This window comes from Blautia sp. AF34-10 (assembly GCF_003477865.1).
Taxonomy (GTDB): domain Bacteria; phylum Bacillota; class Clostridia; order Lachnospirales; family Lachnospiraceae; genus Fusicatenibacter; species Fusicatenibacter saccharivorans.
On the sequence record NZ_QUED01000002.1, the window covers coordinates 1 to 115,343 of the forward strand.

97 protein-coding genes, 6 tRNA genes, 1 rRNA gene and 13 pseudogenes are annotated in these 115,343 nt (G+C 48.4%); 106 read left to right on the forward strand and 11 right to left on the reverse strand.

Annotated elements, in window-relative coordinates; all coding sequences use genetic code 11:
* The 6 genes from DWZ60_RS01290 to DWZ60_RS01315 all read left to right on the forward strand — a co-directional run.
* Window positions 1-107: ribosomal RNA gene (locus DWZ60_RS01290) — 23S ribosomal RNA — on the forward strand; the annotation flags it as partial.
* An 84-nt stretch (window positions 108-191) separates the two neighbouring features.
* Window positions 192-263: transfer RNA gene (locus DWZ60_RS01295), tRNA-Asn, on the forward strand.
* Window positions 264-317: 54 nt separating this feature from the next.
* Window positions 318-389: transfer RNA gene (locus DWZ60_RS01300), tRNA-Glu, on the forward strand.
* A 26-nt stretch (window positions 390-415) separates the two neighbouring features.
* A tRNA-Thr gene (locus DWZ60_RS01305) sits at window positions 416-488 on the forward strand.
* Window positions 489-492: 4 nt separating this feature from the next.
* Window positions 493-566 (forward strand) — tRNA-Ile (locus DWZ60_RS01310).
* A gap of 34 nt (window positions 567-600) precedes the next feature.
* Window positions 601-674: transfer RNA gene (locus DWZ60_RS01315), tRNA-Asp, on the forward strand.
* Between the two features lie 120 nt (window positions 675-794).
* On the opposite strand, the gene DWZ60_RS01320 is transcribed toward DWZ60_RS01315, so the two are convergent.
* A complete protein-coding gene (locus DWZ60_RS01320) occupies window positions 795-1,412 on the reverse strand; it encodes a flavodoxin family protein (protein WP_022461984.1) in 618 nt (205 codons plus the stop codon).
* 159 nt (window positions 1,413-1,571) lie between these two features.
* Here DWZ60_RS01320 and DWZ60_RS01325 point away from each other — a divergent pair, with 159 nt between their 5' ends.
* On the forward strand, window positions 1,572-4,904 hold the full coding sequence (locus DWZ60_RS01325) for an alpha-L-rhamnosidase (protein WP_158576260.1): 3,333 nt from the start codon (window positions 1,572-1,574) through the stop codon (window positions 4,902-4,904).
* A gap of 104 nt (window positions 4,905-5,008) precedes the next feature.
* Here the strand turns inward: DWZ60_RS01325 and DWZ60_RS01330 are convergent, their stop codons facing one another.
* The gene (locus tag DWZ60_RS01330; RefSeq protein ID WP_055221737.1) at window positions 5,009-5,383 is read right to left on the reverse strand and encodes a metal-dependent transcriptional regulator; all 375 of its coding nucleotides are present in this window, start codon (window positions 5,381-5,383) and stop codon (window positions 5,009-5,011) included.
* A gap of 219 nt (window positions 5,384-5,602) precedes the next feature.
* Here DWZ60_RS01330 and DWZ60_RS01335 point away from each other — a divergent pair, with 219 nt between their 5' ends.
* From DWZ60_RS01335 to DWZ60_RS01510, 40 genes and pseudogenes are all read left to right on the forward strand, one after another.
* Window positions 5,603-6,811, forward strand: coding sequence for a serine hydrolase domain-containing protein (locus tag DWZ60_RS01335; protein WP_242856668.1), 1,209 nt, complete (start codon window positions 5,603-5,605; stop codon window positions 6,809-6,811).
* 332 nt (window positions 6,812-7,143) lie between these two features.
* Window positions 7,144-7,371 carry an HPr family phosphocarrier protein gene (locus tag DWZ60_RS01340; RefSeq protein ID WP_147326098.1) on the forward strand — a complete coding sequence of 76 codons (228 nt, stop codon included), beginning with the start codon at window positions 7,144-7,146 and terminating at the stop codon, window positions 7,369-7,371.
* A 186-nt stretch (window positions 7,372-7,557) separates the two neighbouring features.
* Entirely contained in the window at window positions 7,558-7,788 is a 231-nt protein-coding gene (locus DWZ60_RS18935) for a hypothetical protein (protein WP_330421147.1), read from the forward strand.
* A 17-nt stretch (window positions 7,789-7,805) separates the two neighbouring features.
* Window positions 7,806-8,513: a hypothetical protein gene (locus DWZ60_RS18940; protein WP_330421146.1), complete on the forward strand. Its 708-nt coding sequence runs from the start codon at window positions 7,806-7,808 to the stop codon at window positions 8,511-8,513.
* A 77-nt stretch (window positions 8,514-8,590) separates the two neighbouring features.
* Window positions 8,591-10,891, forward strand: coding sequence for a 3'-5' exonuclease (locus tag DWZ60_RS01345; protein WP_330422030.1), 2,301 nt, complete (start codon window positions 8,591-8,593; stop codon window positions 10,889-10,891).
* A 16-nt stretch (window positions 10,892-10,907) separates the two neighbouring features.
* A complete protein-coding gene (locus DWZ60_RS01350; RefSeq protein ID WP_119221148.1) occupies window positions 10,908-13,097 on the forward strand; it encodes a DNA topoisomerase III in 2,190 nt (729 codons plus the stop codon).
* Between the two features lie 176 nt (window positions 13,098-13,273).
* Window positions 13,274-15,484 carry a beta-glucosidase BglX gene (gene bglX, locus DWZ60_RS01355; protein ID WP_119221149.1) on the forward strand — a complete coding sequence of 737 codons (2,211 nt, stop codon included), beginning with the start codon at window positions 13,274-13,276 and terminating at the stop codon, window positions 15,482-15,484.
* A 24-nt stretch (window positions 15,485-15,508) separates the two neighbouring features.
* On the forward strand, window positions 15,509-17,758 hold the full coding sequence (locus tag DWZ60_RS01360) for a glycoside hydrolase family 3 protein (protein WP_119221150.1): 2,250 nt from the start codon (window positions 15,509-15,511) through the stop codon (window positions 17,756-17,758).
* 93 nt (window positions 17,759-17,851) lie between these two features.
* Window positions 17,852-20,904, forward strand: a pseudogene (locus DWZ60_RS01365) (glycoside hydrolase family 2 TIM barrel-domain containing protein).
* Between the two features lie 201 nt (window positions 20,905-21,105).
* A pseudogene (locus tag DWZ60_RS20540) lies at window positions 21,106-21,712 on the forward strand (hydrolase).
* A gap of 223 nt (window positions 21,713-21,935) precedes the next feature.
* Window positions 21,936-22,268 carry a helix-turn-helix domain-containing protein gene (locus DWZ60_RS17170; protein ID WP_070103703.1) on the forward strand — a complete coding sequence of 111 codons (333 nt, stop codon included), beginning with the start codon at window positions 21,936-21,938 and terminating at the stop codon, window positions 22,266-22,268.
* A gap of 141 nt (window positions 22,269-22,409) precedes the next feature.
* On the forward strand, window positions 22,410-22,544 hold the full coding sequence (locus tag DWZ60_RS18575) for a hypothetical protein (protein ID WP_256359690.1): 135 nt from the start codon (window positions 22,410-22,412) through the stop codon (window positions 22,542-22,544).
* Window positions 22,545-22,619: 75 nt separating this feature from the next.
* Window positions 22,620-23,069, forward strand: coding sequence for a hypothetical protein (locus tag DWZ60_RS01380; protein WP_172680781.1), 450 nt, complete (start codon window positions 22,620-22,622; stop codon window positions 23,067-23,069).
* Between the two features lie 393 nt (window positions 23,070-23,462).
* Window positions 23,463-25,399, forward strand: a pseudogene (gene thrS, locus DWZ60_RS20545) (threonine--tRNA ligase).
* An 85-nt stretch (window positions 25,400-25,484) separates the two neighbouring features.
* Window positions 25,485-25,808, forward strand: coding sequence for a DUF1540 domain-containing protein (locus DWZ60_RS01390; RefSeq protein WP_118666616.1), 324 nt, complete (start codon window positions 25,485-25,487; stop codon window positions 25,806-25,808).
* A 308-nt stretch (window positions 25,809-26,116) separates the two neighbouring features.
* Window positions 26,117-26,611 carry a translation initiation factor IF-3 gene (gene infC, locus DWZ60_RS01395; protein WP_022461743.1) on the forward strand — a complete coding sequence of 165 codons (495 nt, stop codon included), beginning with the start codon at window positions 26,117-26,119 and terminating at the stop codon, window positions 26,609-26,611.
* A gap of 35 nt (window positions 26,612-26,646) precedes the next feature.
* Window positions 26,647-26,844, forward strand: coding sequence for a 50S ribosomal protein L35 (rpmI, locus tag DWZ60_RS01400; RefSeq protein ID WP_022461742.1), 198 nt, complete (start codon window positions 26,647-26,649; stop codon window positions 26,842-26,844).
* A gap of 49 nt (window positions 26,845-26,893) precedes the next feature.
* Window positions 26,894-27,250: a 50S ribosomal protein L20 gene (gene rplT, locus DWZ60_RS01405; RefSeq protein WP_022461741.1), complete on the forward strand. Its 357-nt coding sequence runs from the start codon at window positions 26,894-26,896 to the stop codon at window positions 27,248-27,250.
* Between the two features lie 95 nt (window positions 27,251-27,345).
* A complete protein-coding gene (locus tag DWZ60_RS18580; RefSeq protein ID WP_256372445.1) occupies window positions 27,346-27,648 on the forward strand; it encodes a DUF362 domain-containing protein in 303 nt (100 codons plus the stop codon).
* A 5-nt stretch (window positions 27,649-27,653) separates the two neighbouring features.
* A complete protein-coding gene (locus DWZ60_RS18585; RefSeq protein WP_279220298.1) occupies window positions 27,654-28,496 on the forward strand; it encodes a DUF362 domain-containing protein in 843 nt (280 codons plus the stop codon).
* A gap of 89 nt (window positions 28,497-28,585) precedes the next feature.
* The gene (locus tag DWZ60_RS01415; RefSeq protein ID WP_022461739.1) at window positions 28,586-29,023 is read left to right on the forward strand and encodes a GatB/YqeY domain-containing protein; all 438 of its coding nucleotides are present in this window, start codon (window positions 28,586-28,588) and stop codon (window positions 29,021-29,023) included.
* Complete coding sequence (locus DWZ60_RS01420; RefSeq protein WP_119221152.1) at window positions 29,020-30,834, forward strand: ABC-F family ATP-binding cassette domain-containing protein; 1,815 nt, start codon at window positions 29,020-29,022, stop codon at window positions 30,832-30,834. The genes DWZ60_RS01415 and DWZ60_RS01420 overlap by 4 nt, the downstream gene beginning before the upstream one ends.
* 305 nt (window positions 30,835-31,139) lie before the next feature.
* Window positions 31,140-34,691, forward strand: a complete 3,552-nt coding sequence (gene nifJ, locus DWZ60_RS01430) for a pyruvate:ferredoxin (flavodoxin) oxidoreductase (RefSeq protein ID WP_117760614.1) — start codon at window positions 31,140-31,142, stop codon at window positions 34,689-34,691.
* A 237-nt stretch (window positions 34,692-34,928) separates the two neighbouring features.
* Window positions 34,929-35,369 carry a DUF4869 domain-containing protein gene (locus DWZ60_RS01435; protein ID WP_055227895.1) on the forward strand — a complete coding sequence of 147 codons (441 nt, stop codon included), beginning with the start codon at window positions 34,929-34,931 and terminating at the stop codon, window positions 35,367-35,369.
* Between the two features lie 8 nt (window positions 35,370-35,377).
* Window positions 35,378-36,355 (forward strand): hypothetical protein, encoded by a 978-nt coding sequence (locus DWZ60_RS01440; RefSeq protein ID WP_055227896.1) that lies wholly within the window; start codon window positions 35,378-35,380, stop codon window positions 36,353-36,355.
* A gap of 30 nt (window positions 36,356-36,385) precedes the next feature.
* The gene (locus DWZ60_RS01445) at window positions 36,386-37,525 is read left to right on the forward strand and encodes a putative ABC transporter permease (RefSeq protein ID WP_330422036.1); all 1,140 of its coding nucleotides are present in this window, start codon (window positions 36,386-36,388) and stop codon (window positions 37,523-37,525) included.
* A gap of 393 nt (window positions 37,526-37,918) precedes the next feature.
* On the forward strand, window positions 37,919-38,884 hold the full coding sequence (locus tag DWZ60_RS01450) for an SseB family protein (protein WP_158554973.1): 966 nt from the start codon (window positions 37,919-37,921) through the stop codon (window positions 38,882-38,884).
* 108 nt (window positions 38,885-38,992) lie between these two features.
* Window positions 38,993-41,907, forward strand: a pseudogene (locus DWZ60_RS20550) (insulinase family protein).
* Between the two features lie 19 nt (window positions 41,908-41,926).
* The gene (gene era / locus DWZ60_RS01460; protein ID WP_055227900.1) at window positions 41,927-42,844 is read left to right on the forward strand and encodes a GTPase Era; all 918 of its coding nucleotides are present in this window, start codon (window positions 41,927-41,929) and stop codon (window positions 42,842-42,844) included.
* Between the two features lie 25 nt (window positions 42,845-42,869).
* Entirely contained in the window at window positions 42,870-43,613 is a 744-nt protein-coding gene (recO, locus tag DWZ60_RS01465) for a DNA repair protein RecO (protein ID WP_119221153.1), read from the forward strand.
* Between the two features lie 264 nt (window positions 43,614-43,877).
* The gene (locus DWZ60_RS01470; RefSeq protein ID WP_055227902.1) at window positions 43,878-45,320 is read left to right on the forward strand and encodes a sugar transferase; all 1,443 of its coding nucleotides are present in this window, start codon (window positions 43,878-43,880) and stop codon (window positions 45,318-45,320) included.
* 408 nt (window positions 45,321-45,728) lie between these two features.
* On the forward strand, window positions 45,729-46,928 hold the full coding sequence (locus tag DWZ60_RS01475) for an NTP transferase domain-containing protein (protein WP_330422039.1): 1,200 nt from the start codon (window positions 45,729-45,731) through the stop codon (window positions 46,926-46,928).
* Window positions 46,925-47,506 (forward strand): phosphotransferase family protein, encoded by a 582-nt coding sequence (locus tag DWZ60_RS18975; RefSeq protein WP_330422040.1) that lies wholly within the window; start codon window positions 46,925-46,927, stop codon window positions 47,504-47,506. The genes DWZ60_RS01475 and DWZ60_RS18975 overlap by 4 nt, the downstream gene beginning before the upstream one ends.
* Window positions 47,494-48,225, forward strand: coding sequence for an NTP transferase domain-containing protein (locus DWZ60_RS01480; protein WP_118640329.1), 732 nt, complete (start codon window positions 47,494-47,496; stop codon window positions 48,223-48,225). Before DWZ60_RS18975 ends, DWZ60_RS01480 begins: the two co-directional genes overlap by 13 nt.
* On the forward strand, window positions 48,215-49,783 hold the full coding sequence (locus DWZ60_RS01485; RefSeq protein WP_173829448.1) for a BCCT family transporter: 1,569 nt from the start codon (window positions 48,215-48,217) through the stop codon (window positions 49,781-49,783). Before DWZ60_RS01480 ends, DWZ60_RS01485 begins: the two co-directional genes overlap by 11 nt.
* Window positions 49,755-50,102 carry a hypothetical protein gene (locus tag DWZ60_RS01490; protein WP_055227906.1) on the forward strand — a complete coding sequence of 116 codons (348 nt, stop codon included), beginning with the start codon at window positions 49,755-49,757 and terminating at the stop codon, window positions 50,100-50,102. The genes DWZ60_RS01485 and DWZ60_RS01490 overlap by 29 nt, the downstream gene beginning before the upstream one ends.
* 179 nt (window positions 50,103-50,281) lie before the next feature.
* A complete protein-coding gene (locus DWZ60_RS01495; RefSeq protein WP_119221154.1) occupies window positions 50,282-51,664 on the forward strand; it encodes a lipopolysaccharide biosynthesis protein in 1,383 nt (460 codons plus the stop codon).
* Between the two features lie 137 nt (window positions 51,665-51,801).
* Window positions 51,802-52,983 (forward strand): ATP-binding protein, encoded by a 1,182-nt coding sequence (locus DWZ60_RS01500; protein ID WP_119221155.1) that lies wholly within the window; start codon window positions 51,802-51,804, stop codon window positions 52,981-52,983.
* A gap of 14 nt (window positions 52,984-52,997) precedes the next feature.
* The gene (locus DWZ60_RS01505) at window positions 52,998-53,252 is read left to right on the forward strand and encodes a helix-turn-helix domain-containing protein (RefSeq protein WP_022462342.1); all 255 of its coding nucleotides are present in this window, start codon (window positions 52,998-53,000) and stop codon (window positions 53,250-53,252) included.
* A 5-nt stretch (window positions 53,253-53,257) separates the two neighbouring features.
* Complete coding sequence (locus tag DWZ60_RS01510; RefSeq protein ID WP_118600910.1) at window positions 53,258-53,830, forward strand: VanZ family protein; 573 nt, start codon at window positions 53,258-53,260, stop codon at window positions 53,828-53,830.
* A 75-nt stretch (window positions 53,831-53,905) separates the two neighbouring features.
* On the opposite strand, the pseudogene DWZ60_RS01515 reads toward DWZ60_RS01510, so the two are convergent.
* Window positions 53,906-54,792, reverse strand: a pseudogene (locus tag DWZ60_RS01515) (DegV family protein).
* Window positions 54,793-54,998: 206 nt separating this feature from the next.
* Here DWZ60_RS01515 and udp point away from each other — a divergent pair.
* Together udp and DWZ60_RS01525 are read left to right on the forward strand one after the other, a co-directional pair.
* On the forward strand, window positions 54,999-55,775 hold the full coding sequence (gene udp / locus DWZ60_RS01520) for a uridine phosphorylase (protein WP_055220432.1): 777 nt from the start codon (window positions 54,999-55,001) through the stop codon (window positions 55,773-55,775).
* A gap of 41 nt (window positions 55,776-55,816) precedes the next feature.
* Window positions 55,817-56,248, forward strand: a complete 432-nt coding sequence (locus DWZ60_RS01525; RefSeq protein WP_117814561.1) for a cytidine deaminase — start codon at window positions 55,817-55,819, stop codon at window positions 56,246-56,248.
* 86 nt (window positions 56,249-56,334) lie between these two features.
* On the opposite strand, the pseudogene DWZ60_RS20555 reads toward DWZ60_RS01525, so the two are convergent.
* Window positions 56,335-57,794, reverse strand: a pseudogene (locus DWZ60_RS20555) (DUF1846 domain-containing protein).
* Window positions 57,795-58,369: 575 nt separating this feature from the next.
* Between DWZ60_RS20555 and DWZ60_RS01535 the strand changes: the two are divergent.
* The 5 genes and pseudogenes from DWZ60_RS01535 to DWZ60_RS01555 all read left to right on the forward strand — a co-directional run bounded on the left by DWZ60_RS01535 (window position 58,370) and on the right by DWZ60_RS01555 (window position 61,558).
* Window positions 58,370-58,981: a DedA family protein gene (locus tag DWZ60_RS01535; RefSeq protein ID WP_119221195.1), complete on the forward strand. Its 612-nt coding sequence runs from the start codon at window positions 58,370-58,372 to the stop codon at window positions 58,979-58,981.
* 319 nt (window positions 58,982-59,300) lie between these two features.
* Entirely contained in the window at window positions 59,301-59,720 is a 420-nt protein-coding gene (locus DWZ60_RS01540; protein ID WP_055227913.1) for a hypothetical protein, read from the forward strand.
* Between the two features lie 207 nt (window positions 59,721-59,927).
* On the forward strand, window positions 59,928-60,623 hold the full coding sequence (tsaA, locus tag DWZ60_RS01545; protein WP_055227914.1) for a tRNA (N6-threonylcarbamoyladenosine(37)-N6)-methyltransferase TrmO: 696 nt from the start codon (window positions 59,928-59,930) through the stop codon (window positions 60,621-60,623).
* 114 nt (window positions 60,624-60,737) lie between these two features.
* Window positions 60,738-60,878: pseudogene (locus DWZ60_RS01550) on the forward strand (glycoside hydrolase family 2 TIM barrel-domain containing protein); the annotation flags it as partial.
* Between the two features lie 20 nt (window positions 60,879-60,898).
* Complete coding sequence (locus DWZ60_RS01555; RefSeq protein ID WP_119221156.1) at window positions 60,899-61,558, forward strand: YkgJ family cysteine cluster protein; 660 nt, start codon at window positions 60,899-60,901, stop codon at window positions 61,556-61,558.
* Window positions 61,559-61,668: 110 nt separating this feature from the next.
* On the opposite strand, the gene DWZ60_RS17175 is transcribed toward DWZ60_RS01555, so the two are convergent.
* Window positions 61,669-61,947, reverse strand: a complete 279-nt coding sequence (locus tag DWZ60_RS17175) for a LytTR family transcriptional regulator DNA-binding domain-containing protein (protein WP_158576261.1) — start codon at window positions 61,945-61,947, stop codon at window positions 61,669-61,671.
* The gene (locus DWZ60_RS17180; protein WP_158576262.1) at window positions 61,923-62,066 is read right to left on the reverse strand and encodes a hypothetical protein; all 144 of its coding nucleotides are present in this window, start codon (window positions 62,064-62,066) and stop codon (window positions 61,923-61,925) included. Before DWZ60_RS17180 ends, DWZ60_RS17175 begins: the two co-directional genes overlap by 25 nt.
* A gap of 421 nt (window positions 62,067-62,487) precedes the next feature.
* On the opposite strand from DWZ60_RS17180, the gene DWZ60_RS01565 reads away from it, so the two are divergent.
* From DWZ60_RS01565 to DWZ60_RS01680, 24 genes and pseudogenes are all read left to right on the forward strand, one after another.
* The gene (locus DWZ60_RS01565) at window positions 62,488-62,937 is read left to right on the forward strand and encodes a hypothetical protein (protein WP_147397708.1); all 450 of its coding nucleotides are present in this window, start codon (window positions 62,488-62,490) and stop codon (window positions 62,935-62,937) included.
* 63 nt (window positions 62,938-63,000) lie between these two features.
* Window positions 63,001-64,112: pseudogene (locus DWZ60_RS01570) on the forward strand (UDP-N-acetylglucosamine 4,6-dehydratase family protein); the annotation flags it as partial.
* Window positions 64,075-64,863, forward strand: a complete 789-nt coding sequence (locus tag DWZ60_RS01575; protein WP_119221158.1) for a tyrosine-protein phosphatase — start codon at window positions 64,075-64,077, stop codon at window positions 64,861-64,863. The pseudogene DWZ60_RS01570 and the gene DWZ60_RS01575, both read left to right, overlap by 38 nt.
* A gap of 26 nt (window positions 64,864-64,889) precedes the next feature.
* The gene (locus DWZ60_RS01580) at window positions 64,890-65,765 is read left to right on the forward strand and encodes a DUF5011 domain-containing protein (protein ID WP_118640340.1); all 876 of its coding nucleotides are present in this window, start codon (window positions 64,890-64,892) and stop codon (window positions 65,763-65,765) included.
* A gap of 11 nt (window positions 65,766-65,776) precedes the next feature.
* Window positions 65,777-67,180 (forward strand): polysaccharide biosynthesis tyrosine autokinase, encoded by a 1,404-nt coding sequence (locus DWZ60_RS01585; RefSeq protein WP_158576263.1) that lies wholly within the window; start codon window positions 65,777-65,779, stop codon window positions 67,178-67,180.
* Window positions 67,181-67,196: 16 nt separating this feature from the next.
* Window positions 67,197-68,699, forward strand: coding sequence for a polysaccharide biosynthesis tyrosine autokinase (locus DWZ60_RS01590; RefSeq protein ID WP_158576264.1), 1,503 nt, complete (start codon window positions 67,197-67,199; stop codon window positions 68,697-68,699).
* A complete protein-coding gene (locus DWZ60_RS01595) occupies window positions 68,696-69,319 on the forward strand; it encodes a sugar transferase (protein WP_117804751.1) in 624 nt (207 codons plus the stop codon). The genes DWZ60_RS01590 and DWZ60_RS01595 overlap by 4 nt, the downstream gene beginning before the upstream one ends.
* A gap of 162 nt (window positions 69,320-69,481) precedes the next feature.
* Window positions 69,482-70,600: a glycosyltransferase family 4 protein gene (locus tag DWZ60_RS01600; RefSeq protein ID WP_243038173.1), complete on the forward strand. Its 1,119-nt coding sequence runs from the start codon at window positions 69,482-69,484 to the stop codon at window positions 70,598-70,600.
* A 118-nt stretch (window positions 70,601-70,718) separates the two neighbouring features.
* A complete protein-coding gene (locus DWZ60_RS01605; protein ID WP_158576265.1) occupies window positions 70,719-71,735 on the forward strand; it encodes an EpsG family protein in 1,017 nt (338 codons plus the stop codon).
* The gene (locus tag DWZ60_RS01610; protein ID WP_119221161.1) at window positions 71,732-72,562 is read left to right on the forward strand and encodes a glycosyltransferase; all 831 of its coding nucleotides are present in this window, start codon (window positions 71,732-71,734) and stop codon (window positions 72,560-72,562) included. The genes DWZ60_RS01605 and DWZ60_RS01610 overlap by 4 nt, the downstream gene beginning before the upstream one ends.
* A 26-nt stretch (window positions 72,563-72,588) precedes the next feature.
* Entirely contained in the window at window positions 72,589-73,287 is a 699-nt protein-coding gene (locus DWZ60_RS01615) for a glycosyltransferase family 32 protein (RefSeq protein WP_173827143.1), read from the forward strand.
* Between the two features lie 668 nt (window positions 73,288-73,955).
* Window positions 73,956-74,482 (forward strand): annotated as a pseudogene (locus DWZ60_RS20560) (glycosyltransferase).
* Between the two features lie 67 nt (window positions 74,483-74,549).
* Window positions 74,550-75,590 (forward strand): polysaccharide pyruvyl transferase family protein, encoded by a 1,041-nt coding sequence (locus tag DWZ60_RS01625; RefSeq protein WP_279220302.1) that lies wholly within the window; start codon window positions 74,550-74,552, stop codon window positions 75,588-75,590.
* Window positions 75,583-76,599, forward strand: coding sequence for a glycosyltransferase family 2 protein (locus DWZ60_RS01630; RefSeq protein WP_055220466.1), 1,017 nt, complete (start codon window positions 75,583-75,585; stop codon window positions 76,597-76,599). The genes DWZ60_RS01625 and DWZ60_RS01630 overlap by 8 nt, the downstream gene beginning before the upstream one ends.
* A gap of 13 nt (window positions 76,600-76,612) precedes the next feature.
* Complete coding sequence (locus DWZ60_RS01635; protein WP_117804744.1) at window positions 76,613-77,683, forward strand: glycosyltransferase family 2 protein; 1,071 nt, start codon at window positions 76,613-76,615, stop codon at window positions 77,681-77,683.
* Window positions 77,680-78,432: a glycosyltransferase family 32 protein gene (locus DWZ60_RS01640; RefSeq protein ID WP_119221163.1), complete on the forward strand. Its 753-nt coding sequence runs from the start codon at window positions 77,680-77,682 to the stop codon at window positions 78,430-78,432. The genes DWZ60_RS01635 and DWZ60_RS01640 overlap by 4 nt, the downstream gene beginning before the upstream one ends.
* Before the next feature lie 29 nt (window positions 78,433-78,461).
* A complete protein-coding gene (locus DWZ60_RS01645) occupies window positions 78,462-79,454 on the forward strand; it encodes a glycosyltransferase family 2 protein (RefSeq protein ID WP_118719291.1) in 993 nt (330 codons plus the stop codon).
* A complete protein-coding gene (locus tag DWZ60_RS01650; RefSeq protein ID WP_117804741.1) occupies window positions 79,441-80,592 on the forward strand; it encodes a glycosyltransferase WbsX family protein in 1,152 nt (383 codons plus the stop codon). The genes DWZ60_RS01645 and DWZ60_RS01650 overlap by 14 nt, the downstream gene beginning before the upstream one ends.
* Before the next feature lie 12 nt (window positions 80,593-80,604).
* Window positions 80,605-81,816 carry a Coenzyme F420 hydrogenase/dehydrogenase, beta subunit C-terminal domain gene (locus tag DWZ60_RS01655; protein WP_119221164.1) on the forward strand — a complete coding sequence of 404 codons (1,212 nt, stop codon included), beginning with the start codon at window positions 80,605-80,607 and terminating at the stop codon, window positions 81,814-81,816.
* 16 nt (window positions 81,817-81,832) lie between these two features.
* Window positions 81,833-82,702, forward strand: coding sequence for an ABC transporter permease (locus tag DWZ60_RS01660; protein WP_117804739.1), 870 nt, complete (start codon window positions 81,833-81,835; stop codon window positions 82,700-82,702).
* A 10-nt stretch (window positions 82,703-82,712) separates the two neighbouring features.
* The gene (locus tag DWZ60_RS01665) at window positions 82,713-84,008 is read left to right on the forward strand and encodes an ABC transporter ATP-binding protein (protein WP_117804738.1); all 1,296 of its coding nucleotides are present in this window, start codon (window positions 82,713-82,715) and stop codon (window positions 84,006-84,008) included.
* Window positions 83,998-84,786 (forward strand): glycosyltransferase family 32 protein, encoded by a 789-nt coding sequence (locus tag DWZ60_RS01670; protein WP_119221165.1) that lies wholly within the window; start codon window positions 83,998-84,000, stop codon window positions 84,784-84,786. Before DWZ60_RS01665 ends, DWZ60_RS01670 begins: the two co-directional genes overlap by 11 nt.
* Window positions 84,773-85,783, forward strand: a complete 1,011-nt coding sequence (locus DWZ60_RS01675; RefSeq protein WP_119221166.1) for a glycosyltransferase family 2 protein — start codon at window positions 84,773-84,775, stop codon at window positions 85,781-85,783. The genes DWZ60_RS01670 and DWZ60_RS01675 overlap by 14 nt, the downstream gene beginning before the upstream one ends.
* Window positions 85,784-85,859: 76 nt before the next feature.
* Complete coding sequence (locus tag DWZ60_RS01680) at window positions 85,860-86,702, forward strand: metallophosphoesterase (protein WP_243038182.1); 843 nt, start codon at window positions 85,860-85,862, stop codon at window positions 86,700-86,702.
* 64 nt (window positions 86,703-86,766) lie between these two features.
* Here DWZ60_RS01680 and DWZ60_RS01685 read toward each other — a convergent pair whose 3' ends face one another.
* The gene (locus DWZ60_RS01685; RefSeq protein WP_022461561.1) at window positions 86,767-86,958 is read right to left on the reverse strand and encodes a hypothetical protein; all 192 of its coding nucleotides are present in this window, start codon (window positions 86,956-86,958) and stop codon (window positions 86,767-86,769) included.
* Window positions 86,958-88,088, reverse strand: coding sequence for a glycoside hydrolase family 27 protein (locus DWZ60_RS01690; RefSeq protein WP_022461562.1), 1,131 nt, complete (start codon window positions 88,086-88,088; stop codon window positions 86,958-86,960). Before DWZ60_RS01690 ends, DWZ60_RS01685 begins: the two co-directional genes overlap by 1 nt.
* 130 nt (window positions 88,089-88,218) lie before the next feature.
* On the opposite strand from DWZ60_RS01690, the gene DWZ60_RS01695 reads away from it, so the two are divergent.
* Window positions 88,219-89,022 (forward strand): AraC family transcriptional regulator, encoded by an 804-nt coding sequence (locus DWZ60_RS01695; RefSeq protein WP_119221168.1) that lies wholly within the window; start codon window positions 88,219-88,221, stop codon window positions 89,020-89,022.
* Window positions 89,023-89,032: 10 nt separating this feature from the next.
* Here the strand turns inward: DWZ60_RS01695 and sigG are convergent.
* Window positions 89,033-89,817: pseudogene (gene sigG / locus DWZ60_RS01700) on the reverse strand (RNA polymerase sporulation sigma factor SigG).
* Window positions 89,818-90,037: 220 nt separating this feature from the next.
* On the opposite strand from sigG, the gene DWZ60_RS01705 reads away from it, so the two are divergent.
* From DWZ60_RS01705 to DWZ60_RS01720, 4 genes and pseudogenes are all read left to right on the forward strand, one after another.
* On the forward strand, window positions 90,038-90,553 hold the full coding sequence (locus DWZ60_RS01705; protein ID WP_055220692.1) for a transcription repressor NadR: 516 nt from the start codon (window positions 90,038-90,040) through the stop codon (window positions 90,551-90,553).
* A gap of 153 nt (window positions 90,554-90,706) precedes the next feature.
* Window positions 90,707-90,780 (forward strand) — tRNA-Arg (locus DWZ60_RS01710).
* A gap of 200 nt (window positions 90,781-90,980) precedes the next feature.
* Window positions 90,981-92,482 (forward strand): annotated as a pseudogene (locus tag DWZ60_RS20565) (alpha-N-arabinofuranosidase).
* 61 nt (window positions 92,483-92,543) lie between these two features.
* Window positions 92,544-92,798, forward strand: a complete 255-nt coding sequence (locus DWZ60_RS01720; RefSeq protein WP_119221196.1) for a DUF6171 family protein — start codon at window positions 92,544-92,546, stop codon at window positions 92,796-92,798.
* 165 nt (window positions 92,799-92,963) lie between these two features.
* On the opposite strand, the gene DWZ60_RS01725 is transcribed toward DWZ60_RS01720, so the two are convergent.
* Complete coding sequence (locus DWZ60_RS01725) at window positions 92,964-94,232, reverse strand: MATE family efflux transporter (protein ID WP_330422049.1); 1,269 nt, start codon at window positions 94,230-94,232, stop codon at window positions 92,964-92,966.
* 184 nt (window positions 94,233-94,416) lie between these two features.
* Between DWZ60_RS01725 and DWZ60_RS01730 the strand changes: the two genes are divergently transcribed.
* The 23 genes and pseudogenes from DWZ60_RS01730 (at window position 94,417) to DWZ60_RS01845 (ending at window position 113,783) form a co-directional block, all read left to right on the forward strand.
* Window positions 94,417-95,256 carry a MerR family transcriptional regulator gene (locus DWZ60_RS01730; RefSeq protein WP_117804732.1) on the forward strand — a complete coding sequence of 280 codons (840 nt, stop codon included), beginning with the start codon at window positions 94,417-94,419 and terminating at the stop codon, window positions 95,254-95,256.
* 148 nt (window positions 95,257-95,404) lie between these two features.
* Window positions 95,405-96,427 (forward strand): dTDP-glucose 4,6-dehydratase, encoded by a 1,023-nt coding sequence (gene rfbB, locus DWZ60_RS01735; RefSeq protein ID WP_022461570.1) that lies wholly within the window; start codon window positions 95,405-95,407, stop codon window positions 96,425-96,427.
* A 59-nt stretch (window positions 96,428-96,486) separates the two neighbouring features.
* Window positions 96,487-97,668: a MerR family transcriptional regulator gene (locus DWZ60_RS01740; protein WP_119221169.1), complete on the forward strand. Its 1,182-nt coding sequence runs from the start codon at window positions 96,487-96,489 to the stop codon at window positions 97,666-97,668.
* Between the two features lie 189 nt (window positions 97,669-97,857).
* Window positions 97,858-98,586: a CpsB/CapC family capsule biosynthesis tyrosine phosphatase gene (locus DWZ60_RS01745; protein ID WP_055227942.1), complete on the forward strand. Its 729-nt coding sequence runs from the start codon at window positions 97,858-97,860 to the stop codon at window positions 98,584-98,586.
* 19 nt (window positions 98,587-98,605) lie between these two features.
* Window positions 98,606-99,349: a YveK family protein gene (locus tag DWZ60_RS01750; RefSeq protein ID WP_119221197.1), complete on the forward strand. Its 744-nt coding sequence runs from the start codon at window positions 98,606-98,608 to the stop codon at window positions 99,347-99,349.
* A gap of 15 nt (window positions 99,350-99,364) precedes the next feature.
* A complete protein-coding gene (locus tag DWZ60_RS01755) occupies window positions 99,365-100,066 on the forward strand; it encodes a polysaccharide biosynthesis tyrosine autokinase (protein ID WP_055227943.1) in 702 nt (233 codons plus the stop codon).
* Window positions 100,067-100,071: 5 nt separating this feature from the next.
* Complete coding sequence (locus DWZ60_RS01760) at window positions 100,072-100,806, forward strand: immunoglobulin-like domain-containing protein (RefSeq protein WP_117760639.1); 735 nt, start codon at window positions 100,072-100,074, stop codon at window positions 100,804-100,806.
* A 138-nt stretch (window positions 100,807-100,944) separates the two neighbouring features.
* A complete protein-coding gene (gene yqeC, locus DWZ60_RS01765) occupies window positions 100,945-101,781 on the forward strand; it encodes a selenium cofactor biosynthesis protein YqeC (RefSeq protein ID WP_119221170.1) in 837 nt (278 codons plus the stop codon).
* A 25-nt stretch (window positions 101,782-101,806) separates the two neighbouring features.
* Entirely contained in the window at window positions 101,807-102,295 is a 489-nt protein-coding gene (gene moaC / locus DWZ60_RS01770) for a cyclic pyranopterin monophosphate synthase MoaC (RefSeq protein WP_022462471.1), read from the forward strand.
* Window positions 102,296-102,298: 3 nt separating this feature from the next.
* Window positions 102,299-102,814, forward strand: coding sequence for a MogA/MoaB family molybdenum cofactor biosynthesis protein (locus DWZ60_RS01775; RefSeq protein WP_022462470.1), 516 nt, complete (start codon window positions 102,299-102,301; stop codon window positions 102,812-102,814).
* A 21-nt stretch (window positions 102,815-102,835) separates the two neighbouring features.
* A pseudogene (gene selD / locus DWZ60_RS01780) lies at window positions 102,836-103,878 on the forward strand (selenide, water dikinase SelD).
* A 26-nt stretch (window positions 103,879-103,904) separates the two neighbouring features.
* A pseudogene (gene yedF / locus DWZ60_RS20570) lies at window positions 103,905-104,517 on the forward strand (sulfurtransferase-like selenium metabolism protein YedF).
* Entirely contained in the window at window positions 104,514-105,662 is a 1,149-nt protein-coding gene (locus tag DWZ60_RS01795; protein ID WP_119221171.1) for an aminotransferase class V-fold PLP-dependent enzyme, read from the forward strand. Before yedF ends, DWZ60_RS01795 begins: the two are co-directional and overlap by 4 nt.
* Before the next feature lie 57 nt (window positions 105,663-105,719).
* Window positions 105,720-105,956: a DUF3343 domain-containing protein gene (locus DWZ60_RS01800; protein WP_022462466.1), complete on the forward strand. Its 237-nt coding sequence runs from the start codon at window positions 105,720-105,722 to the stop codon at window positions 105,954-105,956.
* A gap of 15 nt (window positions 105,957-105,971) precedes the next feature.
* Window positions 105,972-106,343: a winged helix-turn-helix domain-containing protein gene (locus tag DWZ60_RS01805; RefSeq protein ID WP_055227948.1), complete on the forward strand. Its 372-nt coding sequence runs from the start codon at window positions 105,972-105,974 to the stop codon at window positions 106,341-106,343.
* Between the two features lie 151 nt (window positions 106,344-106,494).
* Complete coding sequence (gene yqeB, locus DWZ60_RS01810) at window positions 106,495-107,340, forward strand: selenium-dependent molybdenum cofactor biosynthesis protein YqeB (RefSeq protein WP_117802061.1); 846 nt, start codon at window positions 106,495-106,497, stop codon at window positions 107,338-107,340.
* A gap of 29 nt (window positions 107,341-107,369) precedes the next feature.
* Complete coding sequence (locus DWZ60_RS01815) at window positions 107,370-108,395, forward strand: molybdopterin-binding protein (RefSeq protein WP_055227949.1); 1,026 nt, start codon at window positions 107,370-107,372, stop codon at window positions 108,393-108,395.
* Window positions 108,396-108,398: 3 nt separating this feature from the next.
* Entirely contained in the window at window positions 108,399-109,370 is a 972-nt protein-coding gene (gene moaA, locus DWZ60_RS01820; RefSeq protein WP_119221172.1) for a GTP 3',8-cyclase MoaA, read from the forward strand.
* Window positions 109,371-109,407: 37 nt separating this feature from the next.
* Window positions 109,408-109,845: an MOSC domain-containing protein gene (locus DWZ60_RS01825; protein ID WP_022462461.1), complete on the forward strand. Its 438-nt coding sequence runs from the start codon at window positions 109,408-109,410 to the stop codon at window positions 109,843-109,845.
* 29 nt (window positions 109,846-109,874) lie between these two features.
* Window positions 109,875-110,897, forward strand: coding sequence for an XdhC family protein (locus DWZ60_RS01830; RefSeq protein ID WP_055266414.1), 1,023 nt, complete (start codon window positions 109,875-109,877; stop codon window positions 110,895-110,897).
* Between the two features lie 26 nt (window positions 110,898-110,923).
* Complete coding sequence (gene modA / locus DWZ60_RS01835; protein WP_119221173.1) at window positions 110,924-111,871, forward strand: molybdate ABC transporter substrate-binding protein; 948 nt, start codon at window positions 110,924-110,926, stop codon at window positions 111,869-111,871.
* 153 nt (window positions 111,872-112,024) lie between these two features.
* Entirely contained in the window at window positions 112,025-112,729 is a 705-nt protein-coding gene (gene modB, locus DWZ60_RS01840; RefSeq protein ID WP_022462458.1) for a molybdate ABC transporter permease subunit, read from the forward strand.
* A 10-nt stretch (window positions 112,730-112,739) separates the two neighbouring features.
* Window positions 112,740-113,783, forward strand: coding sequence for a sulfate/molybdate ABC transporter ATP-binding protein (locus DWZ60_RS01845; RefSeq protein WP_119221174.1), 1,044 nt, complete (start codon window positions 112,740-112,742; stop codon window positions 113,781-113,783).
* Between the two features lie 91 nt (window positions 113,784-113,874).
* Here the strand turns inward: DWZ60_RS01845 and DWZ60_RS01850 are convergent, their stop codons facing one another.
* Entirely contained in the window at window positions 113,875-115,248 is a 1,374-nt protein-coding gene (locus tag DWZ60_RS01850) for a sodium-dependent transporter (RefSeq protein WP_117760655.1), read from the reverse strand.
* Between the last annotated feature and the right edge of the window lie 95 nt (window positions 115,249-115,343).

A 115,343-nucleotide genomic window follows, 5' to 3' on the forward strand; every position in this document is an offset into this window, starting at 1 on the left:
TTCGAAAGAAGTAAGACCCCTTGAAGACGACGAGGTAGATAGGGCAGAGGTGGAAGTGCCGTAAGGCATGGAGCTGACTGTTACTAATCGGTCGAGGGCTTGACCTGAATGGTTGTGTTCACAAAAAATGGAATGATAGATGTGTAGTGTATGCGGTTTTGAAGGTATATCAAATATCTTCAATTAAATAATCCTCGATAGCTCAATGGTAGAGCATTCGGCTGTTAACCGAAGGGTTGTTGGTTCGAGCCCAACTCGGGGAGTGAATGCGGCCTGTAAGAGTTTCTTACAGGTCAGTTCTTTCAAAAAGTAAATATGGCTCCGTGGTCAAGCGGTTAAGACATCGCCCTTTCACGGCGGTAACACGGGTTCGATTCCCGTCGGAGTCACTGAATATAAAATATTTGTTATGTATGCCGATGTGGCTCAATTGGCAGAGCAGCTGATTTGTAATCAGCAGGTTATCGGTTCGAGTCCGATCATCGGCTCTTTGGACCTTTAGCTCAGTTGGTTAGAGCAACCGGCTCATAACCGGTCGGTCCCGGGTTCGAGTCCCTGAAGGTCCACTTTAGTTCTATGTTTTATATTCTGTATATGTCTGGCCCGGTGGCTCAGCTGGTTAGAGCGCCGCCCTGTCACGGCGGAGGTCGTCGGTTCGATCCCGATCCGGGTCGCTTTAAAAAGTCTGCGGAAGCAGGCTTTTTTCGTGTATAAAATTTTTTCCAGCTATAAAAGATGCCGTATTCCAGACATAGAAAAAAGTCTGAAAGACGGCATCTTGCTTAACAGATAAATTAACGGATAAAGTTTGTGCCGACGCGCGGTTCCTTTTCCGGAAGACCAAAGGATTCTTTTCCGAGCTGGATGCTCTTCATCAGAAAACTCATATTCCGTGCAAGGGTACGCATGATCTGCAGGCCTTCGAGATCTTGCTGTGCTTCGTCCGCATTATTTCCATGGATACTGTTCCAATACTGGCCGGAAGCAACCGGCATGCCGGAGATGGTGAAGTATTTGTTCAGCTCATCAAAGGTAGCGGAAAGACCGCCGCGGCGTGCAGAGACAACCGAAGCGCCGACTTTCATGGTCTTGTCAAAGTGTGTGCTGTAGAACAGACGGTCAAGAAAAGCAATAAGTGTTGCATTTGCAGATGCATAATAAACCGGACTTCCGACAACAAGGCCGTCAGCCTCTTCAAATTTCGGAGCAACCTCATTTACCATATCGGAAAAAGCACATTTTCCGAGCTTGGAACAGGCACCGCAGGCAACACAGCCGCGGATATCTTTATTTCCGATATGTACGATTTCCGCCTCAATACCATTTTCTGTAAAGACTTTTTCCATTTCGTGCAGGGCAGTATAAGTGCTGCCTTTTGCGTGAGGACTTCCGTTGATTAATAATACTTTCATTTGATGGTACCTCTCTTTCGTAATTTCCTTTATTATAACACCGGAAAAGATGCAAATAAAGACGCTTTTTTGGGCAAAAACTGATCTTAACAGAAATAGCTGCTGGACGGTATAATACAATCAGCAAAGAAGGCAAAACTTGCAATGGGAGGTTACCAAATGAAGATAGAGAGAATTCTGATTGAAGATCAGATGGCACCGATCGGGCTGGATGAGAAAAAACCGGCATTTTCCTGGCTGCTGACGGCAGAAGAAGGAGAACAGAATCTGATGCAGAGCGCATGCCGGATCGTTGTGCGCACCGGAGAAGATACTGTGTGGGACAGCGGAAAAATGGAAACCGGCGTATCAACAGGGATTGGTTATGAAGGAGAAGCACTGCAGCCCTGTACCAAATATGAGGTAAAAGCAGAGGTGTGGGATAACCACGGCGGAAAAGCAGAAGCAGAAAGTTCCTTCGAGACAGGCCTTATGGATTCTTTGTATGCAGCATGGGAGGGAGCTGAGTGGATCGGCGCACCGCATGCGACGGTATGCGCGGAAAACCGCGGTGTTTTTACGATCGAGAGTGAATTTCGGATGGAAGGAGGGAAGGGAGAAGCGGGTATCGTCTTTGGAGCCAATGACTTCCGTCTGAACGATCATACGAAAAATGAGCTTGGCATGGAAGGGGAGAACTATATCCGTTATGCTGTGTGCCTTGAGGATGGAGATGCACGCCTCGAAATTTACCGCGTGGGCCATGCGCCGGAGGATACAGCGGAAAAACCGTTTGCCGTTACAAAACTGGTCAACTGGAAAGAGAAAACACAGGAAATCCTGACACCAGAGAATGCCGATGCCTTTCATAAGCTGACCGTAGAGGTTGACGGCAATGTGGCATACGCCTATGTCGACGGCATTCTCGTGGATGCCATTGAAGAGCATGGATTTTTTGGAACGAAAGTATCAGGCCGCCAGCTGAATCCGAGAGGAAATAACGATGTGCTGCCGTATCCGAGACTGAATGAGATCGGATTTTATGCAGGAAAAGGGACGACAGGATATTTTAAGAATCTGACCGTAAGAAACGTAAGAAAACCATCCGCGGAAATTGTTCGTGAGACGCCGGAAGGACGGCTGGATGGGGGAAAAAGTATCTTTGCGGATCAGATTCCGGTGGAAAACGGATACTTTAAAGTAGAAGACAGCCAGATTACGGCAGATCCGTCCCATCATTCAATTCCAATGCTGCGGTCGTGTATTTCCTGCCAGAAAGAGAAAAAACTGGTATCGGCACGCCTTTATATTACTGCGCGCGGTATCTACGACTGCCGGATCAACGGACAGGAGATCACGGAAGATCTGCTGCGTCCGGGTCTGACACAGTATGACCACAGAATGAACTATCAGACATACGATATCACAGGGCTGATGAAACCGGGCCGAAACGGAATCGGCGTGACGCTGGCATCGGGCTGGTGGAGCGAGGCACAGACCTTTGTGGTGAAGAACTTCAATTACTTTGGAGACAAGGAGAGTCTGCTTGCCAAGGTTGTCATGAAGTACGAGGACGGCAGCCGCGAGGTCTTTGGAACAAATACCGAGGATTGGAAGTATTTCGGAGAAGGTCCTTACCTGTTTTCCAGCTACTTTGCCGGAGAGCAGTACGATGCGCGCCGGGCAGAGGTTTACGAAACTTATTCTCTGCCGGAGTTTGATGACAGCACCTGGGAAAAGCCAGTTGTTGTGGATACCGTCATGATCGAAGAGTTCTGCACGATGCCGGGCTTTGGACGGTCCTGGCCGGCGGTTCATGAGCAGAAGCCGGAATATATCGGTGAGTACGATGCGCCGGTGCGGATTGTGGACCGGAGAACGGCAAAGACGAGAAAAGAGCTGTTCCCGGGTGTGTATCTCTACGATCTGGAACAGGAGATGGCTGGTGTACCGCGGATTACACTGCATGAGAAGGCGGGCACAAAGATCATCATCCGCTATGCGGAGGTGCTTTATCCGGAACTGCCGGAGTATGCCGGAAAAGAAGGCACGATGATGCTGGAAAATTACCGGGATGCGACGAGTACGGATGTTTATATCTGCCGCGGCGGGGAAGAGGTGTTCCAGCCGAAGTTTACCTTCCACGGCTACCGCTATATTGAGATCAGCGGTGTGGAGCATGCGCCGGAGCTGGAAGAAGTAGAGAGTCTTCAGTATTCTTCTGTGACGGAATTCCATGGAAGCCTTACGAGTAGCCATAAACTGCTGAACCGGTTTGCCGAGAATGTTTCCTGGTCACAGAAATGCAACTTTATCAACATTCCGACCGACTGCCCGCAGAGAAATGAGCGCATGGGCTGGGCGGGCGATACGCATATTTTCTGCCATACGGCGCTCAACAACAGCAGCCTGAAGAAATTCTATGAGCGGAACCTGCAGGCGATGTGTGATCTGCAGACACCGGAAGGCCAGTACCCGGAGATTGCACCGGTGGGCGGCGGATTCGGCGGCATTACGTATGAGTGTGCGAGTATTTTTATGGCGTGGGAACTGTATGAGCAGTATGGGGATATCCGCACACTGGAGAAATTTTATCCTGGCATGCAGAAATATATGGACTATATGAAGGATAAGGGTCTGCCGGGAACGAAGGTAAATCCGGCGATCGGACCGCTTGGCGACTGGCTGGCACCGGAAGAGACGGATCTGCTGCTTTTATGGAATGCATTCTATTATAAAGAAGCCGATCTGATGAGCCGGATTGCCGGTGCGCTCGGAAGAACAGAGGAGCAGCATCAGTATGAGGCGCTTGCTGCGAAGGTGAAGAAATTCTGGAATGAGACATTTGTACTTCCGGATTCCGGAAAGACCTGCAATGCGGACGGAACGCTGTGTGATACGCAGTGCTCGTATGCAATTGCACTGTCTTATGGTGTGGCAGAAGACAGAAAGAGAATAGGAGAGCATCTGATCCGAAAGACGAGAGCGATCGGCCATACGGTCGGAACGGGATTCTTTGGAACGGGTATTCTGAACCAGATGCTGACCGAGCAGGGCGCTGCGGAGGATGCCTGGAAGATGATGCTGCAGACGGCATTCCCGTCGTGGCTGTATCCGGTGACCCAGGGAGCGACGACGATCTGGGAGCACTGGGATTCCTACACGAAGGAAAAAGGCTTCGGCGGACAGAATGCGATGAACTCGTTCAATCATTATTCTCTCGGAAGCGTTCTTTCCTGGCTGTATCACACGGGACTTGGTATCCAGAGAGACGAGACAAAACCGGGTTATCAGCACATTCTGCTGAAACCGCAGCCGGGCCCGCTCGAGTTTATGAAAGGTTCCGTAGACAGCCCGTACGGCGTGATTTCTGCCGGATGGGAGCGGAAAGGTGACAAAATAGAGTATCAGGTTACGATTCCGGTCAATACAACGGCAACCCTGTTTAAAAACACGCAGGATCCGGCGGATACCGTGGAACTGGGAAGCGGAACGTATACTTTTATGCTGTAAAAAGAAAACCCGAAAGGCTCCGGCAAAGAAATGGGAGACTTTCGGGCGGAAAGAGAAACGCTGTCGGAGAGAAGAGAACTCCGGCAGCGTTTTCTTTGTCATGTTTATTTTTCGGCAGTCATGTGCAGATGACGTTTGATCGCTTCAAAGCTTTCCTGGCTGATGACATGCTCGATGCGGCAGGCATCTTCCGTGGCGGTCTGCTCATCAACACCAAGGCTCATCAGGCCGCGGGAGAGGAGCTGGTGGCGCTCATAGATCATCTCTGCGATCGCGCGTCCGCTGTCGGTCAGGTAGATGTAGCCTTCCGGTGTTACGCGGATCTGCTCTTTTTCTCTTAAGTTTTTCATGGCAACGCTGACACTTGATTTTTTAAAGCCAAGTTCTTCTGCAATATCAACACCGCGTACAACGGGTTTTTTCTGACTTAAGACTAAAATGGTTTCCAAATAATTTTCTGCGGATTCGTTCGTTTTCAGCAAGATGTTCACCTCGTTTTTCTAAATAGCTGAAGATTCATAAATATATATACATATAGAATAGCATATTTTTCAGAATAGGGCAATGATGGTTTTTGATGGTTTTTCTTAATTTCAGAAAAGTTGTAAGATTTCAGAAAAAAGACAATGAGGATAGAAGAAGAAAAGCAAGATAAAAGATGACAGGGGGCAAAAAGAGAGGTAAAATAGGAAAAAACAATGAAATTTAGATGGAGGTTAGAGCATACCATGGAACAGGTGATAAAGAAAAGACTGCAGCAGGTGATGGATGCGTCCGTTGCAAAAGGAGAGACACCGGGCTGTCTTCTGATGGTGATCAAAGACGGAGAGGAGCAGGTTTATCTGGAGAGCGGATATGCGGATATCGAAGCAAAAAAGCCGGTTTCCCGCGATAATATTTTCCGTCTCTACTCCATGAGCAAGCCGATTACCGCGACGGCCATGATGATTCTGGTAGAGCGCGGAATCGTCGATCTGGCGGATCCGGTCAGCAAGTATCTGCCGGGCTTCCGGAACCCGGTTGTATGTACAGCGGATGGGAAGATAGAAAAAGCGGAGCGGGAGATCCTTCTGGAGGATATTATGAATATGACATCCGGGCTGACGTACGGCGGAACGGATGAGACGGGACGGCAGACCGATGCACTTTTTCAGGAGGTGATCCACGGACTTAAGGAAGAAAACGGCGGAACGATCAGTACAGTAGAATTTGCAAACCGTCTTGGAAAAGTCCCGCTTCTGTATCAGCCGGGCCAGTCCTGGAGTTATGGAACGTCGGCGGATGTCGTAGGTGCGGTGATTGAGGTGGCAAGCGGCATGCGCTTTGGGGATTTTCTGAAAAAAGAAATTTTCGAGCCGCTCGGCATGAACGATACCGATTTCTGGGTTCCGGCAGAAAAGCAGGATCGTCTGGCGAAGGTGTATGACTGCAGGGAGGGACAGCCGTCCGTCCGTTATCTGGACAATAACCTTGGCATTCAGAACGATATGGCGTACCGCCCGGCATATGAGGCAGGCGGAGCAGGCCTTGCATCTACCATCGACGATTATGCGAAATTTACGCAGATGCTGCTGAACGGCGGCACCTACAACGGTGTACAGATTCTCCGTCCGGCGACGGTAAAATTTCTGGGAGGCCACACATTAAGCGCGGTACAGCAGGCAGGCTTTGATAACTGGATCGGTCTGGAAGGATTTTCCTACGGAAATCTGATGCGTGTTCTGGTAGATCCGACGCGTGCGGTAACGCTGGGAAGCAAGGGTGAGTTCGGCTGGGACGGCTGGCTTGGATGCTACATGGAAGTCGTGCCGGAGCAGAATATGACATTTCTGATGATGACCCAGAAAAAAGATGCCGGAACGTACACCCTGTCCCGGAAGATCCGAAATATTATTTTCAGCGAATAACTTTTCATGAGAGTGATTCTCAAGTAAGGCCTTCCGGCCCGTCAGATCAGACGAAAAAAGTGCCGGAAAAGAAACAACTTAACGAATCAGACGGAATATATGAGCAAATTGCTGTAAAACTACGTCGAATTTTGTCTAAAACAGATATTTGCAGTGAGACAGATGTATGCTATTTTAGTGTCAGTCGAAAATGAAGGCGATTTCATTACTACTTTCAGAAAAAACAGCAAAAAAGGGATATCGTGTAAGCTTTTGACCGATTTTGAAGGAAATAAAAGAAAGAATTCAAAATCATGAAAAAAAGACCCAAAAGCAGAAAGGATGCAGAAAATATGATTTCGTTACCGTTAAAGTTTGATGAAGTAGAGAGTGTAGAAGAATTTGTAAATATGGTGAAACGTCTGGATTACGACGTTGACGTAAAAATAGGACGATGCGTCTTTGATGCGAAATCCCTGATGAGTGTCCTGATGATCGCCGGAAACCCGGATGCGGTTGTGGAAGCCCATACGAACGATATCGAAGCATTTAAAAAGAAATTTAAGGATTACCTTCAGTAAGAAAAAAAGTCGGAAAGGCACTGTGTGTAAGATGCATGGTGTCTTTTTTGATGCACGAAAAAGCGGGTGAAGTATCTTGCCGGGGAGACGTGTGCATGGTAAAATAAAGTCTATTGGGATGGAAATAAGAGAATCAAAAGAACGGGCTGATGTAGAAGAAGTTTTTCGTAAAAAAGGAGGTACAAAGTGGAAGAAGAGAAACTGGAAAGAAGCATCAGAAAATCAGAGATTCCCGGACTTACGAGGGAAGAGGAGGAAGCACAGCTTGCGAAGGTGATCGGGATTGCCGAGCAGAATCTGGAACAGGCGAAGGCGGATATCCGGCTGGCGAATGAGGATCTGGCGGATCTGATGGAGACGTACGACGCAAAAGAGGCGGAAGCCTGGCGCTCTGGAACAACGCGACGGCGAAGCTGAATGCGTACCAGCACGGCATGGCGCGGCTGGAAAAAGCGAGAAAGAAGCCGTATTTCGGGCGGATTGATTTTCAGGATCCGCGGCTTTCGTTTTTAGAGTCCTATTACATCGGGCGCGTCGGCATTTCCGATGAGAAGGCGGAACCGGTTGTGCTGGACTGGCGGGCGCCGATTTCCTCCGTCTATTATGAGAACAGCACCGGGCCGTGCAGCTATACGGTGAGTTCAGAGGGTACTTTTTCGATTGATCTGAAAAGAAAGCGGACGTATGAGATTGAAAATGACCATCTGAAAGACTTTTTTGATTCTGATGTGGTAGCGAACGATGAGCTGCTGACAAAGTATCTGGCGAAGAACAAAAAAGCGGTGCTCGGTGAGATCATTGCGACGATCCAGCAGGAGCAGAACCTCATTATCCGCAGATCCCCGAAGACGAATCTGATCGTACAGGGCGTGGCTGGCTCCGGAAAGACGACGGTGGCGATGCACCGGATTTCGTACATCCTCTATAATTACGAGGAGGACTTCCGGCCGGAGGATTTCTATATCATTGGAAGCAACCGTATTCTGCTGAACTACATTACCAGCGTTCTGCCGGAACTCGATGTATACGGCATCCGTCAGATGACGATGGAGCAGCTTTTCATCCGGCTTCTGTATGAGGACTGGGACGAAGAAAAGTACATGGTACACACCATCGACGCGCGGATGAGAAAAACAGCATAAAGGGCGGAAGCGGCTGGTTTTTCGATCTGGAAAATTTCTGCCGTACGTACGAGGCAGAGCAGATTCCGCGGGAGCCGTTGCGGCTGGAAAAAACGGGAACATTGCTTCTGAACGCCGAGTATATTGATAACTATTGCAGGGAGCAGTCCACACTTTCCATGGAAGGAAAGATGTGCATGCTGAACGAGATCCTGCTGGCAAAATTTGAGAACGAGGTTTCGGGAAAAGAAGTGACGTTTCCGGCGCGCGAAAAAAAGGCGCTGAAGCGGAAATACGAGAAATATTTTGGAGATGGAAAATGGCGGGGATCCATTTTTGATCTCTATTTACAGTTTCTGGAGCAGCAGGCGGAGAAAGGAAAAGCGGTGGAAGTGCCGGAAAACTCCTTTGATGTCTATGATCTGGCGGCGCTGGCATACCTCTATAAGCGGATCAAGGAAAACGATCCCGTGCGCGAGGCGAGCCATGTGGTCATCGACGAGGCGCAGGATTTCGGGATGATGGCTTACCAGGTGCTTCATTACTGTCTGCGTGACTGTACGTATACCATTATGGGAGATACGTCGCAGAATATCCATTTTTCCTACGGCCTGAACGACTGGGAGGAGTTGAAAAAGCTGATTCTGACCGGCACGTACGATGCGTTCGGCGTTCTGCGGAAGAGTTACCGGAATACGGTGGAGATCTCCGATTTTGCAAACGAGATTCTGCGGCATGGGGACTTTGCGATCTATCCGGTGGAGCCGGTGCTGCGGCACGGAACGGCGGTGCGGAAAGAAGCATTTGACGATGAAGCGGCGCTGCTCGCCGCGGGTGTTCAGACAATCAAGACATGGCAGGCGCAGGGATATGAGACGATTGCCGTTGTATGCCGGGATGAGGCAGAAGCGGCGGATACGGCGCGGAAGCTGAAACAATACGTGCCGGTTGTGGAGGAGGATCTCGAGACGGCAGAGTTCGGCGAGGGCGTGATGGTGCTCCCGGTGGCATATACGAAAGGTCTTGAGTTCGATGCGGTGCTGCTTCTTGATCCGACGGAAGAAAAATATCCTGAAAATGACGGGCAGGTGAAGCTGCTTTACGTGGCGGCGACGCGGGCACTGCATGAGCTGGCGGTGCTGTATACAGGAGAACTGACGGGAATCCTTGCCAAAGAAGCGCCGAAGGGCCGTCACAATCAGGAATTTGCCATGGAGACGCTGACGAAGGCGAAGGAGTATGAGAAGGTTTCGCTGACGCAAAAAGAGACGCGTGAGGAGAACCGCGCGATCGGCATCCAGGAGATGGACGAGCGGAACAGCCATGGACCGAAACGGATTGTGATCAAGCCGGAGCAGAGGCCGGGAATGGCGCTTGGAAATACAAGCACGACCGGAACAGCGGTGATGGCAAAAGGCAGTACGGCAACGCGGAGGGCTGCGGTAGAAACGGGAGAAGAAATTGCCGCAAAGACAATGCAGCAGCGTGCACCGGAAGGGGTGTCATCTATTTTTGCTGGTGCGGCTTATCATGGAAAGGCAGGCGGCAAAGCGCCGGGAAGCAGACGGAGTGCAGGAACACAGGCAGGAATGCAATATGGAGCGGGCACGGCCGGAGTGCAGAGTGCAAAAAGACCGGGCGGAGCAGGTATGGTACCAGGAGAAGCCGAGAAGACGGAGCGCCTGAATACCTCACCTTACGCTTTCGGTGCAATCCCGGAAAACGAGCTGCTGCGCATCAAGGGCCATTCGAAGATCAAGTGTGCGGTGAAATGGGCAAAGAAAGGAAAATCGGCGGTTGAGATTGCCAGCATGTACGGCATCTTACGCATCACCCCGATCACGCCGGAGGTGATCCGTATCAGTTTCGTAAAGGGTGTGACCGCAAAAGTGCAGGATACGTACTGGAAGCCGAAGGCAGATACCGCGTTTCCGTGGAGTGCGAAAGAATCGAAGACAGCGGTTCTGGTGGAGACGGAAAAGCTGCGCGTCATGGTAGAAAAAAAGGACGGCGCGGTGCAGTTCCTGACGCCGGACAACAAACCAATCCTTTCCGAGAAGCGTGACGAGCCGCGCATGATCGACGGCGGCATGACATGGACGTTCTTCGGCTGGAGCGGTTCCGAAAAGCTGAAAGCAAAAGGCATTCTTTCGACCGAGTGGCTGGATCTGACCGCGAAGGCGCGCTACGTCTCTTTTGGCGGAAAGCAGGCGCGGATGCCGCTGCTTGTTTCGAACCGCGGCTACGGCATTGCGGCCGCCGCGTCCCGGACGGCACTGCTGTGCAATGTACGGACGTTTGGAACGTATCTTCACACCGCAGGGGACGGACAGATTGATTATTACTTCATTCTCGGAAAAGACCGGGAGGAAATTGTAAAACAGTATAAAGAGCTATAAAAGGAGCAGACATTTTATGAAAACTCTGGTAATTGCAGAAAAACCATCCGTGGCACGCGATATTGCACGCGTGCTCGGATGTGCGAAAAAAGAAAACGGAGCACTGGAAGGAAACCAGTACATTGTGACCTGGGCGCTCGGCCACCTCGTGACCTTAAAAGATCCGGAAGACTATGACAAAAAGTATAAGGAATGGAATATGGCAGTTCTGCCGATGATGCCGGAAAAACTGCAGACCAAGGTCATTCCGCAGACGGGAAAACAGTACCATGCGGTGACGACACAGCTTGCGCGGAAGGACGTGAATGAGATTGTCATTGCAACCGATGCCGGACGCGAGGGTGAGCTGGTGGCGCGGTGGATTCTCGACAAAGCACATAACCAGAAGCCGTGTAAGCGTCTCTGGATTTCCTCTGTGACGGACAAGGCGATCCGTGAGGGTTTTGCCAATCTGAAGGATGCGAAAGAGTACGACAATCTCTACCGCGCTGCCGTTTCCCGTGCCGAGGCGGACTGGCTCGTCGGCATCAATGCGACGCGGGCGCTGACCTGTAAATACAATGCACAGCTTTCCTGCGGCCGTGTGCAGACGCCGACACTTGCCATGATCGCACAGCGCGAGCAGGAAATCCGTGAATTTGTCCCGAAACCGTATTACACGGTGACGGCCGCGGCGGGCGGTGTGGTCTACACCTGGAAAGATGAAAAATCGGGCGGTACAAGAATCTCTGATCCGGAAAAGGCAAAGCAGCTCGCAGAGAAGGCAAAACGGTATCCGCTTGTCTTACAGAACGTAGAAAAGAAGAAAAAGCAGAAAGAAGCGCCATTGCTCTACGATCTGACGGAGCTGCAGCGCGATGCGAGCGCACGGTTCGGCTATTCGGCAAAACAGACGCTGAATCTGATGCAGAGCCTCTATGAGACCCATAAAGTCCTTACGTATCCGCGGACAGATTCACGGTATCTGACGAAAGATATTGTGCCGACGTTAAAAGAGCGGCTGGATGCGGTCAGCATCGGCCCGTACAAAGCACTGGCCCAGCAGGCGAAGCGCAGTCCGCTGAACGGAAAGCTCTCCTTTGTCAATGATGCGAAGGTTTCCGATCACCATGCCATTATCCCGACGGAGCAGTACGTGCAGTTATCCGCACTCTCGAACGAGGAGCGCCGCATTTATGATCTTGTTGTGCGCCGTTTTCTTGCAGTACTGCTGCCGCCGTGTGTATATGAAGAGACGGTGATCCAGGCTTCCATCGAAAAGGAATGCTTTACGGCGCGCGGAAAGCGCATGGTCGAGAAAGGCTGGCAGGAGGCGTACGAGGATAACCGGTACGACGAAGAGGATGAGGCGAAAGAAGAGGTGCGGGAGCAGAATCTGCCGCTTCTGGAGGCAGGCATGAAGATCGGGCAGCCGAAGATCAGTCTCCGCGAAGGAAAGACAAAACCTCCGGCACGCTTCACGGAAGGCACGCTGCTCTCCGCGATGGAAAATCCGGTCCGCTACATGGAAAACCGCGACAGCAGCCTGGTAAAAACGATCGGTGAGGCGGGCGGCCTTGGAACGGTTGCGACCCGTGCGGATATCATCGAGAAGCTGTTCCGCAGCTTTCTGATGGAGAAAAAAGGCAATGAGATCTATCTGACCTCGAAAGCACGCCAGCTTCTGAAGCTGGTTCCGGCGGATTTGAAAAAGCCGGAGCTGACGGCAAGCTGGGAGATGCAGTTAAACGACATTGCAAAGGGAAAGAAGCGGCGCGATGTGTTTATGAAGGAGATCCGCAGCTACACGGTGGAACTGATCGATGAGATCAAGACGGAAGAGGGAACGTTCCGCCACGACAACCTGACGAACAAGAAGTGCCCGAACTGCGGAAAACGGCTGCTTGCGGTGAATGGAAAGAACGCAAAACTGCTCGTCTGCCAGGACAGAGAGTGCGGCTACCGCGAGACGGTTTCCCGCACGACGAATGCGAGATGCCCGGTCTGCCATAAGCGCATGGAGATGATCGGAAAGGGCGAGGATGCGACGTTTGTCTGCGCCTGCGGCCACAAAGAGCGCATGACAAAATTCCAAGAGCGCCGCAAAAAAGAGGGCGGCGGCGTGACGAAGCGCGATGTGGCAGCTTATATGAAGAAACAGAAAAAAGAGGCAGAAGAGCCGGTGAACAATGCGTTTGCCGCGGCATTAAAAGGAATTAAATTATAAAAAAGGGAGCGAGTTCTGCCGAAAATCAAAAAACGGCGGAACCCGCTTTTTTTGTTAAAATCGTTGAGGAAAAGGTCAAAAAAAGTGATTGTTTTATGCAGAGTTATGCCGTAAAATAGAAACAAATGATATAAGAAACAGGAAAATTCTGAAAATAACAACAGGGAGGTTTTTCAATGAAACAGACAGATTTGGAAAAGCTGCTGGCGGATATGTCGCTGAAAGAGAAAGTAGATCAGATGCTTCAGTTAAGCGGAGCATTTTACCTCGGGGATGAAAACAGCGTCCTGACCGGCCCGGCAAATGACATGGGAATCGGAAAAGAGGACCTGGAGATGGCCGGTTCCATTCTCGGTGCAGCCGGTGCCGATACGATGAAAAAACTGCAGGATGACTACATGGCAAAACAGCCGCATCACATCCCGATGCTGTTCATGATGGATGTCATTCACGGCATGAAGACCATTTTCCCGGCGCCGCTGGCGCAGGGAGCCACTTTTGATCCGGAGCTCTCCGGCGAGTGCGCGTCTGCAGCCGCAAAAGAAGCATCCGCGGCCGGACTTCACGTTACCTTTTCTCCGATGGTTGACCTTGTGCGCGATGCGAGATGGGGCCGCGTTGTGGAATCCACAGGCGAAGATCCGTACCTGAACAGCCGCTTTTCCGAGGCGATCGTAAAAGGCTTCCAGGGCGATGATTTAAAAACACCGGGAAAAGTTGCCTCCTGCATCAAACACTTTGCAGGCTACGGCGGAGCAGTCGCAGGAAGAGATTACAACACCGTAGAGCTCTCAGAGCATACCTTCCGTGAATTCTATCTTCCGGCATACAAAGCAGGCATTGATGCGGGCGCAGCGATGGTGATGACATCATTCAACACGATCAACGGCGTTCCGGCGAGCACCAACAAATGGCTGATGCGCGATATCCTGCGCGGCGAGATGGGATTTGACGGCGTGCTGATTTCTGACTTTGCAGCCATTCTGGAAACCGTTGCCCACAGAAGCTCGAAAGATGCCGCCGATGCAGCGAAAAAAGCGCTGGAGGCAGGCGTGGATATTGATATGATGACATCCGTTTACGCCGCAAACCTCTGCCGTCTCGTAGAAGAAGGTGAAGTGGACGAGCATCTGATTGACGAGTGCTGCCTGCGGATTCTGGAGCTGAAAAACAAACTGGGACTGTTTGAAAATCCATATAAAGATGCGGATGCCGAGAAAGAGAAAGCATACAACCTCTGCCCGGAGCACCGTGCACTGGCGAAAAAAGCAGCGGAGGAATCCTTCGTCCTGCTGAAAAACGACGGCGTACTGCCGCTCGACACTTCGAAAAAGATTGCATTTGTCGGCCCGTATACCAACAATCATGAAATCAAGAGCAGCTGGTCCTTCACCGGCGACAGCAAGGACTGCGTGACGATTCAGGAAGCAGCCGAGAAAGTCTTCGACGCATCACGCACCACGTATGCGGAAGGATGCCCGGTTATCGGAAACGATGTGGAGCTGATCGGATTTACCGAGACGACACCGAAAAAATACAGTGAGGAAGAGCTTGCTGCCATGGAGCAGAGCGCACTACAGGCAGCAAAAGAGGCCGATCTCGTGGTAATGCCGATGGGTGAGCATTATCTGCAGAGCGGCGAGGCGACCAGCCGTGCCATGATCGATGTGCCGGAAATCCAGATGGAGCTGTTCCACAAAGTGCTGGCCGTCAACCCGAATGTGGTTGTCGTTCTGTTCAACGGCCGCCCGCTGGATCTGCGGGAAATCAGCGTTAAAGCAAAAGCCATTCTCGAGGTATGGTTCCCGGGAACCGAGGGCGGAAGCGCTGTTGTGGATGTCCTGACCGGAAAGAAAAATCCGTCCGGCCATCTGCCGATGAGCTTCCCGTACTGCGTGGGCCAGGCACCGGTCAGCTACAACGAGTATTCCACCGGAAGACCGAATCTGCCGGGCATGAAAGAGCGGTTCCGCTCCAAATATCTTGACATTCCGAATGCACCGCTGTATCCGTTCGGCTATGGTCTTTCCTACACGACATTTGCCATTTCGGATGTCGTGCTTGACCAGAACGAGATGGATAAGAATGGCAGAATTGCAGCAAAAGTAACCGTGAAGAATACCGGTGATGCTGCAGGCTGCGAGGTTGTTCAGCTGTACATCCGCGATGATTATTCCGATGTGGTTCGTCCGGTGAAAGAGCTGAAAGGTTTCCGGAAAGTAGAGCTTGCCCCGGGTGAGGAGCAGGAGGTTACGTTCTATATTACCGAAGAGGATCTGTGCTACTACCGGCTCGACGGAACCTTCGGCAGCGAGCCGGGTACCTTTACGGTGATGATCGGCAACAGCAGCACGACGGAAAATAGTGTGGTATTTACTTTAAAATAAATTGGGAAAAGAAAGGTGAAACTTATGGAGAAAACAACGAAAAACGGAATCCACCGGATCCGCCAGGAGGGCGGAAAAACGATCGCCTGGGCAGAGGAGTCCGGAGTTAAGGTACTGGAAAAAGATGGGTATTACTTTAAAGACCTGGCAAAAACCGGCGAACTGCTGCCGTATGAGAACTGGCGCCTCTCCGATGAGGAGAGAGCCGCAGACCTTGCGGGCCGTCTTTCCATCGAGGAGATCGCTGGCCTTATGCTGTACTCACCGCACCAGGCCGTACCGCCGATGCCGGGCGGTCCGTTCCAGGGAACGTTTGACGGAAAAACGTATCTGGAATCCGGCAAAGAACCGTATGCGATTTCAGATCAGCAGAAAGAATTTCTGGAGGACGAGCACATCCGCCATATCCTGCTGACGAACGTGGAAAGCCCGGAGATTTCCGCAAAATGGAGCAATGAGCTGCAGAAACGGGCAGAGACACTGCCGTATGGTATTCCGATCAACCTCTCCTCTGATCCGCGGAATGGAGCAAAGGATTCCGGCGCAGAGTTCAAGAGCGGCGGAAGCGAGATCAGCAAATGGCCAGAGGGTGTCGGCTTTGCAGCATGCTTTGACCCGGAAGTAGCCGGACAGTTTGCAAAGGATGCCTCCCGTGAATACCGGGCACTCGGCATCACAACGGCACTCGGACCGCAGATCGACCTCTGCACCGAGCCGAGATGGATGCGCTTTGTCGATACGTTAGGCGAAGAAGTGGAGATGTCCAAAAAGCTTACCAAAGCGTACTGTGACGGTATGCAGACAACGGAAGGGGAAGCAGACGGCTGGGGAAAAGACAGCGTCAACACGATGGTCAAACACTGGCCGGGCGGCGGCACCGGAGAGGCCGGACGCGATGCACACTATGCATTCGGACAGTTTGCCATTTATCCGACCGGAAATTTTGAGGAGCATTTAAAACCGTTTACCGAGGCAGCCTTCCACCTGGACGGACCGACCGACTGCGCATCCGCGGTTATGCCGTACTACACCGTATCCTACGGCGTGGACAAGAAAAACGGCAAGAACGTCGGAAACTCCTACAGCGAGTACCTGATCAAGGATCTGCTGCGCGGAAAATATGAATTTAAAGGCATTGTCTGCACCGACTGGGGCATTACCCAGGATCCGGAGAAGACGATTGAGGGATTTGGAAGCCGCTGCTACGGCGTGCAGGATATGACCGAGGCAGAACGGTGTCTGCTGGCGATCACAAACGGCGTTGACCAGTTCGGCGGAAACAGCGAGTCCGGTCCGATTGTCGAGGCATATAAGATCGGCTGTGAGAAATACGGCGAGAAAGCGATGCGTGAGCGCATGGAGCTGTCCGCCAAACGTCTTCTGATCAACATTTTCCACTGCGGCTTGTTTGAGGACCCGTATCTTGATCCGGAAGAATCCGCAAAGATTGTAGGATGCGAAGAGTTCTGCCGCCATGGCTATGAGGCACAGCAGAAATCCATCGTCCTGCTGAAAAACAGTGCGAAACGTGCACCGGAAGGACAGAAGGGTGTGCTACCGCTGAAGAAAGGTTTGAAGGTTTATATTCCGGAGAGAAAGATCGGACCGTCCAAAGCGTTCTTCCGCATCGATCTGCCGGCAAAAACCGAAGATCCGCTGCCGGATGGACTGCCGTCCAAGTACGGTACACGCGTGGCATCACCGGAGGAGGCCGATGTGGCGCTGGTATTTATCGAAAGCCCGGCATGCAACCCGTATTCCACCGAAGATCTTGCGAACGGCGGCAACGGCTATCTGCCGATTACACTGCAGTACCGCCCGTATACGGCGAAAAAAGCGCGTGAGGTGAGCATTGCCGGCGGTGATTTCCGCGAGAATTTCACGAATCGCAGCTATCTTGGAAAGACAAACACTGCCTACAACGAGGCTGATCTCGACAATATTCTCGAATGCCGCCGCGCGATGGGCGACAAGCCGGTGATCGTCTGCGCAACCGTCAACAACCCGATGGTGATGCATGAATTTGAAGCCGAAGCCGATGCGATCGTCGCAGAGTTCGGTGTTTCGAGAGCCGCTGTGCTCGACGTTGTCTTCGGCGGTTACAACCCGACCGGCCGTCTGCCGATCCAGATGCCGAAGGATATGGATGCGGTTGAGGAGCAGAGCGAGGACCGTGCGTTGGATATGGAAACCTATATTGACAGCGAAGGACATAACTATGACTACGGTTATGGCATGAATTACGAAGGCGTTCTTCCTGCATGGAAAAAGTAAAAGAATAACAGAAAACCTGATCGGCACCGGGACCGCGTGTGTTTCGGTGCGATATTGGAAACAAAAGACAGAATAAGGAGGACTTAAAAAGAGATGATTGTTCCAAAATATTTCGAAGATTTCGATCACCTGCATGTGAATACCATGCCGAACCGTGCCTACTACATTCCGGCATCCCGCCGCATGGAGGATCTGGTGGAGAACCGGGAGGCGTCGGACCGCTTTTTCCTGCTTTCCGGCGACTGGAAATTCCGCTATTTTACCAGTGTTTACGATGTAAAAGAGGAGTTTTTCGCAGAAGGATACGACACTTCTGCATTCGAGACGATTCCGGTGCCGTCCGTCTGGCAGAATTATGGCCATGACCACCATCAGTATACGAACGTCCGCTACCCGTTCCCGGTGGATCCGCCGTATGTGCCGTATGAGAACCCGTGCGGTGCGTACGTGAGAACGTTCGAGTGGAAAAAACAGGAGGAAGCACCGAGGGCATTCCTGAATTTTGAGGGCGTGGATTCCTGTTTCTACGTGTGGATGAACGGCAGCTTCGTCGGCTACAGCCAGGTGTCTCATTCTACGAGTGAATTTGATGTAACAGACTTCTTAAAAGATGGCACCAACATCATCGCCGTACTGGTGCTGAAATGGTGCGATGGAAGCTATCTCGAGGATCAGGACAAATTCCGCATGAGCGGCATTTTCCGCGATGTCTATCTGCTTGCAAGACCAGAAAAAGGCATCCGCGATTACTTTGTAAAGGCAGCGCCGGACGCATCGTACCAGAATGGAGAAGTTTCGATTGCGATTACCTGGAATGACGGGGAACCGCAGGAAGGAACGGCAAAGCTGTTTGATGCAGAAAATCATCTTGTGGCAGAGGCAGCGTTTGGCGGCGATACGGTTCAGATGCATGTAAAAGATGCACATCTGTGGAATGCCGAGGAGCCGTATCTGTATACGCTGGTGCTGGAGACGGCGGGTGAGGTGATCACGGATCATGTCGGCATCCGTGAGATCCACGCGAAGGACGGTGTGCTGTACCTGAACGGCGTGAAGATCAAATTCCACGGAACAAACCGCCACGACAGCGATCCGGTGACGGGATTTGCAATCAGCCTTGCACAGATCAAAAAAGATCTGAAGGTAATGAAAGAGCACAACATCAATGCGATCCGGACCAGCCATTACCCGAATGCGCCGTACTGTTATCAGCTTTATGACCGTCTCGGTTTTTATGTCATCGATGAGGCGGACAATGAGAGCCACGGCACAGAGGCAATTTATGCGGATTACACGAGCTGGGAAGAGTATGCGAAGAACTGGAATAAACTAATTGCGAACAATCCGGTATTTACCGAGGCAACCGTAGACCGCACACAGCGTTGCGTAGAGCGCGATAAAAACCGCCCGAGCGTTGTCATCTGGTCGATGGGAAATGAGTGCGCATACGGCTGTACCTTCGAGGCGGCCTTAAAGTGGACGAAGGAATTTGATCCGACGCGTCTGACGCACTATGAGTCGGCACGGTATGTGGATGATCCGAAGAAATACGATTACAGCAACCTCGACCTCTACAGCCGCATGTATCCATCACTCGAGGAGATCAAAAAAGAGCTGGTGGAGTACGGGGATAAGCCGTATATCATGTGCGAATACTGCCATGCGATGGGCAACGGCCCGGGAGATCTTGAAGACTACTTTGAACTGATCCACAGCGAGGAGAAGATGTGCGGCGGCTTTATCTGGGAGTGGTGCGACCACGCGATTGATATGGGAAAAACGATCGAGGGAAAGAAGATGTACGCGTACGGCGGCGACCACAACGAGTATCCGCACGACGGCAACTTCTGCATGGACGGACTTGTTTATCCGGACCGCACACCGCATACGGGACTGATGGAATTTAAAAACGTGTATCGTCCTGTGCGCGTGACGGGATATGATGCCGAAAAGGGTACACTGACCATCAAAAACTATATGAATTTTGTGAATCTGAAAGATTACGCTGTGCTCGGCTATGCGGTGCTTGTGGACGGCGAAGTGACGGAGAGCGGCAAGATTACAGATGAAGCACTGCTGGAGCTTGCGGCAGGCTGTGAGAAGACGATTCCGCTTGCCATTTCCGTGCCGGAGCAGGGAAAATGTGCGCTGAAGATTACCTGGTATCAGAAACAGGCCACTGAGGTGCTGCCGGAGCAGTTCGAACTGGGATTTGAAGAAGTTCCGGTGAAAACGAAAGACAATCAGAACCAGAAGGCAAAAGAGATGATGAAGCGCCCGGAGGGAACGGCTTCGTTTGGATGGAAAGAGGACGATCATTATCTGACGGTATCGACGGAACAGTTCAGCTATACCTATAATAAGTTCACCGGCCTGTTCGAGAAAATGTGCTATGCCAACCAGAATCTGCTCGACCGTCCGATGGAGCTGAACATCTGGCGTGCGCCGACAGACAATGACCGCAATATCAAGAATACCTGGATGCGTGCGCAGTATGACCGCACCGTGACGCGGGCGTATGAGACAACGGCAAAAGAAGAAAACGGCTGCGTGGAGATCGAGACAAGCTATTCGATTTCGTCTCCGGCTCTGCAGCGGATCCTTGCAGGTGTGATCAAATGGACAATTTACAGCGACGGAACGACCGATGTCCATGTAGAAGCAAAGAAAGACCCGGTATTCCCGGTTCTGCCGCGTTTTGGCCTGCGCCTGTTCCTGCCGAAATCGTTTGCAAAACTGACCTACTGCGGTCTCGGTCCGGTGGAGAGCTACGTGGATAAGCACCAGGCAAGCTATCACAGCGTTTTCCACAGCACACCGGCAGAACAGCAGGAAGACTATATCCGCCCGCAGGAGAACGGCAGCCACTACGACTGCGATTATGCAAGTCTTGCCAGTGATCGTGCGGTATTGACGGCAGTGGGCGAGAAAACCTTCTCATTCCAGGCATCTATTTACACGCAGGAGGAGCTGACCGCGAAAGCCCACAACTATGAGCTTCGGCCGTGCGGAAGCACTGTTTCTGCATCGACTACCGCCAGGCCGGGATCGGATCGGCAAGCTGCGGACCGATGCTGCTGGAAAAATATCAGCTGAAAGAAACCGAAATCAGCTTCGATGTGCGGCTGAAACCGGAACTTCTGTAAAGTGTAGAATTTGAAAAATAAGAAAAGCGCTGTGCCCTCTCTCTGAAAGGTGAGGGAACGGCGCCTTTTTATATGATGTACAAAAAAAGTCTTGATAAACCTATTGAATTGCTATGAATATAGGATTATAATGAACGAAATTATAATTCAAATCCAATCCAGGTGATTCTGGAAAGAGAAAAGGGAAGGAGAAAATTAAGCATGAGTGAAATTACAAGAGATGAGGCATTTACTTTATTAAAAAAATACAACAAAGATCCCTTCCATATTCAGCATGCGCTTACCGTAGAGGCCGTGATGAAATGGTATGCAAGAGAGCTTGGATATGGGGCAGAAGAGGAGCACTGGGGTATTGTCGGACTGCTGCATGACATTGATTTTGAGCTGTATCCGGCAGAGCACTGCCTGAAAGCACCGGAGCTTCTGCGGGAAGGCGGCGTGTCGGAAGATATCATTCATGGTGTCGTTTCCCATGGCTGCGGCATTACCATTGAGTGCGGCGTCACACTGGATGTGGAGCCGGTGCATGAGATGGAAAAAGTTCTGTTTGCAGCAGATGAGCTGGCGGGACTGATCTGGCAGCTGCGCTGATGCGGCCTCGAAGAGCACAAAAGACATGGAACTGAAATCCTTAAAGAAGAAATATAAGAGCAAAGGCTTTGCAGCAGGATGTTCGAGAGAGGTCATTGAGAGGGGCGCCGATCAGCTTGGCTGGCCGCTGGAAAAATTACTGACTATGACCCTGCAGGCAATGGCCGACAGCGAGGATGAGATCAATCAGGAAGTGGAAGCAGAACAGAACGCATAAAAACAGTCTGAGTTTCGGTGTAAAAACGGGAACTCAGGCTGTTTTTTTGCATGGCGCATCTTTTCCCAGGCATTACCATTTCTTTTTTTTGTTAGATCGCAAGAAGAAAATACGGAATCCGCACAGGGCAGGAAGAGGCGTTTTTTCAGCATTGGAGGAAGTGACGGACAGGGAATTTTGTGATATAGTAAAACAAAATCTGAGTGAAAAGGTGAAATACAAAATGATCAGTGAAAAAATTTTTGAATTAATTCTTCGAAACGGGGTGACCCAGAAAGAATTCTCTGAAGAAACCGGAATTTCACAGAGCACCATCAGCGACTGGAAAAGAAAGGGGACGAATCCGTCGGCGGATAAGATACTGAAAATCTGCGAAGTGCTGAAGGTTACGCCGTATGAGCTTTTAGGAGAAAATGAGATCGAACGGAAAGCAGTGGATCTCGAAATGTGCGCGGCAAACACAGAGGAGAAAATGATTCTGGAAGGCTTTCGTAATTTGCCCGACAGAAAAAAGGAACGAATTCTGGGATATCTGGCGGCATTGCAGGAGGAATAAAAGGATGCAGAAACCATCTGTGCATATCCTGGCCTCTCAGATGAGGAAAATATTTCAAAAATCTGAGATTTTCTATCGCGAATCTCTCTTAGGAGTGATAAAATAAACCATAATACGTTCGGCAGAAAGAGGGAATCGAGTATGAAATATGCCTACAAAAACGGAAAAATTTTAAACGGAACGAAAGAGATGCAGGTCCAGACCGGTCTTACGATCCTGACGGAGGGAGAAAACATCACGGCGATTGTCCCGGAAGAATCGACCATCCGCAGGTAAAACGTAATCCGGTCGTGACGGCGGAGCTGGATAAATTTCTGGTGGATTAAAAACAGGATGGAGAAGACAAACAAGATGGAAGAAACGAAAGAAACACAGGAAAGCTTACAGCGAAAAAGAGAACAGGCCCTGCAGCGGCTCCGCAAGGAGCGGACAGAAGAAGCCCTGTGGGACTGTGTTACTGCGTATCAGGATTTTGAGTTCCATACGTATTCCGGCCTGCCGTATTCCTACCATATGAAATACGGCAGAAGCGGCACCTATACAAAAGAGCTCTGGATCAACCGCAGAGAAAAAAGCAAAAGTCTTGTCTGGAGCTCCGTCCGGAGTGCATATCAGAAAGTGCTGGAATTACAGCAGGAGAGCGAAAGACCGGTTGTCGAGCGCCCGAAAGCGCTGGGCGATATCCGTGGAATCACGTATATTTACGGCATCTTTTACGAGTTTGCCCTGCTGGAAATGCCGGAAAAAGCAAAAGAAAAAATTGCTCTGCAGACAGCAGGACAAAAATCGCCGGAAAAATAAATTTTCTGCCCATGCAGGTCTTGACAACCACGCATTGGGTGATATAATCTAAAACTATCGGGAGCCAAAAAGCACCGAACACAAAAAACAAAGCGTAGAAGAGACGAGTAAATCACAGCGAATGTGACAGAGAGAAACCCCGTTTTGTGGTGCAAGGGTTTTAACAGGAACGTGATCGAAGACCAGCTCTGAGCGGCCCCAATCCGGCCCGGTGATTCCGTTATTGTCAAATGAAGTGGTTTGAAAAAACAAAATGGGTGGAACCGCGGTGAATGAAAATACATCGTCCCTTTTGACAGCATAAGCGTGTCAGAAGGGACTTTTGTTGCTGTAAAAAGTATAAAAATTCTGAAACACGCTTACGAAAAATATACAAAGAAAGAGGTAAAGCAAATGATCATCACACTGAAAGATGGAAGTACCAAAGAGTACTCCGAACCGAAATCCATCATTGAGATCGCAGCAGACATCAGCGAAGGCCTTGCAAGAATGGCCTGTGCAGGTGAAGTAAACGGAGAAGTAGAAGACCTTCGTACCGTGATCGACAAAGATTGCAATCTTTCCATTCTGACCTTCAACGATGAAGGTGGAAAAGCAGCATTCCGTCACACAACATCCCATATCATGGCACAGGCCATCAAGAGACTGTACCCGGATACCAAACTGGCCATCGGACCGTCCATCGCAGACGGATTCTACTATGATGTAGACAGAGAGACTCCGCTCACCAGCGAAGACCTTGAAAAAATCGAAGCAGAGATGAAGAAAATCGTAAAAGAGGATCTGAAACTGGAGCGCTTCGAACTGCCGAGAGCAGAAGCCATCGCCTTCATGAAAGAAAAAGAAGAGCCATATAAAGTAGAACTGATCGAAGATCTGCCGGAAGACGCAGTCATCAGCTTCTATCGCCAGGGCGAATTCACGGACCTGTGCGCAGGTCCTCATCTGATGAGCACAAAGCCGGTCAAAGCCTTCAAACTGACCAGCCTTGCAGGCGCATACTGGAGAGGCAGCGAGAAAAACAAGATGCTGCAGAGAATCTACGGAACTGCATTCACAAAGAAAGCAGAGCTTGAAGAGTACCTCCACATGATCGAGGAAGCAAAGAAGCGTGACCACAGAAAACTCGGAAAAGAGCTCGGCCTGTTTATGATGAGTGAGGACGGCCCGGGATTCCCGTTCTTCCTTCCAAAAGGAATGGATCTGAAAAATGCGCTGATGGATTACTGGCGTGAAATCCACAGAAAAGCAGGATACGTAGAAATCTCCACTCCGATCATCCTGAACCGTCGCCTGTGGGAGCCTCCGGTCATTGGGATCACTACAAAGAAAACATGTATACCACTGTCATCGACGAGGAAGATTATGCAATCAAACCTATGAACTGCCCAGGCGGCGTTCTCGTTTACAAGTCCGAGCCTCGTTCCTACCGCGATCTGCCGTTGCGTCTGGCAGAGGTTGGTCTGGTACATCGTCATGAGAAATCCGGCCAGCTGCACGGCCTGATGCGTGTACGCTGCTTCAACCAGGACGATGCCCATATCTTCATGACACCGGAGCAGATCAAAGATGAAATCAAAGGCGTTGCAAACCTGATTGACCAGGTTTACAAACTGTTCGGATTCAAATATCACGTAGAGCTGTCCACCCGTCCGGAAAACAGCATGGGAAGCGATGAGGACTGGGAGGTAGCAACCGAAGGTCTCCGTGGCGCACTCGATGATCTTGGCCTTGACTATGTAGTCAACGAAGGCGACGGCGCATTCTATGGCCCGAAGATCGACTTCCATCTGGAAGACTCCATCGGAAGAACGTGGCAGTGCGGTACCATCCAGCTTGACTTCCAGCTGCCGCAGAGATTCGAACTGGAATACACAGGAGCAGACGGCGAGAAACATCGTCCGATTATGATCCACCGTGTTGTTTACGGTTCTGTTGAGCGTTTCATCGGTATCCTGATCGAGCACTTTGCAGGTGCATTCCCAACCTGGCTTGCACCGGTACAGGTAAAGGTTCTGCCAATCTCCGACAAATACGCAGATTACGGCAAGAAGGTTCTGGACGCCCTTCACGAGGCAGGCATCCGCGCAGAGATGGATACCCGTTCCGAAAAGATTGGATATAAGATCCGTGAGGCACAGGGACAGAAGATTCCATACATGCTGATCGCCGGAGCAAAAGAGGAAGAGGCAGGTCTTGTATCTGTCAGAAGCCGTTTTGCAGGTGATGAAGGCCAGAGAAGCCTGGAGCAGTTTATCGCAGATATCAAAGAAGAAATCGCAAGCCGCGTTAACCGCCCGGTTACTGTTGAAACAAAAGAAAATAAATAATAAAGCATAAAAAATTACCTCTTGGAAATAATGGTTTCTATGCGGGCGAAACCGCAGAAAACTAAATTTCAGGAGGTAATTTATTATGCCAGCATTAAGTTGTTCCGCTATGACCTGTGTTTACAACCAGAACGAGCTCTGTTCCAAAGGAGATATCCGCGTAGGCGGAAGCGGAGCCAAAAGCTCCATGGAAACGTGCTGCGAGAGCTTCAAGGAGCGCGGTGAGGGCACGATGTCCAACTCCACCGGCTGTGGCTGTACGAAAATCGGTGTCGACTGCAAGGCGCAGAACTGTACCTTTAACGACAACTGTAAATGCGAAGCCGGAGATATCCATATCGCCGGAGACAGCGCATGCAGCTACCAGGAAACCGAGTGCAGCTCCTTCCGCTGTGGCTGCGGGAAATAAATACGAAAAAATGCGAAAATCAGTATTGACAACAGGATGGGAGAGTGCTATACTATAACAGTCTGAGAAAAAGAAAGTAGAGTATCCACTCTCACCCTAGCGCAAACACGCGACTACGGTTCAATATTGATCTTAAGTTCTCTTTGTGTAGAGATTTATGTACAATGTTAAGTGGATAGTCTGTCTATCCACTTTTCTTGCGTTATCAGTCAAATCCGGTCCGGTGAGCCGAGTTTGATTTCGTTACACCGCAAAAGCGGGAACACAGTCTTTTATAATGATGGAGGTGCACTACAATTAGCGAATTAATGATTAATGAGCAGATCAGAGACAGAGAAATTCGTCTGATCGGTCAGAACGGAGAACAGCTTGGAATTATGTCTGCCAGAGATGCGTACCTGAAAGCACAGGAAGCAGGTCTGGATCTTGTGAAAATTGCTCCGACAGCGAAACCGCCGGTTTGCAAAATTATCGACTACGGAAAGTACAGATATGAACTGGCCCGCAAGGAAAAAGAAGCAAAGAAAAAACAGAAAACAATTGAAATCAAGGAAGTTCGCCTTTCTCCAAACATTGACACCAATGATCTTAATACCAAAGTAGGTGCAGCCCGCAAGTTCATTACAAAGGGAGACAAAGTAAAAGTAACACTTCGTTTCCGCGGCCGTGAGATGGCACATATGAACAGCAGCAAATACATCCTCGATGAATTTGCAGAGAGTCTGTCCGATATTGCAACGGTTGACAAAGCGCCAAAGGTGGAAGGCAGAAGCATGACCATGTTTTTGACGGCTAAACGTTAAAATACATTTGAATCAATATCAAGGAGGAAATTAAAATGCCAAAGGTAAAAACAAGCAGAGCAGCTGCAAAGCGTTTTAAAACAACAGGAACAGGAAAATTAGTAAGAAATAAAGCTTACAAGAGCCATATCTTAACCAAGAAATCTCAGAAGAGAAAAAGAAACCTGAGAAAACAGACTACTGTTGATGCAACAAACGTAAAGAACATGAAGAAAATCTTACCTTACATGTAATTTTTGCAAGGTAGAGTTACGCCCAACAGATCAAGGAGGAAAATAAGAAATGGCAAGAATTAAAGGCGGCATGAACGCTAAGAAAAAACATAACAGAGTATTAAAACTGGCTAAAGGTTACAGAGGAGCCAGAAGCAAACAGTATAGAGTAGCAAAACAGTCCGTAATGCGCGCACTGACCAGCTCCTACGCAGGAAGAAAACAGAAAAAACGTCAGTTCCGTCAGCTGTGGATCGCTCGTATCAACGCAGCAGCAAGAATGAACGGTCTGTCCTACAGCAAATTTATGTATGGTCTGAAACTGGCAGGCGTTGAGCTGAACCGTAAAGTTCTGGCTGACATGGCAGTTAACGATGCAGAAGGATTTGCAACACTGGCTGAGCTTGCAAAAAGCAAAGTAGCATAAGTAAAAACATATTCTGTGTGAATATACGAAGAAGCTGTGAGAACCGGTAAGGGGATCGCAGCTTCTTTTGAAATATAGAAAAACATGAGGTGAATATGAAAAAAAGCAAAGTGGCAGTGGTTGCCTGTCCCGACTATGAGCCGGCGCACGTAAAGGAAAGCCTGCAAAAGGGATTGGAAGCAATTGGCGGCCTGGAATCTCTGATCGGAAAAGAAGAGAATATCTTATTAAAACCAAACCTCGTCCGCTCCGCAAAACGAGAACGCGCCGTCGTGACCGACCCGGAAGTTATGGATGCCCTGATCACGATTTTGCAGGAAAATGGCTATGAGAATATTTCCTGCGGCGATTCCTGCGGCCTTGGCACCCCGGAGGCATTGCAAAGGAAGCCGGGCTGAAAGAGGTGCTGGAAAAACACAACGTTCCGCTGAAAGATTTCCTTACGAGCGAGCGCGTAGAAACCGCCGATGGTAAATTTCTGATGATTGCGAAAGATGCACTCGACTGCGACGCCCTCATCAGTGTCAGCAAAATGAAAACCCACGCGCTGGAACGCATCACCGGAGCTGTCAAGAACCAGTACGGCTGCATCAGCGGCGTCTACAAAAAACTCGGCCACACGCAGTATCCGAACGCTGAGAGCTTCGCGCACATGCTGATCGAGCTGAACCAGAAAGTCGCCCCGCGCCTCTATATCTGCGACGGCATCGTAGCAATGGAAGGCAATGGTCCGACTTCCGGCGACCCGGTTTCGATGGGAGTTCTTCTTATGTCCACCGATCCGATTGCACTGGATACCGTGTTCTGCCATCTGGTGAACCTCGATCCGTCGTATGTGCCGACAAATCTCTACGGGGAAACGCTCGGCCTTGGAACGTGGCACGACGACCGCATCGAAATCGTGACAGCGGATGGCACCATATCCGAGAAAGAACTGAAAAGAAAGTACGGAAATCCAAACTTCAACGTCGACCGCCGCAAAGCCCGCAAAAAAGGAGCCCTCGACCTGCTCGAGATCCTCGGGGTCTTCCAGAGCCGCCCCTATATCATAGAAGAAAAATGTAAAAAATGCGGCGTCTGCGTCGAGAGCTGCCCGGTGGAAGGGAAAGCCGTCCGCTTTGATAACGGCCGCAGAAATCCGCCGGTCTACGATTATAAAAAGTGCATCCGCTGTTTCTGCTGTCAGGAAATGTGCCCGCATCAGGCAATCCAGGTAAAGAAACACCGTCTGCCGTGGGAAAAATAAGGGAGCTATCCTACAAAGTGACTGGAAAAGCAAAAAGAGAAGTGTTATACTTGAAACCGGACAAAATTTAGTACAGGAGGAACAACACCATGGAATTAGAAACTTTAAGAAGTGATATGATAGCAGCAATGAAAGCCAAAGACAAAGCGAGAAAAGAGGCCATCTCTTCCCTGATCTCCGCAGCAAAGAAAGTAGCCATCGACGAGGGCTGCCGCGATGACATCAAACCGGAGCTGGTAGACCGCGTCATCTTAAAAGAGCTGAAGACCGTAAAAGAGCAGATCGATACCTGCCCGGCATCCCGTGAGGACTTAAAAGCAGAGTATCAGTTCCGCTATGACGTCATCAGCGAGTATGCACCGAAACAGATGAGTGCAGACGAAGTCAAAGCCTACATCAAGGAGAAATTCGCAGACGTTCTGGCAACCAAGAGCAAAGGTGCCATCATGAAGGCCGTTATGGCAGATATGAAAGGTAAAGCAGACGGAAAAGTCATCAACCAGACCGTTGCAGAACTGTGCAAATGAATATCATCAACATCGAACACATCAGCAAACTGTTCGGCGATAAACTGATTTTTGACGATGCTTCCTTCGGCCTGCAGGAGGGCGACAAGGTCGGCATCGTCGGAATCAACGGAACCGGAAAATCCACGCTGCTGCGCATAGTAGCAGGAGATGAGACCCCGGATTCCGGCCAGATTATCCGCCAGAACAACCTCAAAATGGCCTATCTTCCGCAGACACCGGAATTTCCAAAGGATGCCACCGTGCTGTCCTACGCCCTTTCCGGCGATGAGGAGGACTGGCAGGTGCAGAGCAACCTTGTACAGCTCGGTATCACCGAATACGACGCAAAAATCGACACCCTCTCGGGCGGCCAGCGCCGCAAGGTTGCCCTGGCAAAAGTGCTTGCGTCCGATTTTGACGTCCTGATCCTCGACGAGCCGACAAACCATCTCGACAATGCGATGCTCTCCTGGCTCGAGGATTACCTGAAAAATTACCGCGGAACCGTCTTTATGGTCACCCATGACCGTTATTTCCTGGATAAAGTGTCGAACCGCATCCTCGAAATCAGCCACGGAAAAATGTACAGCTACGATTCCAACTATTCCCGTTTCCTGGAACTGAAAGCTGAGCGCGAGGAGATGGAACTCGCCTCTGAACGGAAACGCCAGAGCATCCTGCGCATGGAACTCGAATGGGCGAAACGCGGCTGCCGCGCAAGAAGCACAAAACAGCGCGCCAGACTTGACCGTCTCGAAGTACTCAAAAATGGCACGGCACCGACCGCAGACGCTGTCGTGGAGATGGATGCTGTCGAGACCCGCATGGGAAAGAAAACGATTGAATTCCATAACGTCAGCAAAGCCTTCGGCGATAAAATGCTGATGAAAGATTTCGAATACATCTTCCTGCGGAACCAGAGTGTCGGCATCATTGGCCCGAACGGCTGCGGAAAATCCACAATGCTGCGGATGATCACCGGAGAAGTCCTGCCGGATGCGGGAACCATCGAAATCGGCGACACGATCCGCATCGGCTATCTGGCACAGGAAGAGCCGGACATGGATACGAATCAGCGCGTGATCGACTACGTGAAAGATATCGCTGAGTATGTCCAGACTCGTGACGGCCGCATCAGCGCATCGCAGATGCTCGAACGCTTCCTGTTCACACCGGATATGCAGTACACCCCGATTTCCAAACTCTCCGGAGGCGAAAAACGGAGACTGTATCTCTTATCTGTTCTGGTGAGCGGCGCCAATGTTCTGATCCTCGACGAGCCGTCCAACAACGTTGATATCCCGACCCTGACTGTGCTTGAGGATTTCCTGAACACGTTCGTCGGCATCGTCATCACCGTTTCCCACGACCGCTATTTCTTGGATAACGTCGTGGACCGCATCTTCGAATTTGACGGAAACGGAAATCTTCTGCAGTACGAGGGCGGCTACACCGATTACCTCGAAGCAAAAGAACGCCGTTTTGGCGGAAGTGCGGAAGAAACGGCAAAAGCAGCGCCGTCCAAAACGTCCGCGGACGAACCTGCAAAGCCAAAGAACAATGACTGGAAGCAGAACCGTCCGACCCGCCTGAAATTTACGTTCAAAGAACAGCGCGAGTACGAGACCATCGATGACGATATCGCCGCACTCGAGGAAAAGATTGCATCGCTTGACGATCAGATGCTCAAAAACGCCACCAACTCTGCAAAGCTCGCCGAACTGATGGCGGAAAAAGAGAGGACCGAAGCTGCTCTGGAAGAAAAAACCGAGAGATGGGTTTATCTCACCGACCTCGCAGAACAGATTGAGGCGCAGAATCAGAAATAAAAGAAGTAAAGGAACTGTCCGCAGAAGAGAAAAAATATGCGGGCCGTTCCTTCTTTTTTTTATCGAGAAATTCGACGCGGAATTACCAGAAGTTGTAAAAAACTTGTATTTTTCCCTGAACACCCACAGAAAATCTGGACAGAATGCCCAATCGGTGTTATAATTCAAATACTGGACATAGTGGCATTGCCATGCCCTTATCCGGGTTTTTCGAAGCGCGGAGGCAACCGAAACCCGGCAGAACACCAACCTGAGAAAAGCCAAAGTAATTTTTGGTCATCATTTTTTAAGGAGGATAAAATCAAATGGCTAGAAAGATGAAAACCATGGATGGTAACCAGGCTGCAGCACATGCGTCTTATGCGTATACCGACGTAGCAGCTATTTACCCAATTACCCCTTCATCCGTTATGGCGGAGCATACCGATGAGTGGGCAACCCAGGGAAGAAAGAACATTTTCGGACAGGAAGTTCAGGTAACTGAGATGCAGTCTGAGGCAGGAGCAGCAGGTGCAGTACACGGATCACTGGCAGCCGGAGCTCTTACCACAACCTACACCGCATCCCAGGGACTTCTTCTGATGATCCCGAACCTTTATAAAATTGCCGGCGAGCAGCTCCCGGGCGTATTCAACGTATCCGCTCGTGCCCTTGCAAGCCACGCACTTTCCATCTTCGGAGATCATTCAGACGTTTACGCCTGTCGTCAGACCGGAGTCGCAATGCTCTGCGAATCCAGCGTACAGGAGGTTATGGACCTGACACCGGTTGCACACTGTGCAGCACTGAAAGGCAAAGTTCCATTTATCAACTTCTTCGACGGATTCCGTACCTCCCACGAGATTCAGAAAATCGAGACATGGGATTACGAAGATCTGAAAGACATGGTAGATATGGATGCAGTAGATGCATTCCGTAAACATGCCCTGAACCCGAACCATCCGTGCCAGAGAGGATCCGCACAGAACCCGGATATCTTCTTCCAGGCAAGAGAAGCATGTAACCCGTACTACGATGCTCTTCCGGCAATCGTACAGGAGTACATGGACAAAGTAAACGAGAAAATCGGAACCGATTACAAACTGTTCAACTATTATGGAGCAGCAGACGCTGAGCACGTAATCATCGCTATGGGTTCTGTCTGCGATACCATCGAGGAGACCATCGATTACCTCGTAGCAGCAGGCAAGAAAGTCGGCGTTGTAAAGGTACGTCTGTACCGTCCGTTCTCCGCAGAAGCACTCATCAATGCAATTCCGGAGACTGTAAAACAGATTTCCGTTCTGGACAGAACAAAAGAGCCGGGATCTCTTGGCGAGCCTCTGTACCTGGACGTAGTAGCAGCATTAAAAGGCAGCAGATTCGAGAGCACACCGGTCTTCACAGGTCGTTACGGACTTGGTTCCAAGGACACCACACCGGCTCAGATCGTTGCTGTATATGAAAATACAGAGAAACAGAGATTTACCATTGGTATCGTAGACGATGTTACCAATCTGTCTCTGCCGGTTGGCGCTCCTCTGGTAACAACTCCGGAAGGAACCATCAACTGCAAATTCTGGGGACTTGGCGCAGACGGTACCGTAGGTGCAAACAAGAACTCCATCAAGATCATCGGTGACAACACAGACATGTACGCTCAGGCTTACTTCGATTATGACTCCAAGAAGTCCGGCGGTGTAACGATGTCTCACCTGCGTTTCGGAAAGAAACCGATCAAATCCACCTACCTGATCCACAAAGCAAACTTTGTTGCATGTCATAATCCTTCCTATGTGAACAAATATCACATGGTAGAGGAGCTGGTAGACGGAGGAACCTTCCTTCTGAACTGTCCATGGGATGAAGCAGGACTGGAAGAGCATCTGCCAGGTCAGGTAAAAGCATTCATCGCAAACCATAACATCAAATTCTATGTGATCGACGGCGTTAAGATCGGTATCGAGACCGGCATGGGACCGACCCGTATCAACACCATTCTTCAGTCTGCATTCTTCAAGCTTGCGAAGATCATTCCGGAAGAAAAAGCCATCGAACTCATGAAAGCAGCAGCAAAAGCTACCTATGGCCGTAAAGGTGATGATGTCGTAGCAAAGAACTGGGCAGCAATCGATGAGGGTGCAAAACAGATCAAAGAAGTTGCAGTTCCGGAAAGCTGGAAAAATGCAGCAGACGAAGGTCTGACCACAACTCATGCAGAGAGCGGCCGCGCTGACGCTGTTAAATTCGTAAATACCATCCAGGCAAAAGTAACTTCCCAGGAAGGAAACAACCTGCCTGTATCCGCATTTGCAGACTACGTAGACGGAACAACTCCGTCCGGCACATCCGCATACGAGAAACGTGGTATCGCCGTAAACGTACCTGTATGGAATCCGGAAAACTGTATCCAGTGTAACAGATGTTCCTTCGTCTGCCCGCACGCTGTTATCCGTCCGGTTGCCATGACCGCAGAAGAAGCAGCAGCAGCTCCGGAAGGCATCCAGACCATGCCGATGACCGGTATGCCGGACTACACCTTCACAATGGCTATTTCCCAGCTTGACTGTACCGGATGTGGTTCCTGTGCAAACGTATGCCCGGGCAAGAAGGGTGTGAAAGCACTGGCTATGGAAAGCCTTGCAGCACACGAAGCAGAGCAGAAATACTTCGATTATGCAGCAGCTCTTCCAGAGAAGACAGACGTTGTAGCAAAATTCAAAGAGAATACCGTAAAGGGCAGCCAGTTCAAGAAACCGCTGCTTGAGTTCTCCGGCGCATGCGCAGGCTGCGGCGAGACTCCTTACGCAAAACTGATCACCCAGCTGTTCGGTGACAGAATGTACATCGCAAACGCAACAGGATGCTCCTCTATCTGGGGTAACTCCTCACCGTCCACTCCTTACACTGTAAACGAGAAAGGACAGGGCCCGGCATGGTCCAACTCCCTGTTCGAGGACAACGCAGAGTTCGGTTATGGTATGCTTCTCGCTCAGAAAGCAATCCGCGGCGGCCTGAAAGCCAAAGTTGAGGATGTTATGAACTCCGAGAAAGCTCCGGAAGAAGTAAAAGCAGCATGCAAAGAGTATCTGGATACCTTTGACTGCGGCGCTACCAACGGAACTGCAACCGAGAAACTTGTAGAAGCAATCAAAGACGCTGACTGCGACGTTTGCAGAGACATCGTTAAGAACAAAGACTTCCTCGCTAAGAAATCCCAGTGGATCTTCGGTGGTGACGGATGGGCTTACGATATCGGATTCGGCGGCGTAGACCACGTACTTGCCAGCGGAAAAGATATCAACGTAATGGTATTCGATACCGAGGTTTACTCCAACACAGGCGGACAGTCCTCCAAAGCTACTCCGACCGGTGCAGTTGCACAGTTCGCAGCAGGCGGTAAAGAAACCAAGAAGAAAGATATGGCAAGCATCGCAATGAGCTATGGCTATGTATACGTAGCACAGATCGCTATGGGCGCTGATTACAATCAGGCAGTCAAAGCAATCGCAGAGGCAGAGGCATATCCGGGACCGTCCCTCATTATCGCTTACGCTCCATGTATCAACCATGGTATCAAGAAAGGTATGAGCAAAGCACAGACCGAGGAGCAGCTCGCTGTTCAGACCGGATACTGGCATTGCTTCCGCTTCAACCCGGCACTCGCTGCAGAAGGCAAGAGCGCATTCACACTGGATTCCAAGGCTCCGTCAGGAGATTATCAGGAATTCCTGAACGGCGAGGTACGTTACAACTCTCTGAAACGTGCAAACCCGGCGAAAGCAGAAAGACTGTTCGGCAAGAACGAGCAGGAAGCAAAAGACCGTTACACTTACCTGAACAAACTCGTAAAACTGTACGGCGCAGAAGAAGAGTAATTCTTTTTCCTTAAAAAGAATTTGAAAAAGGAGAGAAGTCATACTTGAGAGAGTATGGCTTCTTTCTTTTTGGGAGAAAAAATGAATTAGCGACATTTGGCAATAGTTTTGTATCGTTTGTCAACATTTTTATCCCGGAAAATGTTGAACAACGATATATTTTGCGCAAGAAGGCTTTGAGATATGGTATAATGTGCGTATCACGATATAATGAGCGTTAGCGAGAGGAATTTTATTATGTTGAAAATATATCTTGGAGAAATGAAAGGTGCAATCTATCATCCACCAACCTATTTTGATAATTGTTATGAAGATGAATGGCTGACCACGCCACTGGCAAAAGAAATGATCCGCGATGTGGATCGCTCGGAGGTAATCAGTGCGCATCTGATTGACAGCCCGGTGCTTGGTCCGATTCCACCGAAAGATTTATCCGGAGGAATCAAAACGTTGCTGCTGATGGCATACGATACAGACGGAAAGATCTTTAATGCCTCCGTATGTGGAGATAATTGTGCAAAATGGATTTTAAAATTAGGAGAGCAAAAGGATCTGACGATTAATCTGCGTCATGTGATGCGGTTTGGCAAAGATCCTTTTGAAATCCTGATTTTAAATACAGGGACTATTGTGCGGAATATGTCCGAATTTGTAGATGTTGCCGAGGCTTATGTATAGGTGGATGTATGAAGGGAAAGAAAAGAGTTATTATTCAAAATAACAGAGTTCATTATGAATTTGTGATAAAGCGTAATATTACAATCATCCAGGGGGATAGTGCATCAGGAAAAACAACACTGGTAAATATGATCCGGCAGGCAGAAAATTTAGGGGAGTCCAGCGGAATCAACGTTTCCTGTGAAGTACCGTGCAGAGTGCTGGAAGGTGTTAATTGGAAAATTATTTTGGAAAACAGCCGGGAAAGCATCTTTTTCATAGACGAGGAGAATTATTTTATAAAAACAGAAGAATTTGCTTCTGCCATACGGGGTTCAGAAAACTATTTTGTATTGATTACGAGAGAAAACTTATATAATTTGCCGTATAGTGTAGAAGAGATTTATGGATTGCATGTTTCCGGAAAATACAGAGATACCAGAAAAATATATCAGAAAATGTATCAGATCTATCCCAAAACAGCACGGCTTCCTGTTAGAGTACAAAAAATAATTACGGAAGATTCCAATTCTGGGTATCAATTTTTTGAAAATGTATGTGCAGAAAGGAATATTACATGTGAAAGCGCTGGTGGAAAAACAAAAATACCGGAAATGATCGGCAAGGCAGGAACAGAAGAAACCTGTATTATTGCGGACGGTGCTGCAATTGGAGCAGAAATGAATCTTCTCAGCAATAAAATAGAGGAAAAACAGAACGTACATTTATATTTACCGGAGTCTTTTGAATGGCTGATTTTAAATTCAGATCTTTTACAGGACAAAGAGGTTCGTAAAATTCTGGAAAATCCAGAAGATTATATCGACAGCACAGAGTTTTTTAGCTGGGAACAATATTTTACAAAATTGCTGATTCAGAAAACAGAAGGAACATATTTGCAGTATAAAAAAGCAAAATTAAATCCATCTTATTTGCAGGATAAAAATAAAAACAAAATACTGGAGAGTATACAAGGGATTCAGTGGAAAATAAAATCCTTAAAATAGCAAAAATAATGAAAGAATAGAGAGAAGAACATGAACTATACAATTTATGACTATCTCGGCCTGTTTTTCTTTTACGCCTTCCTTGGATGGCTTCTGGAAACTTCTGTGGCCGCGATCCGGAAAAAACATATGGTAAACAGAGGATTCTTAAATGGTCCGCTCTGCGCCATCTATGGAATCACAGCTGTCTTTATGACACGTTATCTGTATGAACTGCAGTCAAGCCCCGTCTTTTTGTTCCTTGGCTGTATGATTATCGCTACCGCAGTCGAGTGGCTGGCCGGTCACGCACTGGAACGCATTGGCCATGGCAAATGGTGGGACTATTCCAATAAAAAATGGAACATGGACGGCTATATCTGCCTTCAGTATTCTGTACTATGGGGAATTTTAGGACTGCTTGCCATGAAAATCGGCAATCGCCTCTGCTTTACAGTTCTTCATTCAATTCCGGCCGGTTTCCTGCATATCACATCCTGGATTCTCTTTGGTATATTGATAGTAGATGCCGTCGGTTCCTATGCTGTTCTGCACCACATCACGAAAAAAATGCCGCGGATCAGCGCTATGAACGATCAGATCGACGCCTTCACCAGACGCCTTTCTGTCCGTGTTTACCGCTATCTGGAGCGTCGTGTGGAACGTGCCTATCCGGCCGTACAGCCAGTTCCGGAGAAAAAAGAGAAAACAGAAACCGGCGTATTTGCCGAAGGATGCAGCTTTTACAAAATCGTTCTTCTCTTCATCATCGGCGCATTTTTGGGCGATATTACAGAAACCATATTCTGCCGCATCACCGCCGGTGTCTGGATGAGCCGCAGCAGCCTTGTCTGGGGCCCGTTCAGCATCGTCTGGGGCCTGGCCATCGCCCTCGCTACCTGGTTCCTCTACAACTACCGCGACCGCTCCGATGGATTCCTGTTTGCCTTTGGTACCTTCCTCGGCGGAGCCTACGAATACATCTGCAGTGTGTTCACCGAAATCGTATTCGGAAAAGTCTTCTGGGACTACAGCGACATTCCCTTCAACCTCGGAGGCCGTATCAACCTCCTGTACTGTTTCTTCTGGGGAATAGCCGCCGTCGTCTGGCTCAAAAAATTCTATCCTGTCATTTCGCGCTGGATTGAAAAAATCCCGATGAAATTCGGAGAATCATCACTTGGATCCTGATCGTGTTCATGGTGGCCAACATGCTCGTATCTACCCTTGCTCTCGCCCGATACGACGAACGCGCCCACCAAAAGCCCGCAGCTAATGCCATCGAGCAGACCATAGATGCCCATTTCCCGGACGCCCGAATGGAAAAAATCTACCCCAATGCCAAAGCGATTAACTAGAATGTGTTAAAAAACATTTCCGTAGTCTGCACGCCCCAATTACAGACTACAAAAAGCCCTCTCCCGCCGTCATGCAAAGTCAGGCCCCGTTTCGACAGCTTTGGTCTGCGCGGTCCGTCACCCCAAAAGAAAACCTTTGGCAACCCACCAAAAGTATGATATAATGTCACATAGATATTTTAGGGATACCATATCCTCTAAGAGCGAAGAAAGGACTCAACCACAAATGACAGTAGACAACAGCTTCACAATGAAGAAATTTCAAAGCATGGAAATCATCTATGTCACATTTTCCCAGATCACGAAACTCCCATACGTAGAGTGCGATCCGGAAACCTTTGACGATCAGGTATATATGTTTACCGAAGAAGAAGCAGCTAAAGAATTTGCAAAATCCTATGTAGAGAAGAATACCCCGCTGCTTACCGTAAAAGTACTGCGCAAGCAGATGCCGAACTTCTATATGGGCCTCTACGCAGAAGGTGTCAACATGGTCATCTTCCACGAAGGCGATCAGACCCGCCGCATCGAGCTGGAGCAGATCTTCCCGAAACCGGACATGGAAAAAATGAACAAACAGCATCTTCCAGTCCTCAACCCTGGCGTACAGCTCACTGTAGTCTATTTCCTGCAGGAGCTCCGCAAACCAAACCAGAGAAGAGACGATGCCGAGCGCATGCAGCACCTGCGTGAACTCGAAGAAGAAATGCTTGTCAACCTGATGCGAAGCAAATTCATCCTTGCCATCGACATCTCCCAGGTACAGGGCGAATTCGATCCGGCCAACCCGGGACCGGATGTGCGCATCCCGTACATCAAAAACCAGAACGAAGAAATCTTCCAGCCATTGTTCTCCGATATCGGTGAATTCCAGAAATTCCGTCCGGATCCGCAGGCAAAACTCCGGCTGGCAGCCATCCCGTTCCAGCACCTTCTGCCGTACCTGATGAAACAGGCCAAAGGCTTCGTCATCAACCCGTCCGGCTTCAACCTTCTGTTGACCAGAGAACAGCTCCAGAGAATCATGGGAGCCCAGGCGCAGAGCGTCCGCCCGAATCTCGAGGCGATGATGGCACAGGCTGCCGCAGCTCAGGCGCAGAGAAATGCGCAGAACAATGCTGCAAATGACGAAGTAAAAGATCATGTGGATGAGGCGGAAACTACCGACGCAGAAACAGACCACGAAGAATAAAAACCGACAGGGCCGCAGAAAATCCCAGTAAACGGGCACTGCGGTCCGTTTTTGACTGCATAAAACCGGAAATAACCGAGAAAAACAACAAGAAAGGACACTTTTAACATGAACGCAGAACATTGCAAAGCCTACACCCTGCTGCAGGAACAGCAGATTGATGATATCCACGCACATGGCTACCTCCTTCGCCACAACAAAAGCGGAGCCCGCGTGCTGCTTCTCGAGACGGAGGATGACAACAAAGTATTCAACATTGCCTTCCGTACCCCGCCGGCCGACAGCACCGGCGTAGCCCACATCCTCGAGCACAGCGTCCTCTGCGGCTCCCGCGAATTCCCGTTAAAGGATCCCTTCGTAGAACTCGTCAAAGGATCCCTGAACACCTTCTTAAATGCTATGACCTACCCGGATAAAACCATGTACCCGGTAGCCAGCACCAACGATGCCGACTTCCAGAACCTGATGCATGTCTACATGGACGCCGTATTCTACCCGAACATTTACAAACACGACGAAATCTTCCGGCAGGAAGGCTGGAGCTATCATCTGGAAAGCGAAGACGGCCCGCTGACCTACAACGGTGTTGTATACAACGAGATGAAAGGAGCCTTCTCCTCCGCAGACGATGTCCTGGAGCGTGAAACCTTCAACACCCTGTTCCCGGACACTCCGTACGGCGTAGAATCCGGCGGAGATCCGTCCTGCATCCCGAACCTGACCTACGAAAACTTCCTGAATTTCCATCAGACCTATTACCATCCGTCCAACAGCTATATCTACCTGTACGGAAACATGGATATGGAAGAAAAACTGGCATGGATGGATGAAAAATACCTGTCCCATTTTAATGCAAAAGAAGTAAAATCCGAAATTCCGTATCAGAAACCATTTGCAGAGACCCTCGACATTGTACACGAGTACCCGGTACTCGACGGCGATCCGCTTGAAAACAATGCGTACCTGTCCTACAACATGGTCATCGGCAGCGGTCTGGATGTAAAATTAAACGTGGCATTTTCTGTTCTGGAGTATGCACTCCTTGACGCACCGGGAGCCCCGGTCAAACAGGCACTCCTTGACGCACACATCGGAAAAGATGTTTACGGCTCCTACGAGGACGGCATCCTGCAGCCATTCTTCTCCATCGTAGCCAAGAACGCCGATGAAAATGAGAAAGAAAAATTCCTGTCCATCATCCGCGGCACCCTCGAGGATATCGTGAAAAACGGCATGGATCAGAAAGCCATCGAGGCAGGCATCAACTATTTCGAATTCCGTTTCCGTGAGGCGGACTTCTCCAGCTTCCCGAGGGCCTGATGTACGGCATTGACGTCTTCGACAGCTGGCTGTACGACGAGAACAAACCGTTCGCCTACCTGCAGCAGCTTGCAATCTACGATGAGCTGAAAAAACTGGCAAAAGAAGGCTATTTCGAAAACCTGATCCAGACGTATCTGCTGGACAACACCCATGCCTCCATCGTGACCCTCATTCCAAAGACCGGTCTTGCCGCAGAAAATGATGCAAAGACCGCAGAAAAACTGCAGAAATACAAAGAGAGCCTGTCAAAAGAAGAGATCGAGAAAATCATTGCTGACACCAAAGAGCTGGCAGCATATCAGGAAGAAGAGGAGAGCGAGGAAGCACTCGAGACGATTCCGCTCCTGAAACGAAGCGATATCAAACGTGAGTCTATCAAACTTTACAATGACGAGCATGAAGTCGATGGAACGACAGTGCTTCATCACAACGTATTCACGAACGGCATCGGTTACTTAAGCTTGTTGTTTGATACGAAAAATGTGCCGAACGATCTGATCCCGTACATGGGCGTATTAAAATCCGTTCTCGGCTATGTGGACACCGAACACTACACCTACGGCGAACTGTTCAACGAGATCAATGCACAGACCGGCGGCATCAACTGCGGAATGCAGGTATTCCGCATTCCGGAAAATGATGACGACTGCCGCAGAATGTTCGGCATCCGCGCGAAATTCCTGTACGACAAACTGGATTTCGTCATGAAAATGATCGAGGAAATCCTGAACACCTCCCGCCTGGATGACGAGAAACGTCTTCACGAGATCATCTCCAGCATGAAATCCGGCCTGCAGAACCGCCTGTCTTCCGCCGGAAATGCAACGGCTGTGATGCGTGCAGCTTCCTATTACTCCCCGATGAGCAATTTCCAGGACCGCATCGCAGGCATCGGCTTCTACCAACTCTTAAAAGATCTGGACGAGAACTTCGATGAGAAAAAAGCAGAACTGATTAAAAATCTGCAGACCCTGATGAAATACATCTTCCGCAAAGAGAATCTGACCGTCTCCTATACAGCAGACGAGACAGGCTACGCACCGCTGGAAGAAAAAATCGCAGCATTCAAAGAGAATCTGTACACCGACGAAGTGGAGCCGGGCAGCATTGTGTATGACTTTGAACAGAAAAACGAAGCCTTCCAGACCTCCGGCCAGGTACAGTACGTGGCACTCTGTGGAAACTTCGAGCGCGAAGGCTACGACTACACAGGAGCCCTGCGCATCCTGCGTGTCATGCTGAGCTATGACTATCTGTGGATCAACATCCGTGTCAAAGGCGGCGCTTACGGCTGCGGCGGAGCTTTCGGAAGAGGCGGAAACGCGTGCATTTCTTCCTACCGTGACCCGAACGTCGGAAGAACCCTTGAAGTATACCGCGGTATCGGCGATTACGTGCGCAATTTCGAAGCAGACGAGCGCCAGATGACCAAATACATCATCGGAACGATCAGCGAACTCGACGTCCCGATGAACCCGTCCGCAAAAGGCCAGACCTCCGAGAGCGCATGGTTCAACGGCATCACCGAAGCAGACTTCCAGCAGGAGAGAGATCAGATCCTCGATGCAACCCTGGATGACATTCATGCACTGGCAGACCTTGTAGATGCAGCCTTAAAACAGAACAACATCTGCGTTGTCGGAAGCGAAGCAGCCATTCAGAAAGAGAAAGAACTGTTTAAGAACGTAGAGAACTTATAAATGAGGAGAAGAGACAGCAATGGAAAACAATGCAAATTATAAATCCGGCTTTGTAGCCCTGATCGGCCGTCCGAACGTGGGAAAATCCACGCTGATGAACCACCTGATCGGACAGAAGATTGCGATTACATCCAAGAAACCGCAGACCACCCGCAACCGCATCCAGACCGTTTATACGTGTGACGAGGGACAGATCGTGTTCCTCGACACACCGGGTATCCACAAGGCGAAAAATAAGCTCGGCGAGTACATGGTCGATGTAGCTGAGAAAACGTTAAAAGAAGTCGATGTGATTCTCTGGCTGGTAGAGCCGAGCAACTTCATCGGAGCAGGAGAGCGCCATATCGCAGAGATCCTGGAGAAAGTCAATGCGCCGGTCATCCTCATTATCAACAAGACCGATACCGTGGAGAAAGATAAAATCCTGGAATTCATCGATACGTACCGCAAGCTGTTCCAGTTTGCCGAGATCATTCCGTGCTCGGCACTCCGCCATCAGAACACCGATGACATCATTCCGAGCATCTTCAAATATCTGCCGTACGGCCCGCAGTTCTACGATGAGGACACCATCACCGATCAGCCGATGCGCCAGATCGTGGCTGAGATTATCCGCGAGAAAGCACTGTACGCCTTAAACGAAGAGATCCCGCACGGCATCGCCGTTGTGATCGACCAGATGAAAGACCGCCCGAACGGAAAAATCGTTGATATTGATGCGACCATCATCTGCGAGCGCGATTCCCACAAGGGCATCATCATCGGAAAACAGGGCGCGATGCTCAAGAAGATCGGAAGCAACGCGCGGTATGAGCTGGAGCAGATGCTGGAGCAGAAAGTCAATCTGAAGCTCTGGGTCAAAGTCAAAAAAGACTGGCGCGACAGCGATTTCCTTGTGAAGAACTTCGGATATGATAAAAAGAAACTCGATTTATAATATTGCATTATAATAAGGAAGAAACATGCGAGAACCAATCAATGTAAGCGGAATGGTATTATCCGCCTCCCCGGTCGGAGAGTATGACAAGCGCGTCGTGATCCTGACCCGGGAGCTCGGCAAAATCACTGCCTTCGCGCGCGGCGCCCGCCGCATGAAAAGCCCGCTGATGGCCGTCTCCAATCCGTTCGTCTTCGGCGAGTTTCAGGTCTACGAGGGCCGTGACAGCTACACCCTCTCCGGCGCAAACATTAAAGAATACTTCCTCGACCTGGCGCAGATGCAGCCCGGCGTTTATTACGGCTTTTATTTTCTGGAACTGGCCGAATATTTCGGCCAGGAAGGAAACGATGAAACCCAGATGCTTAACCTTCTGTACGTGACGATGAACGCCATCCGTCGCGGAAAACAGGACCTCCGCCTGGTCCGGTGCATCTTCGAACTGCGGACGATCACGATCAGCGGAGAAGCACCGCAGATGTTCTCCTGCATGGAGTGCAGCACGAAAGAGAATCTGACCGTTTTCTCCCTGCGCGACAGCGCCATCTACTGCCCAAACTGTGGAAAAACCATCAGAGATCCATGGCCGCTGCAGCCGGGCACCGTGCTGGCATGCCGCTATATCATTGCGGCACCGCTGGCGAAGCTGTATGGTTTTACTGTAAATGAAGAGATCCTGGACGAACTGGAACGATTGCTGCGTGCATATCTCCATCGCTATGTCGAAAAGAAGATGAAAACATTACAGATTCTGGATGTGATGAAATAATATAAAATGTAATAATTTGCAAAAATGTGAAATAATTATGTCCAAAAGTGTGTCCACACCTTTACAAATAAGTAGAAATGGGATAGAATATTTGGAATAAAGAAAAAAATGGTTCTGTATTCGTCACAGAAGATATTACAAATGCATAGTACCAGAAAAAATGAGAAGGTTTTAGTGAAAATGGTAATATAAAAGCTAGAAAAACTATGCGAAACAAGAGAATGTTACGAGTACGGCGAAAAAAATACGACAGGGGAGAAAGGTATGTACAAAAAATCATCCACAGGATGGCTGAAGCATCTGGATTTTATGGTTCTTGATATTATCTGTCTTCAGCTGGCTTTCGTCATGGGTTATTTCTTAAGACATCACAGTTTTAAGCCATATGAAAGCCCAATTTACCGAAATGAGGCTATCGTATTCGCTCTGATCCAGCTGATGATCATGTTTTTTGACGATTCCTTCAAAAACGTCATGAAGCGCGGATACCTCGTGGAAATCGGAATGACTGTAAAAAATATGGTATACATCATCGTTCTTGGTGTATTCTACCTGTTCCTGATTCAGGAGGGAGATCAGTTCTCCAGAGCAACCATTATGCTGACCGGTGCTCTGTACGGAATGCTTTCCTATCTGATGCGCATCGGATGGAAGGCTGTGGTAAAGAAACGCAGCAGCGGGGAACACAGCGGCCGTTCGCTTCTGATCATCACGACCGAAAAACAGTCACAGTCCGTTGTAAAGAGCATGCTGGATTTCGATTACATCGGCGTTCGTCCGACTGGCGTTGTTCTCGTAGACCAGGACAGAACCGGACACAAAATCCACGGCGTACCGGTGGTATCGAACCTTGCAGATGCAGCTGAGTATGTCTGCCGTGAGTGGTTCGACGAAGTGCTGATCGTTCTGCCGGAAGGCAGAGAAATCCCGCAGAAAGTATTCGACGCATTCGCCGAGATGGGCATTACGATCCACGTAAAAATTGCGGACGTGAACGAAATGCAGGGAAAAAATCAGACTGTAGAGCGCATGGGCAACTATACCGTGGTCACCACCTGCATCAATATGGCAAGCGCAGGACAGCTTGTGCTGAAACGAATCATGGACATCTGCGGCGGTCTTGCCGGATGTATTCTGACCGGAATCATCTTCCTGTTCGTTGCCCCTGCGATTTATATCAAGTCTCCGGGCCCGATCTTCTTCTCACAGTACCGTGTCGGAAAGAACGGAAGAAAATTCAAAATTTACAAGTTCCGTAGCATGTACATGGATGCGGAAGAGCGGAAAAAAGAACTGATGAAACAGAACCGCGTCAGCGATGGTCTGATGTTCAAAATGGAGAATGACCCGCGTGTCATCGGAAGCGAAAAAGGACCAGGCAAAGGAATCGGAAACTTTATCCGCAAAACCTCGCTGGATGAATTCCCGCAGTTCTTCAATGTGTTAAAAGGCGACATGAGCCTTGTAGGAACCCGTCCGCCGACAGTGGATGAGTGGGAGAAATATGAGCTCCATCACAGAGCAAGACTGGCAATCAAGCCGGGACTGACTGGTATGTGGCAGGTAAGCGGACGAAGCGAGATTACAGATTTTGAAGAGGTTGTAAAACTGGATACGAAGTACATTTCAGAATGGTCCTTTATGCTGGATATTAAGATTTTGTTTAAAACTGTACTGATTGTATTAGGCCAGAAAGGTTCTATGTAAAAAAAATGAAAAATGGAGATATATTGTAGTTTTGGGAGTAGTGTGGTAAAATAAAGGTAAATTTTAAGAAAAATTTATGAATGGAAGCGCAAAGAAGTCCTGATGACGGCGAAAAGGAAAAAGGCTTCCTTTGACAGGTGGTCCAAATAATGTTAATTATTTGGACCTTTTTATGTGAACTTCCTGAAATATTAACTCTCGTTTCGACATGTTCTTGCTTTAAGCCAGTTGTAGCATACTTTAAAAGGAATTTTATGAGAGTTAATTTTATAGGAAGTCACATATATACTACCACAAAAGTAATTATCTTTCACTGACAACTATCCTAACACACAGGGGATTGAAAAAGTCATAAAGTTATGGTATAATCGAAAACAAAAGTTCATGAAAAATGAAAGAAGGAAGTATATGAACAACTCAAAACAAGATATATTGAACAACCTGATAAAAGAACCCTTCATCAATCAGCGTATCCTTGCCGCACAGACCGGCCATTCGCTTGGAATCGTCAATCGTTCGATCAAGGAACTGATTTCAGAAGGTTACCTGGATGAAGAGATCCGTCCGACGGAAAAGACACTGCGTGAGGCAAAAGAGAAAGCGCCGAAAAACGCCATTATCCTTGCCGCCGGATTTGGTATGCGGATGGTTCCGATTAATACAGAGACACCGAAAGGACTTCTGGAAATCAAGGGAGAGCGGCTGATAGAGCGCACAATCCGTCAGCTTCATGAAGTCGGCATTACAGAGATTTACGTCGTTGTCGGATTTATGAAAGAGCAGTATGAATATCTGATCGATGAATACGGCGTAGAATTGATCGTCGCTCCGGACTATGTGTCGAAAAACAATCTGCATTCCCTGAAAACGGCGGCAGCCCATTTATCAAACAGCTACATCATTCCCTGTGATATCTGGTGTGAAAAGAATCCATACAGCAGAAACGAATTATATTCCTGGTACATGGTCAGCGATCTGGTGGATGATGACAGTACCGTCCGCGTAAACCGGAAGCAGGAGCTGGTCGTACAGAAAGAACAGGCAGGCGGAAACGCGATGATCGGCATCTGTTATCTGCTGGAAACAGAAGCGGAGATCGTGCGGGAGCGTCTGGAAGAACTGGGAAGAGATTCCCGATACGACGGAGCGTTCTGGGAGGAAACCTTATACCGGAAAGACAGAATGATTGTGACCGCCCGTGTTGTACATGCAGCAGATGCCGTAGAAATTAATACTTATGAGCAGCTGCGTGAGATTGACAGCGATTCCAGCCAGCTGCAGACGGATGCCATTCAGGTGATCTGTGAAGCACTTGGAGCACAGCAGGACGAAGTAACAAACATTACAGTTCTGAAAAAGGGAATGACAAATCGATCCTTTTTATTCTCCTGCAAAGATAAAAAATACATTATGCGTATCCCGGGAGAGGGAACAGATCAGCTGATCAACCGCCGCCAGGAAGCAGCCGTCTATCAGACGATCGCCGGCCGCAGGATCTGTGATGAGATTGCCTATATTAACCCGGAGAACGGCTACAAAATCACAGAATATCTCGAGGTGCGCGGGTCTGCGATGCAGAAAAGGAAGAAGATCTTCAGAAATGCATGAAGAAACTGCGGGAGTTTCACGGGCAGAAATTAAGAGTAGACCATTCCTTCGACCTGTTCGGACAGATGGAATACTATGAAAGCCTCTGGGAAGGAACTCCGTCAGCATATAAAGATTACGAAAAGACGAAAGCGCATGTGCTTCAGTTAAAGGATTACATCGAAGCAAATGCCGGAGAGCGGGTGCTCACCCACATTGATGCTGTGCCGGACAATTTTCTGTTTGTGGAAGAAAACGGAAAAGAGGAGATCCGCCTGATCGACTGGGAATACGCCGGAATGCAGGATCCGCATGTGGATATCGCAATGTTTTGTATCTATTCTCTCTACAAAAAAGAGCAGGTGGATCATCTGATTGATCTTTATTTTGAAGGAAACTGTGACGACAGAACACGCATAAAAATCTACTGCTACATCGCGGTCTGCGGTCTGCTCTGGAGCAACTGGTGCGAATATAAACGGAAATTAGGCGTGGAATTCGGAGAATATTCCCTGCGGCAGTACCGCTATGCAAAAGATTATTACAAAATAGTCCAGCAGGAACTGGGAGAGGAAGGAAAAGAAACATGTACAAAGTAGAGCGTGCCATTATTATGGCGGCAGGCCTCGGAAACCGGATGAAGCCGGTAACGTTAAAAACACCAAAACCGCTGGTCCGGGTAAACGGTGTGCGGATGATTGATACCGTCATCGATGGACTGCACAAAAACGGAATCACAGAAATTTACGTGGTAGTCGGTTACCTCAAGGAACAGTTCCAGACACTGGAAGAGGAGTACCCGGGTCTGAAGCTGATCGACAATCCGTGGTACGATACCTGCAACAACATCGCATCGCTGTATGTGGCGCGGGAACATCTGGAAAATGCGTTTATTCTTGACGGTGACCAGATCATCTATCATCCGGAAATTCTGGCACCGGAGTTTGAGCGATCCGGTTACAACAGCGTGTGGACGGATGATGAGACCGACGAGTGGCTGCAGACCGTGGAAAACGGCATTGTGACAGGCTGCAGCAGAACCGGCGGAAAGGGCGGATGGCAGCTATACAGCATTTCCCGATGGACAGCAGAAGATGGAAAGCGGCTGAAAGGCCATCTGGAGCAGGAGTTTGAAGTAAAGAAAAACCGTCAGATTTACTGGGACGATGTGGCAATGTTCTGTTACCCGAAAGAGTATCAGCTTGGCATCCGGCCAATGAAGGCAGAGGATATCATAGAAGTAGACAATTTCAGCGAACTTGTTGCACTCGATGCATCGTATGCGGATTACGCAGAAAGGGAAGAAAATGAACAGTAAGAACCAACAGAAGAAAAAAGAAATCGACTGGATGATCACGCTGGTGCCTCTGGCGCTGATCGTTGCTCTATGTATCGTATTTTTCTTTGCACCGGAGCAGTCGAATCAGGTACTTGGCCAGATTCGATTTCTGTTTGGAGACACCTTTGGAACGTATTACCTGGTCATCGGACTTGGCATTTTCTTTCTGTCTCTGTTTCTGGCAGGCTCCAAATACGGAAATATTGTGCTTGGAAAGCCGGATGAAAAGCCAAAATATTCCTTTTTTGCATGGGGATGCATGATGTTTACCTGTGGTCTGGCAGCAGATATTCTGTTTTATTCGTTCTCTGAGTGGATTTTGTACGCAACAGATCCTCACATCGCAGAACTTGGCAGCATTCAGGACTGGGCAGGCGTATTTCCACTGTTTCACTGGAGCTTTATCCCGTGGGGATTCTATCTGGTACTGGCTGTTGCGTTTGGCTTTATGCTTCATGTAAGAAAACGAAACCGTCAGAAATACAGCGAGGCGTGCCGTCCGATTCTGGGAAAACAGACAGATGGAATTGGCGGCCGTCTGATTGACCTTCTGGCTGTCTTTGCACTGCTGGCCGGAACTGCTACCACTTTTAGTGTGGCAACTCCTCTGATGGCGGAAATCATCGGCGAGCTGTTCCATATGGAAGTCAGCAGAACTGTGATTAATATTATCATTCTTCTGATCACCTGCTGTGTTTATACCTATTCTCTTCTGCATGGATTCAAAGGAATCAGCATTCTGGCCAAGGTGTGCATTTATCTGTTTTTCGGACTCCTTGCCTTCGTCCTGCTGTTTGGGGGAGAGACGCGGTATATTATTGAAACTGGATTTTCTTCTCTTGGAAAAATGATTCAGAACTTTATCGGCTTATCAACGTATACGGACCCGATGCGTACGACAAACTTCCCACAGAACTGGACCATTTATTACTGGGCATACTGGATGGTATGGTGTGTGGCAGCACCGTTCTTCATTGGCAGCATTTCCCGCGGAAGAACCGTGCGCCAGACAATTATCGGCGGATACGGTTTTGGTGTGGGTTCCACGCTTGTCAGCTTTATTATTCTTGGAAATTATTCGATGGGAAAGCAGATTTCAGGTGCAATTGATTTCATTTCGCAGTATAATGAAAATGGAGATTTATATCATCTGATCGTGTCGATGATCAAAACCATGCCGTGTGCACCGCTGATTATGGTTGTTGTATTAGTTACGATGGTTGCATTTTATGCGACATCGTTCGACTCGATCGCATTGACGGCATCGTGCTACAGCTACCGGAAACTGGAAGACGGCGAAGAGCCGGCAAAAGGAATTCAGCTGATGTGGTGTATCCTGCTGATCCTGCTTCCGATTGCACTTCTTTTTGCAGAGAGTTCCATGAACAGTCTGCAGTCTGTCAGTATCGTAGCGGCATTTCCGATCGGCATTGTGATCGTGATGATTGCGGTCAGCTTCTTAAAAGATGCAAAACTGTATTTAGAAGAATTGCAGGGAGGAAAAGCGCATGGAGAGGAGAAAAAAGAGAATCGTTAAACTGACAGCATTTTTGTTTCTGCTTGCGGCATCCATTTTTGTGATGCCGCAAAAGGCGTTTGCGGACGAAAATGAGGATGTTACATTGCCGACGGGCGATATTAAACCCATGGAACCACAGCAGGATGAGTCCGGGATTGATACATACGGGGCCGATGAAGGCGATGAGTTCAGCGGAACGGAGTATGAATTGTATACGGTTCTGGAGAATCGTGTGAAAGAAGCGATGCTGGCTGGAAATGAATGGGTATCCATTAAAGATTTAAAAATAAGAAGGGATACCTATGACATTTGGGAATCGAAACACATAAAGCAGTGAGAATCCCCCATGGTTGAATGGAAGCGTTCACATGGGGGATTTTAATGGATGTTCCTCTTGCAGTCCCCACCATTTTGTGTTACCATAAAACACGCAAATAACCAACAGCAAGGAGTTCTATTTTACATGAACATTACCTCAAAATACCGTTCTCTCTCCGTCCAGGCGAAGGCGGCGCTTTGGTTTACGATCTGCAGTTTCTTACAGAAGGGCATTTCGTTCATCACAGTTCCGATTTTCACGCGTCTGATGAGCACCGAGGAGTACGGACCTATACGGTTTATCTGTCCTGGCTGCAGATTTTGACGATTATGACATCGCTGTATTTATTTAATGGTGTTTATGACAATGCGATGGCAAAGTACGAGAAGCAGCGGGATGAATATACATCTGCAATGCAGGGACTGACGCTTGTGATTACGGGTGCGGTTTTTGCATTGTATTGTTTTACATCGGGTTTCTGGGAGAAGATTTTAAATCTGCCGAAATCCATGATTTTGCTGATGTTTTTGGAAGCGCTGCTGAGTCCGGCGCTTTCTTACTGGTCGGGGCGGCAGCGGTTTGAGTATCGGTACCGGATTCTGGTCTGTGTGACGATTCTGCAGGCGCTGATGAACCCGATTGCGAGCTTGGTGCTGATCCGCATGAATGGCGGTACGGCCATGATGAGGATCCTGGGTATCGTCGGAGTGCAGATCTGTATCTGCGTGCCGATTATTGTGTTCCAGTTCTGCAAAGGAAAAGAGTTCTTTTCGAAGGAATACTGGGGCTACGCACTGCGGATCGGAATTCCGATTGTGCCGCATTATCTGTCCGGTATTATCCTGAATCAGGGCGACCGCATCATGATCGACAAGATGGTCGGAAAGACGGAAGTTGCGCTGTACGGGCTGGCGTACAGCATTGGTATGCTGGTGCAGCTTTTCATCAGCGGTATGAACAGTGCATTGACACCGTGGATGTACAGCAAGATCAAAAAGGGCGACATCCGCTCGATGCGGAAGGTGCTGCAGCTGCTGAGCATTGTAGTGGTCGGCATAGCCGTGGCGCTGATGCTGATCAGCCCGGAGCTGGTGCTGATTTTCGGATCACCGAAGTACCGCGAGGCGGTGTACGTCATTCCGCCGGTGGCAGCGAGTGTGTTCTTTATCTTCATTTATAATATTCTCTCGATGCCGCAGTTTTATTATGAAAAAACACAGTTTCTGATGGCTGCATCCATGGCGGCGGCAGGAGCGAATGTGGTGCTGAACTTTATTTTTATCCGCCTGTTCGGTTACATCGCGGCCGGTTACACGACGCTGGCATGCTATATGCTGTATTCAGTCGGCCATTACATTGTGAGCAAACGGATTCTGGTGAACGAAGGAATCCAGGAAAATCTGATGAGTCCAGGATTTCTTGTGGCGTGCTCCGCTTTTCTGATTGGAGCAAGCATCATCTGCAATCTTATTTTCCCGTACAGGATCCTGCGTTACGCGATTCTGCTCGCAAGTGCAGGGCTGGTCTTCTGGAAGAAAGAACTTCTGCTGAAGACGATGGCGGATATTCGGAAAAAATAAAAAAGTGGGGGAGGATTTGAAACGAATGTTCAGAGACTCCCCGTTTTTGTGCGTTTTTTCTTGACAGTCACAGAAAAAACGATACAATGAAAGAATGAAGAAAAGTAAGGCATTTTAATTAGAAAAGGAAAAATTACATGAGTACCAGTATTTCAATAAAAGAACTAAAAGAGCTCGATCCGTCAAGCTATCAGATCGTCGATATCCGCGATGCGGTAGAGATCTCCCACGGCGCGATTCCGGGAGCGCTTGTGATGAAGACAGAAGAAATCGAGACAAGTGATGCGATTGACCGGAGCAAAAAGACGATTATCTGCTGCAACCGCGGCCGGTTCAGTGTCGCAGCGGCGGAAGAATTACAGGAAAAGGGCTGGGACGCTGTGAGCCTGGAGGGCGGTTACATCGCCTGGCTGATGGATGTGATGAGCGCGCCGGAGGAGCAGGACAAGGCGGCAGACGTGGAGAAGAGTCTCCGCAAAAAATTCAAAAAGTCGATCTGGTCCAAATTTACGAAAGCGATCAACACATACGAGCTGGTAAAACCGGGCGATAAAATCGCTGTCTGTATTTCCGGCGGAAAAGATTCGATGTTGATGGCGAAATGCTTTCAGGAGTTAAAGCTTCACAATAAATTTGATTTCGAAGTAAAATTCGTTGTCATGGACCCGGGATACAGCCCGGAGAACCGCAAGGTGATCGAGGATAACGCAAAGAGCCTCCATATTCCGATCACGATTTTCGAGACCGATATTTTCGATTCGGTTTACCATGTCGAAAATTCGCCGTGTTACCTCTGCGCGAGAATGCGCCGCGGCCATCTGTACCATTTTGCACAGCAGCTTGGCTGCAACAAGATCGCACTCGGCCATCATTACGATGATGTCATTGAGACAATCCTCATGGGAATGCTCTACGGTGCGCAGGTGCAGACGATGATGCCGAAGCTTCACAGCATCCACTTCGAGGGCATGGAGCTGATCCGCCCGCTGTATCTGGTGCGCGAGGATGATATCAAGGCGTGGAGAGATTATAACGGTCTGCATTTCATCCAGTGTGCCTGCAAGTTTACCGATACCTGCACGACCTGCAATAACGAGGAGAATCGTTCGAAACGCGTGGAGATCAAGGAACTGATCAAAAACCTGAAAAAGGTGAATCCGTTCGTGGAGAGCAATATTTTCCGCAGTGTCGAAAATGTCAACATTGACACCGTGGTCGGCTACAAGCAGCACGGCATCCGCCACAATTTCCTGGAAGGATACGACGACAATCCGGGGTATGTGCCGGAGGCAGAAAAAGCAGCGGCGGAGACGGAATAAAAAGAAGGAACTCTATGCACAGAAAAATAGAAGAAACGCCGGAGCGGGAGAAAATGCTGATCCGGCTGAAAGAGCTCCGTCTGGAACGCGGTTACTCGATGACGCAGGCGGCGCGGAAGATTTTCAGTCACCCGGACACCTACAACCGGTATGAAAAAGGCATTCGTGAGATTCCGTTGGACTGTCTGATTACGCTGGCAAAGCTGTATGACTGCAGTCTCGATTATCTCGCGGGTGTTTCCGATCAGCCGCGAAAATACGGAAGGTGATGTAAATGGCAATTCCTCTTTATCTGACAACGATTGAACAGGATATTTTTGATACATTCCGGTATCTGCCGCATGCGGTTGCAGTCGGTGTCGGCTTTGTGACGGTTGCGGCGGCGTGGAAAAATCAGCAGATCCAGAAGAAACGGAAACGGCTGGAGCAGTACCGTGCGCTGCACGGCGGGCAGCTTCTGGCGTGGTTTCTGGTAGCCGTCTATTTTGCCATGCTGATTTCGATTACACTGCTTTCGAGAGAACCGGGTTCGAGAACCGGTGTGGATTTGAAGCTGTTTGAAACCTGGGGAAACCAGCGTCTGCCGGACCGGTATTTTGTGGAAAATATTCTGCTGTTTCTGCCGTTCGGTGCATTACTGCCGGCGGCGGTGCCGTTTCTTCGGAGATGGTGGTACTGTGTGTATGCGGCATTTGCCACGAGCATGATGTTGGAAACTGTGCAGCTTTTAACAGAGCGCGGCTTCTGCCAGTTAGATGATGTTGTGACGAATACGCTTGGAGCAGCCATCGGGTATCTGGTGTTTGCACTGGTGCGGAAATGTTGGAGAGGGAAGATAGAAGAATAGAAGGAAAACAAGAAGGCTCTGCCCAAATGGACAGAGCCTTTTTCTTTCCTGTTTTTAGATGGAAGTGCAGGAGAGTTAATCCACCCGTTCTTTCCCCCAGAAAAACAATGCCACGGTTCCCGGCCCTGTGTGGCTGCCGATGGTGGTTCCGATGTTGTTGATCTCGACTTTTCCGTTCAGATTGGGAAAGCGTTCCTCGATAAGATCCGCAACGGCCCGCGCATCGTCGTAGCAGGCGGACTGGGAAATGTAGCATTTGCCGGAGTAGGAGAGGCCGCCCTCGGCGTTTTCTTCCATCTGGTCGACGATTTTTTTGATGACTTTTTTCTTCGTACGGATTTTGAACCGCGGAATCAGCCGTCCTTCGTTGTCCATGTTGAGCAGCGGGCAGATGCCGAGAAAGCCGCCGATTGCGCCGGAGGCTTTGGAGATGCGGCCGCCGCGCACGTAGAAGGTGAGGTCCGTGGAGAAGAACCAGTGATGGACTTTGAGGCGGTTTTTCATCGCAAAATCGTAAACCTCTTCCAGCGGTTTTCCTTCATCGCGCAGGTCGGCAAGGCGGTCCATCAGAAGACCATAGCCGGAGGAAGCGCCGAGGGAATCCACGATGAGGATTTTCCGTTCCGGGTAGCGCTCTTCAAGGTCGGCTTTGGCGATCATCGCAGAATTCAGGACACCGGAAATGCCGGAGGAGAGGCAGACGTGGAGAATGTCTTTGCCGTCCTGCAGGAATGTTTCAAAATAGGCTTCAAATTCATCGGCATTCACCTGGGATGTTTTCGTGGAAGCGCCGGCGGCCATGGCGGCATAAAACTGATCGAACGGCATGGACTTGCGAGATCGTCCGCGTACTCGGTGTCATTTAATTTGTAATGGAAACAGATGTATGAGATTTCCCGTTTGGAGAAATGTTCTTCGGTAAGGTCTGCTGTAGAGCAGCAGCTGATGACATAGGAACTCATAAAATAATCCCTCCTTGTAAAAATGAAAGTAAGAACTCTGGTTTCTGTGCCTATTGTAGCATCCCGAATGGGAAAAGGCAACTGCGGAACGTGATTATATCCGTAATGAAAGGGGCGGTGAAATGGTGTCAAGCCTTGTATTTGCGGTACGGCCTGTGGTAAAATAGAACTATGAGAATACGAAAATACAAAGGAGGTTTTTGCATATGCAGAATTATTCAGGAGAAGAAGGGTTGCAGTATCATCTGCAGATCCGAAAAGGCGATGTGGGACGGTACGTGATTCTGCCGGGAGATCCCAAACGGTGTAAAAAAATTGCAGCTTACTTTGAGAACCCGGTGCTCGTCGCAGACAGCCGGGAATTTGTGACTTATACGGGTACTTTGGACGGTGTAAAGGTTTCCGTTACATCTACCGGCATCGGCGGTCCGTCGGCTTCCATCGCGATGGAAGAGCTGATCCAGTGCGGCGCCGATACGTTTATCCGCGTCGGAACATGCGGCGGTATGGCACTCGATGTAGAGGGCGGCGATATCGTGGTGGCAACGGGAGCGATCCGTGCGGAGGGAACGTCAAAGGAATACGCACCGATCGAGTTCCCGGCAGTCGCAGACCTTACCGTGACGAATGCGCTGGTGCAGGCGGCAAAGAATCTTGGGAAAAAATGGCATGCGGGCGTGGTACAGTGCAAGGATTCCTTCTACGGCCAGCACGACCCGGAGCAGATGCCGGTCGGCGATGAGCTGCTGAAAAAATGGGATGCATGGATGAAACTTGGGTGCAAAGCGTCAGAGATGGAATCGGCGGCACTCTTTATCGTGGCAAGTGCCCGCGGCGTCCGTGCCGGATCCGATTTTCTTGTGATGGGAAATCAGGAGAGAGTGAAACGCGGCATGGAGAACCACATTACGCACGATACGGAAGGTGCGATTCAGGTAGCCATCGAGGCACTGCGGATTCTGATCCGGGAAGATCAGAAATAAGAAAGAAAAAATAAGGGGATACTGGAAAGGGGATGCTGGATATGAAACAGGAAATCAGTACAGAAATAAAACAGGAGCTGGTAAAACAGGCTCTGGCAGCGCGGAAATTTGCGTATGTGCCGTATTCGAAATTCCGCGTAGGCGCGGCGGTTCTGGCAAAGAATGGAGCGATTTATACCGGTTGCAACATTGAAAATGCGGCGTATACACCGACAAACTGCGCGGAGCGCACCGCGGTCTTCAAAGCCGTATCCGAGGGCATAACGGAATTTGACGCGATCGCCGTCTGCGGCGGCCCGGGAGAGGCAGAGCCGGAGGATTTCTGCACACCGTGCGGTGTCTGCCGTCAGGTGCTGCGGGAATTCGTTGATCCGAACAAATTTCTCGTCCTTCTCTGCAAGGGCGACGGTTCCTGGAAAGAAATGACACTCGAGGAGCTGCTGCCAATGGGATTCGGAAAAGAAAATTTATAAACAGAAGCCGGAAAAGAAAAAATCCAGGGCAGGTACGGAAAGTACCGTATGCCCTGGATTTTTTATGTCCAAGATATAAAAATTATTTACTGAAATTTCGGCTCACAGGTCAGATCGCATCCCAGACGCTGGAACATTTTGCGGTCCACATCGGAGAGCATAACGCTGGAGTGCACCTGGCAGCCCTTTAACTGCGGCAGGCAGGAGAGTGCTTTCTGTGCATCCTCGCTCTGTGCAGCAGTAGCAGACAGCGCAATCAGAACCTCGTCGGTATGAAGACGCGGGTTCTTGCTTCCGAGGTACTTGGTTTTCAGGGTCTGGATCGGAGCGATGGATTCCGGTGAGAGAACATGTACGTCATGGTCGATGCCGGAGAGCTCTTTTAATGCATTCAGCAGAAGCGCCGCGCTCGATCCGAGCAGATCGCCGGTCTTTCCGGTGATGACGCGTCCGTCCGGCAGTTCCATGGCAGCAGCCGGTGCGCCGGTCGCCTCGGCACGGACAAGAGCCGGGGAAACGGTGGTACGGTCTGCGGCAACGATGTTTTCCTGTTTCATCAGAAGCTCGATTTTGTAAGCCTCAGTCTCGGAGCGGGAGCCGTCTGCGATACCGTCCACAGCAGTGTAGTAGCGGCGGATGATCTCCTGACGGGAAGCCTCACGGCATGCCTCATCATCAATGATACAGTTTCCGGCCATGTTGACGCCCATGTCAGTCGGGGATTTGTACGGCTCTCGCCGAAGATCTGCTGGAAGATCGCACGCAGAACCGGGAAAATCTCGACATCACGGTTGTAGTTGACGGTTGTCACGCCGTATGCCTCGAGGTGGAACGGGTCGATCATGTTGACATCGTTCAGATCGGCGGTAGCAGCCTCGTAAGCCAGGTTGACCGGGTGCTTCAGCGGCAGATTCCAGATCGGGAAGGTCTCGTATTTTGCATAGCCGGCGTTTACACCGCGTTTGTGCTCATGGTAGAGCTGGGAAAGGCAGGTTGCCATCTTTCCGCTTCCCGGTCCCGGCGCGGTAACGACAACGAGCGGACGGGTTGTCTCGATGTACTCGTTCTTTCCGTATCCCTCATCGCTCACGATCAGCGGCACATTATGCGGGTAGCCCGGAATCGTGTAGTGAATGTAAACCGGGATGCCGAGCTTCTGCAGTCTCTTCTTGAAAGCGTCTGCACTGTGCTGTCCGGAATACTGCGTGATGACAACACTGCCGACATAGAGGCCGCGTCCGCGGAACTCATCAATCAGGCGGAGCACGTCGCTGTCATAGGTGATGCCGAGGTCGCCGCGGATTTTGTTTTTCTCAATATCGGCTGCGGAAATCGCCATTACGATCTCAGCCTGGTCGGAGAGCTGCATCAGCATGCGCAGTTTGGCGTCCGGTGCAAAGCCCGGAAGAACGCGGGATGCGTGGAAATCATCGAACAGCTTTCCGCCGAATTCCAGATACAGCTTGTTGTCAAACTGGTTGATGCGGTCGCGGATATGCGCAGACTGCATTTTCAGGTACTTCTCATTGTCAAATCCAATCTTCATGGTATTTTTCTCCCTTTTTATCCATGGTGTCTGTTAAAAACAACTGTTTTCATTTTACTATACGAAAAAGTCCCGTGCAAGAAAAAATTATCGTGGGAACTTTAGAAAATTAAGGAAAAAAAGAGCTGAAAATAAAAAATCTCCCAAAAAGGAGAGAGGCCGGGACTTGTTAGGGCCCCGGCGGTATGAAAAAGAAATCTATCTATTAGAAAGGTTGGCATTGGAGACATGCTTCCAAGGGTGCTTTGCTGTCTCCTGGTTAAAATTTATAGAAAAACGATGGAGGTTTGTGTTTGTTTCCTTCGTTGTTGATGAGATTAGTATACGGAAAAATTGTGACCAGAATGTGTACATGAGATAAAGCTTTTCTGAAGAGAAGATGAAAACAAAACAAAGAAAATCTGACGGAATCGTAAACAGAGGAAAGTTTTGGCGGAAAAAGGGGTCATGCAGAGGGGCGGCGGTGCATAGAATGCAGGGGAAGAAGGAAAAAGCAGCGATTCCGTGACGCGGAACAGAGACGGGAAAACGCCGCAGGTCTCAAAACGGTGCGGAGCTGCTGGAACGGAGAAAGCTTGCAGAACGTAATCCTGGATATGGTCAACCGCTTTGGATATGTCGGCGTTCTGATTCTGATTGCCGTGGAAAATGTCTTTCCGCCGATTCCCTCCGAGGTGATTCTGACGTTCGGCGGTTTTCTGACGACATGCACCCGTCTGCATCCGGCGGGCGTTGTGCTGTCATCCACGGCAGGATCGCTTCTCGGGGCGCTGGTTCTCTATGGAGCGGGAACGCTTGTCAGCCCGGAGAGCCTTAGTGAACTGCTCGACAGCCGCCCGATGAAGCTTCTCGGATTTCACGCGGAGGATGCCTGGAAAACGATTACCTGGTTTCAGAAGAAAGGCCAGCGGGCCGTTCTGTTCGGCCGGTGCATTCCAATCATCCGAAGCCTCATTTCCGTCCCCGCCGGGATGGCACGGATGGAGATGCCGAAATTTCTGCTGTTTACAATCATCGGAAGCACGGTGTGGAACATTCTTCTCGTCGGAACCGGTGCTGCGGTCGGTGTGGCGTGGGAGCAGGCGGCGGGATATGTGAAGATGTATGCAGAGATCGTTTTTCTCGTGCTGGCAGCCGGAGCGGTATGCTTTCCGGCGGTGCATTTATATAGGAAGAAACACAAATGAAAAAACGTAAGTTGCATGAAATGAGGGACAAAATGTAAAAAATATACTTGCAATTCGACAGGAAGTGTGCTAATATACACATCAACAAGTAAAAGGGAGTAGCGAAACGCCGCGGGAAACAAAAACGCATCCCGAGTGGGTTTGAAATCGTCAGCCGATGTCGAGAGACGTCCGTATCAAATGAGAACGCAAGACTTTTATTGTGGCAGTCGTCATGATAGGAGTCTTTTTTTATACTCCTGAATACCAAAGACAACATGAACTGCCGGAGCAATCCAAACCGTTGCCAGCGGAACAAAAGTGGCGGAAAGAGGAATGTATGAGCAGCGAGAGAGTGAAAAAAGAATTATACGAAACAGCAATGACCGGAGAAAAGGCACTGACCAGTCTGATGTATGTACAGATGACACTGTACGCAGCCAAAAGCCAGAGAACGTACGCAAAGGTACGCGGCGAGGGCAGAGCGATGATGCGCCACACAGGGATCCACATGAATCAGTATTTAAGGGCTGCAGGGAATGATCTGGAAAGCTTTCGGATCCGCTTAAAGGAAACGCACCTGCCGGATGAACTTCAGCCGAAGGCGGGAGCGTTTCTGGTTCAGACGGTACATACTTTTGATACGACAGAGAAAAATCAGATGTACCGCCAGGAACTGCTGGGACTGGAAGCGAAAGTAAAAGAAATAGCAGAACAGATTGAAGGACTGCTGAAAGGCATGCGGGAACTTGGAGCATAAAGAGGAGAGAACAGGAATCGGAACAGCAAAACGGTTCCTGTTCTTTTTTTGCGGTCATAGGATAGAAAAACGGATTTGCAAATTATGAGAAATCCGTCCTTTTCTGACACTTTTCCGCCAACCGCCGGCTGGCAGGTGGACTTTTTTCCGGCAAAATGTTAGAATAAACCTATTCAGAGTCTGGTAAGGATAAAGGAGAAAACCGTTTTGGCAGAAGAAATTGCAGTGAAAGTGATTGCCCGGATCCACACGGATTTCCCGGAAAAGTTCGGGATTCCGCGGCAGAGCGGGTTGATTGAAGAATTAAAGAGTACGATCGTCTTTGAACCGGAGTTCCGCGATGCGAATGCGCTGCGCGGCATCGAGGAATATTCCCATCTCTGGCTGATCTGGGAGTTTTCCGAGGCTGTGCGCGACACCTGGTCACCGATGGTGCGGCCGCCGCGGCTTGGCGGAAACAAGCGGGTCGGTGTATTTGCAACGCGCTCTCCGTTCCGGCCCAATCCGATCGGGCTTTCTTCGGTAAAGCTGGAGCGTGTGGAGCAGCATCCGGCACTCGGGCCGGTGCTTCATCTGTCGGGGGCAGATCTGATGGACGGTACGCCGATTCTGGACATCAAACCGTATCTGCCGCATGTGGACAGCCATGCGGAGGCACTTGGCAGCTTTACGGAAAAAACGAAGGAATACTTCATTCCCGTTGAAATTCCGGATGAGCTGCTGAAAAAAATTCCGGCGGACCGCCGGGAGGCACTGAAAAAAGTGCTGGAGCAGGACCCGCGCCCATCGTATCAGAACAGTGAAGAGCGCATTTACGGGCTTTCCTTTGCGGGAATGGAAATCAAATTCCAGGTAAAGGACCAGGTGCTGCATGTCGTGGGGGCAGAGCGCGCCGGAACGTAAACCGGCAGGAAAAGCAGGGGGATATACAAGAAAAATGGAGAAGGAGGAAACAAAAGTATGTTATATCCAAGTATGACATCGTCCCGGTTTGTCAGTGACCTTTCGGGCATCTGGGACTTTGCGACGAGCCAGAGTCTCCTGCGCGTGCAGGGCAACAAGAAGGGAATCTTCACCCGCGACCGCAAGCCGAAACTGGAGGCACATTATTTCCGGGAGAGATGGCATCAGATTCCGGATTTTGAGTATAAAAAATAAAGAACAGACAGGAAGAAAGTATGGAACGGAACGTAGATATAGACAAGATTTCAGATGGAAAACGATATGGAGCGAATGACATGGTAAAAGTGGGCTGCGACGACTGCCGCGGATGCTCCGCCTGCTGCCGCGGGATGGGCGACTCGATTGTGCTCGACCCGATGGATCTTTACCGGCTCGAGAGAAAACTCGGCAAAACGATGGAGGAGATTCTGACGGCGGGATATATTTCACTCCGCGTAGTGGACGGTGTGATTCTGCCGCATCTGAAAATGACGGAGCAGTCAGACCAGTGCAGTTTCTTAAATGATGAGGGCCGGTGCAGCATTCACGATGCGCGGCCGGGCTTCTGCCGGATGTTTCCGCTGGGACGGCTGTATGAGAACGGAACGTTTTCCTATTTTCTTCAGGTCAGCGAATGTCCGAAGGAGAATAAGACAAAAGTCAAAGTCCGCCGCTGGCTCGACACGCCGGAGCTCGGAAAGTATGAAGCGTTTACGAACGAATGGCATTATTATCTGAAAAAAAAACAGAACGAGGCGCGCCGGACAGAGGATGACGCGCTGCAGCAGCAGATCAGCATGGGAATTCTGAAGCTGTTTTATCTGCTTCCGTATGACACAAAGACCGATTTCTATGCGCAGTTTGCGGCGCGGATGGAAGCGGCAGGGAAAAACTGAAAAATAAACAGAAACAGGACAGCAGCCGTTGGTTCGAAAACAGAACCAGAGGCTGCTGTTCTTTGTATCGGTGGATCAAAGGCTGCAGGACATAGAAAATCAAAATCATATTATAAGCGGCGAGACAGTGTTCTGGCATAAGCGAGGAAGGCTTCGCGGGTTTCACGCTTCCGTCTGCGGCTGCAGAAGACGGTCTGTCCGTTTTTCAGCAGAACCTCGCCGGTTGCCTGCACGAGCGCAACGTGGGAGAAATTGATCAGCAGACCTTTTCCGTTGCGGAAAAAACGGCCGGTTGAGGCAAGACATACCGTCAGGCCGGCAAATGTGCACCGGGTTGAAAAGTCACCCTGAACGGTATGCAGAATCAGCCGGTGCTGACAGGCCTCCACATAGATGAGATCATCCAGCGGAAACCGGATTCGTTCTGAGGCGCCTGTGTGATGATGACCGGAATTTCGAGAAGAACCGGATCGTTGGAATTCAATGGAAAAATCAACTCTGAATACAAAATTACCACCTTCTGAATTACTTACCGTTTGCGTCGATGTGCAGCCGTTCACGTCGAAGCGGTTGTCCGGCGCAGGAAAACATGATACTGTAACTATGAAATCATTACAGGAACGATCATACGATTACAAACTGTAGTTTAGCACATCCACAGGATTTCATTCAAGCCGAAAGCCTCACTTCTGATAAAATCGTTCGACGAACAGTGACGCACCGCGACACCAGAACTCGAAAAAGATCAAAAAAGCAAACTCCATGTAGAAAAAACACAGAAAAGAAAGTGAAAATCGAAAGAAAAGGAGGCATAAGCAGATTGACGATGTGAGATAGATTTGGTATAATATTCCAAAAATAAATATTACATATAACATTACTATAGAAAGAAATACAAAGAGCAGATGGAGAAGATTATGAGGAAAGAAATGGAAGAAATCAGAGAAAAGGTACATACAACAGCAGATGCAGCATTATTCTTATGTTTTCAGGAGCTGAACGGAAGCCATTCCAAAGGTGTGATCCGCCTGCCGCTTCTGCATTACGATGTTCCGTTTGCGGGATACGGGGAAATGCTGCTTTGGATGAACCGGATTTATGATTTGCTCGGTATGCCGGATGCGGGAAGCTGTATGCGAAGCCTGCGGGAAGAAGAAAAAGACGAATGGGAATTTACGGAGGATATGAAAAACCGGCAGGAGACCACGCTTCCGGCCGGAACCGAGCGGATGGTCAGCATTCAGATTCAGTTCCGCCAGCACTGCAGTCTGCAGGGATTTCTGATCTGCGGAAAGCAGAAAGCCGGTTTCCGTTCGGCGCTGGAGCTTTTGTATCTGCTCGAAGACTGTCTGCAGGAGCAGGAAAAACAGGATGCCTGAAAACGGGAGAAGATGTCGAATAGAATGAGAGCGGGAGCTATGAAGGAAGAAAAAAAGATCAGAAAAAAAATTAAAATTGAGGATTTGCTGCCTAGGGATCCGGTCCGCGTCGATCTCGATGCGATTCTCGATTATGTCCAGGGGAAAGCAGTTCTTGTGACGGGAGGAGGAGGCTCATCGGCAGCGAGATCTGCCGACAGTTAGCTGGCCACGGTGTCGGTCATCTGATCATTTTTGATATTTATGAAAACAATGCATACCAGATCCAGAAATCGCTGGAATGGGAGTTCCCGAGGCTTCACATGACGGTGCTGATCGGTTCGGTGCGGGATGAACGGCGGCTGCAGTCGATGTTTTCCCGTTACCGGCCGGATATCGTCTTTCACGCAGCGGCGCACAAGCATGTGCCCCTGATGGAGGGCAGTCCGAACGAGGCGATCAAAAATAACGTGATCGGAACCTTAAAGACGGCGCGCACGGCAAGCCGGTATCACGTAAAAAAATTTATTCTGATTTCGACAGACAAGGCGGTCAATCCGACGAACATCATGGGAGCGAGCAAACGGCTCTGCGAGATGGTGATCCAGATGATTGGAAAACACAGCACCACGGAGTTTGCGGCGGTGCGCTTTGGAAATGTACTTGGCAGCAACGGCAGCGTCATTCCGCTGTTCCGCCGCCAGATTGAGCACGGCGGGCCGGTGACGGTGACGCATCCGGACATCATCCGTTATTTTATGACGATTCCGGAGGCGGTCAGTCTGGTGCTCGAGGCGGGCGCGTATGCGAAAAACGGCCAGATTTTTGTCCTGAACATGGGAGATCCTGTCCGAATTGCGGACCTTGCGAAAAACATGATCCGCCTTTCCGGGTATGAGCCGGGAGTGGAAATCGAGATCAAGTACATTGGCCTGCGGCCGGGCGAAAAGCTGTATGAGGAGCTGCTGATGAATGAGGAGGGGATGCAGACGACAGAAAACACCCGCATTTTTATCGGCCGGCAGATTGCTTTTGATGAGACGGTATTCCGAAAACAGATGAAAGAACTCGAGCGGGCGGCGGAAAACGAATGTCCGGACATCTGCGAGAGGGTAAAGAGAATGGTGCCGGAATATCAGTACGAAGGAGAAAAGAAGCATGACGGACCTTCATATACATATTCTGCCGGGGGTTGACGACGGTTCCCCGAATCTGTCCACATCCCTTGAGATGGCGGAAATTGCGGCAAAGAGCGGAGTGCGTATCCTTGCTGTGACACCGCATGCAAACCAGACGGGAATCGAGGGCGTGGAGGATGGGTATGTCAATTACGATTCGGAGCAGCTTTTGGAGCTGTTTTACCGTCTGGAACAGGAAATCCGGAAGGAACACATCCCGATCAGCCTGGTGCGCGGCATGGAAATTATGAGCATCGGGCCGCTTAACGAAAAAATCAAAGAGAGAAAGCTGATACCGCTTCATGAAAGCCGCTATTATCTGATCGAGGTGCCGTTTGACATGGCACCGGACGGGATCAGAAGGCGGCTGATGGAATTTCCGGCCATGGGAAAGATCCCGGTGCTGGCACATCCGGAGCGGTATTTCTGCGTGCAGGATTCGCCGGAGCTTCTGTATGAGTTCCGGGAAATGGGCGCAGTTCTGCAGATGAACAAAGGAAGTGTATTTGGAAGATTTGGAAAAGAAGCAGAGCGGACAGCACAGTATCTGCTGGAAAACCGTCTGGCAGGCTGTGCGGCAAGCGATGCCCACCGCGTCAATTACCGGACACCGGACATGAGACCGATCCGGGAATTTCTGTCGGAGTGGTACGGTGAATCGTATGCGGAGCTTCTGCTGAAGGTAAATCCGAGGAGAATTCTGGAGAACCGGCCGGTTCTGTATGAGCCGTCTCCGGAACGAAGGCGGAAAAGACGCTGGTTTGTCTGAAAAACGAAAGGAGACATCAAAAGGATATGCACAAAATGAGAGCGGCTGTTCTGATTTTATTTCTTGCCTCATCGCTCGCGTTTGGCGGGTGCCTGATGCGGCAGCGAACCGGAAAAGACGGGAAAGGGCCAGAGATTTCGATGGATAACAGTGAAATTTCGGTCAGTATCCACGCGGATGAGGCGGAGCTTCTGTCCGGCGTGACGGCGTACGATGCGAAGGACGGCGATGTGACGGATTCGCTTGCGGTAGAACATATTTCCAACTTTATCGAAAAAGGGCGGCGGAAAATCAGCATCGTTGCCTTTGATTCGGACAACAATGTCACCCACGCGGAACGGGAAATGGTCTATAACGACTATACATCGCCGGTCTTTTCCCTGGATGGGCCGCTCCGGTTCAGTGTGAATGCAGATGACCTGACGGAAGGACTTTCCGCAGAGGACTGTCTGGACGGAACGATTACGGACCGCATCCGGCTCTCGTATCAGGATGAGATCAGCAGCACGCCCGGGCTGTATCAGGTAACGTATTCTGCTGCCAACCGTGCCGGGGATGTGACGAGTCTTCCGGTGACGGTGGAACTCTACGATCCGGCCGAGGAGAGCGGAAAGCCGCAGATTACTTTAAGCGAGTATCTGATCCATCTGGAACTGCAGCAGGCGTTTGATCCGAAGGATTATCTGGAGCAGGTGAATGTGGATCAGATGATGTATGAAAAAGGAGAGGACGATGAACTTCACGCGGTTTCCGCGGAAGACAAGATCCTTGGGGAAGAAAAACTTTCCATAGAGAATCCGGTTGACACCGGAAAGGAAGGTGTCTATGAAGTAACGTATACTGTGACATCGGAGGAGGGACAGACAAGCTCCATCCGCCTGATTGTCTGCGTCAATGAATGAGGAGGTTCCAGATGGGAGAATACGACAGAACAGGAAACGGACAGAACGGCGAAGCAGACTGGGATCTTCGGAGCATTCTGTGTGATATGGCAAAAAACTGGTGGATCATCCTTCTGATTGCCTGTTCGGCGGCGATGATAACCTACACGGTGCTGACGGCAGTCCATCGGGATCAGTACACGGTGAAAACCACGTTTGCCGTGATGGGGCGCGGCGAGAATGCAAATGCAGCATCGAGCCTTTCTTCGACGTATGAGATGACGCAGAAATTTCAGGCGATTCTGGAAAACAATATTTTAAAGAAAAAAGTGATGGAGGAGCTGGGATGCTCATCTTTTCCGGCGGACATGAGCGCTTCAATTGTGCCGGAATCCAATTTAATGGAGCTTTCCGTGACAGCCGATTCGCCGGAAACAGCCTTTCGGGTACTGCGGTCGGTGCTGAAGAATTACACAACCATTTCAGATTATATTATTCCCAATGTAGTATTGGAGACACTGCAGCAGCCGCAGGTTTCCGACAATCCGTCGAATCGGATTCCGACGGAAAAGTACGCTGCAATGGCATTTCTGGCGGCAGCGCTTGGTACGGCGGCGCTGGTGGGCTTCTTTTCCTTTCTGCGGGATACCGTCAAAAATGAAACGGAATTTGGCCGCAAGATTGATGCGGATCTGCTGGGAACCGTGTACCATGAAAAAAAGAGGAAAAACAGCTCCATGCTGATCACGAATCCGGCGCGGAGCTTTCCCTATGTGGAATCCCTGAAGCGCATTGCTTCCCGTGTGCGCGGAAGACTCGACCGGAGAGGGGGAAAAGTGCTGCTGGTGACCAGTGTGGCGGAAAATGAAGGAAAGTCAACGCTTGCCGCCAATCTGGCGCTTGCCCTTTCAGAGGAACAGAACCGTGTCCTTCTGCTGGACTGTGATTTTCGTCAGCCGGCGCTGTATAAGATTTTTGAACTTCCGCAAAAGGCCGGAAAAGATTTCGGACAGGTAGCAGTCGGAAAGGAGTCGGCGTCCAGCGTTTTTGAAAAATACAAGGATACGAATGTTTACATGGGCATCTGCCGGGAACGGCTGGAGGAACCGTCGGAAGCAGTCGGCGGTGAAATTTTCCGGCGGATTCTGGATACGTGCCGGACAAACATGGATTATATTATTCTGGATACGCCGCCGATGGGCGCGGCCGCGGATGCGGAGGAGCTTGTGGAGCTGGCTGATGGTGCGGTTCTTGCCGTTCGGCAGGACGGCGTGCTGACACGGGACATCAACGATGCCATCGACGCGCTGAACCAGAAAGAAGAAAAGGTCATCGGCTGTGTGTTCGGCAATGTTTATCCGGGATTCGGCGAGCGGATCGGAGGCAGCTATGGTTACGGTTACGGATACGGCGCCTATAGCAGGGCAGAACGATGAGAGGGAGCAAAAGAGCATGAACAGAGAAACGTATGAAACCTATTCCGCAGCGGAACCAGAGAAAATAGATCTGATCGCCTTTTTGGCGGAGTATTTCCAGGCGTTCCAGAAATTTTTCTTTGGTGTGCTGGCACTTGTAATCCTTGCAGGAGGCGGCTCCTTTCTGACGGCAAAGCTGCGGTATCAGCCGGTTTATGAGGCATATACATCGTTCGTGGTCGGATCGAACCGTGCGGTCGGTTATTCTTATTACGATAATGTAACGGCAGAGCAGCTTGGAAAGACCTTTCCGTATCTTGTGACAAGCGGCGTACTGAAGGATGTTGTAGCGCGGGATCTTGGAATCGGGGCGGTGACATCAGAAATTCAGGCGAGCGTGATGGAAAATACCAATCTTTTTACTATCCGTGTGCGGGACGCGTCACCGGAGACGGCGTATCGGGTGATGAAATCCGTTATCACGAATTATCCGGAGGTGGCAGAGTATATCATTGGTGCGACGACACTGACGGTGGTGGATGAAAGCGGTGTTCCGGCAGTGCCGGTTAACAGCCAGGATGCGTTGCGGGCCGGCACGTATGGTGCAGCAGCAGGACTTGCAGCGGCCTTCCTGCTGCTGTTCCTCTATGTGAGAACAAGAAAAACCATCCATTGGGCGGATGATATTAAGAAGCTGACGAATGCGGCATTCCTTGGAAATCTGCCGCAGGCGAAGATCAAAAAAAGAAGCAGCGTAAAGGAACAGACCATTACCATCTGCAATCCAAAAGTGCCGGATGCCTTCAAAGAGGCGGTGCAGCTGATCCGGACAAGGATGGAGGACAGAATAATCGGAAAAAGTGACTGCCCGGTCCTTCTTGTGACGAGTGCCGTGCCGGGGGAGGGAAAGACGACGGTTGCCGTGAACCTGGCGGAGGCGTTCGCGAAGAAGAAATACCGCGTAGTACTGCTGGACGGAGATCTGCGGAATCCTTCGGTGATGAAGTGTATGGGACTGATCGGACGGAAAGAGCGTGGAATTGCTGCCGTGCTGAAGGGACAGATGGATTGGGAGGAGGCACTTACCGACTGCCGGGATCTGACGCTGAAAATCCTGCCGGGAGCGGGAAGCACGCAGAATCCTGCAGGGCTGCTGCGCTCGGTACGGATGAAGACCATGATCGAAAGCCTGAAAGAAGAGGCCGATCTTCTGATCATCGACACGCCGCCGTGCGGAGTGCTTTCGGATGCGGCACTGTTCGGCGGAATTGCCGACGGAGCAGTTCTCGTGGTACATCAGGGAACAACGAAAGACCGGGAAGTCCGGCGCGCGCTGGAATTTTTCGAGGATTCGCAGATTCCGGTCTGCGGCTATGTGCTGAACGGCGTGCAGGAGGGCACGACGGGCTACGGATACAGCAGCTATGGCAGCTACGGGTATGGAAAATATGGTTACGGTTACGGAAAGTACGGCTATGGGAAAGAGAAGGAACGCCGGAACAGTGACCGGACAGCAAGGGAGCAGGGAGGAAAAGCATGAGGGAGAAGAAAAAAGGAGTTTATCAAAAGTATCTGAAAAATCTGTTGGACCGTCTGCTGGCGCTTGTGGGAACGGCAGCATTATCGTGGCTGCTGCTGGGAGTCGGCATTGCAGTCCGCCTGGATTCTCCGGGACCGGTGCTGTTCCGGCAGAAGCGGGTGGGCCGGAACGGGCAGTATTTTTACATATACAAGTTCCGCACGATGCGTATCGACACGCCGCATGATATGCCGACACATCTGCTGAACCATCCCGATTTCTTTATCACAAGAGTCGGACGCTTTCTCAGGAAAACATCCCTCGATGAGCTGCCGCAGCTCTTCAATATTTTAAAAGGCGACATGGCGCTCGTCGGTCCGCGTCCGGCGCTCTGGAATCAGGAGGATCTGATCTCTGAGCGGGAGCGGTACGGCGCAAACAGTGTCCGTCCGGGCCTCACCGGCTGGGCACAGATCCATGGGCGGGATGAACTTCCGATCCGGGAGAAAGCGGAACTGGACGGATATTATGTGCATCACATTGCATTAGGAATGGATCTCGAATGCCTCTGTAAGACAGCCGGCGCGGTACTGCGGCAGGATGGAATTCATGAGGGAATGATGGAAAACAGATGGCAGTAAATGGGGAAGAGAGAAGAAAAAAGTAAAAGCAGAGTGGAGGCTGTCGAAAACGAAAGAAAATTACTGGAAAATAATGAAAAAAGTAATTGCATATTAATGGGAAGATGATATAATTTACAAAAGAAATAATGAAATAAGTAATTAAAAGATGCGGGATATTACATGAAACGGGAAAGAGCAATGAAAAAACGACTTCTGATTGTAACAAACCATTCGTATATGTTCTGGCAGTTTCGAAGAGAACTGGCGGAAGCATTGCAGAAAGAGTATGAAGTGATTCTGGCGATGCCATTTGTCGGGCATGAAGAAGATTTCCAGAACATGGGAATCCAGTGCATTCCAATATCCATGAACCGCCGTGGGGTGAATCCATTTACGGAAGCAAAGCTGCTATGGGATTATGAGCGTCTGCTGAAAAAAGTGAAACCAGATCTTATACTCACCTATTCCATAAAACCGAATATCTACATAGGCCTGCTCAGCGGCCAAAAGCAAATTCCGTATTATGCCAATGTACAGGGGTTGGGAACAGCATTTCAAAAACCAGTCTTAACTGGGCTTGTTACAATTTTATATCGAAAAGCGTTCCAAAAAGTGAAATACGTCTTTTTTGAAAACAAAGAAAATGCCAGTGAATTTTGTAAAAGAAAAATCATATCCGCCGATCGCCAGATCGTCCTGGCCGGGGCAGGAATTAATCTGGAAAGATACAAAATGCAGCCTTATCCGAAGCACACACGAATCCATTTCCTGTATCTTGGACGAATTATGAAAGAAAAAGGAATCGACGAACTGTTTTATGCTGTCCGGCATCTGAAAAAAGAAAACGAAAACTTTGTCCTTGATCTGGTTGGTTTTTTTGAAGATGAATACAAAGAGCAGGTAAAAGAACTGGAAAAACACAGCATCGCCCATTTCTACGGCTTTCAGTCGGATCCACGTCCGTTTTACATAGAAGCAGACTGCGTAGTGCTCCCCAGTTACCATGAGGGAATGAGTAATGTCCTTTTAGAAGCCGCCGCCACAGGCCGCCCAGTCATCACAAGCAATATTCCGGGGTGCAGGGAGAGCGTAGAAAATGGGAAAAGCGGTCTGCTGGTTGAGGTAAAAAATAAAGAGATGCTGTATGACGCAATGAAAGAGATGCTGCATTGCAGCAGAGAAGAACGAGAGCAGATGGGACAGGCAGGGAGAGAGAAGATGGAGAGAGAGTTTCGGAAAGAAGTTGTGGTGGAGAAAACAGTGCAGAGTCTGCGAGAGGATGAAAAAAGAGACTTTTAGTAAAACAAAAGGAGAGATGTGAAAGATGTCCATAACGAACTATTGGTTTCAATTAATTTGGATTTTGACAGCAGGGATAATTCTGACAAGATTTCTGTCGAAAAAGCAGGAGATCGTTATGGGAAGGATCGAAGAAAGATGGCAGATGGCACCGGCGGTGCTGCTGGTGATTCCGTACATAATAGCAGCAGCATTACGATCTGATAATTTTGGAGACACCTATGCATACCGGAGAGTTTTCAGCGAAGCACCGAATAGGCTAGCTGAGCTCCCATTCTATCTTCAGGGAATAAAAAAAGATAAAGGTTTTTCCGTTTTCATGGTGGTTTTAAAAAGCTTTATTGGAAATTCATCTGTTTGTTTTTTTCTGATCATAGCTGCAATACAAATGTTATGCATGGCATTTATCTACCGGAAATATAGTGAAAACTATTGGATGAGTATATTTATTTTTGTTGCAGGAACGGATTACATGTCCTGGTGTCAGAATGGTATTCGCCAGTTTTTGGCAATTGCAATTATTATGGCGGGATTTCCATTGCTTCTGAAAAGAAAATATGTACCATTGACAGTAATTATCCTGTTAGGGGCAACGTTCCATGCGTCAGCGCTTCTTATGGTACCGATTATCTTTATTGTGCAGGGGAAAGCATGGAATAAAAAGAGTGTGCTGTGTATTTTAGGATGCATTTTAATACTGATATTTGTAAACAGGTTTACAGATGGGATGAACGATGCGCTGTCAAATACACAGTATTCTAATATGGTAACGGACTGGAAAGAGTGGGAGGATAATGGAACCAATCCAATCAGAGTATTCGTCTATTCTATTCCTATGATTTTTTCTGTGGTTGGACGCAGGCAGATCAAAGAAGCGGATAACCCGGTAGTTAACATTATGACAAACTTCTCAATCCTAACAAGTGGAATTGCAGTTGTATCGATGAAAACTTCCGGTATATTCATAGGACGGCTGATTTCTTATGGATCTGTGTATTCTGCGTCCATTTTGCTTCCCTGGGAAATGGAAAATATTTTTACAGAGAATTCGGCGAAAATTATAAAAAGTGCTGCTGTTTTGGGATATATTGGATTCTTTTATTATCAGATGCATTTTATATGGGGGCTTATATGAAAAATCCAGAGATCAGTGTAATTATGGGAATGTATAACTGTGCGGATACGCTGTCAGAAGCAATTGAATCGATTTTAAACCAGACAATGAAAGAATGGGAGTTGATTATGTGCGATGATGGATCATCCGATGCAACGTACGAAGTGGCAGAGCTTTATAGGAAAAGATATCCGGAAAAAATGATCTTACTGAGAAACAGAGAAAACAGGGGACTTAATTATACCTTGAACCGATGTCTGAAAGTGGCCAAAGGAAAGTACATTGCAAGAATGGATGGGGATGATATCTGTCTGCCGGAACGATTTGCGGCTGAATATGAAACATTGGAAACAGAGAAAACAATTTCAATCGTAAGCACAGATATGGGATATTTTGATCAAACAGGAATATGGGGAAAGATAAGTCATCCGGAATATCCAAAGAAAAAGGATTTTCTGTATGGATCTCCGTTTTGCCATGCACCATGTATGGTAAGAAAAGAAGCATACGATGCAGTGGATGGATACACAGAGAAAAAAAGTATTTTACGGGTAGAAGATTATCATTTATGGATAAAAATGTATGAGGCGGGATACAGAGGTAAAAATATTCCAAAACAGCTTTATCTCATGCGGGATGACAGAGCAGCATATAAGAGAAGAAAGCTTCGATACAGAATAAATGAGGCCTACGTAAAAGGAATAGCGATTCGAAAACTGGGGCTGCCGATAAGCGGATACCTATATACGATGCGGCCAATTCTTGTGGGAATTTTGCCAGAGAAAGTCTATGACTATTTTCATAAAAGAAAATTAGAAAGCAATGCAGGAATGATAACCAGTGAATAAAAGATGTGATAGAAAGGGATGGATACATGATACCGAAGAAAATACATTATTGTTGGTTTGGGAAAGGGAAGAAATCCCGATTAGCTTTAAAGTGCATAGAAAGCTGGCATCAGTATTGCCCGGACTATGAAATGATCGAATGGAATGAAGAAAATTTTGACATAGACATGAATGGATATACACGAATGTGCTATGCGGAAAAAAAGTATGCATATTTAAGCGATTATGTCAGACTTTGGGCGGTGGAAAAGTATGGAGGGATCTATTTGGATACAGACGTGGAAGTGATTCGGCCACTGGAAAAGCTATTGCAGGAAGATGCATATTTCGGATTTGAAAATAAGCGGTATGTAAATACGGGACTGGGATTTGGATCCGCTGCGCATGGAGCAGTGGTTCAGGCGATGCTGAAGGAATATGATGTGCTGCTGGATGGAAAGAATGGAGTAAGAATGTGTCCGGAACTGAATACAAAAGCATTGACAGCATTAGGCTTAAAACAGAATGGGCAGAAACAAAAAATATGGGAAGCGGCAGTGTATCCGGTGAATGTTTTGAATCCATATGACAGTGCAACGGGAAAGCTGGAAAAAACAGCAGATACGGTTTCTATTCACTGGTATGCGGCATCCTGGATGAACAAGACACAAAAATTACGAGGGAAGATAACAAGACCGATTCATAGGATTTGGGGAGTAGATGTATTTAAGAGGTTTCGAATATGAAGAGAACAATGTTAATTGTATCACATGCATTGGAATTGGGTGGTGCGGAAAGAAGTCTGATAGGATTTTTAGAAGCACTGGATGAAAGCAAATGGGAAATAGATCTTTTTTTGCTTCGTCAGGAAGGAGAATTAATGGATGCGATTCCGGATAAAGTCCATCTGCTTCCGCAAAAAGCTGCGTATACAGTTTTGGCGCACCCAATGAAGGCAACTTTAAAAGAGGGACATGTTTTATTAACAATGGCAAGGTTATATGGAAAAACAGCGGCGGTGATTTATGATCATAAGCATAATTACCGAGACAGTGATGTGAATTTAGAATACAGCCATAAATATACCAGCCCTTTTATGCCGCGAATACAACCCCAAAAGGAGTATGATCTGGCGGTAAGTTTTCTGACACCACATTATATTGTAACGAAGAAAGTAAATGCTAAGAAAAAGATCGCATGGATCCATACGGACTATTCCCAGGTGCAGATTGATATTTTATCCGAAACAAAAATGTGGAAGGCATATGATTATATCGCATCTATCTCAGAGGCAGTTACAAAAGAATTTTTGAAGAAATTTCCTACATTAAAAAATAGAATGATATTGATAAAAAATATTTTGCCGGAACAGCTCATCAAAAGACAGGCAGAAAGTTTTTCGGTGGAAAAAGAAATGAATGCATCGGGGATAAAAATATTGTCAATTGGCAGGTTCTGCTATGCTAAAAATTTTGATAATGTGCCGGATATCTGTCGGCAAATCAGGCAGAATGGATTGGAAGTAACCTGGTATTTAATTGGTTTTGGAAAAAATGAAAAGCAAATCCGTAAAAGAATATGTGAGACAGGAATGAAACAATATGTAAAAATTCTGGGGAAAAAAGAGAATCCATATCCATATATCAGGGCGTGTGATGTTTATGTGCAGCATCAAGATATGAGGGGAATTGTGTAGCTGTAAGGGAAGTTCAAATGCTTGGAAAACCGGTGATTATTACGGGATATCCAACAGCAGAAAGTCAGCTGAAAAACGGAATAGATGGAATCATAGTGCCGCTGGAAAACAGAGCGTGTGGAGAAAAAATCAGTGAAATATTACGGGAACCGAAACGGCTTGAAAAGCTGGTGCAGGAGTGCAGGAAAAAGGATTATTCTAACAGGCAGGAAATCAACAAAATAGAGTGTATTTGCAGAGGATAGAAATGAGAATACGAATTATCACTTGCCATGATGTATATAATGCAGGCGCAAGCTTACAGGCATATGCATTAATGCAATATTGAAAGACCGCGGTCATGAGGTAAAAATTATTGACTATAAGCCGGACTACCTAAGCAGGCATTATAGTCTGAAAGCGGTAAATAATCCAGAATATGACAGGGCAGGAATTCGAGAGATTTATTTGCTGGTGAAGATGCCAGGAAGAATAAAAAAATTATTCAGTAAAAGAAAATATAGATTTGATGCTTTCCGGAAAAATGCGTTAGAACTGACAGATACAACATATAGAACGTGTGAAGAACTAAAAAATATAGAAGAAGCAGACCTGTATCTGGCAGGGAGCGATCAGATATGGAATCCAATCTTTCCAAATGGAAAAGATCCTGCATTCTTTCTGCAATTTACGGAAAAGGGAAGAAGGGCATCGTATGCGGCGAGTTTTGCAGTTGATGCGTTAAAAGAAGAAGACCGACAGCGTATGAAGGAATGGCTTAAATCCTTTGATGCTGTTTCGGTCAGAGAGCAGACAGGAGCTGCATTGGTGAAGCAAATGGGACTTCAGTCTCAAAGAAATTGTGATCCCGTTTTTTTGCTGAAACAGTGTCAGTGGAAAAAAATATTGCCGGAAACAGAGACGAATAAAAAGTATGTGCTGCTTTATGATTTTGATAAAAACTGCGTGGCAGAGGAAATTGCGGAAAAAATTTCTAAAAAAACAAAAACAGAGATCTGGTCGGTTTTTAAAACAGAAATCTGTGACAAAGTATGTGCAGATATTGGGCCGTTGGAATTTGTAAATTTAATTTTAAATGCGGAAGCTGTAGTTTCTAATTCATTTCATGCAACAGTGTTTGCAATAATTTTCCATAAAGAATTTTTTGTGATCGAAAGAAAAGAACGTATCAATACGCGGGTGAATGATTTATTGAAAGTATTTGGAGTGGAGGACAGGAAGATGGATCATGTGAAAAAACTGCAGACAGCAAAAAAGATAAACTGGCAAAGGATCGAGTTCATCCTGCAGAAAGAGAGGAAAGAAGCAGAAGAATATTTAGCGAAAATAACAGGAGAAAAGAAAAATGAATAGGCCGATAATATCTGTTGTTATCCCCGTTTATAACGTCGAAGCCTACATAGAACGTTGTGTAAACAGCGTGCGGAATCAAACGGTAGAAAATATAGAAATCATATTGATTGATGATGGATCACCGGATCAGAGTCCGGTTTTATGTGATCAATATGCGGAAAAAGATAGAAGAGTGCGAGTGATTCATAAAAAAAATGGAGGACTTGCGTCTGCAAGAAACAGGGGAATAACAGTGGCAACTGGAAAATATATTTTCTTTTTGGACAGTGATGACTGGCTGGAAAAAGACGGTCTGCAGCAGCTCTATGAGCTGGCGCAGAAATATCAGGTAGATTTCGTCAGATATAGAGCATTTCGGACAGAATGGCCAGGGATGGAAAGAAATGTTCCATGTCGAGTGGAAACAGTAAGAGAAATGCAGGGAGGAATTTATGATAGAAAGAGAATTTTACAAGAAATATATCCAAGACTGCTGGCTACGAGGCAATTAACTTTGGGACCTGTTGTTGGGGCATGGGGAGCATTGTATAGAACGGATTTTTTGAAGAAAAATCAGATATTTTTTTTCGAAGAGATTAAGTTTAGTGAAGACATCCTTTTCAGTGCAAAAGTGATTTTATGTACACAAAAATTTTACTATAAAGAAGAAGCCGGAATTTATCATTACTGGTATAATCCAGATTCTATTTCGAAATCATTTCGAGAGGGAAGATGGGAATCGTGTAAGAAAATAATAGAACATGCAGAGATAGAATTCAAAAATAGAAAAGAGTATTGTTTTGAGCAGCAATTGAACTGGCTGACATGGTTTGTTATATTAGTTGGACTGAAGGAAAGAGGTAAAATGACAGACAGGAGTGAGAGAAAAGTGTATTGTAGGAAACTACTGAACGATCCTGTAGTGAGAAGATGTCCATTAAAAATACAGGAATTTGATGTGCCCGAAAAACAAAAAATATTGTTGTATATGATAAAGAAAAACTGGTGGTGGATATTCAGCCTGATTTAAAGGGAGGTTGAAAATGATTTTTAAAAGAATAGCGGCATGGATTGCTTATGAGATACGGGAAGAAAAGATTACACTTTCTTCACAGGATGCGAAGAGAATACTGATGGATGTTGCACCGCCCGTGTCGCCGGATGTATTTTCTGAAAACAGGAGCAGAGAGATTCGATATGATCTCACGATTATAGTGCCTGTATATAACTCGGAAAACTGGCTGAAGGAATGTATGGAGTCGATCGTCCTGCAAAAAACAAAATATTCCTTTCAGATAATTGCAATTGACGATGGATCGACGGATCGAAGCGGGCAAATTTTAAATCAATACATAAAAAATCCATGTGTAGAAGTTATTCGGCAGGAGAATAAAGGGTATTCGGGTGCAAGAAATGCAGGACTTGAAAGAGTAAAAAGCAAATACATTATGTTTGTTGATTCGGATGATGTTTTATTACCGAATGCAATAGAGTGTTTGCTGTCAAAAGCGTATCTGGAAGATGCGGATATTGTAGAGGGAAATGGCTATCGCTTTGATAAAAATGGTTTTCTTGGAATGATAAAAAAAGAACATTTGCCAAAAGAAAGAAATCAATATTGGGGAGGCCCCTGTTTAAAGGTGATGAAAGCAAAACTGTGGGAAGGATTGAAATTTCCGGAGGGCTATTGGTATGAGGATGCAATTATCGGAGCTGTGATTTTTCCAATGGCGAATAAAGTGGATTGTTTGTCTGATGTAGTGTATGCATATCGAATTCATGGAGAGAGTATTACACAGAAGCATGATGAAAATCCAAAAAGAGTAGATTCTTATTGGATTATGCTGTTAATGGCTGAGATTCAAAAGAAAATGGAGATTCCTTTTGACTACGAGAATTATCAAAGGGTAATGAGACAGATTGTATTTACCTGCCGGAGGATTGTTATGCTGCCGGAAAAAATAAAAAAGGCTGTATTTGCAGGGGAATGTGAATTTGTCTGTACTAATTTTAAAGAGTATTTGAAAAAAAAGGACAGATATTATTTTCTTGCAAAAGCAATTTTAAATAAAGATTATGCAAAATATTCTATTTATTGCCAGGAGTTTATATGATACCGAAAAAAATTCATTATTGTTGGTTTGGGGAAAACGAAAAACCATTGCTGGTAATTGAATGTATTAAGAGCTGGCAGAAATATTGTCCGGATTATGAAATTATGGAATGGAACAGCAAGAATTATGATGTTCATAAAAATAAATATATGGAGCAGGCGTATCAGGCAAAACGCTGGGGGTTTGTATCTGATTATGCCAGACTGGATATTATTTACCAGTATGGAGGAATCTATCTTGATACGGATGTCGAACTAATTCGATCACTGGATGATTTGTTAGAAACAGATGGCTATATCGGATTTGAGAAGAAAGTGGATGAAGAATGTGATGAGGTTTATGTGAATACGGGACAGGGGTTTGGCGCATCTGCTTTTCATCCGGTCGTGAAGGCGATGATGGATATTTATAAAGAGATTGATTTTGCTGAGCAGGAAAAAGAAAATTTAAAAACGTGTCCTTATTATAACACAGCGGCACTGGTAAAACTGGGAATGAAGAAAGAAAATGTGGAACAGGAAATTTGTAAGTTTCATATTTATCCAGCAGAGTATTTCTGCCCGATCAATTGGAAAAGTCATAAGTGTGAATTGACAGATAATACATATTCGATTCATCATTTTGAAGCATCATGGCTTACAGAAAAAGAAAAGAAAAAAAGAAAATATCTAAGAAATATGGACTGTATGATTCATCTGCCGAACAGAATATGCAGAAGTATTTTAGGAAAGAGAGGTATGAGAGCATAAAGAAAAAAATAAAATGGAAAGGATAGCGTATGGATGTTTCAATTATTATTGTTAATTACAATTCCATAGACTTAACAATCGATTGTGTCAATTCAATATTTCAACAAACTGCGGATGTAAAATTTGAGATTATTATCGTGGATAATGCATCAAAGAACAAAGAAGCAGAAAGATTACAGGCGGAATTTGAAAACAGCGTTAAGATGATAGAGGCAGAAACAAATCTTGGATTTGGAAAAGCGAACAATCTGGGAACAAAATACGCAGCGGGGGATTATGTATTTTTTCTTAATCCCGATACGGTTTTGATGAACAATGCAGTAAAAATTTTATGGGAAGAGATGAAAAACAATCCAGATATGGGATGTACAGGCGGAAATTTATATACACCGGAGAGAATGCCGTGTCCGTCTTTTTGTTTAAGGTTTGATGATTTGGGAACGGAAAAGAGATATGCATCCTGGCGGTATTTGATGCTGTCAAAAGCAGAACAAAAATTATACAGAAAACATCCTGCATTGCAGATACGAAGAAAAGATTTTAACGATACGAATCAAAAGATAGAAGTTGCCTATATATTTGGGGCAGACATGATGGTGAAGAAAAAACTCTTTGAGCAGTTGGGAGGATTTGATGAGGATTTTTTTATGTATGCAGAGGAGGAAGAGCTGTCCTGGAGAATTAAAAAAAGAGGTGAAAAAATTTATAATATACCACAGGCAAAGATTATTCATCTGGAGGGAGCGACTTTAGAGAAACAGCATGATTTTAATGAAAAACAATTCACCCTTCGAATAAATGGAACGATGACGTATTTCTGGAAACGATATGGGAGAGAAGGCATATATCAATTTTATAAATTTCGTGCATTAAGATATCAGAGACTCAAAAAAATTGCTGAGATTCAGAAGAAAAGCGGTGTGAGCTTTCAGTTTGAAACTCGTTTGAGATGTCTTTTGGAATGTTTTGAAAAAATCATGGAAAAAACAGAAGGTGAGGGGAAGAAAAATGGCAGAAGTTAAGGATGGGAAAGGAGTTAAGCTGATTGCATTTTACCTGCCTCAGTTTCATGCAATACCATTGAACGACCAATGCTGGGGCAAGGGGTTTACCGAATGGACAAATGTACGAAAAGCACAAGCATTATTTTCCGGGCATGATCAGCCCAAAATCCCACTGGACCTTAACTATTATGATTTAATGGATGATCAGGTAAAGATCTGGCAGAGTAATCTGGCAAAAAAATATGGGATTTTCGGATTTTGCTATTATCATTATTGGTTTAAACATGGTGAGAAGTTGTTGGAAAAACCGGCGGAACAAATGCTGAAAAACAAAAAAATAGAGATCCCATTTTGCTTTTGCTGGGCCAATGAAAACTGGAGTAAGAACTGGGATGGTGGAGATCAGGAAATCATCATGGAGCAGGATTATGGCGGAAAAGAAGAGTGGGAACGGCACTTTCAGTATCTGCTGAATTTTTTTCAAGATGAACGATATATAACAGTAGATGGGCGCCCATTGCTCGTTGTTTATAAGCCGGAACAAATGATCGATATTTATAAGATGGCATCGTATTTTAGAAGAAGAGCAAAAGAAGAAGGCTTTCCGGATTTATGTCTGGCATTTCAATTTCCGGCGTATTATTCAGATATGTATTACAGAAACGATATTTTTGATTATCAAATTGAATTTGAGCCTGTATATTCACGAAATATCGAAAGCCAGGAGCTACCTGGAACAAGCAGAAAAATTTCTTTGATCAGAAAATTTTGTGGAGAGGAAATGGTGTCGTTTTATCGAAAATGTCGAAAGAAGAAAGGAAGAATGTATTGGAAGAAAGAGCAGAGTCTGGGAATGTATTTTTACGATGAGATATGGGATTTGATTTTAAATGCGAAATGGAAGAAAAATTTTTGGCCGGGGTGTTTTGTGGATTGGGATAATACGCCAAGAAATAAACATGGAGTTATGGTCAGTGGATTTTCCGTAGAAAAGTTTGCTGAATATATGAAAATACTGGTACAAAGAGCACGGAAAGAGGAAAAGCCGGTAATATTTATTAATGCATGGAATGAATGGGGAGAAGGTGCTTTTCTGGAACCGGACACAAGATATCAGTATCGAAAGCTTGAAGCAATAAAAGAAGCATTAGAATAGGGAAAAGGGTAAATGAGAAATATAATTTCCGAAAAGAATGAGACAAATTGCTGTGGATGTGGAGCCTGCAGTAAATGCTGCCCCAGACATGCGATTTACATGGAAGAGGATGAAAATGGTTTTGATTATCCTAAAATAGATGAATCGAAGTGTACGGAGTGCGGAAAATGTTTAAAAGTCTGCAGTTTTGAGAAAAAAGAGCAATCACGAAAAGAAACGTATGCGGCACAGGCAAAGGACGCTGATCTGGAAGAAAATGCTTCGGGGGGAATCTTTACCGTGCTGGCGCAGGAAGTGCTAAAAAGAAAAGGAATTGTCTATGGATGTGCTATGCTTTATGAAAACCAAAACTTAGTAATAAAACATATCGGGATAGATAAAATAGAGGAACTTTGTAAATTAAAGGGTTCAAAATATGTACAAAGCAATTTGGAAAATGTATATGTTGAAATTAAGCGGCATATGGAACATAACGAGACTGTGTTGTTTAGTGGAACGCCTTGTCAGATAGCAGGACTGAGAGGATACCTTCAGAGAACGTATGCAAATTTATATACAATAGAAATTATATGTCATGGTGTACCGAGCGCAAAATTATTCCAGAATTATTTAGGATACATAGAATCGAAAGAAGGAAAAAAAATAGCAGGATTTTATTTTCGAGATAAAAGCAGCGGGTGGAAGTTATACGGAAAAATGATATTGGAGAACAGGGATGGAAGTCAGAAAGAAAGATATTTTGAACCGGAAGAAAGCTCCTATTATCAAATGTTTTTAAATGGATACACATACCGGAAAAGCTGCTATTTTTGTCCGTTTGCATCAGAATATCGTCAGGGTGATATTACCATAGGAGATTATTGGGGGATAGAGCTGGTGCACCCGGAATATTTGAAAAAATATGGAGGTGAAATAGAGAAAGAAAAAGGAGTCTCCTGTCTGATTGTGAATAATGATCAGGGAAGGACTATGCTTGCGAAATATGGAAGTAACATTATAAAATATCCGTCATCTTATCAGCGGGCAGCAAAATATAATGCACAGCTGGTACAGCCGTCTGCACTGAAACGGCAGCGGGAGAAAGTAATGAAACTGCAAAAACAGAACTATGCATGTGTGGAACGGTGGTATCAGAAACGAAGAAACAGAATTCTGTTTGTGAGAAAACTTCGTTCCATGATACCGAAAAGAATCAAAATATTTATAAGAAAAATCAAAGTTTAAGGTTAGAGAGAAAAAGATGGAACAACAATTTAAAACAGTTATTACGGCAAATTCAAAATGGATCAATCTTCATTTAAAGGAAACATATGAGTATAGAGACCTGATTTTTTTATTTGTGAGAAGAGATTTTATTTCGAAATATAAACAGACAATTTTAGGGCCTTTGTGGGCGGTGATACAGCCCCTGTTAACAACCATAGTGTTCACTGTGATTTTTGGTTCACTGGCAAACCTGACTACGCTGGATGTGAAAGCGACAGAAGAAACCGTAATTCCGGCATTTCTGTTCTATATGGCAGGTACGATCTGCTGGAGCTATTTTTCATCGACGGTCAGCAGTACGGCAAACACATTTATAACAAACAGTTCTATTATGGGAAAGGTATATTTTCCAAGGCTGGTATCTCCGGCAGCGTCAACCATATCTAATTTGATTTCCTTCGGTATTCAATTTGCCATGTTTTTGATTTTTTTGCTGTATTTTATATGGAAAGGGAAAATGGAAATTCGATTGTCCGGGTATCTCTTTCTATTTCCAATATTGATCATTCAGATGATGATGCTGGCGATGGGAGTTGGAATTATTGTTTCAGCGCTTACAACAAAATATCGTGATTTGGCGATGCTGATAGGCTTTGGATTACAATTATGGCAGTATGGAACGCCAGTTGCATATGGATTGCGGCTTGTACCTGAAAAATATATGAAGATTTATATGCTGAATCCAATGACGCCGATCATCACTTCATTCCGCTATATTTTTTTCGGAACAGGATATTTTCATGCAGGATACTATGGAGTGGGGTGGGGAAGCACAATGATCTTATTTGTACTTGGAATTGTGTTATTCAATAAAGTGGAAAGAACATTTATGGATACCATTTAAGGAGAACAGGATGGCAGAAAAACAGATTATGGTCAAAATAGATCATGTATCAAAAGAATATAGACTGGGTGCAATCGGGGGAACAACATTACGGGAAGATCTGGAACGATTCCATGCAAAAATAAGAAAAAAAGAAGATCCGACACTGAAAATAGGCCAGAAAACACCAGAGTATGGAAAACGTTTTATGGCGCTGAAGGATATTTCATTTGAGGTAGAAAAAGGAGAAGCAGTAGGGATTATCGGACACAACGGAGCAGGAAAATCGACATTGCTGAAACTGCTGTCAAGAGTAACGGCACCAACAAAAGGAAGCATTGGAATGAATGGCCGTGTGGCATCTATGCTTGAAGTAGGAACGGGATTTCATCCGGAATTAACGGGACGTGAAAACATTTATATGAATGGGGCAATATTGGGGATGAGCCGTGCAGAAATCGGAGAAAAACTGGATCAGATTATTGCATTTTCCGAATGTGGAGAGTTTATCGATACGCCTGTAAAACGATATTCCAGTGGGATGTATGTTAAACTTGCATTTTCTGTGGCAGCTCATCTGGATAGTGAAATTATGATTATGGATGAGGTTCTGGCTGTCGGAGATATGAAATTCCAGCAGAAGTGTCTTGGACGGATGGGAAAGGCGGCAAATTCAGAAGAAAAAACGATTCTTTATGTGAGTCATAATATGAATACCATTCGTCAGCTTTGCACCCGCTGCCTTGTACTGGATCACGGCGAACTGATATTTGACGGCGGGGTAGAAAGAGCAATTGATTTGTATATGGATACAGCTGTTAAAAACGGAAGTGTAGATATTGATCTGAAAAATAAGAGAATGGCACATCTGCCGCCAGTTATTAAGGCGAAAATGACACATGTGCATCTTGTGGACAAACAGGTACCGGTATATGAATTTGAGGAAAAGCTGAAATTTGATTTGTCGGTTGAGGCCAAAACAAATATTTCCAATCTATCCGTGAGGGCAGAAATAAGATCAGCAGATGGAGGATCTGTTGCAGCGGGAATTTTGCAGGAATTTACATCCTTTTTTGCAGGAAGAAGCAAAATATTGGAAATGGAATTGCTGCTGCGTGGACTTGTACCGGGAAAATATTTCGTATTGCTGGTGATTTATAATGTAAACGAAATGGGAACTTACGATGACCTGGATGCAGTGTTTCCAGCATTTACATTTGAAATTCAGGATAGTAAACATGCTTTAAAGATTAACTGGAACGTAAATGCCTGGGGAAAAATTCGATTAGACGATTTGAAATGCGTGGGTGAAAGAGATGATTCCTAAAAAAATACATTATTGCTGGTTTGGGGGAAAGCCAATTCCAGATTCGGTCAGGCGATGCATGCAAAGCTGGCAGAAGTTTTGTCCAGACTATCTTATTGTAGAATGGAATGAAAAAAATTTTAATATAAAAGAATGCCCGCAGTATGTAATTGACGCATATCATAGGAAAAAGTGGGCATTTGTTACAGATTATGTAAGACTCCGGGTTGTGTATGAATATGGAGGAATATATTTTGATACAGATGTAGAATTAGTGAAAAAGATTGATTTTCTGCTAAAATACAGTGCTTTTTTTGGATTTGAAAATAAAAAATATATTTCTACGGGGCTTGGATTTGGCGCTGAACGGGGATGCGGTTTGTTGTATGAAATGATGGAGATGTATCAAACGATCCCGTTTATTTTAGAGGACGGATCAGAAAATAAGAAGACATGCCCGGTTATTAATACAGAAATCTTTTTGAAACACGGACTGGAACAAAAGGATAAGCAGCAGATTTTAGAGGGAAATATTATGATTTTACCATCCATTTGTATGTGCCCCATTGATTTTGAAACAGGATATAGAAGAAAATCAAAAAAAACAATTTCGGTTCATTGGTTTCATGCAAGCTGGATGGAAAGAGCAGAAAAAGAGTATCATAAAAAACATCGTCAGGCATTGTTAGAGGAAAGGAAAAATGATTGGAAATATCTTCCGAATCGTATGATTAAAAAGCTTTTGGGAGAAAAAATCTACTTGAAAATAAAAGGATGGATCAGATATGATAACGGTTAGTATTATAATTCCGGTTTATCAAGGGAAAAGCTATTTAAAACGGTGTATCGACAGTGTGCTGGCACAGAGTTGTCAGGAATATGAAATTATTTTAGTGGATGATGGTTCAACAGACGGTTCGGCCGAGATATGTGATGAATATGCTGAAAAACAGAAGACAATAACGGTGATTCATAAAGAAAACGGGGGACTTTCTTCTGCTAGAAATGCGGGCTTAGAAATTGCATCAGGGGAATACGTAATGTTTATTGATGCGGATGATGTGGTGCATAGTAAAATGCTTGAAACAGAGCTGAAAGTTTTGAAAGAGGAAAATGCGGATATCTTTATCTGCGGATTAAAACGTTTTGCTGAGATAGAAGAAGTAGATACATGCGCTGAGTTACAAATCAGGAATTGTGTGGAAATCCAGTCTGGATTGGAAATTGAAAGCAAACTTTTTTGTGGTCAAAACGTGGAAAAATATATATCCTGTTGTGGAAAATTATTTAAGAAAACAGTATTTAATGGAATCCGTTTTCCGCAAGGGAGGTTATTTGAAGATGAATATATTACGTATCAATTGTATTATAGAAGTGAGAGAATAGCAGTAACAGATATTGTATTTTATTTCTATTTTACAAATCCGTGTGGAATAACAAAAAATTTGACGCTCAATAAACGATTTGACGAATATGATGCACAGGAAGAAAGAATAAAATTTTTTAAGAAAAAAAGGTGTAAAGAACTTTATCAGGCGGCATTGTTAAAACTGCTGAATTCAGCGCAGTGGGATTTGATAAAGTGCCAAAAATGGAAAGAAGGTTTTGATAAAGAACGAGGAGAAAAATTTCAACAGCAGTATAGAGAAGCACTGGAGCAGGCAGAAAAAGAGGGGATTGTACGCTTTAAAAATAATTATGATTTTTATGTATTAGCATATCCTGAAAAAGTCAACTTTTTTAGAGTGAGAAGACAATGGCAGAATCTGCTGAGAATGATTCGATCTAAAATATAAGATGGTTAGAAATAGAATGAGAAAACGATGTAAAAACGGGTACAAGCTGCGCAGGGTAGTGGGCATATTGGTTGTTATGCCTCTGTTCATAACAGGAAAAAGTGTTATAAAATCGAAATATAATCTAAACAGCATAACATATATACTGCAATCGAAGAAAATTTCGGAAGAAATTTGTCTGATACAAATAACAGATCTCCATAACAGCATCTTTGGTTCAGATAATAAATATCTGATTTCTAAAGCAGCAATGAAGTCACCAGATTTGATTATGATCACCGGTGATCTTCTAAATGCAAATGAGCCAGATAATAATATTGCGGTAACGCTGCTGGCAGAATTATCTGCAATCGCCCCAACATACGTCTCCCTCGGCAACCATGAACTGGAATACGAGCAGAACTACGGTACAGACATTATCGCTCTCTACGAATCTGCCGGCGCCACCGTCCTGAACTATGAATATAAAGACATCACCATCAACAGCCAGCCCCTCCGTATCGGCGGCATTTACGGTTACTGTCTCCCGGATAAATATCTGGAAACTGGCGAAGCGGATCCAGGAGAGTGTAAGTTCTTGTGGGATTTTGAGAACACCGACCGTTACAAAATCCTGCTCAGCCATCTTCCTATTGCATGGCTGAAAAATGACGGGCTGGAGGAGTGGGACATTGACTGCGTATTTTCCGGCCATCTTCACGGCGGCCAGGTCATTCTGCCTGGCATTGGCGGTGTTTATGCGCCGGACATGGGATGGTTTCCGGGACAGCTGAAGGGGATTTTTGACTCGGAGGATGGAAAACGGCATCTGGTGCTGTCGTCCGGACTTGGAAATACGGAATTGGTTCCGCGGTTCAATAACATTCCCGAGATTGTCTGCGTGGAGCTGATTCCGGATGGAAACCTTCATAAAACATAAAAATAACACAGAGCCGGATTCCTGATGCATGGAAATCTGACTCTGTGCGTTACATGCAGCGGCCTTATACAAACAGGGTACATCCCTGTCGCTTGAACTGTTCGATCTTTTCGTCAATGAGCTCCGGCGTTACACCGAGATGCTCGGCAAGACACTGCTTGCAGAAAAACTGTTCTGCGCCGCGGTTGATAAATTTACGGTGGGCGCCGATCTCGTTATGTGTGAGTTCTTTGCCGCACTGCATACAGCGTGCCATCAGAGTTTTACGACCTTTGCACGGTATACTTTTGATGCAAATGGCTCGAGCTCTGTGACAAGGGATGCATTGTTTGCACACAGGTTCTCGCAGGTCCAGACCTCAGTAAGTTCCAGAGTACGGCCAGTGGAGAACGGAAGGCCGATCTCATCCAGATTCATGGCTGCACGTGATTTTTCATCACTGAGATTGAACATACCGATGGCGAGATCTCCGTCTGCGAGTGCCTTCACATAGATCAGAACCTTGTCATTCCATGCATGGTTTTTCACTTTATACGGCTGACGGCAGAGCGGATCCTGGTTGATGCGGATCATTTCGTCATTCATGAGAATGCGGCGGGTTTCGTCGCTCATCTCGCGGATGTCGCAGCCGATCATCAGCGGGGAGCCAAGGAATGCCCACAGTGCATAGTGTGTCTGATACTGGACATCGCTGCAGCCGGCCAGTCCAACATTTCCTTTTCCATGCATGCCGACGATCAGCATGTCCATATCGTTGAAGCAGCCGACGCCGTTGTACGGATGCAGTTTTTCCTGCTGTGCCACGAGATCTTTGACAGAATCCCAGGTATCAAAGATGTCGCCGGTGGAACGCCACATGGAAGCGCCGGTTTCTTTGATCCACTCATGCGTTTCATCGGCACCCCAGGAGCAGGCAGAGAAGAGAATGTCGCGGCCGCAGTTCTCGAGTGCCAGTCCCATGCGGCGGTACAGATATTTTCCGTGCAGGATCGGGCTGTGGTAGCAGTAGTCGTATTTTAAGAAATCAACATCCCAGGATGCGAAAGTTTCCGCATCGACAAATTCGTGCTCATAGCTGCCAGGGTAGCCGGCACACGTCATGTTTCCGGCGCAGGAATACATACCGAATTTCAGCCCTTTGGAATGAACGTAATCGGCAACGGCTTTCATACCATGCGGAAATTTTTCCGGATCCGGCACAAGACGGCCATTTTCATCGCGTTCACGTAAGGACCAGCAGTCGTCGATGACAAGATATTCGTATCCTTTATCGCGCAGGCCGCTCTCGGCCATGACATCAGCAGTTTCAAAAATCATTTTTTCATTGATATTTTCTCCGAAGGTGTTCCAGGAATTCCAGCCCATCGGCGGTGTAAGTTTGATCATAGTATTGACCTCCCGTAAGTTTTGATGTACTTTGAGTATAGATGGATTTCCAGAGCAAAACCATGGAATTTTAAGACAAAAGCATGGATTTTTGCTTCATAAAGAATAAAATACGGGAAAAGGAAAGAATATGCTTGTATCAGAAATGAACGGGATCCGGCCTGTCGATGCCGGGTGGCAGGACTGCCATGATCTGCATTCCTGGGGGCCGGGTGTACGGCAGTGCTATATTATACATTATATTATAAGCGGAAAGGGAACGTTTACCTGCGGGAAAAAGACGTACACACTTACCGCCGGACAGAGCTTTTTAATCTGTCCAGAGCAGGTGGTGCAGTACGCGCCGGATGAGAACGAGCCGTGGGAATATGTGTGGGTTGATTTTGTCGGGGAACAATGCCGGCAGATTCTGGCACGGTCGGTACTGAACCCACAGCAGCCGGCGGCGCCGCCTCTCCGTCAGGAAAGGCTTCTGCCGTATTTTGAGCGTCTCTGCCAGATGGAACTCTATCGCCGGAACAGCCAGGAGGCCGTCGGTGTGCTGCTTGCGCTTCTGGGCGTGTACCAGGATCTGGCGGAGCCGCAGCGGGAGGAGAGAAAGAAGGAAGATCCGCGGATCATGGAAGCGATGGTTCTGATTGCCGCAGGGTATCACAGGAGTGAGTTCTGCGCGGAGACAATTGCGCGGAAAATGGCGGTCAGCCGCACAACGCTGAACCGTCTGTTTCAGAAGAAAATCGGCTGGTCACCAGGACAGTATCTGCTGGAATATCGGCTGCAGCAGTCAGAAAAGCTGCTGCAAATGGGGATGACGGTCAAACAGACGGCGCTGTCGTGCGGATTTGAAGATCCTTTTTACTATTCCCGTGTGTTCCGGAAACACTATGGAATGCCGCCGTCGGATTACCGGCTGGAGTTTGCAGAAATTCAGTGAACGGCGGGCGTTACCGCTCGTCGGAGAGATAATTCCGCATAGAGCGCAGGGCGGACTTTTCCAGCCGGCTGACCTGCGCCTGCGAGATGCCGATTTCCCGGGCAACCTCCATCTGGGTCTGCCCTCATAGAAACGCATGCGGATGATCTGGCGTTCGCGCTCATTGAGACGGGCGACCGCGTCCTGCAGGGCGAGGTTCTGCACCCAGTTTTCTTCTTTATTTTTCTTATCACTTAACTGATCCATGACATACAGGGTATCGCCGCCTTCCGTGTAGACGGGCTCATACAGACTCATCGGGCTTTGGATTGCATCGAGGGCATAGACGATATCCTCTTTTCCAATGCCGATTTCAGCGGCGATTTCCTCGATCGAAGGCTCTTTCTGGTTCTGCTTGAGATAAAGTTCGCGGGCGCAGATGGCGCGGTAGGCAGTATCCCTGAGGGAACGGCTGACGCGGATCGCATTGTTGTCACGCAGATACCGCCGGATTTCACCGATGATCATCGGCACGGCATAGGTGGAGAAACGTACGTTTAAGGTCGTGTCGAAGTTATCAATCGCCTTAATCAGGCCGATACAGCCGATCTGAAAGAGATCGTCGGCGTTTTCACTGCTGTTGGAGAAGCGCTTGATCACGCTTAAGACAAGGCGCAGATTGCCCTGAATGTAGCGTTCGCGGGCAGCAGCATCTCCTTCGCGGGCCTTTTTCAGCAGAGTCTCCTTTTCTTCGGCATTCAGTACGGGAAGGCGTGATGTATTGACTCCGCACAGTTCAACTTTATTGATCGCCATGGTATGCATCCTCCTGAAACATGGAACGTATGGTTACCGTTCGTTACTGTTATACGTTCATGATTGGCAGTTGGCGGGACGAATATACGAGAGCCCGGAAAATTTCATAAAGTTTTAGTCCTTGACAAAGCTTTTGGAAAATGATTTCCTGCTATTGTAGAAACGGCGGAAAGTGTGATAAGATAAGGGAAGTGTACGAAATGCGAGGTCTTGTTTTATGATGAGTGGAAAGGAACGAAGAGAAGAGATTCTTCAAAGAATAACAAACAGTAAGACGCCGGTCTCCGGTGCAGCGCTGGCGAAGAGCTGTGAAGTCAGCCGTCAGGTGATTGTCCAGGACATTGCCCTGATCCGCGCAGCCGGATACGATGTGATTGCGACAAACCGCGGCTACATCTGCAGCAGCCCGGTGAGAGAGACGCGGGTCTTTGAGGTGAATCACACGGATGAGCAGATGCAGGACGAGCTGAATACAATCGTGGATTTCGGCGGCGTTGTGCTGGATGTGATTGTGCGTCACGAGGTTTACGGAGAACTGCGGGCGGAACTTAATATCAGTTCACGAAATAAGGTGGCACTGTTTATGGAAGAAATCCGGCAGGGAAAATCACGGCCGCTGAAGAATATCACATCAGGGGAACATTTTCATACCGTATCGGCAGACTCGGCGCAGACCCTGGATCTGATTGAAGAGGAACTGCGAAAGAAAGACTACCTGGTGCGGACTGTGAAATAGGGGAAAAAGCCCTTATTTTCACAAAAAACTGTTATTCGAAAAAATTTTAAATTTTTTTCAAAAAGGTGTTGACTTTTCTCTTAGGATAGTGTAATATACATGATGTCAGCGGGAACGAGTGATAAACAAAGAGTTCTAAAGCGACAAAGAAATGTGCGTTTAGCTCAGCTGGATAGAGCGTTTGGCTACGGACCAAAAGGTCGGGGGTTCGAATCCTCTAACGCACGGACGGTAACCGTCCTGGTGAAAACCAGGGCGGTTTTTTCGTATGCAGAATGAAAAATAAAACAAGCGGCCTTTTGGTCAGCAGCCAGACGGCCGCACTTTTTGAAAAAATCATGGGGAAACAACTTGTACGCTCATTGACACAAGTGAGATACATCTCCTATAATAAAGCCAAATTTAAGATCTCGAAAGGGGACAAGTTATGGCTAAGTTAGTAATTGATGCGAACAGAAAGCTTTCAAAAATCAATAAGGAAATCCAGGGACAGTTTTCGGAGCATCTGGGAAGATGTATTTATGAAGGACTCTATGTAGGAGAAAATTCCGATATTCCGAACGTGAACGGAATGCGTACCGATGTTGTTGAAGCACTGAAAAATATCAAAGTTCCGGTACTGCGCTGGCCGGGCGGATGTTTTGCAGATGAATATCACTGGAAAGACGGTATCGGACCGAAAGAAAGCCGCAAAAAAATGATCAACACCAACTGGGGCGGTGTTGTCGAGGACAACAGCTTTGGTACCCACGAATTTTTTGAGCTCTGCCATCAGATCGGATGTGAAACCTATATCAACGGAAATATGGGAAGCGGTACTGTGCAGGAGATGTCGGAGTGGGTTGAATATATGACATTTGACGGGGTATCTCCGATGGCAGACCTCGTGCGGAAAATGGCCACGAAAAGCCGTGGACCGTCGATTTCTTCGGCATCGGCAATGAGAACTGGGGCTGCGGCGGAAATATGAATCCGGAATTCTACGGAAATATGTACCGCAGATATCAGACCTTTGTGCGTGATTACGATGGAAACAAAAAGATCCGGAAGATTGCCTGCGGCGCCAATTCGGATGATTATGAGTGGACGCAGGAAGTGATGAAAGCATGCTTCCGCAGAATCTCCCCACAGCAGCATGGCATGATGGATGGCCTGTCGCTTCATTACTATACGGTGCCGGAAACCTGGGATCACAAGGGAAGTGCAACGGAGTTTGCGGAAAAAGACTGGTATAAGACCATGAAAAAGACGATGTACATGGAAGAGCTGATCCGCCGCCACAGCGCCATTATGGATCAGTATGACCCGGACAAAAAGGTCGGTATGATCGTGGATGAGTGGGGTACCTGGTATGATGTAGAGCCTGGAACAAATCCGGGATTTCTGTATCAGCAGAATACCATGCGTGACGCACTGGTCGCAGGTATCAACCTGAATCTTTTCAACAAACACAGCGACCGCGTCAAGATGGCAAATATCGCACAGATGGTCAATGTTCTGCAGTCGATGATCCTGACCGAGGGGGAAAAGATGGTCAAAACTCCGACGTATCATGTTTTCGATCTGTATCAGGTACATCAGGAAAATGATCTTCTGGCAAGCTCTCTGGAAACGGAGCAGGTTGGTCTGGAAGATGAATACATGGTTCCGAATCTGACGGAATCTGTTTCGGTAGATGCCAACGGTGTACTTCATATTACGATGACGAATGTGGATCTGGAGAAAGCATATCCGGTAGAGGCGGTACTTCTTGGAAAAGAAGCCGGCGAGATCAAAGCCGAGATCGTAACCGGCCATATGCAGGATAAAAACACCTTTGAAGCGCCGGAGACGGTTGGCGTTCAGGGCTTTGACGGTGTGCAGGCAACAAAAGAGGGAATTTCCTTTACCATTCCGGCGTGCAGTGTGCTTCATATCGCCGTAAAATAGGGAAACCATAAAAACCAGAAGATATCTGGGATGAAAAAAGATTCGGTTCCGGAGGAGTTTGATGGACGGAAATACCAGGATCTGTAAAAAATGCCTGCTTCGTGAGATGGACGAGGCAGGCTTTTTTCAGAATATGTATGATTATATTGCAAGAATTCCGGCGGACGATAAAACGTCGGAGGAGGAATACGAGCGGCGGCTTTCCATCTGTAAGGAGTGTGAAAAGCTGCTGTCCGGCATGTGCCGCATGTGCGGCTGCTACGTGGAGATGCGGGCAGCGATTGCACTGCGGGACTGCCCGGGGAAAAAGTGGTAGTAAAAGAGAAACCCCGCACAGCGGATCCTGTGAAAACAACGGATCCCTGTGCGGGGTTTTGAGAATCAGCGAAGTCGGTAAGATCAGTTGGGACTCGTTTGCGTCTCCGGTGCGACTTTCGGATCCTTGAAATAGCGGGACAGCTCGGCACGGAGATGAACAGCGTCAGAAACTCAGCGACCGGAATTGACAGCCACACACCGTTGGTGCCAAGCACGAGCGGCAGAAGCAGCGCGGAGAGAACGATAAAGACGAGGTTCGCAAAAAGGAAATCAAAGCAGAGGTCTTTCCGTCTGACAGTGCCGTAAAAATGCCGGAGGCGACGATATTCGTACCGCAGAACAGATAGGCGATGGAGAACAGGTAACCACCGTGGCGGGTCAGTTCAAAGCCATAGGTGCCTTTCTGCATGAAAACAGCGGAAATAACAGGAGAACCGAAGGCAGCCACAAGTGCAATGATCACAGAGCTTACCACAACGAAACGGATACTGATGCGGTAAAGCCGGATCAGCCGCTGTTTGTTCCGGCTGCCGTAGTTGAAGCTGAACACAGGTGCAACGCCGATACTGTAGCCGAGGTACAGCGCAACAAAGAGAAACTGTCCGTACAGAATCGCCGTGATGGCGGCAACACCGATTTCGCCCTCAAATTTCAGCATCAGCATGTTGAAAAGGTAAGTGACAACGGCTGCGGAAAGATTGCTGACCATCTCGGAGGAACCGTTGAAGCAGCTTGTGGAGAGCAGGCCTTTGGAAAATTCCGGCCGGGTGAAACGAAGGCCTTTACGGGCAAAGGTAAAGTATAAAATGCCGGCAACGACCGGGATACACTGGCCAAGGCCGGTGGCAAGGGCCGCTCCCGCAACACCGAGATGGAGCGGAACGACAAACAGATAGTCCAGAATCATGTTGGTAATGCCGGCGGACACCGTAAGGGAAAGTCCGAGTCCCGGGCGTCCTGCCGTTACAAAGAAGGACTGGAACAGCGCCTGGAGAAGACAGACAGGGGCAAAGGAAAGGATCGTCCGCAGATAGGCGATACCGTAATCCATCAGCACCGGCGTTGCACCGAGCAGACTGCAGATCTGACGGCAAAACAGGTTGCCGAGCACTGCGCCCAGAATACCGATGATCAGTGTGGTAAGGGTAAGGGCCGAAAAGTTACGGTTGGCTTCCTCCTGTTTTCCCTGTCCGATCTTTGCGGCGACAACGGCGCTGCCTCCGGTACCGAACATGATGCCGACGGCAAGAAGAATGCTGACGGCAGGATAGACGATATTGGCGGCGGAAAGCGCCATGCTGTCCACGTACTGTGCGATGAAAAAGCCATCCACAATACTGTAGAGAGACATAAAGATCATCATGATGATCGATGGAAACGCAAACTTCAGCAGAGAGCGGAAGTTGAAATCCTTGGCGAGTGACTGGCTCATAATCAAAAACCTCCTTTTTATGTGTGAAAAGCCTTTTTCAGACACGCTTTAGATGGGAAAGATTTCTTGTGAAAATTTGAATCGTTTGCTATTATAAAGGATAGGGTAACCCTATAGTCAAGTGCAAAAAAGGTGAAAAACAGGAAAAATTCCGAGAGCACATATTCAGGAAAAGGAGTCAGAAATGGGAAAACAGGAGTATTTAAGCGCGGGGCGATTTGCAGCGCTGGTAGGCACGACAAAGGAAACGCTCTTCCATTATGATGAGATTGGGCTGTTCGTACCAAAAAGAAGAGGGACAAACGGCTACCGGTATTATGCGATGGATCAGATGGAAACGTTTGATGTGATCGGAATGCTGCGGGAGCTGGGCATGCCGCTGGCAGAGATTCGAAATTATCTGGAACAGCGAAGTCCTGAAAAATTCGGAGTACTGCTGGAACAGGAGGAGAAGGTGGTGCGCGAAAAAATGCAGCGGCTCCGCGAGATGCAGCGCTGGATTGGGGAAAAGAAGCGGTTTCTGGCACAGGCATCGGCGGAATGCCGTGAGGCGTTTGAAAAAGATCCCTTCTGTCCTGTGGGGATCCATACCCTTCCATTGCAGTATCTTGTCACAAACCACAGCGAGTCAGCGGATAATCTGGCAGTCAATCAGAAAATCGGAGAGCTCTATGCTTACTGCGGGCAATACGGAAATCGAAGTTCGTATAATGTGGGGTTTGTTCAGAAACGGGAAACACTGGAAACGGGGAATTTTCTGGATTACCGTGATTTCTATCTGATTTTTGATCGTGTGCCGGCGAAAGTGCGATACACGGTTCGGCCGGAGGGAGAGTATCTTTGCTATTATTATAAAGGACCATGGCAGGGAATTGAAGCGGCGTACCGGAAGCTGTTCCGATATGCCACGGAACAGAAACTTTTGCTGGATGACCGCTTTTATGAGGAATATATGGTGGACGCGCTGACCAGTCAGGAAATGGAACAGTATATTACGAGAATCGCCGTAAAAATTTTAAGATAGACAGGTAGGAGGGGAAAAAACAAGATTTTCACAAACTTTTTTCATTCTCCTCTTGACCATGACGCAACGTCACCCATTATAGTGAGGGTACAACAAGTTGAATTGACATAAAACTGAGACGATAAACACACCAAAAAGGAGAAAAAGCATGAAAGTATTAGTAACAGGCGGAGCCGGATTTATCGGCGGAAACTTCGTACATCACATGGTAAACAAATACCCGGACTATCAGATCGTAAACCTGGACCTGCTGACCTACGCAGGAAACCTGGAGACTCTGAAACCGGTTGAGGACAAACCGAACTACAAATTTGTAAAAGGTGATATCGCAGACGAAGCTTTCATCATGGATCTGTTTGAAAAAGAGAAATTTGACGTTGTTGTCAATTTCGCAGCAGAGAGCCATGTAGACCGTTCCATCGAGGATCCGGGCATCTTTGTTCAGACCAACGTAATGGGAACCCGTGTACTGCTGGATGCTTCCAGAAAATTCGGCGTAAAGAGATATCATCAGGTATCTACCGATGAGGTTTACGGAGACCTTCCGCTGGATCGCCCGGACCTGTTCTTTACAGAGAATACCCCGATCCACACCTCCAGCCCGTACTCTGCATCCAAAGCAAGCGCAGACCTGTTTGTACTGGCTTACCACAGAACCTTCGGTACCCCGGTTACCGTTTCCAGATGCTCTAACAACTACGGCCCGTATCACTTCCCGGAGAAGCTGATTCCGCTTATGATCAGCCGCGCACTGGCAGACGAAGAGCTTCCGGTATACGGAAACGGTGAGAATGTCAGAGACTGGCTGCACGTATCCGACCATTGCGAAGCAATCGACCTGATTATCCATAAAGGTAAAGTAGGCGAGGTTTACAACATTGGCGGACACAACGAGAGAACAAACCTTCAGGTAGTACAGACCATCCTGAAAGCTCTGGACAAACCGGAATCTCTGATCAAATACGTAAAAGACCGCCCGGGCCATGACAGAAGATATGCAATCGACCCGACCAAGATCGAGACTGAGCTTGGATGGAAACCAAAATACAATTTCGATACCGGAATTGCACAGACAATCCAGTGGTATCTGGACAATGAAGACTGGTGGAAACACATCATCAGCGGTGAGTATCAGAACTACTTCGCTGAGATGTACAAAGACCGTCTGTAAGAGAGAAAAGTGAAATGCAAAGGCCGCAAAAAAGCGGCTTTTGCGAAGGAGTGGTGGATATGGATCAATATTATACCACTGGTGAATTTGCCCGGATGGCCCATGTGACCATTCGGACAATTCGCTATTACGACAAAAAAGGGCTGCTGAAGCCGAGCTTTATTAACGAATCCGGTTATCGGATGTATTCGGATGAGGATTTTCTGAAGCTGCAGAAAATTTTATCGCTGAAATATCTCGGATTTTCCCTGAATGAGATCGGAAATATGACGATTCACGATACGAGTGCGGATATTCTGAAATCATTGAAAATGCAGATCGGACTTGTGCACAAGAAGATGGAAAATCTGGAGCAGATGGAAAAGGCGCTGCAGAATACGACACAGATTCTGGAGGAGACGAACCAGATCGACTGGACCGGCATTTTGAACCTGATTCATCTGACCGATATGGAAAAGACGCTGGTGGAGCAGTACAAAAACGGAGAAAACCTGAATATCCGTATTTCGCTGCACGAGCAGTATTCCCAAAATAAAAAGGGATGGTTCCCGTGGCTTCTGGAACAGATGGATTTTGACGGTGCACGCCGGATTCTGGAGATCGGCTGCGGAAACGGGCAGCTCTGGAAAAAAGCGGAGCCATCCGTGCTGAAAGGAAAGTATATCTGTCTGTCTGACCTGTCGGACGGCATGATCCGGGATGCGGCGGAAAATCTGGGAGAAAAAAAGGCATCCTGTTTTGATTTCCGGACACTGGACTGCCAGAAGCTTCCGTTTCCGGATGCGGAATACGACCGGATTATTGCAAATCATGTTTTGTTCTATGTCCAGAATCTGTCCCGCGGTCTGCAGGAAATCAGCCGTGTGCTTTCAGATGACGGCGTGTTCTACTGCAGTACGTATGGAAAAGGCCATATGAAAGAGATTACCGATCTGGTACAGGAGTTTGATCCGCAGATCAATCTTTCGGAGGTGGCGCTGTATACTATTTTTGGTCTGGATCACGGAGAAAAGCAGTTAAAGCCTTATTTTGGCAGCGTAGAGAAAAGAATCTACGAGGACAGTCTCTGGGTCGACCGGCCGGAGCCGCTTCTGGACTATATCCTTTCCTGCCATGGAAATCAGAATGAGTATCTGTATCCGAGACAGCGGGAATTCAAAGAATTTCTGGAAAAGAAAATTCAGAAACACGGCGGAATTGCGATCACAAAAGAGGCAGGGGTTTTCATCTGCAGAAAATAACGGGAGAGGCCGACATGAAAATGGAGGTCTCTTTTTTATACCTCATTTTAGGCAAGTTTGACAAAAATGTTAAAAAATAAATACAGAGTATGTTTTTTGTATTGCCAGAGATCACAAAAGGATGTATACTAAAGTAGAATGTCTAAGTATGCGTGACTTGAAGAAAGAACACAAAAAGAGGGATAAGGTATGAAGGAATTATTTGATGTACACTGCCATATGGTCCCGGGGGTAGACGACGGTGCAGCTGACCTGGAAGAGTCGCTGGCGATGCTGAAAATGCAGCACGAGGACGGGGTCAGGAAGATTATCATCACACCGCATTATCGGCGGCGGATGTTTGAAACACCGGCAAAAAAGGTACATGAGCAGTTTCTGAAACTGCAGGAAGCGGCAAAAAAGGAATATCCGGATATGTCGCTTTATCTCGGGTGTGAACTTCACTCGAACATGGATCTTCAGGATATCCTGGAAAAACGGAAATATGTGACCATGGCCGGTTCATCCTATGTTCTGTTGGAATTTTCCGAGGGAGATTCCGCACAGCATATCCGTGAGAGAGTCTACAATGTACTGTCCTGCGGTTACGAACCGATTATCGCGCATGTGGAGCGCTATCAGGCAACGGTAAAGAGCGTCGGATTTTCCAGCGATCTGGTGGATATGGGCGCAAGACTGCAGGTGAATGTGGAAAGTATACTTGGAAAGTATACGTGGGGGGCAAAACGCTACTGCAGAAAACTGATGAAGGAAGATCTGCTCGGTTTTGTCGGCAGCGATTCCCACAACACAAAAACACGTATTCCCAACATAGGAGCAGGCGCTGCCTATGTTTCAAAAAAAATGGGAGAGGCATATGCCGAAAGGATTTTCCACGATAATCCGATGGAAATCTTGAGGGATGCCGGAGAAATCTAAAAAAAGTCAGGAGAAGAAGATGGAAACGAATCAACAGAATCAGGATGAAATTGAAATCGATTTACTGGAACTGCTTCGTGTGCTCTGGAGCAAAATTGGCTATGTGATTTTAGCTGCATTGGCACTTGGCCTTCTGATGGTACTGGTCAGCAAAGTATTTATGAAGCCGCAGTATGAATCGACGACAAAAATGTATGTACTGTCAAAACAGGACAGCAGCAGTACTGTAACAAGTGGAGATCTGCAGGCAAGTTCTCTTTTAACCAAAGACTATGCGGAGCTGATTCAGAGCCGTCAGGTTGTTGAAACCGTTATTGCACAGTTAAATCTGGATCTTACCTATGAGGAGTTTTTGAACAAAATTACTGTTACTACACAGAACGATACGCGTATCCTTTCGATTACAGTAAAAGACGAAGATCCGTATGTAGCAAGCCAGATGGCGGATGCAATCCGTGTAGCAGCAGCAGATCATATTCAGAACGTTATGAACACAGAAGCTGTAAATGTGGTAGATGAGGCGAATATTCCAGATGAGCCGGTAAGCCCAAGTATTAAGAAAAACGGGCTGATCGGTGCAATAGCAGGGGCATTTATCGCGATTGTCATCATCATTATTGTTTATCTGACAAATGACACCATCCAGACCTCCGAAGATGTAGAACGTTATCTGGGTGTCAGTACACTCGGCATAATTCCTCTTGCAGAAGGACAGAAAAAGAGCAAGAAGAAAAACAAAAACGGCCGTGGAAGAAAGAAATAAGGGAGGATACGGAACGTGAATCAGGTAGTAGTAAAACAGGAAAAATCAGGCTATCAGATTGTGGAAGCCTACAAATCTCTTCGGACCAACCTTCAGTTCTGCGGAGAAGATAAGAAAGTAATCGCGGTTACAAGCTGTACACCAAATGAGGGAAAGAGCAGTGTTTCTATGCAGCTCGGCATTTCTCTTGCAGAGAGCGGAAAAAGAGTGATTTTGATCGATGCCGATCTTCGGAAATCGGTTCTTCTTGGAAGAACGAAAACACAGAAATCTGTTCGCGGACTGGCACACTTCCTGTCCGGTCAGGCAACTCTGGAGGATGTCATCTGTTCTACCAATGTAAAGAACTTTTACATGATTTATTCCGGCCCGTTTCCGCCGAATCCGGCAGAGCTTCTGGGGGGAAAGAACTTCCGAAGTCTTTTAAATGCACTTCGTAAAGTTTACGATTATGTGATTGTGGATACTCCTCCGCTTGGAAGTGTTATCGACAGTGCAATCGTTGCAGAAATCTGTGATGGTTCAATCATGGTCATTGAGTCCGGTGTGATCAGCTATCGTTTTGCACAGGAAGTAAAGAGCCAGCTCGAGAGAAGTAACTGCCCGCTGCTTGGCGTTGTCCTGAACAAGGTGGATATGCAGAAACAGGCGTATGGTAAATACGGAAAATACGGTCAGTACAAATATGGAGATTACGGCCAGGAGGAGGACGATTAACTGCCATGAAAAAAGGGATTGTTGCAGGTTTGATTGTCCTGTGCGTGGCGCTAGGAGCCGGTACAGCAGCTGTCGTAGTGACGGACGACCGAAAAGGCCCGGAAATCGAGCTTCCAGCTGATGGGGATGTAACGTATGAGGAAGGCAGTGATACAGCGCCTTTGCTGGAAGGCGTTACTGCAACGGATGAGAAAGACGGAGATGTGACAGATTCGCTGATGATTGAAAACATTTTCCCGAACGATGACCATACCAGTGCATCGGTTGTCTATGCGGCAAAGGACAGTCACAATAATGTATCAAAAGCAACACGCCGCGTGAATTATAAAGCTGCAGCGGAAGATACCCCGGCGGAAAATGAGGCTACGCAGGAAACGGATAACAGTGGGGCGGCAGATGAGTCTGCACCGGCAACAGAGGAGCCGCAGCAGAATGACACAGAGGGCACAAAAAATGAGACAGATGCGCAGATGGAAATCGAAGCACTGCCGGCGGAAAGCCCAAAACTGTACCTGAATACGTATGAAGTAACAGTGGAAGCCGGAAACGATCTGGACAAAACCAGCTATATCAAAGAGATGACCGATGATGCAGACAGCCAGGAGTCACTCTTTAACCAGATTGAGATCGACGGCGATGTGGATACTGCAGTGCCGGGAGATTACACGCTGACGTATCATGTGACGGACAGCGATGGAAACAGATCAAATGCAGCGGTGCTTACCGTACACGTTCAGTAAGAATAGAAGAACTGCTCTGATGGGGATGCCCGATCGGGGCAGTTCTTTTTTCAAGTTTTTACGGCGCGAGTAAAATTTGACAGCCCAAAATGAGTATGGTAGAGTGAGAAAGAAAGACGGCAGAAGGGGGCAGAGGAGATGCTTCGAATCTGGCAGAAAACAGAAAAACAGAAGCTGGAGCCGGTAGGAATGGGAACGGCGTTCCCCTTTTTAAAGGAAAAGAACTATGTAGTTTCTATCATCGGCGGCGGCGGAAAAACGACGCTGCTGTACGAGATGGCAGGCTTTTGCGTAAAAAACGATCAGAAGGTACTGGTGACAACTTCGACGCACATTTACCGTCCGCCGAAGGAATGGCATGACCAGAGTCTGGAAGCGGTCGAAAGAAAATTTCGCACAGGCCGCGCAGCGATTATCGGGAGTGCCTGCCGGGATACGGAAAAGCTTTCCATGCCGGAAACGGAACTATTTGAAGCGGCACGCAAAAAGGCCGATCTGACGCTGATCGAGGCGGACGGCGCGAGGCACCTGCCGTGCAAGGCACCGGCGGAACATGAACCGGCGCTGCTTTCCTCTTCAGATCTTGTGATTGGTGTGACAGGTCTTTCGGCACTGGGACAGCCGCTTGGCAAGGGCTGCTTTCGGGCAGAACGGGCGGCGGAACTGCTTGGCTGTACGATGGAACACCATATCACGGAAGAAGATCTGGCACGGCTGATCGCATCGGAACAGGGACAGCAGAAGGATTTGAAAGGCAGAACGTTTTATGCGGTACTGCACCAGTATGAGGAAAAAGAACACCGGGCGGCCGCAGAGAAACTTGTGGAGCTGCTGCGCAGGCAGGGGATCGAGCATGTTCTGGTTACGTGCGCGACAGGAAACGGAAGACAAAGCGGTGAGAACACGAATCCCTGGTATGGGAGAGCAGAGCTTCCCGTGCGTGAAGCGGAAGAAGAGTGGGAACCCGGAGAATAAAACGGAAATAGAACGGAGGAGACAGATGGCGGAATTTACCCATTTTAAGAAAGACGGAAGCGCCGTCATGGTCGATGTCCATGAGAAGCCGGACACGTACCGGGCAGCATCGGCGACGGGAACCATACAGGTAAGCCCGGAGGTATTTGCAGCCGTGCGGGACCATACGGCGAAAAAAGGCGATGTGCTCGGCGTTGCACGGCTGGCAGGCATCATGGGGGCGAAGAAGAATGCGGAGTTGATTCCGCTGTGCCACATTGTGCCGCTGACGAACTGCGAAGTGACATTTACCACGGACGAGAATACAAATTCTATTACGGCCGTGTGCACCACATCATGTGTCGGAAAGACCGGCGTGGAGATGGAGGCGCTGACTGGTGTTTCCACAGCGCTGCTCACGATCTACGATATGTGCAAGGCGATGGACCGCGGCATGGTGATTCGTGATATCCACATTCTGGAAAAGGACGGCGGAAAGAGCGGTCATTATATCTATCAGAAAGAGGAAAAATAAAGCATGGCAGAAAAGAAAGATTTCCCGGTTTTCCGGGTGGGAATTGTAACGTTAAGTGACAAAGGCTATCAGGGCGAGCGCGAGGATAAGAGCGGCCCAAAGATCAAAGAGCTGCTTCCGGCGGAGCAGTATGAGGTCGTTTCGATGCGCCTTCTGCCGGATGAGCGGGCGATGATCGAGGAGGAACTGATCCGGCTTGCCGATCTGGAGCAGTGCGATCTTGTCCTCACGACAGGCGGTACGGGATTTTCCATGCGGGATGTGACACCGGAGGCAACTCTGGCGGTATCCGGCCGTGTGGCACCCGGTATTGCGGAGGCGATCCGCGCGGGCAGCATGGCGATCACAAAACGGGCGATGCTGAGCCGGGCAGTGAGTGCAATCCGTCATCGGACGCTGATTATCAATCTGCCGGGAAGCCCGAAGGCGGTGGAAGAGAGTCTTGGATTTGTACTTGATACCCTGCCGCATGCGTTGGGACTTCTGCGCGGAACGGACGGAGAGTGCGGAAGAAGCTGAAAAAAGAGGGAACAGGTAACGATGGAAGAAGAAAAAATTATTTTCTGTAAGAGCGGCGGCTGTACGGCAAAGCTCGGGGCAGGCGTGCTCGAACATATTTTGGAGAAGCTGCCGAAAGGGGAAAAGGATCCGAATCTGCTGGTGGGCTATGACAGCAAAGACGATGCATCTGTCTACCGGCTGACGGACGACCTTGCGATGGTCCAGACGCTGGATTTCTTTCCGCCGGTGGTGGAGGATCCGTACACGTTTGGAAAAATTGCGGCGGCGAATGCCTTAAGCGACATCTATGCGATGGGCGGAGAGGTGCGGACAGCCTGAATATCGTCTGCTTTCCGGAACAGATGGATCTGAATGTCCTCGGAGAAATCATGCGCGGCGGCGCGGAAAAGGTGCAGGAGGCGGGCGGATCGCTCTCCGGCGGTCATTCGATTGCGGATGACAGTGTAAAATACGGCCTTTCTGTCACGGGAACCGTGCATCCGGACCGGATCTGGCAGAACAATACGGGCCGCGTGGGTGATCTGCTCATTCTGACGAAACCGCTCGGAACCGGCATTCTCTGTGCGGCGCACCGCGTCGGGGAGGAAAACCCGGGGGGATTTCAAAAGGCAGTGGAATCGATGATGACGCTGAATAAGTACGCCTCGGAGACGGCACGGAAGTATAACATTCATGCCTGTACCGATGTAACGGGCTTTAGTTTCCTAGGACATCTGCATGAGATGATGGAGTCGGGCGTGTCCTGCCATATCTGGGCGGATCAGATTCCGGTGTTCCAGGGGGCTGTGGAAGCGGCGGAGGAGTTTCTGATCACTGCGGCAGGCCAGCGGAACCGGAATCATCTGGAGCAGCATGTGACCTTTAAGGATATACCGTTCGGCATGCAGGAGGTGCTGTTTGACCCGCAGACATCGGGAGGGCTTCTGATGGCCGTGGATGCCGTGGATGCAGAAAAAGTGCAGAGAAAACTGCTGGAGCAGGGGATTCCGGCAGCAATCGTTGGAAAAATCACAGAGCCGGCAGGAACCGAAATTTATGTGACACAGAGCAGGAAATGGTAAGGCAGGGAGGATGAAAAATGGCAGAGATGGAGAAAAAGACAGTAAACGCAATGGGTGATGTGTGCCCGGTACCGCTGGTAAAGGCAAAAAATGCGATTGCAGAACTTGCGGGAAGCGGAAAAGTGGAGGTTCTGGTGGATAATGAAATCGCCGTGCAGAACCTGGAAAAATGGCGCAGCAGAAAGGATATGGCTTTCTGGTAAAAGAGAAGAAAGAAAAAGAGTATCATGTGGAGTTCACCGTATCAGAAACAGAGCCGGCTGAAACAGAAGAGAAAACCGTATGCCTCGTACCGGCGGCAAAGAAAACAAAACTCGTCGTTCTTTCTGCAGACCATATGGCGAAGGAGCCGAGGAGCTGGGTAAAATTCTGATGAAGAGCTTCCTTTATGCACTGACCCAGCAGGATGAGCTGCCGGATACGATTCTGTTCTACAACGGCGGTGCAAAGTTGACCTGCGAGGGTTCCGAGTCCCTGGAGGATCTGAAAGATCTGGCAGCGCGCGGCGTTGAAATTCTGACCTGTGGAACATGCCTGAACTTCTACGGCATCACCGAAAAGCTGCAGGTCGGCAGTGTGACCAACATGTATGACATCGTGGAGCGCATGAGCAGCGCAGACCGCGTGATTAAGCCATGATTTACCTCGATTCGGCGGCAACGTCGCTGTGGCATCCAAAAGAAGCAGAGGAGCGTATGATCCAGGCACTGCACGGCTGTGGAAATGCAGACCGCGGTGCACACGATGCGACACTGGATGCGGGCCGCATCGTCTTTGAGACGAGAATGCGGCTGGCAGAGTTGTTTCACGCGGAGAGTCCGGAGCGGATTGCATTTACGTGCAACGATACGGAGGCACTGAACACGGCAATTTTCGGACTCTTCGGGCCGGGGGATCATGTGATCACGACAGTCTGCGAGCATAATTCCGTTCTGCGCCCGCTGTATGCACTGGAAAAACAGGGACTGGAGCTTTCCGTGATTCCGGCGGATGTATCTGGAAGGATCGATTATGATCAGATGGAAGCGGCAGTGCGGAAAAACACGAAAGCGTTTGTCGTCACGCATGCCTCCAACCTGACCGGAAATATCACGGATCTTGCGCGGGTGTGCGAAATTGCGGAACGCCATTCCCTGCGTCTGATCGTCGATGCGGCGCAGACAGCGGGGATTCTGCCGATTGATGTACAGAAAAGCGGGATCGACGTGCTCTGTTTTTCCGGCCACAAGGGACTATTAGGGCCGCAGGGAACCGGCGGAATCTACGTTCGTCCCGAACTTTCGATCCGGCCGCTCAAAATGGGCGGAAGTGGAATCCGAAGCTATGAAAAAGAACAGCCTGCGGCGATGCCGGAGCATCTGGAAGCGGGAACTTTAAATGTCCACGGAATTGCGGGACTTCTGGGAGCGCTGGAATATCTGGAGAAGACGGGGATTGAAATGATTTACAAAAGAGAGAGGGAGCTGATGCATCTCTTTCTGGAGGAAATTCAGGGAATCCCGGGACTTACTTTATATGGAACAGACGATCTGCAGCAGCGGGTACCAACGGCGGCATTAAACATCGGCTCCTATGATTCGGGATATGTCAGCGACTGGCTGTATGAGAACTATGGTATTGCAGTCCGAAGCGGGGCACACTGCGCGCCGCTGATGCACGAAGCACTCGGGACACGGGAGCAGGGAGCCGTGAGGTTCAGCTTTTCCCATGTACTGACGGAAGAAGAAGTCCGGATTGCCGCGCAGGCTCTGCGGGAGTTTGCCGAAGAAGAAATGCAGCAGTGAGAGAGGCGGCAGCCGGCATCTGGGATACAAAAGAAGCTGGAAAAAGGAAGAAACGATATGAGACAGCGAAAAGAAACCTGGATTCTGACGTTTGCGGGGACAACGCAGGCGATGCAGATGGAGCAGTATGCGAGAGCGCACGGCCTGCCGGGAAGGATGATCCCCGTTCCGCGGGAAATTACGGCGGGCTGCGGCCTTTCCTGGAAAGCAGCGCCGGAAGAGGGAAAAGAAATCCTTGCGGCACTTCAGACGGCGGGACTTGCCTATGAGGCGGAGTACCGTGTGCTGTTGTAGAGGTGTGAGGTGGAAATGGAAGAAAAAGAAGAAACATTACGACAGAAGCTGCGGTACGACATGCGGCTGCGCGTCAGCCGGACGGATCATGCCTTCGGTCCCGGTGTGGCGGAGCTGATGGAGCATGTGGAAGCAACCGGCTCCCTTTTGAAGGGCTGCAAATGCATGCAGATGGCGTACTCGAAGGGATGGAAAATCTTAAAGCGCGCCGAGGAGGATCTCGGCATCCCGCTGGTACAGGGCAACCGGGGCGGCAGCAACGGCGGCCAGACGGTACTGACCCCGGAGGGAAAAGAATTCCTGAAGCGGTACCGGAAGTTTGAACAAGAAGTCCGCGCAGGCGCCGATGCGTCGTTTCAGAAGTGGTTTGGAACAGAAGAAAAATAACATTTTTTACGGGGACACGTTGACAAAACGGGTCCTTTCCTGTATTTTTATTAATGGAAAAAGCGTTATTCTCGCACGAGAATAACGAGGCAGACCGCGGAAGACGGAAGAAAACGGCGGCTGCTGAAACGAAAGAAGGAAGACAGCGAAGATGAAAAAGAAAGATCTGATCGTGGTACGGGGAGCAGGAGATCTTGCAACCGGTACGATCCATCGTCTGAAAAAAGCGGGCTTTCGTCTGCTGGTTCTGGAAGCAGAGCACCCGGCGGCGATCCGGCGGCAGGTGGCTTTGAGCGAAGCGGTATATGCCGGCAGCGCCAGGGTAGAGGACGTGGAAGCCGTGCGCATGGACGTGGATCTCGCAGAGAAAAAGAACCGAAAAGAACTTCTGGAACAGGAAATGGAGCGGATCTGGAAGAAAGATGGTGTTCCGGTGCTCGTGGATCCGGCGGGACTAAGCATTGCAGCACTTCGCCCGGCCGTCGTGGTCGATGCGATTCTGGCGAAGAAAAATCTCGGGACGACAAAAGAGATGGCGCCGCTTGTGATTGCCCTCGGACCGGGCTTTACGGCAGGAGAAGATGTGGATGTTGTAATTGAGACGAAGCGCGGTCATAATCTTGGACGCGTGATCCGAAGCGGAAGCGCGGTTCCGAACACTGGCATTCCGGGCATCATCGGCGGGTACGGAAAAGAGCGTGTGATGCATGCACAGGCGGAAGGTATTCTGCGGAATGTGGCTTCGATCGGAGACATTGTGGAAGCCAGGGCTGTGATTGCAGAGATTGAGACAGAAAACGGGACGGTACCTGTGGAAGCATCTCTCTCCGGTCTGCTGCGCGGGCTGATCCGCGACGGCTATCCGGTGACGAAGGGATTTAAGATTGCGGACATCGATCCGCGGAAAGAAGAACTGCAGAACTGCTTCACGATTTCCGATAAGGCGCGGTGCATCGCCGGAAGCGTGCTGGAAGTGATCTGCGGGGAACTGGAATAGATTCAAATAGAAAAAGTGAGGCGTTTCAGATGAAACTGATGAAAACAGAAGACGCGGTAGGCCAGGTGCTCTGCCACGATATTACACAGATTATCAAAGGTGTGACAAAAGATGCGGTATTCCGCAAAGGCCACATCATTACAGAAGAAGATATCCCGGTGCTGTTAAGTGTCGGAAAGGACAACATTTACATCTGGGAAAAGGACGATACAATGCTGCATGAAAATGAGGCGGCACAGATTCTTTACGATATGTGTAAAAACGATCACATGCATCCGTCCGATGTCAAAGAAGGAAAAATTGAACTGATCGCGGACTGCGACGGCCTTTTGAAAGTGGACCGCGAGAAGCTGAAAAAAGTAAACAGCCTCGGCGAGATGATGATTGCGACGCGCCACGGTGATACATACGTGAAAAAAGGCGACAAACTGGCGGGAACGAGAATTATTCCGCTCGTCATCAAAAAAGAGAAGATGGAGACGGCACAGGCAGTCTGTTCCTACGGGCCGATCCTGACCTTAAAGCCGTTCCACAAGAAAAAATTTGCGGTTCTGACAACGGGAAATGAAGTGTATTACCATCGGATCGAGGACACCTTCACACCGGTTATCCAGGAAAAGCTGGCAGAATTCGGCGCGGAGATGATCTTTCATGAGGTTTACGATGATGATGCATCGAAGATCACAGACGGATGCCGCCGCGCGATGGAAGCGGGTGCCGATCTTGTCTTCTGCACCGGAGGAATGAGTGTGGATCCGGACGACAAGACGCCGCTGGCGATCAAAAATACCGGAGCACGCATCGTTTCCTACGGCGCGCCGGTGCTGCCGGGAGCCATGTTCCTTCTGGCGTATGCCGAAAACGGAACACCGATCGTCGGCCTGCCGGGATGCGTCATGTATTCGAAACGGACGATTTTCGATCTTGTCCTGCCGCGCCTCATTGCAGATGATGAGGTGACAGCGGAGGAGCTGGCCGGTCTTGGCGAGGGCGGTCTCTGCCTGAACTGCAAGGTCTGCACCTTCCCGAACTGCGGTTTTGGAAAAGGCAGATAAACGATGAAGGATCAGTATGACAGAACGATAGATTACCTGCGGATTTCCATCACGGACGCGTGCAATTTGAGATGCCGGTACTGTATGCCGGAGAGTGCGGCGGGCTGTGCACTGGAGCAGGCGGAACAGAATCCACCGCTTACCGTCGAAGAGATGCTGAAGATTGTGCACGCCGCGGCTGGGCTTGGCATCACGCATTACCGGATTACCGGAGGGGAACCGCTGGTAAGAAAAGAGTGCGTGGAGCTGGTGCAGAAAATAAAAGCAGTGCCGGGCACCGCATCCGTTGGGATCACGACGAATGGCGTGCGCCTGGCATCGTGTGCGAGGGATCTGAAGGCGGCCGGCTGTGACAGTGTGAATGTGAGCCTGGATACCGTGGATGCGGCAGAGTTTGCGGCGCTTACCGGACGCGATGCTCTGGAGCAGGTAAAGCAGGGCATCTGCGCGGCCAAAGAGGCGGGTCTTTTAGTGAAGCTGAATGCGGTGCATCGAAAAGAACTGCATGCGCAGGAACTGATTGAATTTGCAGAGCAGGAAAAAGTCCCGGTGCGGTTCATCGAGGTGATGCCGGTGGGCGCCGGAAAATCGTACGTGGGTCCGTCGAATGAGGCGCTGAAAACAGAGCTGGAACAGTGGTACGGAGCGTGCACGCCGGACCGGGAAAAAGAAGGAAATGGTCCTGCGGCTTATGTGCGGTACGAAAAGCTGTCGATGCCCGTCGGCTTTATCAGCGCGATCCACGGAAAGTTCTGCGGAAGCTGCAACCGCATACGGCTGACAAGCCGCGGCTTTTTAAAGCTCTGTCTCTGCTATGAGAACGGCGTGGATCTGCGGGAGGTTCTGCAGAACGGAACGGCGGCGGATCTGCGGGATGTGATGGCACAGGCAATCTTAAAAAAGCCGATGGAACACTGCTTTGAGCGGCCGAAGGATATGACAGAGCACCACCTGATGTCCGGTATCGGCGGATGAAATGACGGCGGTTCGAAAAGAAGAGGAAACAAAAGAAATGGGAAAAATCATAGGAATCTGTATCAGTGAAAAACGGGGAACGGCAAAGCACGAGGTGGAAACGGCGAAGCTGGTGGAAGACTGGGGCATCGAGGGCGATGCACACGCCGGGCACTGGCACCGCCAGGTGAGCCTTTTGTCGTATGAAAAAATAGAAGCCTTCCGTGCAAAAGGGGCGGATATTCCGCTCGGCGCCTTCGGGGAAAACCTGATCGTGGAAGGATATGATTTCCGGAATCTGCCGGTCGGCACGCGGTTTTCCTGCGGGGATGCGCTGCTTGAGATGACGCAGATCGGAAAGGAGTGCCACAGCCACTGCGAGATTTTCAAACGCATGGGTGAATGCATCATGCCGCGGGAGGGCGTTTTCGCGGTGGTGCTGCGCGGCGGCACGATTCAAAAGGGTGACACCATCGAACTGGTGACGGAAAAGTAGACCAGAGATCAGACACAAGGAGAGGAAACATGGACGAACTTTACCGGAAACTGCTTGCACAGCTGGAAGAGGGACAGGACACGGTTCTTGCCTTTATCACCGAAGGGGACGGCTCCATTCCGCGCACGACGGGCGCCTATATGCTGGTCGGCCGGGAAGGACGGATTTTCGGAACTATCGGCGGCGGAAACCTGGAATATCAGGCGGTTCTGCATGCGCAGGAGCTGGTGCAGGAGAAGAAAAGTGAATACAGAGAATACGATCTCGGAACCGGAGAGGGGAAGGGGCTTGGCATGGTCTGCGGCGGCAGAGTGAAGGTGTGCTTCTATTTTATGAATGGAGCGCACGGCGAAGCAGAAAGTCTGGCGCAGGCACTTGCGGCGCAGGAGCAGTACCGCAGTTACTGGATTTTTTTTGCGCTGGACGGAACCGGTATCCGCGTGCTGGAAAAAGAAGCGTGGGAAATGCTTCCGGCGGCACAGGAAAAAGCGGGCCACTGCCGGATTCTGGAACTGGACGGGAAAACGTATTACGCCGAGGAATTCTGCTACGACGGAAAGGTTTATCTGTTCGGCGGCGGCCATCTGGCCCAGGAACTCGTTCCGGTGCTGCATCATCTGGATTTCTGCTGTATCGTACTCGATGACCGGGAGGAATATGTGGACAAAGCATTGTTCCCGGACGCCGGGCAGACCATGCTGGTGGATTTTACGAAACTGGACGAGATTCTTTCGATCCGGAAAAATGATTATCTCGTGATTGTGACACGCGGCCACCGGTGCGATGCGGATGCCGAGGCGTTTGCGCTTCGCACCGGCGCGTCGTACATCGGTGTGGTGGGAAGCCGCAGAAAGACAAAGTATGTGCGCGAAAAACTGGAAGCGCAGGGTTTTACCGGAGAACAGCTCGACAGTGTCTATGCCCCGATCGGAATCGAGATCGGAAGCGAGACGCCGGCGGAGATTGCAATCAGCATTGCCGCACAGCTCATTCAGATCCGGTCAGCAAAAACCGGAAAACGAAAAGGTGCACATCCGGCGCTTCATACGTAAATATACAAAATGAGGAGTCAATTATCATGAAAACGAAAACCGTATCCATTCTTCTGATGGCAGCTATGGCACTTTCTCTTGCCGCATGCGGATTTTCCAATTCCACAGATTCTTCCAGTAAGAGCAGCTCCAAGGTAGAGAGCACATCTGCATCCAGCGCTTCTTCGGAAGCAGAGAGCGCATCCAGCACCGAGAGCACAGCAGACGGCGAAGTATTTGACGATACCACTGTCACCGTATTTGCCGCAAAGAGCCTGAACTCCGTAATGGAGACGCTGATCAGCGAGTACAATAGGACCCAGCCGAACGTCAAACTGGTTGGAAGCTATGACAGTTCAGGAACCCTGATGACACAGATCGAAGAGGGCGCATCCTGTGACGTATTCTTCTCTGCTGCAGCAAAACAGATGGATCAGCTGGAAGGCGAAGAGCTTCTGGTAGAAGGAACCCGTCACAACATTGTCAACAATCAGGTCTGCGTTGTGACCTATGAGGGAAGCAATACACAGGTTACCGGATTGGAAGATCTGAACAAAGCATCCAGCATCGCACTGGCAGACGGCTCCGTTCCGGTTGGAAAATATACAAGAGAGGCTCTGGTAAAGGCTGGCATCCTGGAAAAAGCAGACGATGTATCAGCAATCACAACCAAGCAGGTTTCTGAGGCACTTGGCGGTGTGGAGATCAATGAATGTGCAAATGTCGGTGCCGTTACATCAGCAGTGGCAGAAGGTTCCAACGAGGTTGGTACGGTCTACTATTCTGATACATACGGTCTGGAGGACCGTCTGAAGGTTCTGCAGGTGGTTCCGTATGATCTGACCGGAAATGTCATTTACCCTGCCGCACAGGTTGTCAACAAAGAGGCAGATGAGACCGAGCAGGCAGCAGCGAAAGACTTTGTAGAGTTTCTGACTTCTGATGAGGCAGCCGCCATCTTCCGGAATTATTACTTTGATACAGAGGTAGAATAAAAAGAAGATCCCACAAAAAACAGCAGGGATTTGGAATCACCGTCCGAAAAAGAAAGATTTCGTTTCTACGGACGGTGGTTTTGCATCAGAGAAAATCCGGGCAGGATGCGTGATGCAGGTATGCAGGGCTGCCGTGGATAGAAAGGAAATGTTATGCAGGAAATACTGGATTTTTTACAGTCACTGGACTGGAGCCCGCTTGTCATTTCGATCAAGACCGGTATTGTGGCGACGATTCTGTCCTTTTTCTTTGGTATTTTTGCCGCGCGTGCGGTGATGAAGCTGCGTCCCGGCGCGCGTGCCGTAATTGACGGCTTTCTGACGCTTCCGATGATTCTGCCGCCGACCGTTGCAGGCTTTTTCCTGCTTCTGATTTTCAGCCTCCGCCGTCCGTTTGGTGCTGCACTGTATGAGAATTTCAGTATCAAGGCAGTACAGACATGGCTTGGCTGTATTCTGGCGGCAACGATTATCGCGTTTCCGCTGATGTACCGCAATACGAGAGCGGCATTTGAGCAGGTGGATACGAACCTGATCTATGCGGCGCGGACGCTTGGTATGTCGGAGTGGAAGATTTTCTGGAAAGTGGTCATCCCATCGGCAGGTCCCGGCGTGCTCTCCGGTACGGTACTGGCATTTGCAAGGGCGCTCGGTGAGTACGGTGCGACGTCGATGCTGGCCGGAAATATTCCGGGAAAGACGGGTACCGTTTCCCAGAAAATCGCAATGGTGATTCAGGACGGGGATTATAAAACGGCGGGTTTTTGGTCTGTTGTCGTACTGCTCGTCGGATTCCTTACGATGACAGCGATGAACCTTCTGGGCAACCGGAGAAAGAAAAATCAGAAACAGTGGTAGAGGATAAAGAATGGCGCTTGAAGTAGATATTACGAAAAAGCTGGACGGATTTTTTATGCATATGCAGTTCCGGGCGGAGCGGGAGATTTTTGCGATTCTCGGCGCGTCGGGCTGTGGAAAAAGCATGACCTTAAAGTGCATCGCCGGAATCGAAAAGCCGGATGAAGGGCGGATTGTCCTTGACGGCAAGGTGCTGTTTGATTCGGAGAAAAAAATCAATCTGCCGCCGCAGAAGCGGAAAGTCGGTTATATGTTCCAGGATTACGCCCTGTTTCCGCATATGAATGTTGTGCAGAATATTGAGGCAGGCATGGGAAAACGGCCGGACCGGAGCCGGACGGAATCGTTGATCCGCCAGTTTCAGCTGGAAGGGCTGGAGAAAAAGATCCCGGGACAGCTTTCCGGCGGACAGAAACAGCGCGTCGCGATGGCACGGATGCTCGCAGCAGAGCCGGAACTGATTCTGCTCGACGAGCCGTTTTCAGCGCTCGATACCTACCTGAAATGGCAGTTGGAGCAGGAGATGTACAAACATCTGAAGGAGGCCGGAAAACCGGTCATCTTCGTATCACACAACCGCGATGAGGTGTACCGCCTCTGCGATACGGTCAGCTGTATGAACCGGGGAAAGATGGAAGTCATGGAACCGCTGAAGGAATTTTTCCAGAATCCGAAGACGCGCACAGCGGCAATTTTGTCGGGCTGCAAGAACATTTCGGCGGCCGAGCGGGTGGATGCGCACACGCTGCGGGCCGTGGACTGGGGCGTAACGCTGCACGTAAAGGAGCGGGAAATTGCAGACGATATCCGCGCAGTCGGCATCCGGGCACATTTTCTGGCCACAGTAGAAAGGCCGGGTGAGGAAAATGTATTTCCGGTCAACGAATCCGAAATCTGGGAAGATCCGTTTGAATGGAACATTTCGTTCCGGAAGAATGCCGAATGCAGCTGGCTGCAGTGGAATATCGCAAAAACAGACTGGAGCTCGGAAATGGGGATTCCAAAGGAGCTGTATCTGAAGGAGGAAGATATTCTGCTGCTGACGGATTCCTGATGCTGGTGTGACAGATTTGGATAAAAAAAGATTGTTTTCGAAATCGTGATCGTGTTTCGAAAACAATCTTTTTTCATCGTTTACAGATTCATTACATGGTGATCCAGCCGAATGCATTTGCCACGGAACTGAACAGAATGATCAGTGCAAACACCGGGCAGAGATACTGGATCATGACAAGAAAGATTTTCTTTCTGCGGAAGCGGCTCTCACCGTGGATGATTTCTTCCTCGATTTTTGCCACACCGATGACTCTCGAAACGAGAAGACAGGTGGCAATGGCAGCAATTGGCATCATCACGGAGTTCGTCAGGAAGTCGAAGAAATCCAGGAACTGCATGCCAAGAATGGTGACGGAGGAAAGCGGTCCGTAGCCAAGGCAGGAGAGCGTTCCGAGCGCAATCATGATAACGCCGATCAGAACGGTCGATTTTTTACGGCCCCAGCCGAGCTCATCCTCAAATGTGGAAACGGCGCTTTCTGTCAGTGCGATGGAGCTGGTCAGTGCGGCAAACAGCACCAGAAGGAAAAACAGAATACCGATCACAGTGCCAAAGCCCATATTGGCGAATACCTTCGGGATGGTGATAAACATCAGGGAAGGTCCTGCCTGCAGGGTATCCGGATTTCCGCCGGAGAAGGCAAAGACGGCAGGAATGATCATCAGGCCTGCCATGATCGCAATGGCAGTGTCAAAGATTTCGACGTTGCGTGTGGAATCCTCGATCGAGGTGTCTTTTTTCATGTAGGAGCCAAAGGTGATCAGAATACCCATCGCAATCGAGAGGGAGTAGAACATCTGTCCCATGGCGGCAACAACGGACATCCATGAAAAGTTTTTGAGGTTCGGAACAAGGAAATACTTCACGCCTGCCAGTGCGCCCGGTCTTGTTACGGAATAAACGGCAATGATAACGGAAAGGACGATCAGAATCGGCATCATCACCTTGGAAACGCGTTCAATGCCGTTTCGCACACCGGCGTAGATGATGGCGACCGTAATAAGGCAGAAAACGGCAAAACAGAGCTCTGTGGAAACTCCGTTTGAGATGAAGCCGGAAAAATAGCCGTCCTCTGCGAGCAGGGTACTGTTGCCCTTCACGTATTCGATCAGATATTTGATGACCCATCCTCCGATGACAGAGTAGTATGGAACGATCAGAATCGGGATAATGGCGTTGATCCAGCCCCCGGCGGAAAGCCATTTCGATTTGCCGAACGACTGGAAAGCGCCGACCGGGCTTTTTCGTGTCATGCGTCCGATGGCGGACTCGGCAACGATCATGGAGTAGCCGAAGGTGAGCGCCAGCAGGATATAAATGAGGAGGAAAATTCCTCCGCCGTATTTTGCTGCGAGGTAGGGAAAACGCCAGATATTTCCAAGTCCGACGGAAGCGCCTGCTGCAGCCAGCACGTAACCGATTTTGCCGGAAAACGAGCTGCGGGATTTGTTGTGTTTGTTCATAGAGTTCCTTCCTTTTGTGTGTTACAAAAATTTTGGGTTTATGGTCAGTTCTTGAAGATTTTTTATGCTGACACCATAAAGAAGATTGTAACATT

Coding starts and splice junctions, on each gene's coding strand:
- DWZ60_RS01320 (WP_022461984.1), bottom strand. CDS start 1,412: ATGAAAGTATTATTAATCAACGGAAGTCCTCACGCAAAAGGCAGCACT.
- DWZ60_RS01325 (WP_158576260.1), top strand. CDS start 1,572: ATGAAGATAGAGAGAATTCTGATTGAAGATCAGATGGCACCGATCGGG.
- DWZ60_RS01335 (WP_242856668.1), top strand. CDS start 5,603: ATGAAATTTAGATGGAGGTTAGAGCATACCATGGAACAGGTGATAAAG.
- DWZ60_RS01340 (WP_147326098.1), top strand. CDS start 7,144: ATGATTTCGTTACCGTTAAAGTTTGATGAAGTAGAGAGTGTAGAAGAA.
- DWZ60_RS18940 (WP_330421146.1), top strand. CDS start 7,806: ATGGCGCGGCTGGAAAAAGCGAGAAAGAAGCCGTATTTCGGGCGGATT.
- DWZ60_RS01350 (WP_119221148.1), top strand. CDS start 10,908: ATGAAAACTCTGGTAATTGCAGAAAAACCATCCGTGGCACGCGATATT.
- bglX (WP_119221149.1), top strand. CDS start 13,274: ATGAAACAGACAGATTTGGAAAAGCTGCTGGCGGATATGTCGCTGAAA.
- DWZ60_RS01360 (WP_119221150.1), top strand. CDS start 15,509: ATGGAGAAAACAACGAAAAACGGAATCCACCGGATCCGCCAGGAGGGC.
- DWZ60_RS17170 (WP_070103703.1), top strand. CDS start 21,936: ATGATCAGTGAAAAAATTTTTGAATTAATTCTTCGAAACGGGGTGACC.
- DWZ60_RS18575 (WP_256359690.1), top strand. CDS start 22,410: ATGAAATATGCCTACAAAAACGGAAAAATTTTAAACGGAACGAAAGAG.
- DWZ60_RS01380 (WP_172680781.1), top strand. CDS start 22,620: ATGGAAGAAACGAAAGAAACACAGGAAAGCTTACAGCGAAAAAGAGAA.
- DWZ60_RS01390 (WP_118666616.1), top strand. CDS start 25,485: ATGCCAGCATTAAGTTGTTCCGCTATGACCTGTGTTTACAACCAGAAC.
- infC (WP_022461743.1), top strand. CDS start 26,117: ATGATTAATGAGCAGATCAGAGACAGAGAAATTCGTCTGATCGGTCAG.
- rpmI (WP_022461742.1), top strand. CDS start 26,647: ATGCCAAAGGTAAAAACAAGCAGAGCAGCTGCAAAGCGTTTTAAAACA.
- rplT (WP_022461741.1), top strand. CDS start 26,894: ATGGCAAGAATTAAAGGCGGCATGAACGCTAAGAAAAAACATAACAGA.
- DWZ60_RS18580 (WP_256372445.1), top strand. CDS start 27,346: ATGAAAAAAAGCAAAGTGGCAGTGGTTGCCTGTCCCGACTATGAGCCG.
- DWZ60_RS01415 (WP_022461739.1), top strand. CDS start 28,586: ATGGAATTAGAAACTTTAAGAAGTGATATGATAGCAGCAATGAAAGCC.
- DWZ60_RS01420 (WP_119221152.1), top strand. CDS start 29,020: ATGAATATCATCAACATCGAACACATCAGCAAACTGTTCGGCGATAAA.
- nifJ (WP_117760614.1), top strand. CDS start 31,140: ATGGCTAGAAAGATGAAAACCATGGATGGTAACCAGGCTGCAGCACAT.
- DWZ60_RS01435 (WP_055227895.1), top strand. CDS start 34,929: ATGTTGAAAATATATCTTGGAGAAATGAAAGGTGCAATCTATCATCCA.
- DWZ60_RS01440 (WP_055227896.1), top strand. CDS start 35,378: ATGAAGGGAAAGAAAAGAGTTATTATTCAAAATAACAGAGTTCATTAT.
- DWZ60_RS01445 (WP_330422036.1), top strand. CDS start 36,386: ATGAACTATACAATTTATGACTATCTCGGCCTGTTTTTCTTTTACGCC.
- DWZ60_RS01450 (WP_158554973.1), top strand. CDS start 37,919: ATGACAGTAGACAACAGCTTCACAATGAAGAAATTTCAAAGCATGGAA.
- era (WP_055227900.1), top strand. CDS start 41,927: ATGGAAAACAATGCAAATTATAAATCCGGCTTTGTAGCCCTGATCGGC.
- recO (WP_119221153.1), top strand. CDS start 42,870: ATGCGAGAACCAATCAATGTAAGCGGAATGGTATTATCCGCCTCCCCG.
- DWZ60_RS01470 (WP_055227902.1), top strand. CDS start 43,878: ATGTACAAAAAATCATCCACAGGATGGCTGAAGCATCTGGATTTTATG.
- DWZ60_RS01475 (WP_330422039.1), top strand. CDS start 45,729: ATGAACAACTCAAAACAAGATATATTGAACAACCTGATAAAAGAACCC.
- DWZ60_RS18975 (WP_330422040.1), top strand. CDS start 46,925: ATGAAGAAACTGCGGGAGTTTCACGGGCAGAAATTAAGAGTAGACCAT.
- DWZ60_RS01480 (WP_118640329.1), top strand. CDS start 47,494: ATGTACAAAGTAGAGCGTGCCATTATTATGGCGGCAGGCCTCGGAAAC.
- DWZ60_RS01485 (WP_173829448.1), top strand. CDS start 48,215: ATGAACAGTAAGAACCAACAGAAGAAAAAAGAAATCGACTGGATGATC.
- DWZ60_RS01490 (WP_055227906.1), top strand. CDS start 49,755: ATGGAGAGGAGAAAAAAGAGAATCGTTAAACTGACAGCATTTTTGTTT.
- DWZ60_RS01500 (WP_119221155.1), top strand. CDS start 51,802: ATGAGTACCAGTATTTCAATAAAAGAACTAAAAGAGCTCGATCCGTCA.
- DWZ60_RS01505 (WP_022462342.1), top strand. CDS start 52,998: ATGCACAGAAAAATAGAAGAAACGCCGGAGCGGGAGAAAATGCTGATC.
- DWZ60_RS01510 (WP_118600910.1), top strand. CDS start 53,258: ATGGCAATTCCTCTTTATCTGACAACGATTGAACAGGATATTTTTGAT.
- udp (WP_055220432.1), top strand. CDS start 54,999: ATGCAGAATTATTCAGGAGAAGAAGGGTTGCAGTATCATCTGCAGATC.
- DWZ60_RS01525 (WP_117814561.1), top strand. CDS start 55,817: ATGAAACAGGAAATCAGTACAGAAATAAAACAGGAGCTGGTAAAACAG.
- DWZ60_RS01540 (WP_055227913.1), top strand. CDS start 59,301: ATGAGCAGCGAGAGAGTGAAAAAAGAATTATACGAAACAGCAATGACC.
- DWZ60_RS01555 (WP_119221156.1), top strand. CDS start 60,899: ATGGAACGGAACGTAGATATAGACAAGATTTCAGATGGAAAACGATAT.
- DWZ60_RS01565 (WP_147397708.1), top strand. CDS start 62,488: ATGGAAGAAATCAGAGAAAAGGTACATACAACAGCAGATGCAGCATTA.
- DWZ60_RS01575 (WP_119221158.1), top strand. CDS start 64,075: ATGACGGACCTTCATATACATATTCTGCCGGGGGTTGACGACGGTTCC.
- DWZ60_RS01580 (WP_118640340.1), top strand. CDS start 64,890: ATGCACAAAATGAGAGCGGCTGTTCTGATTTTATTTCTTGCCTCATCG.
- DWZ60_RS01585 (WP_158576263.1), top strand. CDS start 65,777: ATGGGAGAATACGACAGAACAGGAAACGGACAGAACGGCGAAGCAGAC.
- DWZ60_RS01590 (WP_158576264.1), top strand. CDS start 67,197: ATGAACAGAGAAACGTATGAAACCTATTCCGCAGCGGAACCAGAGAAA.
- DWZ60_RS01595 (WP_117804751.1), top strand. CDS start 68,696: ATGAGGGAGAAGAAAAAAGGAGTTTATCAAAAGTATCTGAAAAATCTG.
- DWZ60_RS01600 (WP_243038173.1), top strand. CDS start 69,482: ATGAAACGGGAAAGAGCAATGAAAAAACGACTTCTGATTGTAACAAAC.
- DWZ60_RS01605 (WP_158576265.1), top strand. CDS start 70,719: ATGGGAAGGATCGAAGAAAGATGGCAGATGGCACCGGCGGTGCTGCTG.
- DWZ60_RS01610 (WP_119221161.1), top strand. CDS start 71,732: ATGAAAAATCCAGAGATCAGTGTAATTATGGGAATGTATAACTGTGCG.
- DWZ60_RS01615 (WP_173827143.1), top strand. CDS start 72,589: ATGATACCGAAGAAAATACATTATTGTTGGTTTGGGAAAGGGAAGAAA.
- DWZ60_RS01630 (WP_055220466.1), top strand. CDS start 75,583: ATGAATAGGCCGATAATATCTGTTGTTATCCCCGTTTATAACGTCGAA.
- DWZ60_RS01635 (WP_117804744.1), top strand. CDS start 76,613: ATGATTTTTAAAAGAATAGCGGCATGGATTGCTTATGAGATACGGGAA.
- DWZ60_RS01640 (WP_119221163.1), top strand. CDS start 77,680: ATGATACCGAAAAAAATTCATTATTGTTGGTTTGGGGAAAACGAAAAA.
- DWZ60_RS01645 (WP_118719291.1), top strand. CDS start 78,462: ATGGATGTTTCAATTATTATTGTTAATTACAATTCCATAGACTTAACA.
- DWZ60_RS01650 (WP_117804741.1), top strand. CDS start 79,441: ATGGCAGAAGTTAAGGATGGGAAAGGAGTTAAGCTGATTGCATTTTAC.
- DWZ60_RS01655 (WP_119221164.1), top strand. CDS start 80,605: ATGAGAAATATAATTTCCGAAAAGAATGAGACAAATTGCTGTGGATGT.
- DWZ60_RS01660 (WP_117804739.1), top strand. CDS start 81,833: ATGGAACAACAATTTAAAACAGTTATTACGGCAAATTCAAAATGGATC.
- DWZ60_RS01665 (WP_117804738.1), top strand. CDS start 82,713: ATGGCAGAAAAACAGATTATGGTCAAAATAGATCATGTATCAAAAGAA.
- DWZ60_RS01670 (WP_119221165.1), top strand. CDS start 83,998: ATGATTCCTAAAAAAATACATTATTGCTGGTTTGGGGGAAAGCCAATT.
- DWZ60_RS01675 (WP_119221166.1), top strand. CDS start 84,773: ATGATAACGGTTAGTATTATAATTCCGGTTTATCAAGGGAAAAGCTAT.
- DWZ60_RS01680 (WP_243038182.1), top strand. CDS start 85,860: ATGCCTCTGTTCATAACAGGAAAAAGTGTTATAAAATCGAAATATAAT.
- DWZ60_RS01685 (WP_022461561.1), bottom strand. CDS start 86,958: ATGGCACGCTGTATGCAGTGCGGCAAAGAACTCACACATAACGAGATC.
- DWZ60_RS01690 (WP_022461562.1), bottom strand. CDS start 88,088: ATGATCAAACTTACACCGCCGATGGGCTGGAATTCCTGGAACACCTTC.
- DWZ60_RS01695 (WP_119221168.1), top strand. CDS start 88,219: ATGCTTGTATCAGAAATGAACGGGATCCGGCCTGTCGATGCCGGGTGG.
- DWZ60_RS01705 (WP_055220692.1), top strand. CDS start 90,038: ATGAGTGGAAAGGAACGAAGAGAAGAGATTCTTCAAAGAATAACAAAC.
- DWZ60_RS01720 (WP_119221196.1), top strand. CDS start 92,544: ATGGACGGAAATACCAGGATCTGTAAAAAATGCCTGCTTCGTGAGATG.
- DWZ60_RS01725 (WP_330422049.1), bottom strand. CDS start 94,232: ATGAGCCAGTCACTCGCCAAGGATTTCAACTTCCGCTCTCTGCTGAAG.
- DWZ60_RS01730 (WP_117804732.1), top strand. CDS start 94,417: ATGGGAAAACAGGAGTATTTAAGCGCGGGGCGATTTGCAGCGCTGGTA.
- rfbB (WP_022461570.1), top strand. CDS start 95,405: ATGAAAGTATTAGTAACAGGCGGAGCCGGATTTATCGGCGGAAACTTC.
- DWZ60_RS01740 (WP_119221169.1), top strand. CDS start 96,487: ATGGATCAATATTATACCACTGGTGAATTTGCCCGGATGGCCCATGTG.
- DWZ60_RS01745 (WP_055227942.1), top strand. CDS start 97,858: ATGAAGGAATTATTTGATGTACACTGCCATATGGTCCCGGGGGTAGAC.
- DWZ60_RS01750 (WP_119221197.1), top strand. CDS start 98,606: ATGGAAACGAATCAACAGAATCAGGATGAAATTGAAATCGATTTACTG.
- DWZ60_RS01760 (WP_117760639.1), top strand. CDS start 100,072: ATGAAAAAAGGGATTGTTGCAGGTTTGATTGTCCTGTGCGTGGCGCTA.
- yqeC (WP_119221170.1), top strand. CDS start 100,945: ATGCTTCGAATCTGGCAGAAAACAGAAAAACAGAAGCTGGAGCCGGTA.
- moaC (WP_022462471.1), top strand. CDS start 101,807: ATGGCGGAATTTACCCATTTTAAGAAAGACGGAAGCGCCGTCATGGTC.
- DWZ60_RS01775 (WP_022462470.1), top strand. CDS start 102,299: ATGGCAGAAAAGAAAGATTTCCCGGTTTTCCGGGTGGGAATTGTAACG.
- DWZ60_RS01795 (WP_119221171.1), top strand. CDS start 104,514: ATGATTTACCTCGATTCGGCGGCAACGTCGCTGTGGCATCCAAAAGAA.
- DWZ60_RS01800 (WP_022462466.1), top strand. CDS start 105,720: ATGAGACAGCGAAAAGAAACCTGGATTCTGACGTTTGCGGGGACAACG.
- DWZ60_RS01805 (WP_055227948.1), top strand. CDS start 105,972: ATGGAAGAAAAAGAAGAAACATTACGACAGAAGCTGCGGTACGACATG.
- yqeB (WP_117802061.1), top strand. CDS start 106,495: ATGAAAAAGAAAGATCTGATCGTGGTACGGGGAGCAGGAGATCTTGCA.
- DWZ60_RS01815 (WP_055227949.1), top strand. CDS start 107,370: ATGAAACTGATGAAAACAGAAGACGCGGTAGGCCAGGTGCTCTGCCAC.
- moaA (WP_119221172.1), top strand. CDS start 108,399: ATGAAGGATCAGTATGACAGAACGATAGATTACCTGCGGATTTCCATC.
- DWZ60_RS01825 (WP_022462461.1), top strand. CDS start 109,408: ATGGGAAAAATCATAGGAATCTGTATCAGTGAAAAACGGGGAACGGCA.
- DWZ60_RS01830 (WP_055266414.1), top strand. CDS start 109,875: ATGGACGAACTTTACCGGAAACTGCTTGCACAGCTGGAAGAGGGACAG.
- modA (WP_119221173.1), top strand. CDS start 110,924: ATGAAAACGAAAACCGTATCCATTCTTCTGATGGCAGCTATGGCACTT.
- modB (WP_022462458.1), top strand. CDS start 112,025: ATGCAGGAAATACTGGATTTTTTACAGTCACTGGACTGGAGCCCGCTT.
- DWZ60_RS01845 (WP_119221174.1), top strand. CDS start 112,740: ATGGCGCTTGAAGTAGATATTACGAAAAAGCTGGACGGATTTTTTATG.
- DWZ60_RS01850 (WP_117760655.1), bottom strand. CDS start 115,248: ATGAACAAACACAACAAATCCCGCAGCTCGTTTTCCGGCAAAATCGGT.